At 55.9% G+C, this 115,343-nt stretch carries 104 protein-coding genes and 1 pseudogene (1 of these 105 only partly in view); 45 read left to right on the top strand and 60 right to left on the bottom strand.

What is annotated here, in order from left to right:
• The first annotated feature begins 130 nt into the window (after positions 1–130).
• Positions 131–2,125, top strand: coding sequence for an LTA synthase family protein (locus tag FCN80_RS04935; RefSeq protein ID WP_136988786.1), 1,995 nt, complete (start codon positions 131–133; stop codon positions 2,123–2,125).
• A gap of 25 nt (positions 2,126–2,150) precedes the next feature.
• Here the strand turns inward: FCN80_RS04935 and FCN80_RS04930 are convergent, their stop codons facing one another.
• On the bottom strand, positions 2,151–3,221 hold the full coding sequence (locus tag FCN80_RS04930; RefSeq protein WP_136988785.1) for a GGDEF domain-containing protein: 1,071 nt from the start codon (positions 3,219–3,221) through the stop codon (positions 2,151–2,153).
• An 874-nt stretch (positions 3,222–4,095) separates the two neighbouring features.
• Between FCN80_RS04930 and FCN80_RS04925 the strand changes: the two genes are divergently transcribed.
• Positions 4,096–5,001, top strand: a complete 906-nt coding sequence (locus FCN80_RS04925) for an alpha/beta hydrolase (RefSeq protein ID WP_136988784.1) — start codon at positions 4,096–4,098, stop codon at positions 4,999–5,001.
• A gap of 39 nt (positions 5,002–5,040) precedes the next feature.
• On the opposite strand, the gene FCN80_RS04920 is transcribed toward FCN80_RS04925, so the two are convergent.
• From FCN80_RS04920 to FCN80_RS04900, 5 genes are all read right to left on the bottom strand, one after another.
• Positions 5,041–6,651 carry an APC family permease gene (locus FCN80_RS04920; RefSeq protein ID WP_136988783.1) on the bottom strand — a complete coding sequence of 537 codons (1,611 nt, stop codon included), beginning with the start codon at positions 6,649–6,651 and terminating at the stop codon, positions 5,041–5,043.
• A 245-nt stretch (positions 6,652–6,896) separates the two neighbouring features.
• On the bottom strand, positions 6,897–7,841 hold the full coding sequence (locus tag FCN80_RS04915) for an aspartyl/asparaginyl beta-hydroxylase domain-containing protein (RefSeq protein WP_230492487.1): 945 nt from the start codon (positions 7,839–7,841) through the stop codon (positions 6,897–6,899).
• 326 nt (positions 7,842–8,167) lie between these two features.
• Positions 8,168–8,803, bottom strand: a complete 636-nt coding sequence (locus FCN80_RS04910) for an IbrB-like domain-containing protein (RefSeq protein WP_230492486.1) — start codon at positions 8,801–8,803, stop codon at positions 8,168–8,170.
• On the bottom strand, positions 8,800–9,993 hold the full coding sequence (locus tag FCN80_RS04905; RefSeq protein WP_230492485.1) for a phosphoadenosine phosphosulfate reductase: 1,194 nt from the start codon (positions 9,991–9,993) through the stop codon (positions 8,800–8,802). Before FCN80_RS04905 ends, FCN80_RS04910 begins: the two co-directional genes overlap by 4 nt.
• Before the next feature lie 224 nt (positions 9,994–10,217).
• A complete protein-coding gene (locus FCN80_RS04900) occupies positions 10,218–10,406 on the bottom strand; it encodes a helix-turn-helix transcriptional regulator (protein WP_136988780.1) in 189 nt (62 codons plus the stop codon).
• Between the two features lie 45 nt (positions 10,407–10,451).
• Between FCN80_RS04900 and FCN80_RS04895 the strand changes: the two genes are divergently transcribed.
• The gene (locus tag FCN80_RS04895; protein WP_230492484.1) at positions 10,452–10,712 is read left to right on the top strand and encodes an ester cyclase; all 261 of its coding nucleotides are present in this window, start codon (positions 10,452–10,454) and stop codon (positions 10,710–10,712) included.
• A gap of 32 nt (positions 10,713–10,744) precedes the next feature.
• Here the strand turns inward: FCN80_RS04895 and FCN80_RS04890 are convergent, their stop codons facing one another.
• The 5 genes from FCN80_RS04890 to FCN80_RS04870 form a co-directional block, all read right to left on the bottom strand.
• A complete protein-coding gene (locus FCN80_RS04890; RefSeq protein ID WP_136988779.1) occupies positions 10,745–11,623 on the bottom strand; it encodes an NAD(P)-dependent oxidoreductase in 879 nt (292 codons plus the stop codon).
• 367 nt (positions 11,624–11,990) lie between these two features.
• A complete protein-coding gene (locus tag FCN80_RS04885) occupies positions 11,991–13,943 on the bottom strand; it encodes an urease subunit alpha (protein ID WP_136988778.1) in 1,953 nt (650 codons plus the stop codon).
• Positions 13,944–13,954: 11 nt separating this feature from the next.
• Positions 13,955–14,302 (bottom strand): urease subunit gamma, encoded by a 348-nt coding sequence (locus FCN80_RS04880; RefSeq protein ID WP_136988777.1) that lies wholly within the window; start codon positions 14,300–14,302, stop codon positions 13,955–13,957.
• A gap of 177 nt (positions 14,303–14,479) precedes the next feature.
• Positions 14,480–16,471 carry an urease subunit alpha gene (locus tag FCN80_RS04875; protein WP_136988776.1) on the bottom strand — a complete coding sequence of 664 codons (1,992 nt, stop codon included), beginning with the start codon at positions 16,469–16,471 and terminating at the stop codon, positions 14,480–14,482.
• 605 nt (positions 16,472–17,076) lie between these two features.
• On the bottom strand, positions 17,077–22,128 hold the full coding sequence (locus tag FCN80_RS04870; RefSeq protein WP_136988775.1) for an RHS repeat domain-containing protein: 5,052 nt from the start codon (positions 22,126–22,128) through the stop codon (positions 17,077–17,079).
• Between the two features lie 690 nt (positions 22,129–22,818).
• Here FCN80_RS04870 and srsR point away from each other — a divergent pair.
• The gene (gene srsR / locus FCN80_RS04865; protein WP_136988774.1) at positions 22,819–23,727 is read left to right on the top strand and encodes a LysR family transcriptional regulator SrsR; all 909 of its coding nucleotides are present in this window, start codon (positions 22,819–22,821) and stop codon (positions 23,725–23,727) included.
• A 128-nt stretch (positions 23,728–23,855) separates the two neighbouring features.
• On the opposite strand, the gene FCN80_RS04860 is transcribed toward srsR, so the two are convergent.
• Genes FCN80_RS04860 through scpA form a run of 4 tightly spaced genes read right to left on the bottom strand, consistent with a single transcriptional unit; the run spans position 23,856 to position 29,299 of the window.
• Entirely contained in the window at positions 23,856–25,334 is a 1,479-nt protein-coding gene (locus FCN80_RS04860) for a succinate CoA transferase (RefSeq protein ID WP_136988773.1), read from the bottom strand.
• A 35-nt stretch (positions 25,335–25,369) separates the two neighbouring features.
• Positions 25,370–26,155 (bottom strand): methylmalonyl-CoA decarboxylase, encoded by a 786-nt coding sequence (scpB, locus tag FCN80_RS04855; protein WP_136988772.1) that lies wholly within the window; start codon positions 26,153–26,155, stop codon positions 25,370–25,372.
• Positions 26,156–26,166: 11 nt separating this feature from the next.
• Positions 26,167–27,162 (bottom strand): methylmalonyl Co-A mutase-associated GTPase MeaB, encoded by a 996-nt coding sequence (meaB, locus tag FCN80_RS04850; protein ID WP_136988920.1) that lies wholly within the window; start codon positions 27,160–27,162, stop codon positions 26,167–26,169.
• On the bottom strand, positions 27,155–29,299 hold the full coding sequence (scpA, locus tag FCN80_RS04845; protein ID WP_136988771.1) for a methylmalonyl-CoA mutase: 2,145 nt from the start codon (positions 29,297–29,299) through the stop codon (positions 27,155–27,157). Before scpA ends, meaB begins: the two co-directional genes overlap by 8 nt.
• Positions 29,300–29,830: 531 nt before the next feature.
• Between scpA and FCN80_RS04840 the strand changes: the two genes are divergently transcribed.
• The 5 genes from FCN80_RS04840 (at position 29,831) to FCN80_RS27215 (ending at position 36,119) form a co-directional block, all read left to right on the top strand.
• On the top strand, positions 29,831–30,391 hold the full coding sequence (locus FCN80_RS04840; RefSeq protein WP_136988770.1) for a flavin reductase family protein: 561 nt from the start codon (positions 29,831–29,833) through the stop codon (positions 30,389–30,391).
• 42 nt (positions 30,392–30,433) lie between these two features.
• Complete coding sequence (locus FCN80_RS04835; protein ID WP_136988769.1) at positions 30,434–31,393, top strand: CHAD domain-containing protein; 960 nt, start codon at positions 30,434–30,436, stop codon at positions 31,391–31,393.
• A gap of 83 nt (positions 31,394–31,476) precedes the next feature.
• Entirely contained in the window at positions 31,477–32,070 is a 594-nt protein-coding gene (locus tag FCN80_RS04830; RefSeq protein ID WP_136988768.1) for a hypothetical protein, read from the top strand.
• Positions 32,071–32,178: 108 nt separating this feature from the next.
• A complete protein-coding gene (locus FCN80_RS04825; protein ID WP_136988767.1) occupies positions 32,179–34,314 on the top strand; it encodes an ATP-dependent helicase in 2,136 nt (711 codons plus the stop codon).
• Positions 34,315–34,514: 200 nt separating this feature from the next.
• On the top strand, positions 34,515–36,119 hold the full coding sequence (locus tag FCN80_RS27215) for a methyl-accepting chemotaxis protein (RefSeq protein ID WP_136988766.1): 1,605 nt from the start codon (positions 34,515–34,517) through the stop codon (positions 36,117–36,119).
• A 30-nt stretch (positions 36,120–36,149) separates the two neighbouring features.
• Here the strand turns inward: FCN80_RS27215 and FCN80_RS04815 are convergent, their stop codons facing one another.
• The 4 genes from FCN80_RS04815 to FCN80_RS26385 are packed head-to-tail and all read right to left on the bottom strand — an operon-like array spanning position 36,150 to position 38,759.
• Complete coding sequence (locus FCN80_RS04815) at positions 36,150–37,028, bottom strand: metal ABC transporter substrate-binding protein (RefSeq protein WP_136988765.1); 879 nt, start codon at positions 37,026–37,028, stop codon at positions 36,150–36,152.
• Positions 37,025–37,912, bottom strand: coding sequence for a metal ABC transporter permease (locus tag FCN80_RS04810; protein WP_170975325.1), 888 nt, complete (start codon positions 37,910–37,912; stop codon positions 37,025–37,027). Before FCN80_RS04810 ends, FCN80_RS04815 begins: the two co-directional genes overlap by 4 nt.
• Positions 37,909–38,640, bottom strand: coding sequence for a zinc ABC transporter ATP-binding protein AztA (gene aztA / locus FCN80_RS04805; RefSeq protein WP_230492483.1), 732 nt, complete (start codon positions 38,638–38,640; stop codon positions 37,909–37,911). The genes FCN80_RS04810 and aztA overlap by 4 nt, the downstream gene beginning before the upstream one ends.
• On the bottom strand, positions 38,619–38,759 hold the full coding sequence (locus FCN80_RS26385) for a hypothetical protein (RefSeq protein WP_170975313.1): 141 nt from the start codon (positions 38,757–38,759) through the stop codon (positions 38,619–38,621). Before FCN80_RS26385 ends, aztA begins: the two co-directional genes overlap by 22 nt.
• A 265-nt stretch (positions 38,760–39,024) precedes the next feature.
• On the opposite strand from FCN80_RS26385, the gene FCN80_RS04800 reads away from it, so the two are divergent.
• Entirely contained in the window at positions 39,025–39,861 is an 837-nt protein-coding gene (locus FCN80_RS04800) for a serine hydrolase (protein WP_136988763.1), read from the top strand.
• A gap of 52 nt (positions 39,862–39,913) precedes the next feature.
• On the opposite strand, the gene FCN80_RS04795 is transcribed toward FCN80_RS04800, so the two are convergent.
• Positions 39,914–40,342: a TraR/DksA family transcriptional regulator gene (locus tag FCN80_RS04795; protein WP_136988762.1), complete on the bottom strand. Its 429-nt coding sequence runs from the start codon at positions 40,340–40,342 to the stop codon at positions 39,914–39,916.
• 473 nt (positions 40,343–40,815) lie between these two features.
• Between FCN80_RS04795 and FCN80_RS04790 the strand changes: the two genes are divergently transcribed.
• On the top strand, positions 40,816–41,496 hold the full coding sequence (locus FCN80_RS04790; RefSeq protein WP_170975318.1) for a transglycosylase SLT domain-containing protein: 681 nt from the start codon (positions 40,816–40,818) through the stop codon (positions 41,494–41,496).
• 90 nt (positions 41,497–41,586) lie between these two features.
• Here FCN80_RS04790 and phnE (FCN80_RS04785) read toward each other — a convergent pair whose 3' ends face one another.
• The 4 genes from phnE (FCN80_RS04785) to phnC are packed head-to-tail and all read right to left on the bottom strand — an operon-like array spanning position 41,587 to position 45,236.
• Complete coding sequence (phnE, locus tag FCN80_RS04785) at positions 41,587–42,492, bottom strand: phosphonate ABC transporter, permease protein PhnE (RefSeq protein WP_136988760.1); 906 nt, start codon at positions 42,490–42,492, stop codon at positions 41,587–41,589.
• Positions 42,489–43,358, bottom strand: coding sequence for a phosphonate ABC transporter, permease protein PhnE (gene phnE, locus FCN80_RS04780; protein ID WP_230492482.1), 870 nt, complete (start codon positions 43,356–43,358; stop codon positions 42,489–42,491). Before phnE (FCN80_RS04780) ends, phnE (FCN80_RS04785) begins: the two co-directional genes overlap by 4 nt.
• Before the next feature lie 59 nt (positions 43,359–43,417).
• Entirely contained in the window at positions 43,418–44,350 is a 933-nt protein-coding gene (gene phnD, locus FCN80_RS04775) for a phosphonate ABC transporter substrate-binding protein (protein ID WP_136988759.1), read from the bottom strand.
• A 52-nt stretch (positions 44,351–44,402) separates the two neighbouring features.
• Positions 44,403–45,236 carry a phosphonate ABC transporter ATP-binding protein gene (phnC, locus tag FCN80_RS04770; protein WP_136988758.1) on the bottom strand — a complete coding sequence of 278 codons (834 nt, stop codon included), beginning with the start codon at positions 45,234–45,236 and terminating at the stop codon, positions 44,403–44,405.
• Between the two features lie 437 nt (positions 45,237–45,673).
• Between phnC and phnF the strand changes: the two genes are divergently transcribed.
• Genes phnF through FCN80_RS04720 form a run of 10 tightly spaced genes read left to right on the top strand, consistent with a single transcriptional unit; the run spans position 45,674 to position 53,258 of the window.
• Positions 45,674–46,402 (top strand): phosphonate metabolism transcriptional regulator PhnF, encoded by a 729-nt coding sequence (phnF, locus tag FCN80_RS04765; protein ID WP_230492481.1) that lies wholly within the window; start codon positions 45,674–45,676, stop codon positions 46,400–46,402.
• On the top strand, positions 46,403–46,849 hold the full coding sequence (gene phnG / locus FCN80_RS04760; protein ID WP_136988757.1) for a phosphonate C-P lyase system protein PhnG: 447 nt from the start codon (positions 46,403–46,405) through the stop codon (positions 46,847–46,849). It abuts the gene before it with no gap.
• On the top strand, positions 46,849–47,430 hold the full coding sequence (phnH, locus tag FCN80_RS04755; RefSeq protein WP_136988756.1) for a phosphonate C-P lyase system protein PhnH: 582 nt from the start codon (positions 46,849–46,851) through the stop codon (positions 47,428–47,430). Before phnG ends, phnH begins: the two co-directional genes overlap by 1 nt.
• Entirely contained in the window at positions 47,430–48,551 is a 1,122-nt protein-coding gene (locus tag FCN80_RS04750) for a carbon-phosphorus lyase complex subunit (protein ID WP_136988755.1), read from the top strand. Before phnH ends, FCN80_RS04750 begins: the two co-directional genes overlap by 1 nt.
• Positions 48,548–49,414, top strand: coding sequence for an alpha-D-ribose 1-methylphosphonate 5-phosphate C-P-lyase PhnJ (locus FCN80_RS04745; RefSeq protein ID WP_136988754.1), 867 nt, complete (start codon positions 48,548–48,550; stop codon positions 49,412–49,414). Before FCN80_RS04750 ends, FCN80_RS04745 begins: the two co-directional genes overlap by 4 nt.
• Entirely contained in the window at positions 49,414–50,202 is a 789-nt protein-coding gene (phnK, locus tag FCN80_RS04740) for a phosphonate C-P lyase system protein PhnK (RefSeq protein ID WP_136988753.1), read from the top strand. Before FCN80_RS04745 ends, phnK begins: the two co-directional genes overlap by 1 nt.
• A gap of 21 nt (positions 50,203–50,223) precedes the next feature.
• On the top strand, positions 50,224–50,949 hold the full coding sequence (gene phnL / locus FCN80_RS04735) for a phosphonate C-P lyase system protein PhnL (protein ID WP_306767839.1): 726 nt from the start codon (positions 50,224–50,226) through the stop codon (positions 50,947–50,949).
• Positions 50,946–52,082, top strand: coding sequence for an alpha-D-ribose 1-methylphosphonate 5-triphosphate diphosphatase (phnM, locus tag FCN80_RS04730; RefSeq protein WP_136988751.1), 1,137 nt, complete (start codon positions 50,946–50,948; stop codon positions 52,080–52,082). The genes phnL and phnM overlap by 4 nt, the downstream gene beginning before the upstream one ends.
• Complete coding sequence (phnN, locus tag FCN80_RS04725) at positions 52,082–52,654, top strand: ribose 1,5-bisphosphokinase (protein WP_136988750.1); 573 nt, start codon at positions 52,082–52,084, stop codon at positions 52,652–52,654. The genes phnM and phnN overlap by 1 nt, the downstream gene beginning before the upstream one ends.
• Position 52,655: 1 nt before the next feature.
• A complete protein-coding gene (locus tag FCN80_RS04720; protein ID WP_136988749.1) occupies positions 52,656–53,258 on the top strand; it encodes a DapH/DapD/GlmU-related protein in 603 nt (200 codons plus the stop codon).
• On the opposite strand, the gene FCN80_RS04715 is transcribed toward FCN80_RS04720, so the two are convergent.
• Both FCN80_RS04715 and FCN80_RS04710 read right to left on the bottom strand, forming a co-directional pair.
• Complete coding sequence (locus FCN80_RS04715; protein WP_136988748.1) at positions 53,239–53,682, bottom strand: nuclear transport factor 2 family protein; 444 nt, start codon at positions 53,680–53,682, stop codon at positions 53,239–53,241. The genes FCN80_RS04720 and FCN80_RS04715 overlap by 20 nt on opposite strands.
• Positions 53,683–53,778: 96 nt before the next feature.
• Complete coding sequence (locus FCN80_RS04710) at positions 53,779–54,042, bottom strand: helix-turn-helix transcriptional regulator (protein ID WP_136988747.1); 264 nt, start codon at positions 54,040–54,042, stop codon at positions 53,779–53,781.
• 640 nt (positions 54,043–54,682) lie between these two features.
• Here FCN80_RS04710 and FCN80_RS04705 point away from each other — a divergent pair.
• From FCN80_RS04705 to opgB, 6 genes are all read left to right on the top strand, one after another.
• Positions 54,683–55,318 carry a GntR family transcriptional regulator gene (locus FCN80_RS04705; RefSeq protein ID WP_136988746.1) on the top strand — a complete coding sequence of 212 codons (636 nt, stop codon included), beginning with the start codon at positions 54,683–54,685 and terminating at the stop codon, positions 55,316–55,318.
• A 247-nt stretch (positions 55,319–55,565) separates the two neighbouring features.
• Positions 55,566–56,438, top strand: a complete 873-nt coding sequence (locus tag FCN80_RS04700; protein ID WP_136988745.1) for an ABC transporter substrate-binding protein — start codon at positions 55,566–55,568, stop codon at positions 56,436–56,438.
• A gap of 102 nt (positions 56,439–56,540) precedes the next feature.
• Positions 56,541–58,064: an amino acid ABC transporter permease/ATP-binding protein gene (locus FCN80_RS04695; RefSeq protein WP_136988744.1), complete on the top strand. Its 1,524-nt coding sequence runs from the start codon at positions 56,541–56,543 to the stop codon at positions 58,062–58,064.
• An 18-nt stretch (positions 58,065–58,082) separates the two neighbouring features.
• A complete protein-coding gene (locus tag FCN80_RS04690; protein WP_136988743.1) occupies positions 58,083–58,505 on the top strand; it encodes a RidA family protein in 423 nt (140 codons plus the stop codon).
• Positions 58,496–59,572 (top strand): acetamidase/formamidase family protein, encoded by a 1,077-nt coding sequence (locus FCN80_RS04685; RefSeq protein WP_136988742.1) that lies wholly within the window; start codon positions 58,496–58,498, stop codon positions 59,570–59,572. The genes FCN80_RS04690 and FCN80_RS04685 overlap by 10 nt, the downstream gene beginning before the upstream one ends.
• A gap of 449 nt (positions 59,573–60,021) precedes the next feature.
• The gene (opgB, locus tag FCN80_RS04680; RefSeq protein ID WP_136988741.1) at positions 60,022–61,905 is read left to right on the top strand and encodes a phosphatidylglycerol--membrane-oligosaccharide glycerophosphotransferase; all 1,884 of its coding nucleotides are present in this window, start codon (positions 60,022–60,024) and stop codon (positions 61,903–61,905) included.
• Positions 61,906–61,969: 64 nt separating this feature from the next.
• Here the strand turns inward: opgB and FCN80_RS04675 are convergent, their stop codons facing one another.
• On the bottom strand, positions 61,970–63,142 hold the full coding sequence (locus FCN80_RS04675) for an amidase (RefSeq protein ID WP_136988740.1): 1,173 nt from the start codon (positions 63,140–63,142) through the stop codon (positions 61,970–61,972).
• A 369-nt stretch (positions 63,143–63,511) separates the two neighbouring features.
• Between FCN80_RS04675 and FCN80_RS04670 the strand changes: the two genes are divergently transcribed.
• From FCN80_RS04670 to FCN80_RS04650, 5 genes are all read left to right on the top strand, one after another.
• On the top strand, positions 63,512–64,342 hold the full coding sequence (locus FCN80_RS04670; RefSeq protein ID WP_136988739.1) for an ABC transporter substrate-binding protein: 831 nt from the start codon (positions 63,512–63,514) through the stop codon (positions 64,340–64,342).
• 12 nt (positions 64,343–64,354) lie between these two features.
• Positions 64,355–65,146: an amino acid ABC transporter ATP-binding protein gene (locus tag FCN80_RS04665; RefSeq protein WP_136988738.1), complete on the top strand. Its 792-nt coding sequence runs from the start codon at positions 64,355–64,357 to the stop codon at positions 65,144–65,146.
• Positions 65,146–65,937 carry an amino acid ABC transporter permease gene (locus FCN80_RS04660; RefSeq protein ID WP_136988737.1) on the top strand — a complete coding sequence of 264 codons (792 nt, stop codon included), beginning with the start codon at positions 65,146–65,148 and terminating at the stop codon, positions 65,935–65,937. Before FCN80_RS04665 ends, FCN80_RS04660 begins: the two co-directional genes overlap by 1 nt.
• Positions 65,924–66,610, top strand: a complete 687-nt coding sequence (locus tag FCN80_RS04655) for an amino acid ABC transporter permease (RefSeq protein ID WP_230492479.1) — start codon at positions 65,924–65,926, stop codon at positions 66,608–66,610. The genes FCN80_RS04660 and FCN80_RS04655 overlap by 14 nt, the downstream gene beginning before the upstream one ends.
• 180 nt (positions 66,611–66,790) lie before the next feature.
• Entirely contained in the window at positions 66,791–68,080 is a 1,290-nt protein-coding gene (locus FCN80_RS04650) for an arsenic transporter (protein ID WP_136988736.1), read from the top strand.
• 91 nt (positions 68,081–68,171) lie between these two features.
• On the opposite strand, the gene srlR is transcribed toward FCN80_RS04650, so the two are convergent.
• The 6 genes from srlR to srlA form a co-directional block, all read right to left on the bottom strand.
• Positions 68,172–68,951, bottom strand: coding sequence for a glucitol operon DNA-binding transcriptional repressor SrlR (gene srlR, locus FCN80_RS04645; RefSeq protein WP_136988735.1), 780 nt, complete (start codon positions 68,949–68,951; stop codon positions 68,172–68,174).
• Positions 68,952–69,048: 97 nt separating this feature from the next.
• Complete coding sequence (gene gutM / locus FCN80_RS04640) at positions 69,049–69,411, bottom strand: transcriptional regulator GutM (RefSeq protein ID WP_136988734.1); 363 nt, start codon at positions 69,409–69,411, stop codon at positions 69,049–69,051.
• 35 nt (positions 69,412–69,446) lie between these two features.
• Positions 69,447–70,226 carry a sorbitol-6-phosphate dehydrogenase gene (gene srlD / locus FCN80_RS04635; RefSeq protein ID WP_136988733.1) on the bottom strand — a complete coding sequence of 260 codons (780 nt, stop codon included), beginning with the start codon at positions 70,224–70,226 and terminating at the stop codon, positions 69,447–69,449.
• 22 nt (positions 70,227–70,248) lie between these two features.
• A complete protein-coding gene (gene srlB, locus FCN80_RS04630; protein WP_136988732.1) occupies positions 70,249–70,611 on the bottom strand; it encodes a PTS glucitol/sorbitol transporter subunit IIA in 363 nt (120 codons plus the stop codon).
• A 23-nt stretch (positions 70,612–70,634) separates the two neighbouring features.
• On the bottom strand, positions 70,635–71,624 hold the full coding sequence (gene srlE / locus FCN80_RS04625; protein WP_136988731.1) for a PTS glucitol/sorbitol transporter subunit IIB: 990 nt from the start codon (positions 71,622–71,624) through the stop codon (positions 70,635–70,637).
• A gap of 15 nt (positions 71,625–71,639) precedes the next feature.
• Positions 71,640–72,188 (bottom strand): PTS glucitol/sorbitol transporter subunit IIC, encoded by a 549-nt coding sequence (srlA, locus tag FCN80_RS04620; protein WP_136988730.1) that lies wholly within the window; start codon positions 72,186–72,188, stop codon positions 71,640–71,642.
• Between the two features lie 634 nt (positions 72,189–72,822).
• On the opposite strand from srlA, the gene FCN80_RS04615 reads away from it, so the two are divergent.
• From FCN80_RS04615 to FCN80_RS04600, 4 genes and pseudogenes are all read left to right on the top strand, one after another.
• Positions 72,823–73,470 carry a response regulator gene (locus FCN80_RS04615; protein WP_136988729.1) on the top strand — a complete coding sequence of 216 codons (648 nt, stop codon included), beginning with the start codon at positions 72,823–72,825 and terminating at the stop codon, positions 73,468–73,470.
• Entirely contained in the window at positions 73,467–75,254 is a 1,788-nt protein-coding gene (locus tag FCN80_RS04610; RefSeq protein WP_136988728.1) for a sensor histidine kinase, read from the top strand. The genes FCN80_RS04615 and FCN80_RS04610 overlap by 4 nt, the downstream gene beginning before the upstream one ends.
• An 871-nt stretch (positions 75,255–76,125) precedes the next feature.
• The gene (gene argG, locus FCN80_RS04605) at positions 76,126–77,463 is read left to right on the top strand and encodes an argininosuccinate synthase (RefSeq protein WP_136988727.1); all 1,338 of its coding nucleotides are present in this window, start codon (positions 76,126–76,128) and stop codon (positions 77,461–77,463) included.
• Between the two features lie 88 nt (positions 77,464–77,551).
• Positions 77,552–77,881: pseudogene (locus FCN80_RS04600) on the top strand (FAD-dependent oxidoreductase); the annotation flags it as partial.
• On the opposite strand, the gene FCN80_RS04595 reads toward FCN80_RS04600, so the two are convergent.
• Positions 77,852–78,814, bottom strand: a complete 963-nt coding sequence (locus tag FCN80_RS04595; protein WP_136988725.1) for a 2-hydroxyacid dehydrogenase — start codon at positions 78,812–78,814, stop codon at positions 77,852–77,854. The pseudogene FCN80_RS04600 and the gene FCN80_RS04595 sit on opposite strands and share 30 nt — an antisense overlap.
• Before the next feature lie 259 nt (positions 78,815–79,073).
• On the opposite strand from FCN80_RS04595, the gene FCN80_RS04590 reads away from it, so the two are divergent.
• On the top strand, positions 79,074–79,733 hold the full coding sequence (locus tag FCN80_RS04590) for an MgtC/SapB family protein (RefSeq protein WP_136988724.1): 660 nt from the start codon (positions 79,074–79,076) through the stop codon (positions 79,731–79,733).
• A gap of 13 nt (positions 79,734–79,746) precedes the next feature.
• Positions 79,747–79,995: a hypothetical protein gene (locus tag FCN80_RS04585; RefSeq protein WP_230492478.1), complete on the top strand. Its 249-nt coding sequence runs from the start codon at positions 79,747–79,749 to the stop codon at positions 79,993–79,995.
• 111 nt (positions 79,996–80,106) lie between these two features.
• On the opposite strand, the gene icd is transcribed toward FCN80_RS04585, so the two are convergent.
• The gene (gene icd / locus FCN80_RS04580) at positions 80,107–81,363 is read right to left on the bottom strand and encodes an NADP-dependent isocitrate dehydrogenase (RefSeq protein WP_136988723.1); all 1,257 of its coding nucleotides are present in this window, start codon (positions 81,361–81,363) and stop codon (positions 80,107–80,109) included.
• 307 nt (positions 81,364–81,670) lie between these two features.
• Between icd and FCN80_RS04575 the strand changes: the two genes are divergently transcribed.
• The 6 genes from FCN80_RS04575 to phoQ all read left to right on the top strand — a co-directional run bounded on the left by FCN80_RS04575 (position 81,671) and on the right by phoQ (position 87,715).
• Complete coding sequence (locus tag FCN80_RS04575) at positions 81,671–82,123, top strand: NUDIX domain-containing protein (RefSeq protein ID WP_136988722.1); 453 nt, start codon at positions 81,671–81,673, stop codon at positions 82,121–82,123.
• Between the two features lie 117 nt (positions 82,124–82,240).
• Positions 82,241–83,374, top strand: a complete 1,134-nt coding sequence (gene mnmA / locus FCN80_RS04570; RefSeq protein WP_136988721.1) for a tRNA 2-thiouridine(34) synthase MnmA — start codon at positions 82,241–82,243, stop codon at positions 83,372–83,374.
• Complete coding sequence (hflD, locus tag FCN80_RS04565) at positions 83,371–83,997, top strand: high frequency lysogenization protein HflD (RefSeq protein ID WP_136988720.1); 627 nt, start codon at positions 83,371–83,373, stop codon at positions 83,995–83,997. Before mnmA ends, hflD begins: the two co-directional genes overlap by 4 nt.
• 24 nt (positions 83,998–84,021) lie before the next feature.
• The gene (purB, locus tag FCN80_RS04560; RefSeq protein WP_136988719.1) at positions 84,022–85,398 is read left to right on the top strand and encodes an adenylosuccinate lyase; all 1,377 of its coding nucleotides are present in this window, start codon (positions 84,022–84,024) and stop codon (positions 85,396–85,398) included.
• Between the two features lie 176 nt (positions 85,399–85,574).
• Positions 85,575–86,246: a two-component system response regulator PhoP gene (phoP, locus tag FCN80_RS04555; RefSeq protein WP_136988718.1), complete on the top strand. Its 672-nt coding sequence runs from the start codon at positions 85,575–85,577 to the stop codon at positions 86,244–86,246.
• Between the two features lie 5 nt (positions 86,247–86,251).
• A complete protein-coding gene (gene phoQ / locus FCN80_RS04550) occupies positions 86,252–87,715 on the top strand; it encodes a two-component system sensor histidine kinase PhoQ (protein WP_136988717.1) in 1,464 nt (487 codons plus the stop codon).
• Positions 87,716–87,788: 73 nt separating this feature from the next.
• Here the strand turns inward: phoQ and FCN80_RS04545 are convergent, their stop codons facing one another.
• From FCN80_RS04545 to lolC, 6 genes are all read right to left on the bottom strand, one after another.
• Positions 87,789–88,910, bottom strand: a complete 1,122-nt coding sequence (locus FCN80_RS04545) for a ribosomal protein uL16 3-hydroxylase (protein ID WP_136988716.1) — start codon at positions 88,908–88,910, stop codon at positions 87,789–87,791.
• Positions 88,911–89,187: 277 nt separating this feature from the next.
• The gene (gene pepT / locus FCN80_RS04540) at positions 89,188–90,435 is read right to left on the bottom strand and encodes a peptidase T (protein ID WP_136988715.1); all 1,248 of its coding nucleotides are present in this window, start codon (positions 90,433–90,435) and stop codon (positions 89,188–89,190) included.
• 153 nt (positions 90,436–90,588) lie between these two features.
• Positions 90,589–91,419 carry a Sir2 family NAD+-dependent deacetylase gene (gene cobB / locus FCN80_RS04535; RefSeq protein ID WP_136988714.1) on the bottom strand — a complete coding sequence of 277 codons (831 nt, stop codon included), beginning with the start codon at positions 91,417–91,419 and terminating at the stop codon, positions 90,589–90,591.
• A 23-nt stretch (positions 91,420–91,442) separates the two neighbouring features.
• The gene (lolE, locus tag FCN80_RS04530; protein WP_230492477.1) at positions 91,443–92,690 is read right to left on the bottom strand and encodes a lipoprotein-releasing ABC transporter permease subunit LolE; all 1,248 of its coding nucleotides are present in this window, start codon (positions 92,688–92,690) and stop codon (positions 91,443–91,445) included.
• Entirely contained in the window at positions 92,687–93,397 is a 711-nt protein-coding gene (gene lolD, locus FCN80_RS04525; RefSeq protein WP_136988713.1) for a lipoprotein-releasing ABC transporter ATP-binding protein LolD, read from the bottom strand. Before lolD ends, lolE begins: the two co-directional genes overlap by 4 nt.
• Positions 93,390–94,592, bottom strand: coding sequence for a lipoprotein-releasing ABC transporter permease subunit LolC (lolC, locus tag FCN80_RS04520; RefSeq protein ID WP_136988712.1), 1,203 nt, complete (start codon positions 94,590–94,592; stop codon positions 93,390–93,392). The genes lolD and lolC overlap by 8 nt, the downstream gene beginning before the upstream one ends.
• A 211-nt stretch (positions 94,593–94,803) precedes the next feature.
• On the opposite strand from lolC, the gene mfd reads away from it, so the two are divergent.
• Entirely contained in the window at positions 94,804–98,253 is a 3,450-nt protein-coding gene (gene mfd, locus FCN80_RS04515) for a transcription-repair coupling factor (protein WP_136988711.1), read from the top strand.
• Positions 98,254–98,417: 164 nt separating this feature from the next.
• On the opposite strand, the gene FCN80_RS04510 is transcribed toward mfd, so the two are convergent.
• The 19 genes from FCN80_RS04510 to FCN80_RS04420 form a co-directional block, all read right to left on the bottom strand.
• Positions 98,418–98,963: a glycine zipper 2TM domain-containing protein gene (locus tag FCN80_RS04510; protein ID WP_136988710.1), complete on the bottom strand. Its 546-nt coding sequence runs from the start codon at positions 98,961–98,963 to the stop codon at positions 98,418–98,420.
• Positions 98,964–99,266: 303 nt separating this feature from the next.
• Positions 99,267–100,562, bottom strand: coding sequence for an NAD(P)/FAD-dependent oxidoreductase (locus FCN80_RS04505; protein WP_306767837.1), 1,296 nt, complete (start codon positions 100,560–100,562; stop codon positions 99,267–99,269).
• Between the two features lie 355 nt (positions 100,563–100,917).
• Positions 100,918–101,460 (bottom strand): alpha/beta hydrolase YcfP, encoded by a 543-nt coding sequence (gene ycfP, locus FCN80_RS04500; RefSeq protein ID WP_136988708.1) that lies wholly within the window; start codon positions 101,458–101,460, stop codon positions 100,918–100,920.
• Positions 101,461–101,644: 184 nt separating this feature from the next.
• A complete protein-coding gene (gene nagZ / locus FCN80_RS04495; RefSeq protein ID WP_170975317.1) occupies positions 101,645–102,664 on the bottom strand; it encodes a beta-N-acetylhexosaminidase in 1,020 nt (339 codons plus the stop codon).
• 92 nt (positions 102,665–102,756) lie between these two features.
• The gene (locus tag FCN80_RS04490) at positions 102,757–103,593 is read right to left on the bottom strand and encodes a phosphotransferase (RefSeq protein ID WP_136988706.1); all 837 of its coding nucleotides are present in this window, start codon (positions 103,591–103,593) and stop codon (positions 102,757–102,759) included.
• Positions 103,594–103,603: 10 nt separating this feature from the next.
• Positions 103,604–104,185, bottom strand: coding sequence for a penicillin-binding protein activator LpoB (lpoB, locus tag FCN80_RS04485; RefSeq protein ID WP_136988705.1), 582 nt, complete (start codon positions 104,183–104,185; stop codon positions 103,604–103,606).
• A 21-nt stretch (positions 104,186–104,206) separates the two neighbouring features.
• Positions 104,207–104,602: a YcfL family putative periplasmic lipoprotein gene (locus FCN80_RS04480; protein WP_136988704.1), complete on the bottom strand. Its 396-nt coding sequence runs from the start codon at positions 104,600–104,602 to the stop codon at positions 104,207–104,209.
• A 12-nt stretch (positions 104,603–104,614) separates the two neighbouring features.
• Entirely contained in the window at positions 104,615–104,965 is a 351-nt protein-coding gene (gene hinT / locus FCN80_RS04475) for a purine nucleoside phosphoramidase (protein WP_136988703.1), read from the bottom strand.
• A gap of 237 nt (positions 104,966–105,202) precedes the next feature.
• The gene (ptsG, locus tag FCN80_RS04470; protein WP_136988702.1) at positions 105,203–106,639 is read right to left on the bottom strand and encodes a PTS glucose transporter subunit IIBC; all 1,437 of its coding nucleotides are present in this window, start codon (positions 106,637–106,639) and stop codon (positions 105,203–105,205) included.
• A gap of 499 nt (positions 106,640–107,138) precedes the next feature.
• Positions 107,139–107,930 (bottom strand): metal-dependent hydrolase, encoded by a 792-nt coding sequence (locus FCN80_RS04465; RefSeq protein ID WP_136988701.1) that lies wholly within the window; start codon positions 107,928–107,930, stop codon positions 107,139–107,141.
• 11 nt (positions 107,931–107,941) lie between these two features.
• Entirely contained in the window at positions 107,942–108,946 is a 1,005-nt protein-coding gene (gene holB, locus FCN80_RS04460; RefSeq protein WP_136988700.1) for a DNA polymerase III subunit delta', read from the bottom strand.
• Positions 108,943–109,587, bottom strand: a complete 645-nt coding sequence (tmk, locus tag FCN80_RS04455; RefSeq protein WP_136988699.1) for a dTMP kinase — start codon at positions 109,585–109,587, stop codon at positions 108,943–108,945. Before tmk ends, holB begins: the two co-directional genes overlap by 4 nt.
• Positions 109,577–110,599, bottom strand: a complete 1,023-nt coding sequence (mltG, locus tag FCN80_RS04450) for an endolytic transglycosylase MltG (RefSeq protein WP_136988698.1) — start codon at positions 110,597–110,599, stop codon at positions 109,577–109,579. The genes tmk and mltG overlap by 11 nt, the downstream gene beginning before the upstream one ends.
• Positions 110,600–110,611: 12 nt before the next feature.
• The gene (gene pabC, locus FCN80_RS04445) at positions 110,612–111,412 is read right to left on the bottom strand and encodes an aminodeoxychorismate lyase (protein WP_136988697.1); all 801 of its coding nucleotides are present in this window, start codon (positions 111,410–111,412) and stop codon (positions 110,612–110,614) included.
• A gap of 76 nt (positions 111,413–111,488) precedes the next feature.
• Positions 111,489–112,772 (bottom strand): beta-ketoacyl-ACP synthase II, encoded by a 1,284-nt coding sequence (fabF, locus tag FCN80_RS04440; protein ID WP_373880318.1) that lies wholly within the window; start codon positions 112,770–112,772, stop codon positions 111,489–111,491.
• Between the two features lie 39 nt (positions 112,773–112,811).
• Positions 112,812–113,048: an acyl carrier protein gene (gene acpP / locus FCN80_RS04435; RefSeq protein ID WP_136988695.1), complete on the bottom strand. Its 237-nt coding sequence runs from the start codon at positions 113,046–113,048 to the stop codon at positions 112,812–112,814.
• A gap of 154 nt (positions 113,049–113,202) precedes the next feature.
• Positions 113,203–113,937, bottom strand: coding sequence for a 3-oxoacyl-ACP reductase FabG (fabG, locus tag FCN80_RS04430; RefSeq protein WP_136988694.1), 735 nt, complete (start codon positions 113,935–113,937; stop codon positions 113,203–113,205).
• A gap of 14 nt (positions 113,938–113,951) precedes the next feature.
• Positions 113,952–114,881, bottom strand: a complete 930-nt coding sequence (gene fabD, locus FCN80_RS04425; RefSeq protein ID WP_136988693.1) for an ACP S-malonyltransferase — start codon at positions 114,879–114,881, stop codon at positions 113,952–113,954.
• A 142-nt stretch (positions 114,882–115,023) separates the two neighbouring features.
• Positions 115,024–115,343, bottom strand: the 3' end of a protein-coding gene (locus FCN80_RS04420) for a beta-ketoacyl-ACP synthase III (protein WP_136988692.1). 634 nt of this gene lie beyond the right edge of the window; 320 of the gene's 954 nt are visible here — the last part of the coding sequence; its start codon lies off the right edge, out of view; the stop codon is at positions 115,024–115,026.

The raw sequence follows: 115,343 nt of genomic DNA, 5'->3' as shown, positions 1-115,343 counted from the left end.
CTTCTTGTTGATATTTGGTAGAACTTGAGTTTGTGAAACTATTTACAAAATAAATATTATTACAATTAATCAATTACTCATGCACCTCGAATAATCCAAAAAGATGATGAGTCGATAATCAGGAAAAGCAATGTATCAGCTCCGTATCCGCACGTTATTACGCACACTGTGGTGCCAATTGGGCATCCTGGCCGTGGTTTTGCTCCTGTCTCGTTATTGGATGCTGCGTGTTTTCGTCGACCCGCGGCTTATGGCCGGCCATCCGGGGGCTATGGAAACCCTGTGGCTGACCGGGATCCGTTTTGATTTGCGGGTCATCGCCATTTTGCTGCTTCCCGGTCTCCTGTTTGGCCTGATTATCGCCATGGGAGAACGAAGCTGGGGTTGGCTCACCCGCGGCATTTACGTCTATGGCGGGTTAGTGGCGTTTATCATTCTCCTGTTTTCCGTTGTCAACTTTTATTACTACCAGACTTTTCATGATTTTATTGATATTTTTGCCTTTGGTCTCAAGGATGATGATGCCGGCGCGGTATTGATAACCCTCTGGCAAGACTACCCCATTGTCCGGGGAATGCTGGCGGTCTTGGCAATAACCGTCCTTGATATGCTATTAATCCGGTTTTTTCTGTCCACCGCCGGCCGGTCGATAAAAAGGCCTTGGCCGGCCGGCCTTTTCGTCCTCTATTTGCTGTTCAACCTGGCGGTGTTCGCCGCCATGGCGCGCGGCAGTTTCAGTACCTTTCCCCTGCGGCGCAATGATACGCAAATCTCAACTATCACCGCGCTCAACAAACTCGCCCCCAACGGTTTGATGGCCGCTTCCTGGGCCTTTGGGGATTACCAGGAAGATGTCAGTTTCAAACCGGTATCACGGCAAACCGGCGCGCAACTGTTGCGCCAGGCCGGGCTGGATTCGCTGCAAGAACGCACGCCGGCCAATCCATGGCTGGCGGCTCACCACCCCAATGTGGTCATGGTATTGATGGAAAGCATGGGCAGCAACATGCTGGCTTTCGATCAGATGCCGGATAACGATTTGCTTGGCGCCCTGCGCGAGCCGTTCGCCAACGATTTTGTTTTCCATCGTTTCGTTTCGGAGGGCAACGGCACGGCGCCCTCCTTCGCCGCCCTGTTCTTCCACAGCCCCGCGCAAAATATCAGCCATTCCTCGGCGCAACACGTGGTGTTGACCGACACGCCCTATGCCCTCTATAAGCGGGCCGGCTACCAGGTGGTATTTATCACCTCAGGCAGCCTGATGTGGCGCAACCTGGGCAATTATCTGCCCTATCAGGGAGTGGACAAGGTGTATGGCCAGGAAACGTTGGAAAGCCTTTATCCTGAATCAAGACGGGAAATAACCGATTGGGGCGTGCCGGATGAGTACGCATTTCGTCTGGCGGCGAAACTGTTGGCCGAAAGCAATCGTCCGATGTTTATCAGCATCCTGACGGTCACCAATCATCCGCCTTATATCGTACCGCCCCATTACCGGCCGCTACCGGTGGACGCCACGCCGGAGATGATGGCCCATGCGGAAGTTTCCGCGCCGGCGCAGAAAATTATTTTGCAAACGTACCAATACAGTACCGATGCGCTGGGCCGATTTATCGCCGCCATCAAAAATTCGCCCTTGGCCGATCATACCCTTATCGCCGCCAGCGGCGACCATCAAATGCGTCGGCTGAAAGCCGTATATCCGCGGGAGCAGTTTCTTGATCGCGGCGTGCCTTTCTATTTGTATGTGCCGCGTCAAATCCTCGCGCACTGCGCCTGGCGCTACGATCCGGCGCGGGTCGGTTCCCACAAGGATATTTTGCCCACCCTGTATGCCTACTCCCTGTCGGATACCCCCTACCAGGCACTGGGCGGTCGCAATATGCTGGCGCCGACGGACGATACCCGCCGGGCGTTCGGCTATAACGTCGAATTATGGGTGGATGATAAAGGCGCTTATCCCCTGGCGGGCCGACCGGCCTTCTATCCGTGGGCGACGGACGGCAGTCTGCTTCTGCAATCCCGGGCGTTGCCGGTGGACAAAACCCTGAGGCAACGCCTGATCGCTTATCCCGCGTTACTGCGCTGGCAGTTAAACGCCCGCATTAAAGGCTATAGCGATTGACCCTTTCCGACGGACGATGGCGGCATCAGGCCAGGGAGCTTTTTGCCATCGACACATTGTTTTTGCCGCGCCGCTTGGCCTTGTACAAGGCGATATCGGCCTGATGAATACAATTCATCAGGTCGTTACCGTAATAATACATCACTACGCCGATGGAGACCGTCAATGTAAACGGCTGCGGCGAATCCGCCAAAAACAGCGTATTGGCCACAGTACGGCGGATCCGCTGGCAAACCTGCAATACCACCGCCGGATCCTGGCTGCGAATAAATATCAGGAATTCCTCCCCGCCGTACCGTCCGACAAAATCCTTGCCGCGGAGGGTGTCGCGCAGCACGCCGGCAATCTCGAATAAAAGTCGATCGCCAATCAGATGCCCAAACCGGTCATTGACCTGTTTGAAATCGTCCACATCGATAAGCCCCACACCGAAAGATTGTTTTTCAGTGGATAATCGCGTGATCTCCTGATCGACCCGTTTTCGGTTGTTCAAGGTCGTGACACTGTCTATCATGGCGAAATCACGGATAGCCAGGCTGTTTTCCACAAAGTTTTTTTTAATCACCAGGGCATAATATGTGATGAGAAAACACAGGCACTCCAGGAAGGGATAACCCGGGACGGCATTGAGATCTCTTGGCCACGGCGTCGCCAGCGGCAATAGGCTTAACTGCACGGCGATAATCAGTACGGCGATGAAAAAAGCGGTTTTCAGCGGGGGCTTTTGCCAAATCTTTACCGCCAACAACAACACAAAGAGCAGCAGACTCACCATCCGGTCATAAAAAGTCGCTTGCGGACCCGCCAGCGAGAGGAGCAGCGCGCACAGGCCACTGGCCCAACCGCCGATGATAGTGGTCATTATAAGCGGCAGGTTGGCGAAACTATTGATGATATTATCTGGATGGCCGATAAACTGCTGGCGAAGGCATAACGAAATAACGCCGCCTACGGCGCCAAAAAAAAGCCGTTTTTGATAAGAAGATGAAAACGAAAAGGCGGTATGTCGGCTTAAAAAAAAATAGGCGATTGATAAAGTGGCGTAAATAGTACAGGCGGTAACAAAGACAGCAAAACCCTGTGTCAAAATCCCCATTCCTGAGCACCTTAATTAAATAATAACATTTTTAACATCTTATTATTAATACAATAGAGTTATTATTCATATATTCTTATATTCTTATCCGTAAATTCCTAATGCAATGTGAAATTCATCGGATAACGCCATAGCGTTAACAACTGATGTCAATAGTTTAATGTTGAAGTAAACACCTTGGTTAGCGTTTTATCTAATCGTTTATATCGATCGTAATTGTCAAAACGATAGATAAATTCTATCAATATTTGTTTAACTATTGTTATAAACGATCAAAAATGAACATGTGACTAAATTTCATACAGATATGACAGCGCAAAATTCCATAATGATATAAATCATAGCCTATGCTTGCGCAAATTTCAGTTAAGTCATTTCCTTATTCTCTTTACCGACAAGAGTCGAAAAACGGGAGAGCCAAGCATTGACTTATCGGGTTAGGCCAGTCATTGTCTAGCATTATTTGATTTTTCCGGGCCTAAACGCTGGGTCGTCTGCGGTGAACCGCGCCGTTATCATGCGGCAATGACGCGTAGCCGACGAAGAGGCAACGTTAAGTATGCCGCGTATAAACATAACGGGACCGTCTTCATGAATAATTATTTCCCTCCATGACATTTTTATCCATTTAGCGAAGGGCTTATTTAGGCAATAAATAATAATAGACCCACGATACGCGCTCTCTTTCCAATACCCTTTCGGCATTCGGTGAGAAATGATTTGGTCGGAAACGAATTCACATCGCCGGCCATCCGGCAACGGGAAATCTGGCAAGTGTCGGCCAATGGTAATGTACGGATACAAAAAACCCCGTTCGATCGGATGCGCTTTTTCGTAACATCATCAGACGGGATACCAACCAGAGGCAGCGCGGATGAATCGCAGGCAATTACTCTTGGGCGCCGTGGCGTTATTTACCCTGCGGGCCGGCGAACTCAGGGCGTCGCCCCAGGAAGCCAGCGGCGACGATATCCCTTTGTGGCCCATGGCGCCGCCCGGCGGCGGCGGTCCCATGGGCGGACCCGTGCTGACGCCGCGCGGCGCCCTCATGGGAATAGCGCGTCCCTGTGTCCGGGTGTTCCGGCCCTTACGGGCCAATGGGCGGGCGGTGCTGATTGCGGCGGGCGGCGGGTATCGACGGATAGAAATGCGGCAAGAGGCTTGGCCGGCCGCCGCGTGGCTGACGGCCCGCGGCTATACCGCATATGTGTTAAGCTACCGTTTGCCAAACGAAGGCTGGCATGACGGTAATCGCGTGGCGCTGCAGGATGCACAACGGGCGTTGCGGTTGCTGCGCACCCGCGAGCGGCGCCTGGGCGTACTGGGATTTTCCGCCGGAGGGCATCTGCTTGGCCTGGCCGCGGCCCTTGGCGATGTTGCCGCTTATCCGCCGCAGGACGCATTTGACGACATTCCCATCCGCGCGGACTTCGCCGCGCTTATCTACCCCATCATTACGTTGCAGGCGCCTTATACCCACACCTCCACCCACAACGTCCTCCTCGGACCGCATGCCACGAAAGCCGAGGAAGCGCGCTGGTCGGTACAAAATTTTGTCTCGCCGCATTCGCCGCCGTTCTTTATGGCGCAGGCGAAAGACGATGCCATCGCCAATCCCGAAAATACCCTGATCATGGCCTCGGCATGCGAACGCGCCCATGTGCCGGTGGAACTGCACCGTTTTACCCGCGGCGGGCACGGTTTCGGCATGGGCCGAGCCGGGACGCCCACCCTGGCGTGGCCCGGCTATTATCAAGACTGGCTGGATCGTTATGCCTAGATTTCGCGGCGGGCGCCGGCCCGCCGCAACGGCAACCGATTAGGGCAGCGACCCGGAGGTTTTGCTGTGCGCCGGGCTCTGGATATCCAGGGGAACTTCTTCCGCCTCGCTGGTTATGGCCGGTTCAACCAAACTGCTGGCGATGCCCCAATAATAGCAGACCAGACCCAGAGCGATGATAAGTACGCTGTCCAGCGGCGCGCCAATGGCGCCTGTGCCGCCGTAAGTGCCGAATCGGGATATCAGGAACACCCCGATGTAATAAGCCAGTAACCACCAGGCGCCCGACAGCTCCTGACTGAATCTGTCGTTCTTCTTGCCCAACAACGCGTAGGCCACCCAAGCGACCGTCAGAATTGGAATCAGGATTTCGTTAACGGACCAGCCGCTCCAAAAGATCAGCAGGGTACTGGCAATGAACGCCAGGGGGCTCAAGATGCCAAACAGCGGTAGCCGAAACGGCCGTTGCATCATCGGCATGCGGCGGCGAAAAGCGGCGGCGGATATCGGACCGGGCATATACGTGAATACCGTGGCGGAAGTCACCGCGCCTATCAGGCCGCCCCACACCTGGAACTCGGAAGGCAGCGTCCAGGCGATGGCCAACACCAGTGACAGCCATAAGGCGCCGCGGGGTACGCCGGAGACTTCATCCACTTTACCAAAAACCCGGAAAAGATGGCCGTTGCGCGCCCAGGCGAACAACACCCGGCTGGCGCCGGCCAGATAGATATTCCCTGTACCGGCGGGAGAGATGACCGCATCAACCAGGATCAGGTTGATAAGCCAGGTGATGCCAAGACTGCGCGCCAAATCGGCATAAGGCGACTGGAAAATCTGTTTAAGTCCCAACCAGCCATGCGCAGAGAGGATATCCGACGGCACCGACCCCATAAAGGCGAATTGCAGGGAGAGATAGATAATGAAACTGACGGCGATGGCCAGCATAATGGCTACCGGGACATTGCGCTGGGGGTTTTTTGCCTCGCTGGCGAAATCCACTGCCTGGCGAAAACCCAGATAGGCGAAAACGATGCCGGCGCCGGTTAAGGATGAAAATACGCCATGAGCGCCGCCCGGCGGCGGCGCCGGTACAGCCAGATTGGCCCGGTTAAAGTAGCCGAACAACGTGATTATCACCATGATGGGGACAATGAATTTGAAGGTGGTGATAATGGTATTCACCCGGCCAAAAAAACTGACGCTCCAGTAGTTGAGCAGAAAAAACACCACCAGCAGCAGAATCTGCACCAGAAATCCCAGCATACTGGGGCTGCCGTCCCCATGGCCAAGAGCCGGCCACCAGTACAACGCGTATTGTCTGACCGCCTCGACTTCAACGCCGGCGGTGCTGGTATAGGCCAACAGCGAACTGACGCCGATAACGAATCCAACCACATTGCCGTGGGTGTAATTGGGGTAGCGGACGAAACCGCCGGCGCGGGGCAGCGCGGCGGAAAGCTCGGCGAACACCAGCCCTATCAGCAGTACGATGACCGCCCCCAGCAGCCAGGCGTACCCCGTCAGCGCGCCGGCATAACCCGAACTGGTGAGCGCGGCATACAGCCAGCCCGATCCTATCATCGACCCCACGCCCAGCAGCGTGAGATCGACCAAACCCAATTTTTGTTTCAATGTCCCCTGAGCCATAATGACACCACCTGGAAAAAGTCAGGACATGCATCCTAAACGGGATGCCTACACATTCCGTCTTTTGCAGACGAAATAGCCACATGGAGTCCGGAGCAGGATACGTGCCAGTCTGACCAACGCCAGGAAATCGGCGGCTTGGTGACCATGCGCCGTTTGGCTTGTTTTTTACCATTGCGCACCCTTTCGGCGCGTTCGCCCTTCTTTAGGGCAACGCGCGCCCCGGTTCCCTCGGCGTGGGGGAATCAAACTATCGCGACATTGCCCGACAGCGGCGGGACACCGCTTAAATATTGACGAAAATCGCCAGGGCGATGCCGCCGAACAGCAGCCACTTGACCACATAATAGAGCGCACGGTTTTTTTTTCTTCAAGGCTTTACCGACTTTGCGCACCGCATAGATATATTTGAACGCCCGGTTAACGGCGCCGGTGCGATCAGTGTCATTATTGGGCGCCACGGCCGCGCTGAGTAAATGGCGTCCCAGCCAATGATTGACCGACTGTGCCCAGCGGTGGCGCATGGGACGCTCAATATCGCAAAACAGGATTAACCGCGGCCGGCCGCTCTGATTTTCCGCGTAATGGATGTAGGTCTCGTCAAACAGGACATCCTGCCCGTCGCGCCAACTGTAGCGCTGGCCGTCCACCTCAATGAAACACCGATCATCCTCGGGGGTGATAAGTCCCAGGTGATAGCGCAACGAACCGGCATAGGGATCGCGATGGCGGGGCAAACGGCTGCCGTCCGGCAGTTCCGCGAACATGGCGGCCTTTACCGATGGCAGCGCGCGCAGCAACGCGGTGGTTTTTGGACACAGTGCGGCGGCGGAAGGATGGCTTTCCTCATACCATTTCAGGTAAAAGCGTTTCCAGCCGGTTTTGAAAAATGAATTGAATCCCGCGTCATTGTATTTGTCGGAGACCTTGATTTCCCTTAGCGCCATCAGCGCCATGCCCTCGTCGCGGATCATGCGCCAGTTGGCGCGCAACGCCGCCAATTCCGGCAACACTTCCGGTTTGAGAAACGGCGTCAAAGGACTGGCGGAAAACGAATACATAAAAACATTGATGGGTGAAACAAACGTGGAATGATCAGCCAGCTGCCGCCAGAAACCGAAACGGACCCGGCCGCGATAATGCACATAAACCGCGCAAAGAATAAACATCAGCAGAATAAAATATTTCATATCGGCCCCGAATGACTTGTCATCGTAACAATCACATTGTCCCCGGACCGCACGGTCGCGGGCGATGAAAGGATAGCCAAGCACAACGCGGCGAGGATGGAATAACTTTTTGAAGACCGGCGGTTACGGTCATGCCGGGCGCGGATGGCGGCACCGCACACCCGGTCTCCGCCGGTGGGTTACCTCTCCGCTCGCCGTCGGAGAGCATCGGTCGGGATAGCGCCTGCCGAAGCCCATAAGCAATGACGGGGCAGGCGAGGAACGTTCGCGTTAAAAATATTAACCACGTCCCTACATTTTGACAACAACATGTGATGCTATTGCGCTTACTCCACTGTCCAGGCCTCAGAAAACGTACCCGATTCAAACAGTTCGGTCAGGCCGGAGATCTGCTTTAAGCGAAGCACCTCATCGGCATCCATGCCAAGCTCCTTGGCGATTTTGTCATCTTGCCAGCCCAGCCGCGCCAAATCCCGGACAATATCGGACATGGCGGCGATCTGATGTTTGCCGCGCGCCCGGTTATGGCGAATGGTGGCGGCGATCCGATCGGTTTTCTCCCCCCGGCCGGTTTTAACGCAGGTGACCGGCAGATAGCCATAGAGACGGGTACGCAAGGCTTTCTGCTCCTGGCCCAGCAGACTGCGGTGAAAACCGTCTACCACAACGTATTCGCCGTCGGCGGCATTTTCCTGCCAAACCACAATAGGTTGGGTGTAACCGTCTGTTTTGAGGGAGGTGGCCAGCAAACGCTTTTCCGTCGGCGCCATACTATTGGGATTATAGTCATTGGCTTTTACCTGTTCCGCTTTAACCCACAGCACGCAATCCGTCGGCTCGTCGCCAAACGGACTTTGTTCGTGTAAAAACTGTTTCAGTCGATTAATGGCGACAATACGCTCTTCACGATCCATTGCGCCAAGCGTGTCGGCCAACGGCCGGAAAAATTCTTCCACCTTCATATAATTCCCCATTCTTTGCGTTTTTCCTGCATGCGTTTCATATACCGGTCATAATGCTGAGCTTTGTTGGGACCGAACGATAAGGTATAGCACCAAAAATCGTTGCGAATAAGTGTCTTACAAATGCGCCTCCATGAGGGAATATCCTTGGCATTAAGATCTTTGTCCTGCTCTTCGGGAATATCCACCGGGAACCCGCGGGTTTGATACCACTTAAGATATATGGCGATTTTGGTGCGATAATGCTCGGCGGTTTTTTCCGGCATACTCTCAAGTAAAAACAGCGCATATTGTTTCCAGGTGAAATGATCGGGTTTGGTGATTTTGTATTTCCCGTAAAAATTACCTGACTGGTGAGCGTAAAGCTCGCCGGAATGCGCGCCGGCGACCCGCTGACAGGCTTTCCCCCAGGTTTCGGGTTCCAGAACATGATAAAGCCACAATCCCTGACGCTGTTCTGGTCCGAACGGCTCGCAGATGCGCATCGCGCGAAACGGCACGCCGGCCTGGTACATCAACTCATAGAGCGGATTATAAGGCAGGCCGGTGACGGAGAAATAATGCCAGATATCTTTAACACGCCAGTCATATATGGGATAGGCATTATAGGAATAGCCGCCGGGCGAAGCCGTGGTCCAGGGCTTATCGTCCGCATAACGCATTTTGGCGCCGGAACTGATGGTGGAAAACCGATTGAGGGATTCGTCGGTACGAATGCCTATCAAGATGGCCGCACTGGTTTTTTTGGCGAACCAGCGGGCAAAAGCGGGCACGAATTCCTCGAAGGTCATGGCATAGCGGTAAAACGGGAAATAATCGTAATCGGTTATGGCATCGACCGGCGGATAGCGCACCCAATCGGCGCCCGGCTGCCAGGACACCCATTCCGGTTGGAGCTGGGACACGCCATTGACGGTGGTCAGCGGCAACGCGACCCAGTAGAATTGGTCGATGTCGTCATGATACAACGCTTTCAAACGCAGAATATGATTAATGGTTAGATTGAACTGTACCTCCCAATCGATAAACAACACACTAAACTTTCGCTTTTTCCGGCGGGCCGTGTCCGCCACCAGATGCAGCAATACCGTGGAATCTTTACCGCCGGAAAATGACACATTAACCTTATGAAAATTATCAAAAACCCAGGCTATTCTTTCCTTAGCGGCCACCAGAACATTTTTACCCAAGCCTATTTTTCTTATCAAAACAATCCCCTGATGAAATTGTTAGTAGAAGACATGATATTGGATAATTAATAAGTTCTTAGTGATAAATCCATTTCAATATTTAATCAATGATATTTAGTGCGTTAATTATTCATATGCCTACTTCGGGCCGGCAGCGCGCTTTTTTGCCAGGTGGGGCCATAAGAAGGGATATTGCCGGTTGTCGTTATCCTAACGTGCCGTTTTCAGTCGGTCGCCGCCGCGCCGGGGGAGATGCCGCGGTGCCGTTTAAAGGCGCGACTGAATGCCGGCTCGGATTCATAACCAAGCCTCTCGGCCACGGCGGCAAGGGTGTATTTCTCTTCTCTTAACCACTGCTCGGCCACTTGCATCCGCCAGGCGGTCAAATACCGGACAGGGGAACACCCCAGCATGGTGGACAAACGCCCGGACCGACGGGCGTGGCGCCGGTATTCGCTATGCTCTCTTCCTCCTTCGGCGAGTTTCGCATCGAGATACTCGATGTCCTGGCGCAAGGGGATCGCGTGGCGGTACGGGCCGCCATGTCCGGCGTGCACCAAGGCGAACTGTTTGGCATCCCGCCCACCGGCCGTACATTCACCGTGGCATTGCACGAATTTCATGAATTTCGCGACGGCCGGGTCGCGAAAACCTGGCATATGGAGGACTGGTTTTCGTTGTTCAACCAAATCGGCGCCTTCCCCTCCCCCGGAAAATAGCCGGGGGTCATCCCGCGGGCGCGGGATAAGGATTATCGATGGGCGTTGAGGTAGCGGTGAATCGCGATGATATCCTGTTCGCCCAGGCCGTCGGCCACGGCGTCCTGCCACAGTTCGGCGATGGTGCGCAACCCCGGCATTGACAGCTCGCCGGCAGCGTCCAACGCCAGCCTGGCGTCTTTCAGCGCCAGCGATAGCTGCATCTGCGGCGTATAATCGCCCGCCTCAATGGCCGCCAGTTTGTTTTTGACATAAGGCGCCGCCAGGGGACCGCCATCCAGGCACTGCCAGACATTTTCCGGGGCGAAGCCCAATTTTTCGGCCAATTGCACGCTTTCCGTCATGCCCTGTACCATGGAGATCAGCCAAGCATTGACCACCAATTTCATCCGCGATCCCGCTCCGGCGGCGCCCAGCCAGCGTGTGGATTTGGCGATGGCGTCGAATACCGGTCGTACGGCTGCCGCGCGTTCGCGCTCGCCGCTGGCCAGGATGGTAATCAGCGCCTGCTCGGCCGGCGCCTTGGTGCCCGATACCGGCGCGTCAAGAAATACCACATCGGCGCGGGCCGCCGCGATGGCGGCGCTGATACGATCGGTGGCCACCAGGCCGATAGTGCCCATTTGCACGACAACCGCGCCGGATTTTGCCTGCTTGACGATACCGTCTTTTCCCACCAGCACGCTTTCGGTGATGGCAGCGTCGGTAAGCATGGCGATAATCACATCAGCTCCCCGCACCGCCTCATGGGGCGTATCGCACAATCTCAGGCCGGCGCGCTCCAGGTCTTCACCCCGCTGCCGCGTCCGGTTCCAACCCGATACGGTAAAGCCTTTTTTAACCAGATTAGCCGCGAAAGCATGGCCCATAGCGCCCAACCCAAGTACAGTCACCACTGGAAGTTCATTCATTACAGCTCCTTTTTGCTATTGACTTAGTCTGACGATGACCTCACGCCTGCGTCGGGTTTTAATGATACGCCCTTCATGTGTTCGGCCTGACAGTCAGGCGAATCAAGCGGCAAGCGTGCCGGTTACCTCCTAGAGAAGCGGGATAACGGGACCGGGGACGCAACAAACGGCTAATGCGTTGTGCCAACGGTTGGCTGTTCAGACAAGACAACGCCCGTCAATGCCGACACAGGCGTGGCCGGCATTGCGGCGCTGCCGACTTGCAAAAAGTCTACGTCTTGCCACGGGAAGCTGCATAACAAAAATAGGTTACCAGGTGTTTTCAACGGAAAGATACGTTTATCCGTGACGACAGCGGTATAATATGTCAAAAAAGAAAATGATAGGTACTGAGCGGCAGTTCGGACACATTACCATATGTCAAATGCTCGCCATTGATTTGTACTTCGGCCGTTTGCGCATTGACCTCAACATTATCGTCCTGAGTGATGGCGTGGTTTACCATACTGTGCTTGGTAACATTCGCGAAATTCGCTATCGCCACCCGCCTATCCACCGACAGGCTTTGCCAGAAGGCCTCGCCTTGTCCTGTCGTAAACAGGACGCTTTTTTTCACCGCCTGTCTGATATGATAATCAAACTGGCGTGACATGGCCCAGCTTATGGAAAAATTAGGCGGGGTTATGACAGTGCCGGACTTGAGAATCCGCTCGGGTATGATGCCAAATAGCGCCGGTTGCCAAAGAACGATATCGGCAATTTTCCCCTCTTCAATACTGCCGATATGCTGCCGGAGGCCTAAGGCAATCGCCGGGTTGATGGTATATTTAGCCAGATACCTTTTAATCCGCATATTATCATTGGTGTTATCACCGGGTAGCTGACCGAGAAGCGCCTTCGCCATGGCCGCGGTTTGCCAGCACCGCATCACCATTTGGTCAGAGCGGAAACCTTCTTTACCGGACATGACCAATGCAATGGCGCCCCGGTCATGCAACAGCGCTTGAGCACGCAGAACAGAAGGAAGGGTAAATTCATTGCCTATCAACGCATGCCCTTCGCGATTAATATTTTTGCTATCCTGATAAGAATTATCGGTGAAAGGCATTTCCGAGATAAAAGATCCGGTAATGAACTTTTGGCTATTAAGGGCGGCAATTCCATCAGGCCGATGCCCCCCTGCGACATTCCGTAATATGACTGGTGGGCTTGCCGAGCTAAATAAGTTACTGAGTTGGACAAACTCTTCATTATAAAGGGTTTCGTTTAGCGTATCGGAAGAGATAAAAAGAGGAATGTTCTCTTGTTCATGGAAGGAAATATAGGCTTCAAGTGAAGCTTTATTGACGCCGAACTGCTCGCTCATGTCGAGGGCCAAAGGCCCAGAAATCATCTGATCTCGCAATACCTCCGCAAAATCGTTATTGAGATGACCAGCGTTACCCCGTAAGGTAAAGCCAAGATTGACGGGTAATTGAGCCAGCAAACTCTGCATTTCCCTCATTTGTTGCGGACCGGAAAGTGTGCCGTTGCCACCCCCTACCAATGTGGTAACACCGGAAAAAAAGGCATTGATAACGTTATAATTATTATGGAAGTCAAAATTAATGTCGACTGCGCCAGGCGTGGCGATCAATCCTTCGCCAGAAACAATTTGTGTTGTCGGTCCGACAGGAATATTCACACCAGGTTGTATTGCCGGATTCCCGGCTTTGCCGATATTCTGTATGTTACCGTCTTTGATGCCGATATCAGCTTTTACAATACCCCAATGATCGAGGATGACAGCATTGGTGATAACCACGTCCGCCACTTCATTACGTCCCATGCTGCTCATCGCCATATCGGAACGCAGGTTACGGCCCAGCCCCGACATCACTTCCTCGCCATAAAGGGTAAAATCCCGCTCGATCACCGCCCACAGATTCGTATCCCCCAATCTGATGCCGTCTCCGTGAGTCGGCCCATGCAAAAGCGCGTGATCCTTTCGGGTTATCTGCACCGTCCCCCCCGCCGGCAAACGGGGGCCCTCGACCGGGCGGCTGGCGCCGCCATAGGGAACAATGGGCAGGGTTATACGTTGTCCGGGATTAAATTTTACCACCGTGTTAGCCGGTATATTCAACCGGTATCCACGCAAACTTTCCCTAGAGACATTCACTTGCAAATCGTCGTTGATATCCGCGAGATTCACATGAGAACTAAGAAATATCGGTCTGTTACCCCGATGCTCAATTTCCAACTGAAATACTGGACGGCCAGCATTCAGTGTTAAGTCACCCTCACCATATGTTATTTCACTGGGAATACGGTTTGCCATGATAATAAGCCCTATTGGATAATGGGGTGGTTGAGTGTAACCCGTTTTATACCGTCAGGTAAGGTCAGTTCGGCACTCACAGAAGTCAGCATATCCGCTACCTTTTCTTTGACATCGCTCTTGAAAAGCAGTCTCCAGCCGTTGTTGGGAATATTGCTGGGGCCGGCCCCTTGATTAGGCGCATAATTGCTTTCATTGGGTATGGCTCCTTGTTCGCGAACATAGTCCATTACCGCCGCGATGATATAGGCTTCCGCCTCGACGAAATTAATCCTTAATCCTCGATTTAGGCGCTCTCTGGCAATCACGCCCACCAGATAAATCAGCAGGTTTTCTATATCTCTTGAGCTCAATCGCATTACTGCCTCCTATTTATTGTTGATACAGGAAGTATTTTTGTCCAAATGTCAATTTGCAAGATGTCAAATCAGCATCGAGAACTTTTAGAGATCACGAAGTGATGAACATTGTCTGGCACATAAACATACGACCAGCGCTTTTCAATTTCTTCGGTATATTATCATATTTACCATCAATCAAAATAACGAAAAGTTCAAAGCCAAGGGTAATGTTTGATATTCATCATAACCCAGTTCTTCTCCCATAGCGGCAACTTTTGCCGTCTCAAGATTGACTGTGATTTCTTTCACCACATCGTTGAAGATCATATCTGTCTTTAGGCTATTCTGTTGCGAAACCTTGGCTAAGGTCTTAGTCAACATCGACCGATTAATATCTTCTCTTCCATCATCCCGGATAAAAACGAGACTTTGCGAAGCTGCGGAGAGACCAAAATCATCATAAAAATCTAATGGTTGGCTCCTATACTCTTCATTGACGTTAATGGGTATGCCCGATTTAATCACCATTTCACACTGTACGCCGAATAACGCCGGTTGCCACAAAATAATATCCGCCAACTTCCCCTCATCCAGACTGCCGACATCATCGGCTACGCCCATGCATAATGCCGGGTTTATCGTGTATTTAGCAATGTAACGCTGAATAAGAAAGTTGTCCGCAATACCCTGCTCTTGCAAAGGAGCAGCCATTCTTTTCATGAGGTCGGCAGATTGCCAACAACGTGTAATCATTTGTGCCACCCGCTCTCCGTTTTCACCTGAAGTCACCACTGGAAGCACACCCTGATGTTGTAAAACAGTCTGTGCCTTGAGCAAATTTGCATGCTTATACAATTCGCCAAATGTCCCGCTTCCATAAGGATAAAGGCTTTTGATATCTGTATAGGAATTTGCTGTATAAGGCAATTCGCTAGCATATGAACTTGATATAATTAATTCAGAGTCTGCTAGCGTTATGCCATCGGGAATGCTGCCTCCCGCAGTGTCAATCGAAATGGCCGTAATGCCGGTTTCCGCTGAGAAGAACTCGCTGTGCCATATTAAGCAATCGACATTAAAGCGTTCGTTAAGGCTGTCGCTTGACAGGCATACGGCCGCCCCCAGATTATTTTGCATAGACATCATTGCCGAATGCAGCGCATTAAGACTCACTCCCGCATAAGCATTGATATCAAGCGACACGACGCCAAAGTCGGTCATTTCATCCATCAACGCCAATGACACTTGTTCATCTATCCTTCCACTGTGATTACCCCGCCTGACTATCCCAAGATTGAGCGGCAAAGAGTCCGTATGCAATAAAATATCCGATACAATATCCGGTGCGATGGCCTCATTTCCTTCCCCGCCGAACAGGGTGGTTATGCCCGACATCAGCGCGTCAGCCAGTTGCTGTGGTTTGCTGAAATCGGTATGTATGTCCACGCCCCCCGGTGTGGCAATTAAGCCTTCTCCGGCTACGATTTTTGTTGATGTGCCGATAGGTATGGTTATATTGGATTGGATATCCGGATTGCCGGCCTTGCCGATAGCCTGTATTCTGCCGTCTCGTATAGCGATATCCGCTTTGCGAATGCCGTGGTGATCAATGAGAATGACATTGGTTATTACAGCATCGGGGACCTGTTGTGCGCTGCGGCCCGACATCATGATGCTATCGCGAATACCTTTGCCAAGTCCTGCGCTTGCCTCATCGCCATAGAAATTTCCCTGGTCGGATAATCTGCTGCCTGACGTCAGGTCCCACTCTATCATAAACCAGATATCAGTATCTCCCAGGCGTACTTTATCCCCAGAGGTGGGACCATACAGTCGAGCATAAGTCTCCCGCGATAATGTCTGTTCCGCACTGGTATTACTGATATTATTGACGCCCGGACCAGGTACCGCACCGCCTCGATGTATCGTGACCGGTACTTGGCGGGTCTCGCCAGGTAAAAATGACAACACCGTATTAGCGGGAATATTAAAACGAAAATGCCTGAGCTGCTCTCTGGCCAAACCAAGATATAAAGCCGGGTTGACTTCAGCAAGATCGCAATGGGAACTGACGCGAATGACACGATTGCCCTGGTTAGTGACAGAAATCGTACTGACGAGACTCCCCCGTTGCAGAATGATATCCCCATCACCAAATATGATTTCGCTGGGTATCCGATTGGCCATCGCTACTCTTCCTATTGTTAGATGAGTCTGACACGGTCCTGCTCCGACGATGGGAGTAGCCGCTCACGGGTATTTTAAATGCAGTCATCAAGTCGTGTTTTATACCAAAAATTATCTTATTGCAGACACAAGCGATTATATTCTACAGACTTCGGGTTACCTCAATGTTGGCCATGATGTCACTTGAATTACTTAACATCAATGAGCCGGTCATCGCATCTGGGTAATCACCATGTCATTCAAATGCACATTATGATCTAACTAAATTCATTTCGACGTTATTGCATAATGCTGTGAGCAATTCAATATTGTTGGGCTATCGGCGCTATAGGTAACCGAACTTTCTCCTAAGCCGGCAATAAAACCCCAAGCTTTACTCAATTATTTATCATAACTTCATTTTCTATGATATTGTTTTTTTCGCTAGAGATCCCATCAAAATTTAGCATGCTAATTAATGATTAGATTATAACAATCCAGACTGCAACACGACAGCATTAAGAGGCAACCAGAAATTTGCCGGTAATCATCTCATCACAGTGCAGTACCGTTGACTTTTGGCGTCTCCACAACGCTTCCAATGTCACCGAGACCATTTATTCTCATTAGTTTACTCGTTCCGGTTTTCTAATCTCCCGTTCCTCTGAAGACATGAATTCATAATGTTCCTTCAAAAAGGCAGGAATCTCCAATATCTCATCTTCTTGATACTTAGTTTGGATGGAATCAATATCAAAATTGCTTTTGAAAATACTGGTTGTTTCCGCATGCTCGTGACTCAGTTTTGTAGCAGCAGAATTCAAGCTTGATATAATACCGTCAACATTCAGATAGGATTCAACGACAAGACGGGAAAATCCTGATAATGTTCTTGGAAAAGCCGCGCGGGTCATTGCAAAACCCACCACATTTTCGCCGATTATCCTTATGCCACCAAATGCCGAGATGATGTTCGCTCGTACTGTCCTGTAAGGCAACCCGGCGTTTCGTATCAATGCCGCAACTTTAGTGGGCGTCCACGCCATGCGTGCCAATTTATAACCTTGCCAACCCGAAATCGCCAGGCTTATAAGGGTCGAATACACGTTTAAATTACCCAAAAATTCCTGATCTTGCCTTGTGCCGGGCGAATTCGCCACGCCCTTTCGCTCGATCAATGCCTGCATTGTGCCTGACGTGGCCCCCACTAAACCCGCCATGGCGCTCAGCGTAGCCATATTACGCAACATTATATTGGTAATGGCGCCGATTGGGCCAAAGGCCATAAAGGCAAAGCTGACCAAACTTAACAGAAACGATAACTCACCAGGCGAATCAACTCCCTGGCTGATTCTCCCCTTGATGCTTCTGGCGGCCAAACCGCTATGATCATTCCGATTCACCGGATCATTATAACAATAAATATAGGGATTGATGCCTCCGACTCCCAGTGGGCTAGTGGAATCTGGTGTTAGAAACCTCTTTAATCGCACATCATAGGGTCTGGCGCCAAGGTGATAAATACCGCAGTCCCTATCATAAAGCTCTCCTTTATATAACAGGTCTAAGGGATTTACGTCACCCGTTTGCGTGAACCCAAAGGGTAAATAACACCTTAACTCCTGTCGTCCGCTCATAATAATCGAACTTTCGCTGTCAGCGCAGAATAACGTCTGCTCGCGTCCTCGCCTACCCATTAACGGCGTATCGCCGAGATACCCTATTACATTTCCTTCATCGCCACTTTGATCACTTTTGATGACACGTACTTTATCATTAAAATGCCTTAAATTAATGACCCTTTGTGATGAAGTACGATTCACATCGACTCTCCTGAGAAGCCTGCCTAAAGGGTCATAATAATATTCAAACAAACGATTTGAACGGTGTTCACCCCACCGTTTAAGCTTCCCCAAGCCATTATATTCAAAATACTGATTTTCAAGAATGATGCCGTTAATCGCCTGCAAATTCCCAATAGCATCACCTTTTGAATTATATGTGATATGACAAGCAAAGCCGGACTCGGGTCCGGTAATACCTTCAAGTTGAAAACAATGATTTTGGTTATAATGAAAATGTGTCGTTGCTCTGCCATTGTCGCGGTAATTTGATGAAATACTTTTTAAATTGAAGAAATTATCATAACTAAAATCTTGTCGAGTAACTTCTCTACCCGATTCATCCCGTGGCAAAAGACTCCCTGATGCAACAAATTGACTTATTCTGCCTTCATTATCATAGACAATTGTGCTTAAGGTATCGTGATCATAGCTTTTTGTATCCACCGAACTAAGTGAGCTATTCGCATTACGGGAAACCTCAACTAGAACTCTATCATGGGCTGTAAAATACGTCCGCTGATATTCATCCCCATATTTATCATAACTAATAGAGAGTGATTCTGGAGATATAACCCCTTTATTGTAAATCGTCACTTTCGCAATTTGTGGCACGGGTAGGGCATATTCAAACATGAGTTCTGTGGAGGAATTTATTTCGATAGATGTTAATTCCCCTGAGCTCTTATAAGAAAATTTTTCGTAAAAATCATCGATGTTATTTCTCATTGAATAAGGCACGCCATTTAACGAATAAACCATATCAATATCATTGATAGTATTTCCATTTAGCCGAGTTGTTTCATTCGAAGGAAATCCTTTGCTATTGTAAGTATAATTAAGTGAAGTATCATAAGACATGCCGTTGGAGGTAATAGGAATCACCTGCGTTATCAGTGAAGTAACATTTCCTGTCTGAGGATCGTAATCATAGTCGCAGAACTCGTTTTCATGCAAAAGACTGCGCTTTTCTTTGATGACTTCATCCACAGAAGGATGATATTGATATTCGATATATTCCCCATTAGCTTTGACAATCCTTTTCAGCCGGAAAGGATTGTTTTCATGATAAGAATATCTTTCTCTTGGGCCAGAACCCACCCCTTCAAAGTAGGCATCTGTTAATTGGAGATAATCATCATAATATGCTGAATAAATACTTCTTCCATTGACCCTGACATGAGAAGTTAAAGAAGTTGATGTTGAAGAAACATACTTCAAAAAAACATCAGATGTAATTTTCCTGTTGCGTCCCCTAACGACAATTCTACTTATCCTATTACACATGTCATATGTCAGTGTTGTCACTTTATCTTGATCATCAAATTCCCTAGAAAGTCTGCCAAATTTATCATATATTTTCTTCTTTAATATCAGAGGATCCCAATCGGTCAACCCTGATAATTTAGCCACTTCAGTCTCTCTATCATATGCATTGTAGGTATAACGCTTCAGATTGGACCCTTCGATGCCATTAATACGTGTATTTTCGATAGGATTATACCGTTGGAAAATCTTAACGCCATTTTCTAACTGTATATAATCCATATTACCCCAATAGTCATATATATACCTCTCGATATGCGTAGTCGAACTTTGTGCCTCTGCAACCCCCTCTGACAGGTCATGAATATGATAATCATGCTTTACTTTCTGGATCAGTTGGTTTTGATCATTATAGATATACTCTTCTAACAGAAGGGGCCATTCGGAATTGCTGTTATTAACATCCCACTTTTTACTTATCCTTCCGAGACCATCATAAAGGATTCGATATTTTTGATTGAGTGAATCGGTAATAGTCATGGTCCACAGTTCTGAGATATCCTCTGCTTTCTGGAAAAGATAACTTTTTTTCGCTTGAAATGCAGACCCTTCAGCGACTTTTTTCCCTGTCAAGTTACCCCAAATATCATATTCATAAACAATCTCCCTCCCTTCTGGTGAGGTTATGGATAAAAGTCGATTAGGAGCGAGTGACCAAACGAACTTAAAAATTAGCGTCTGCCCTTTCCCGGTGAAGTCAAAGCTTCTATTTTCATAAATTTTTTGACCTGAGCGATAATGTGTTATATTACAAAGATAGCGTTGTTCCGAGGTTTGGGTCGATGTTGCCGTTGATGTCAACGTGTCAACTATTGAAGAGATTTTTTCGGTTCTGCCATGTAACTCTGGTTCTGAAAGGGCTAATTGATAACTGTATCCATTTCTGATTTCTATTTTATCATTTCTCATTCCAAATAATTCTCTGGTCTCTTCTCTCCTCATGACAAAATATTTTCTTGATGAATTATTTAATGCGGGCATAAAGTCATAGTCGTAATTAACGACGTCACGGGATGTTTCACAATTTCCTGTTCTGCAAAATCTTTCCTCGGTTAGTAAATTTCTTTTGAAAATATCGTTATACCCATCATCACGCCATTGTGCAAACGCTTTATTATCTTTGTAAATTCTCCGAGTCACCATATTTCGCTCTCGGTATTCTATAACGTTGCCAAACTCGTCACAGCGTGTTTCTTTCAGTAGAGTTTTTCTAAAATTATTTTTATACATATCTGAATAGACTGTATGTTCTTTGAAGCTTGACATGCTACCAGGGGGTTGTGCAGAATACGGTGTATTGCTCTTCAGCAAAAAATAATCATAAGTTGTTTTTGTTACATTGCCATCTTGTTCTCGACTCTTTTCCGTGAGTAGATGAAATCGGTTATAGACATACTGGCTATATATAGGCGGATTAGTTGAACTTTCGAAGGTTTCAGTGACATAGTATGTGTAACTATCATCTATTGACTCAAGAAGATCATTATGGGAATAACCATTAATTACTAACGGAAACCCAGTAAAGTTTCTTTGAAAGTGCAAACCGCCAGATGTTTCAATAAAGGGACCATATTTATATACTCTTTTGATTCCCTGTTCGGCCGAAGCAATTATGCTGTCATGGTTCGGCAACGTTGTCCAACTGTTAACTGCTGCAAGAGTAGTATCATGATCAATCTGTATAGCATTTTCATCGTAAGTTATTATTTCATGCGCGCCTAACGGGCCAAATACATCTGATATGACCATCAAGTCATTGCTAAGAGTATGATATAAATAACTTGTGTTGAATTTACTGATGGTGTTTTTAACGTCTAATCTTTGACTATTGACAGGCTCAATACTGACGGCATTAAGCTTATTAAGCTCATCATATTCAGTCTTCAATAAAAAATCTTTGTCTCCTTCGATAAAATTGATATGAGTTAAAAATGGTCCTTTACCTGCAACTTCCAAATAATGAAAACTGATTATAATTCTACCTTCATGATCAGTGATATAGGATGGGTTATTCTCGTTGGATCGATAATAGAAGTAATATGTTTCGCCATTCTCCATGACTAATTTATCAAGAAGGTAAACCCCTAGGTAGTCATTGTACGCAAGTATTTCCGTTACACCGTCGATGCTATATAAATGGCATGTTGTTTCATTTATCTGCCAAAGCATCAGATCTTTCTGATGATGTCCGAGTATGGTATTTTTCATACTCTCCCAGCCAACCTTAATATCAAAAAACTGGCCTGACAATGTACCCAACCGCCCCAAATCTTGACTAATAATATATTTATCATCATAAAAAGGAATATTCATCGACCAACCAATACCGTAGGGGCTTAAATCACTACTCGTTGCTGGCGTGAAAGACAAACGGAGTTCGCGAGCGCCGCCAATACCATTTTTGGGTTCAAATCTATAAATTATGATATTTGATATAAACTGCCCAGTACGCAGGTCAACATGATTTTGTACATCCTCAGAGAAATTAGCCGCTATCGACGTGATATTCATATGCTTACCCGATTGAAAAGTTATCAAACTGTCCGATACGTTTGTTTACTGAGCATCCCATGTGTATCAACATATATCACAGTCAGATGAGCAATAAAAAATTCAATTTTTAACACACCGAATGCTATTCTTAAGCAAAGGCCGTTCATAACCTTCACGTTGGCGTTAGGCAGTTAACTTCCGGTTTTTGCCCGATAACACACGGGTGATATTCGGCGGTCCAACTGACATGATCGGGTGAAAGACCAATGTGATAGTAAAGTGTTTATCGGGGTTTTGAGGATTGTTTGTTCTACAAATCTGCGATTTTTACTGGCAAACCCTCTTGGGCCATGTCTCTCGGTATGAGATAGCAAGCGTCAACGCATCTGGTTTCCCCCGGCATGATGGACTGTGACGGATCTCGCGAAAATCAAACAATTTTTTGTTAATGCTAGGGCTAAAGAGATAAGCGCATCCTGTTTAGCGGAAATGCCCGTTATACTTCATGTTGCTTTTTGTGGACTACGTTCGCTCATCTCAGTCACAGCGTTGTATAGGGGCATGAGAGACCGACTGTCTCTCACCCAAGGCCCACCGTTGGCGGTTCACATGCGTTTCCGACCAATGTGCCGCTGGCGCGCCGCAGCGCGAAGTCAGTAGAGTATAAGCGATCATTATGCTAATAACCTGCGGTAATTGAGAACAGATATGGGTATATTCGTATCGAAAAAGTTAATTAATTTTATCACGCTGGCACAAACCAACAATATTGCCAAAGCCGCCGAAAAGTTGCATATGACCGCTTCGCCGTTTGGCAAAAGTATTGCCGCTTTGGAAGAAATGGTGGGCTATGAACTGTTTTCACGCACGGATAACAGCATCAGTCTAAACAAGGCCGGACAGGAACTGTATCAGATGCTCTATCCCATCTACCAGCGGCTGGCCGGCATCGATACGGAAATTATGCTGGCCGGCTACCATCGTCAGCGTAGTTGCGTTATCGGCATCGACACTGCCTATCCCACGATAATTTTTGATCAGTTGATAAGCCTGGGAGACAAATTCGACGGTTTCACCACCAAGCCGTTTGATTTCAACGAAAGCGATCTGGTGTCCAGCTTGCTGGATCACGACATGGACATGATCATTTCCCCCCAGCAGGCCTCGCCGCGGGTAAGCGAAATTTCCAGTATGCAGGTCATTCCCCTTGAACCGCTCAAATTAGGGTTCCTGGTATCGCGCATTCATGACAACGTACCGCCAAACGAGCTGCTGCACAGTCTGCCGTGGCTGCAAATGCGCTTTCAGCACCGGGCGAATTTTGAATCGCTCATCGACGCCCACTTTCGCCATGCCGGCATCACGCCCACCATTATCTACCGGCCCTACAGTTTTCTGGCCAAGATCAGCGCGGTCAATCGCGGACAATTTATCACCGTCGTCCCCCATTTTGCCTACCGGTTCGTCAACCCCGCCAGCTTGAAATACTTCGATGCCCCCAACAAGCCGATGTATATGCCGGAATACCTCTATTCACTTAAAAGCTGCAAAATGACCGGAAAACTGGTGACGGCGGTGCGCGATGATCGCAGCGGCAATGTCTCGCCGCCGGCATAACCCCCCCGCGCGAGCTTTCCGTTTTGTTCCGTCCGGACCCCGTGCAACGAAGGGCGTCGCTTCGCCAAGCGGCGCCTTTAAACCGGACCGGCCGCGCACAACGATGGCGACGGCCGGCACCCTCGCCGTCAAGCCAGCATACTGCCGTGCTCCAGCAAGTTGCGATGCATATCGAACGCATGGCTGAGGTCATGGTGGATATGGCCTTTTTTACCCAGCTCCAGGTAGCGGTACAGGCAATCCCGATACATGGGATGCGCGCAATGGGCGATGATGGCCTGGGCCCGCTGCATGGGCGACAGTCCGCGCAAGTCGGCCACGCCGTTTTCGGTGATGATCACCTTGACGCTGTGCTCGCTGTGATCGACATGGGAACACATCGGCACAATAGTGGAAATCTTCCCGCCTTTGGCGATGGACGGCGCCATAAAAATGGACAAATAGGCGTTGCGTTCGAAATCCCCGCTGCCGCCGATACCGTTCATCAGATTGACCCCGGCCACATGCGTGGAATTGGCATGGCCGTAAATATCGAATTCCAGACCGACATTCAGGGCAATGACCCCCAGCCGGCGGATGATTTCCGGGTTATTGGAAATTTCCTGGGGCCTGAGCACAATACGCTCGCAGAAGAAATCCATATTATCGTAGATGTGTTGCAGAATGTCCGGCGGTACGGTCAGGCTAGAGGCGCTGGCGCCAAGAATTTTGCCCTTTTCCAGTAAATCCACCACCGAGGATTGCAGCACTTCGGAGTACATCATAAACGGCGGTATATCCGGGTTGCTGCCCAAAGCCCGCAGCACCGCGTTATTGATATTGCCGACCCCGCTTTGCAGCGGTAGGAATCCCGGTGGAATCCGTTGCGCGTGCAGCTCGCCAAGCAAAAACCGCTCTACGTTATGGGCTATCTGCCGGCACAGGGGGTTTTCCTCGCCGAATTCGTTTATCTGGTCGGCCAGTTCGGTGTGCACCACCGCCACGATTTTTGCCGGATCGATCTGGACAAAATTCTCGCCGGCCCGATCAAGGGTATGGAATATGGGCACCATATTGCGGCTTGGCGGCGCGCCGAGCGTGACGATATCGCTCATTTCGCACACGCGGGACGAATGGTAGTGATTCAATTCGATAATGATCTTGCGTGCCTGCTGCAAGTAGACCGGCGCGTTGCCGATACCGCTGGTCAGGTAGACGCGCCCATCGTCAGTGACGGCCGACGCCTCGATAACCGCCACATCAATGGGACCGAAAAAGCCGTAGTTGACCATCTGCGCCACTTCGCTCAGATGGAGATCGACGAAATTAATTTCTCCCTGGTTAATTTTTTCCCGTAAAGCGGGCGCGGTTTGGTAGGGCGCCCGCCATTCAACCGCATCGGCCTGCGCCAGTTGATTATCGGCCAGCGCGCCGATGGACGCGCCGGTCAGTAATTTTATTTTGAAAGGCTGTTCCTGGCGGTGCAGTTCCGTTGCCCGCCGGGCCAAGGCTTCCGGCAGCGCTTTTGGCGCGCCGGCCGGGGTGAACCCGCTGAAGGCCACCATATTCCCATGGCAAATCAAGGCAGCGGCCTCGTCCGCGGTCATCACTGCAAAGTTCTGATCCATCCTGTTTGCTCCATGATTGGGTGTGCGAAAGAGAATTACCGTCCGATAAAGTTCGCCTTGCGTTTTTCCATAAAGGCCGCCATGCCTTCCTGGTAGTCCTGGCTGTCGTACACCACTCGCCGCAGCCCCTGAATGCGCTCGAATTCATCGGAATTCATGGTGTGCGCCTCGCCTAATACCCTTAGCTCTTCCTTGATGACCGCAACGGCCAGCGGCGCTTTTTCCGCGATGGTGTTGGCCATGCGCATGGTAAAATCCTCCAGTTCCGCCGGATCGACGATATGGTTGAGAATCCCGACGGCCAGCGCCCGTTCGGCGGAAATAGGCAACGCGGTGAAAATCATTTCCTTGACGATATGGAAACCGGCGTCGCGCGTCAGGTTGTGTATGCCCACCAGGTTATAGGGCACGCCCAGGTTAACCGGCGTCATGGAAAAAGTGGATTTGTTGCTGGAGATAATGATGTCCGAACTCATAATCAATTCGAACGCGCCGCCCCAGACACTGCCCTCCACCATGGAAATGACCGGCTTGGGAAATTTCTGGATGGCGCGGGTGATCTTGCGCAGCGGATCATCATAGGCCAGCGGGTCGCGCCGGGTTTTCGGCAGTTCATGAATATCATGCCCGGCGGAAAAGACCTTGGCCCCTTTAGGGGCGCGGATTATCACGCAACGGATGTCAATATTATTCAAATCCTCCAAGGCTTGAAGAATATCTTTAATAAATACCGCGCTCAAGGCATTCAGCTTTTTACCGTAATTGAACTCGATAATGCCGACACGGTTTTCAATCATCACTTTCACATAGTCGTAAGCCATTATTTTTACCTTTAGTCCGAAATTTTTCCGCAAATAAATTCGACAACGCCATTCACCGCCGCGCGCGGCGACAAGTGATGATTATCCACTTGTTGTAATGCCCGCTGATAACAATCCTGAATATCCCGCCGGGCGAATAACGCCTGCAAAACCGTTTCTTCGATTTGCTTATGCATGGATTCCAGATATTGCCTTCTGCGCAATGCCTCAAGTTGCCCGTCCACCGCCATTTGCTGATAGAATGCATCCGTGTAACGCCAGACTTCGTCAATCCCCCGCTGTTCCAGCGCGCTGCAAGTCAGCACCGGCACGGGCCAGTCCGGATATTTGCGCCGCATGATATGCAGCGCCGCCTGATAGATTTGCCGGGTCAGCATGACTCGGGAATGATTTTCGCCGTCATCCTTGTTGATGACGATGATATCGGCCATCTCCATGATGCCTTTTTTGATGCCCTGTAATTCATCACCGGCCCCGGCCAGTTGTAACGACAGAAAACAATCCACCAGATGGGCGATTTCCACCTCGGACTGCCCCACGCCCACCGTTTCTACGATTACCGCGTCATACTTCGCCGCCTCGCACAACAGCATCAGTTCGCGGGTGCGACGGCTGGTGCCGCCCAGATGTCCGCCGGCGGGGACCGGCCGGATAAAGGCCCGTTCAGACCGGGCGAGAGTCAGCATCCGGGTTTTATCACCGAGGATACTGCCTCCGCTCAGGGGGCTGCTGGGGTCGATGGCGATGATCGCCACCTTGAAATCCCGTTGCAGCAAGTAGCCCCCCAGCGCCTCCAGGAAAGTGCTTTTACCGGCGCCCGGCACGCCGGTAATACCGATTCGCCTGGCCTGCCCGGTGTGAGGCATGATCGTGTCCAGCAGCCGCGCGGCCAGAGCTTGATGGGCGGGATGGGTGCTTTCCACCAGCGTCATCGCCTGGGCCAGGGCCACCCGGTCGCCGGCCAATAGCCGTTCGACGGCGCTATCCAGCGTGTCGGCGCTAATCATGATGGTCACTGATTTTTTTCAGGACATCGCGCACGCTGGCCAGCATCGGCGTGCCCGGCCCGTAAATCGCCATCACGCCGCGCTGGTAGAGATAATCATAGTCCTGCGGCGGAATCACGCCCCCCGCCACCACCCTGATATCCTGGCGGCCGTAACGCGCCAGCGCCTCAATCAACGCCGGAATAAGCGTTTTATGGCCGGCGGCCAGCGATGAGGCGCCGACGACGTGGACATCGTTTTCCACCGCCAGTTTGGCGATTTCCTCCGGCGTGGAAAACATCGGGCTCAGATCCACATCGAATCCCAGGTCCGAATAGGCGCTGGCGATCACCTTGGCGCCGCGGTCATGACCGTCTTGTCCCATCTTGGCTATCAGGATCCGCGGCCGGCGGCCGTACTCATTGAGAAATCGTTCGGTTTCGTTTTTGATGGCCTCGAATTCGGCGGCGCCTTGGGCGCTTTGCTGATAACTGTTGGCGATGACCCCGGTCACGCAGTTGGTCTGCACCAGATAGCGACCGAACGCCGTCTCAATGGCATCGGAAATCTCGCCCAACGTGGCCCGCAGCCTGGCCGCCTGGATGGCGGCTTCCAGCAAATTGCCGCCTTTTTCCGCCGCGTGGGTCAGCATGCCGAGGGCATCGGCGACGGCGGCATTGTCTCGGGTGGCGCGAATGCGCTGCAACAGCGCGATCTGTTCCCCGCGCACCTTGATATTGTCGATTTCCAATACCGGCGGCACGTCCTCCTGCGCCAGCTTGTATTTATTGACGCCGACGATCACTTGTTTGCCCTGGTCGATCAGCGACTGCTGCCGGGCGGAATTCTCCTCAATCATCCGTTTTGGCAAACCCGCCTCGATGGCTTTGGCCATGCCGCCGGCATCCTTGATCAGGGCGATGATTTTACGCGCTTCCTTTACTATCCGGTCAGTCAGGGATTCCACATAATAGGAGCCGGCCAGCGGGTCGACGGTGCGGCAGATGGCCGACTCTTCCTGCAAAATGATCTGGGTGTTGCGGGCGATCCGCGCCGAGAAATCGGTGGGCAGCCCCAGCGCTTCGTCGAAAGCGTTGGTGTGCAGGGATTGGGTGCCGCCGAGAGTGGCCGCCAGCGCTTCTATCGTGGTGCGGATAACGTTGTTATAGGGATCTTGTTCGGTGAGGCTCCAACCGGAGGTTTGGCAATGGGTACGCAGCGCCTTGGATTTCGGATTGGTGGAACCAAAACTTTCCACCGCTTCGCTCCACAAATACCGGGCGGCCCGCAGCATGGCGATATTCATGAACATATCCATGCCGATGCCGAAGAAAAACGACAAACGGGGCGCGAAATCATCAATATGCAAACCGGCGGAGAGCGCCGCCTGAATATATTCGATGCCATCGGCAATGGTGAAAGCCACCTGCTGGACGCAATTGGCGCCCGCCTCGCCCATATGGTAGCCGCTAATGCTGATGGTGTTGAACTTCGGCATATTGGCCGAGCAATAGGCGATGATATCGGAAATAATCCGCATCGACGGCTTCGGCGGGTAAATATAGGTATTACGGCACAGATACTCCTTCAGAATATCGTTTTGGATCGTGCCGGTTAACTGTTCGGGTTTGACCCCCTGTTCCTCGGCGGCGACGATATAAAACGCCATAATGGGGATGACCGCGCCGTTCATGGTCATGGACACCGACATCTTATCCAGCGGTATCTGATCGAACAGTATTTTCATGTCCTCCACGCTGTCGATGGCCACGCCGGCCTTGCCCACGTCGCCGGACACCCGCTCATTATCGGAATCATAGCCCCGGTGCGTGGCCAGGTCGAAAGCCACCGAGAGGCCTTTTTGTCCCGCGGCCAGGTTTCGGCGGTAAAAAGCGTTGGACTCTTTGGCGGTGGAAAAGCCGGCATACTGGCGGATTGTCCAGGGTTGGGCGGCATACATGGTGGCCCGCGGACCGCGGACGAAGGGAGCGATGCCCGGCAATGATCCGGTGACCTCCAGGTCGGCCGTATCCGCTCCGGTATACAGCGGTTTGATGGTAATGCCTTCCGCAGTCGGGGTGTGTAAATCATCGACACTTTTCCCCAACCGGGATAATTCTTTATTGGCAAGCTTTTCCCATGCCTCTAATTGAGCCATTGTGGTTCTCCGAATAGGATATGCTAATTTTTATTTCATTCACGCGGCATCGGGGCGTAATACCTCCCCTCCTCGACCTGGATGGGTCAAAGGGAAATATCATCGTCGTGTTCAGAAAATAAATTTCTTAATTCCAAAAATTAATTCATCAATAAAACCTTCACCGCCAATGAAATACCTGGAAATAGTGATAGCATTTTCCCGCCAGGTTTGCGCCCTCAAAAAATGCACGCTCAGCAATCATTATTTGCCGCATTCGCCAATCATTAGAGAATAGGCCCGTTTACCGTCGGCAAGGTCGGATTAATGTGATGGGTATCAAATAATTTGAGCAAATTAAGGCGCTGAATCGTTCACAATACCCTGATAGATTCACTTCATCGGCAGAGCGTGATATGTTTCACATTATTTTCCGTTAGAAAGGTATATGGCTCACTGTCAGCAGTGGATACGGATGACGAAGACTGAATAACAGAGACTGAATGACATGGGACGGCCACCGCTCTATCACGGCGCAGGAGGATATGTATCATGAACGCCCTTCCCGATAAGGTCGATTTGTCGCCCCATCTGGCGCGTCGTTATCTGGAACCCGGTCCCATCGTATTGGTCTCCTCCCGCCGCAAGGGACGGAATAATATCATGACGCTGGGCTGGCATACGGTGATGGAATTTACCCCCTCGCTGGTGGGCTGCGTGATCTCATCCGCCAACCACAGCTTCGCCATGATCCGCGACAGCGGCGAATGCGTGATAAACCTCCCCACCACCGCGTTAACCGATACCGTGGTCGGCATCGGCAACAGCTCCGGCGCCGATATCGACAAATTCAGCCATTTTGGTTTGACGGCCGTTGCCGCGCAATGCGTTGATTCGCCGCTTATCGGCGAATGCCATGCCAATTTTGAATGTCGCCTCCATGACGAAACGCTGGTTGAACAGTATAATTTTTTTATCTTTGAAATCGTCAAGGCCCATGTGGCGACGCGGCCGAAACATCCCGAGACCCTGCATTATACCGGCGACGGCGTATTTATGGTGTCGGGCAAGATCGTCAGTCGGCGGCATCTCTTCCGGCCGGAAATGCTGTAAGATACGGGCTTTGGCGACGCCCGGCGCCGTTAAGGACAGATTATGGAACATACAGTGGAGTCGGCCGCGCGTTCTCCGTTACCCGGCCCGGCCATCGAGGCGGTGCGCGCGGAACCTTTGCGGCTCACCGAGGCCATGACCGTGAGCCAGGGGTTCCAGGCCATTGTCATCAACTGCCTGCTGCAAATCCAGGCCAATGCCGAAGGCGTCCGGCATCAAGATGCGGAATGCGTCCATCAGATGCGGGTGGGGCTGCGCCGGTTGCGATCGGCCTTTAGCTTGTTCAAAGAGCCGCTGTCTCCCGGCGATGCCTTGCAGGCGGACCTGCTATGGCTAACCGGCGTACTGGGGGCGGCCAGGGACTGGGATATTCTGGCCGGCACGGTTGTGGCGCCCGCGGCCATTGCGGCGCCGGAACCGGCGGCCCTTGAGGAAATCGGCGTCGCGGCCCGTTTGCGGGCAAGGCTTTATTACCATGCCGCCGCCGACGCGGTAGGTTCGCCGCGCTATGAACGCCTGACCACCGCCTTACGGCTGTGGATACAACATCGCCGCTGGCGGGAAAATGTCACGCCGCGCCAGCGCGCCCGCCTGAAAACCCCCATCCCCCCCTTTGCCGACGCCATGCTGGCCGAGCGTCGGCAGCGCCTGCAACATCAAGCCGCCGTCCAGACCGACGCGACCGCTCATCAACGCCACCGGATGCGCATCGCCGCCAAAAAACTGCGTTACACCACGGAATTTTTCGGTTGTCTCTACCGTCGTAAACCCTTGTCCGCCTATCTCGCCGCCCTACGGGAAATGCAGGAGACGCTGGGTTGGCTAAACGACGCCGCCACCACCGACCGGCTGCTGGGCGAATTGCGCGACCAGAATCCCGGCCTGGCGGAAAGTATCGGTTTTGTGCGCGGCTATTTGGCGGCCCAGGCGGCGCAGGCGAAAATGACCCTGCCCGTCCAATGGCAAAATCTGCAGACACTGGCGTTGCCCGCCCGCCGCTGAGGGTTCGCGTTGCGCAAGGACGTTTGACTCTGCCGCGGCAAGGGGTAAAGTGGCAGGCATCATTCGCCGCTTTTGAGGACGTTATGCCGCCTTCACCGCCCACCTTGAACGCCGGCGAAAACCCGGTATCGTTACCCGGGGAACCCCTGCTGCGTCGGTTCGCCCAATTCAGTGAACGCCTGCCCTCTGTGCCGGCCCTGCTGCATATCGGCGACCAAACCGGCTGGCTTATTACCGCCGCGGACGGAAAGGCGCCGTCATCGTATCCGTTTGACGGATACGGGGTTATCGCCGCGCGCTTTTTCCACCATCGCCCGCCCGCCGAAAACGAAATGGAAAACGCCATCATGGCGGTGGAAGAGCGGATAATGCCCTTAAGCCGGCATATTCCCCACGGGGCCGTTCTCTGCACAACCGATTCGGCGTTGTATCGCATAGGGCTATTGGCGGGCTTGCCTGACCGGCCGGAGATGATGCTCACGCTGGAGGCGGCGGAGAGAACTTTCGATCGGTTGGCGGCGGTCATCCGCGGCCGGCCCGCCGCCTGGGAGGGATTACCCGGCGACAAAGATTTCGCCGCCACGTTGCTGATCCTGCGTGAACTGATGCACCATCTGCAATTTTCGTTTTTAACGGTTTATCCCGACGTGCCGGAAAATGAGGCGTTGCTCCGTTAACGGGGCACGCCACGACCGGCTGAATAAACGGCGCGGTTGGGTCCATCTTCCGGCGCGTAAGGCATGGCGCAAGCGCACGGCACTTGATAAAATCATGAGGTTATTTTTTTGCAACATCCGCCAAACGGCAGTAATCACGAACAGCAAACCGCCATCACCACCACCGAAGGCGCGGTACGGGTCGCGGCCGGCGCCGGCACGGGTAAAACCCGCACCCTGACCGACCGCTATTGCTATTTGGTTTCAACCCTTGGGATAGCGCCTAAAAACATTCTCTGCGTCACATTCACCAACCGGGCGGCCAATGAAATGAAACGCCGTGTGCGCAAGGCATTGGGCGATCAGGATTTGGGTTATATCTGTACCTTCCATGCCTTTTGTGTGCAATTGCTCAAAGAAGACATTCACGTCTTGCATTTTCCCCGGGATTTTACCTTGCTGGATATGGAGGATCTCAAACAGATCCTGCAAAGAATTTTCAGCGATATGGGTCTGACTCTGCGGGACACGACCATCAAGCGTACTCTGGATGAGGTATTGGAAGCGCGGAAACTGCACGCCAGTACCTATATCGATGATATCTATCAGTTGGATAACGAACAATTGAAAACCCGGTTTACCGAGGCCGGCGATCGGGACGAAGAAATTTTTCTGCGCTATTTGTATGAACAAAAAAAATGCTTCGGGGTGGATTTCAACGATCTCATTAACTTCGCCACCTGGATCCTGGAACACTTTCCCGATATTCGCCGGAAATGGCAGGACCGGATGCAATATGTCATGGTGGACGAATTTCAGGATGTGAGTAAAAGACAGTATAAGCTGGCGCAACTGTTGGCGGGGAAGCACGGCAATTTATTTATCGTTGGCGATCCGGATCAGACCATCTATTCCTGGCGCGGTTCGCACCTGCGGTTGTTTCTCGATTTTCCCAAGGCGTATCCCGCGGCCGTCACCGTCGCGCTGACCGCCAATTACCGTTCCACGCCGGCCATCCTGGCGGCGGCCAATACGCTTATTGAAAAAAACACCGTGCGTTTTCCCAAAGCGTTGCATGCCGTCAAAACCGATGGGCCGAAACCCCGTTATTTTCATGCCAAAAACGATAAAGAAGAAGCGGACTGGATTGTGGCGCAAATCCACAGCCTGCTGGCCGACGGCATACCGGCCGGCGATATCGGCGTGCTTTATCGCGCGCATTATCTGACCCGCATGCTGGAAGAACGGTTTGTAGCGAACAAACTGCCGTATAAGATTTTCGGCGGCAGCGCATTTTATGAACGACGGGAAATCAAAGATATCCTTTGCTATTTGCGTATGGTGACCGTCGGGGATGATTTGGCCTTCCTGCGCACCGTCAACGTCCCGCCGCGCAAAATCGGCAAAAAGAAGCTCGAGGCGCTGCGGTCGTATGCGGAACAACATCAGACCAGCCTGTTCCAGGCGCTGCAGGACAATATCAACGCGCCGCTGCTTAAAGGCACCGGCGCGGCACATTATCTGGCGGCCATCCTGCATGGGCGGGAGCATCGCCGCTCGCAGGCGCTGGATACCGTTCTCCAGACATTATTGGACCGCAGCGGCTATGAGGCTTATTTACGGCTACAGGGGGATCAGGAGCGGCTGGATAACGTCGCGGAGCTTAAGCGCGCGGTACAAAGGGCCGCGGAGGATGACGACGCGGCGTTGGAGGATTTTCTGGCGCAGGTGGCCTTATTCAGCCATCTCGACGACGAGGAAAAACCCGATACCGTCAAACTCATGACCATCCATAGCGCCAAAGGCATGGAATACCCCTGTGTCTTTCTCTGTGGTTTAAACGAAGGCGTGTTTCCCAGTCGCAGGGTGAGCTCCCAGGAGGAAATGGAAGAAGAGCGGCGCCTGGCCTATGTGGCCATGACCCGCGCCATGGACCGGTTATACCTGAGCGATGCGGAAGGCGTCGCCAATGACGGCCTGGTGAAATACCCATCGCGTTTCATCTTCGATGCCGGCGAGGAGAATATCGATTTCGCGGCGCCGCTGGACGATGGTCTAAAAACCCTGTGGCGGCGCGCCTTCGCCTCCGATCAGCAACGGCTGCATTCCCTGACGGCCCGTTATGCCGTCGGCGAACGGGTTGCCCACCCCGTATTCGGCGCCGGTACGGTAATGGCCGTGCAGCAAAAGGACCGTTACTACACGATCAAGTTCGATGCGCTGCCCACCGAGCGCAATATCCAATTCGCCGCGCTGGCGGGTTAGCCCGCCGGCGCGTGTTAAGGGGCCGGATTGTGCGATACGCCCGCCGGGGGGCCGTCATCCGGGATGATGGCGACAAGCGTAGCCTCGGGTATGCGTATTTTCCTATTTGCCCGGGGCGCGGGACAAGCCTGTAAAGTTTCGGCGGCGACAGTCGATAAGCTGATTCAGTACGCTGTTTCCTCTCACGCCAGGTCCCGAGCATGCGCAGTAATCTCCCTGTTACCCAGAATGAATATATCCTGCCCGATGATGCCACGTTGATGTCGCTCACCGATCCGCAAAGCCATATCACTTACGCCAACGCGGCATTTATACAGGCCAGCGGCTATAGCGCGGAGGAAATGCTGGGGCAGCCGCATAATATCGTCCGGCATCCCGATATGCCCGCCGAGGCCTTTGCCGATTTGTGGAAAACCATTCAATCCGGCCGTTCGTGGACGGCGCTGGTGAAAAACCGCCGCAAAAACGGCGATCATTACTGGGTGCGGGCCAATGTGACGCCCGTGGTACGTAATGGTCATCTGACGGGGTATCTGTCGGTGCGCACCAAGCCAACCCGCGATGATGTCGCGAAAGCCGAACGGTTTTATCGCGACGTTAAGGCGGGCAACGCCCGCGGCGTGGTTTTCCATCAAGGACTGGTGGTGCGGCGCGGTTTGGCCCGCTGGATGTCATGGCGGCAAATCATGCCGGTGCGCTGGCGGATCCGCTGCGGTATGGCGGCGGTCGTTCTGCTCAGTCTGTTATGCGCTTATATCGTCGGCGTGCCCGACAAAAGCATGGCGTTGATTGCCGCGCCTGTTGTGATGACCACGCTCTTGGCCACGCTCTGGACCGAAGCCATGGTGTCGCGACCGTTGGAGCGGGTATTGCGCCAAGCGCTCGATGTGGCCGCCGGCCGGTTCGACAGCGGCGTTTCGCTAAATCGGGTGGACGAAATCGGCATGATCTTGCGCTCGCTGAACCAGTCCGGATTGAACCTGCGCTCCCTGACCGATGATGTCAGCGAACAGATCGCCGGGTTGCACCGCGCCGGCGACGAAATCGCCAGAGGCAATGGCGATCTCAGTTCGCGCAGCGAGGACGCGGCGTCCAGTCTGACGCAAACGGCCGCCTCCATGGAGCAGATGACGGCCACGGTTAAAAATAACGCCGATACCGCCCATAATGCCAGCCAACAGGCCAAATCCGCCAGCGAGGCCGCCCGCTTGGGGGGCGAAGTGGTGGGACAGGTGGTGACCACCATGGCGGATATCGCCGGGTCCAGCAAAAAAATCAGCGAAATTATCAGTGTTATAGACAGTATCGCCTTTCAAACCAACATTCTGGCGTTGAATGCCGCCGTAGAGGCGGCCCGGGCCGGCGAATCGGGACGGGGGTTCGCGGTGGTGGCCGGCGAGGTGCGCTCGCTGGCGCAGCGTTGCGCCAATGCGGCCAAGGAGATCAAAACGCTTATCGACGACAGTGTGGAGAAAGTCACCACGGGTAGCGATCTGGTCAATAACGCCGGCAACGTGATGAACGACATTGTGGCGCAAGTCACCCGGGTTCATGAAATGATCGATGAAATCAGTCTGTCGACCGCGGAACAATCGGTGGGCATTGATCAGGTGAATATCGCCGTGGCCCGGTTAGACGAAGCCATGCAGCAAAATGCGCTATTGGTGGGCGAAACGGCCTCGGTCACGGACGGTCTACGGGAACGAACCCGGCGACTTATCAACGCGGTGATGGTATTCAACCATCACCGTATCGAACCTCAGGAAACACTGAACGCATCGTTGGAACGCCGTCCATCGGCTTGACGGCAAGGGATTAGCGTATAAACGCAGGCGTTATTTCATGCTATCGACAATGGTTTGTACATTATGCTTGAATGCCGAAATATACGTGGACGCCGGACCCTCGGCCGTGGATAACGCTTCCGGGTATAACTCCCCGCCCGGTTTCGCGCCGCTGGCGGCGGCAATCTGTTTGACCAGCCTGGGATCGGTTTGGTTTTCCATAAAATACGTTTTGATGTGTTCTTTTTTAATTTGCTTAATCAGGCCGGACACATCGCTGGCACTGGCTTCCGATTCCGTGGAATAGCCCACCGGCGCCATGAATTCCACGCCATATTCCGCCCCGAAATAACCGAAGGCATCATGACTGGTGATGACCTTACGCTTGTCTTGCGGGATGGCGGCAAATTGCGCTTTGGCCCATTTGTCAAGCTTTTCCAATTGCTGGATATACGCGCCGCCTTGCTTGCGGAAATAATCGGCATCAGCGGGATCAACGGCAATCAAGGCGTTCATCACGTTACGGGCGTAAATGGCGCCATTCTTCGCGCTATTCCAGGCATGGGGATCGGTAATGGTTTTCCCGTCTTCTTCCATATGCAACGTCGCCACGCCATCCGAGGCCACCACCGGCTTACCCTTATAGCCCGAGGCGCTGATCAGGCGATTCATCCAGCCTTCCAATCCCAGGCCGCTGACGAATACCACATCGGCCCGATTCAGCGCCTGGCTGTCTTTGGGCGCCGGCTCGAAGCTGTGCGGGTCGCCATTGGGTCCCACCAGGCTGGTGACGTTGACATGCTCGCCGCCCACTTCCCTGACGATATCCGCCAGCACGGTAAAACTGGCCACCGCATTGACCGTTTCGGCCATGGCCGCGGGACTGGCCAGGGCAATGCCTATCGCCAGTGATAACGCTAAACGTTTCATTCGCTCTCCTCGTTGATTGCCACTTTCCGCCGCCGCAGCATCTGCGCGCATCCGCCGCGCGGGCCCAACACTATCGATAGAAAAAAGATCACGCTGGCCGACAGCACAATGGCCGGTCCCGCCGGCAGCGATGCGTAAAACGACCACATCAGGCCAATCCAGGAACTGAGCAATCCGATGACCGCGGCGATAAGCAGCGTCGCGGGCAGGTGGGCCGACCAACAACGCGCCGCCACGGCGGGCAGCATCATCAGACCCACCGACATCAGGGTGCCGAGGATCTGGAAACCCGCCACCAGGTTCAACACCAGCAAGCCGAGAAAGGCGCCATGGATGAGCTTGGGGTAACCGCGGGCGTTCACCCGCAAAAAGGCCGTATCGAACGCCTCGATGACCAAGGCGCGATACAGTAGCGCCAGACAAAGAAAAGTAAAGGTGGCGATAAGGCCGACAAAGCGAATGGCCGCGATATCCACCGCCAGAATCGAACCGAACAGCAGGTGCAGCAAATCGACGCTGGAGCCCCGCAACGACACCAGCGTGACGCCGAGCGCCAGGGAACCCAGGTAAAAACCGGCGAAGGTGGCGTCCTCTTTTAACGGCGTCAATGTGCTTACCCAGCCGGAAAGCAGCGCGACCAGAAGACCGGCGATGAATCCGCCCACCCCCATCGCCAGGAGCGACATGCCGGAGATCAGGTAGCCTATCGCCACGCCGGGGAGAATGGCATGGGACAAGGCGTCTCCCACCAGGCTCATGCGGCGCAGCAGCAAAAATACCCCCAGCGGCGCGGTACTGAGCGACAAGGCGCAACAGGCCGCCAGCGCCCGACGCATAAAGCCGAAGTTTTGGAAAGGGTCGAGAAAAAAATGCATTATCATCAGACGGCCCGGATATAAGCAGTGGAGTGGAAACGGGATTCCGTCCGGCCCCGCCAACGGGACAGAACATCGGCGGAATTGCCCCATACGGGGCATTCCGGCGATAAAAGCAGCGTTTCCGGAAAATGCCGCGCCACTTGCTGATGATCGTGCAATACCACCAAAACGGTGCGGCCGTCGCGATGCAGTTGTTCAATCACCGCCAGCAGTAAATCGCAGGTCTGGATATCAATCCCGGTGAAAGGTTCGTCCAGCAGCACCAGCGGCGCCTCCTGCACCAGCAGACGGGCAAAAAGCATGCGCTGAAACTGGCCGCCGGACAGCGCTTCAATGGAGCGGTTCGCCAGACTGCTTAGTCCCACGCGCTCCAAAGCCCGCAGAACGCGGCGTTGATCCCGCGGCCCGATACGGCGCAATAGCCCGGTGCGCGGCCAGCAGCCCATAGCGACCACTTCGATGACATTAACCGGAAACTGCCGGTCCATTTCCGCTTGTTGCGGCAAATAGGCTATCCGGGGGCGCCGTCCGTCGGCGAACAGGACCCGGCCGGCCACCGGCGGCAGCAAGCCGGCGATGGTCTTAAGCAGGGTGGATTTCCCTGTGCCATTGGCGCCGATAATGGCGGTCAGACTACCGCTTTGGAAAGTGCCGCTGACCGGGAGACCCACGCGCAGGCCGCGGTAGCCCATGACGAGATTATCAAGGGTAATCATGGCAGCAGCGAGGCCCAATGTATTACGCCCCACAGCGCCAGCAGGACCATGCCGGCGCCCAGCAACCGCATACCGCCGGAGGCCGTGAGTAAGTGTGGACATTCCCGCGGAAAGCGGGGAAAAGAGGTCGGTTTCATTATTTGAAGGGATGCGTTGTTAATGATACAATATAACATAACATCCCACCTCGAATTTGCCAAGCCTTTCACGCCGGTTTGGTCATCAGCGCTAACGTAACGTTACATTTTAAATGGTTTTATGAGTTAGCGTGTTAGTGTACAAGTTTGCCCACTGATTGTAATCTCTCCCCGGGCCGAACCAGGGCCGGAATTGATCGATGCGCGCCAATGGCCGTCTTCGATATGACATTTATTTTTCGTATACGTCAGGTCTCGAATCTCCATGTTAAGGATTAACTCTGTTTGCCGGGGATGTTGCGCGCTATCCCTGCTATTGTCGGGTCTCGCCAGTACTTTTTCTTCCGTGGCCGCGCCGCTCGCGCCGCCGACGGTGCAATCCCGCGCCGCACTGGTTGTTGATGAAAATACCGGTAGGGTGCTATTGGCGAAAAACGCCCGCCAGGCCTATCCCATCGCCTCGCTGAGCAAACTGATGACAGCCATTGTGGTAATGGAAAACAAACCTCGGCTTGATCAGAAAATCGAGGTACGGTCGGATGATCGCGATTTACTGAAAAGAACACATTCCCGGCTGACGGTGGGTTCGGTCTTGAGCCGCCGTGATATGCTGCATATTGCTCTGATGTCTTCGGAAAACCGGGCCGCTTCGGCATTGAGCCGGGCCTATCCCGGCGGACGGCCCGCCTTTGTCAAACGGATGAACCTCAAGGCGCGACAGCTGGGCATGCATCATACGCACTTTAACGACCCCACCGGCCTAACGCCCCGCAATATTTCTTCCGCCGTGGATTTATTGCAGATGTTCAATTATGCCTATCGCTTCCCGCTTATCAGGCAATTTTCCACCGACAAAACCTATACAGTCTTTCCCGGCGAGGGGCAGCTGGTCTATCGCAGCTCCGATGGCCTGATTAATAACCCCACCTGGCATATTGAATTGCAGAAAACCGGCTTTACCGACGAAGCCGGTCATTGCCTGCTCATCCGGACCACCAGCGGCCGCCATACCTATGACATCGTGATCCTGGGCGGTAACGGCAGCTATACCCACTATACCGACGCCATTCATATCAAGAACTGGCTGACGCATCTGGCCTGAACAGGCGCCGCGCGGGGGCGGTCCCGATGGCGGCCTCCCCCGGCCTTGATGATCAATCCGCCACTTTGCGGTACAGCGGCTCGCGCATTTCCTGGGTGACTTTGGCGTCGATGCTTCTTTCGGCGATAGGCCGCAAAAGCAACCGCTTTAGGCCGATGGGCTCGTCAGTTTCGATACAATAGCCATAGTTGCCGTTTTTGATGCGGTTTAACGCGGCGTCGTATTTCGGCAGCAAACGACTTGCCCGGTCGATTTGCCGGAACAGGAAGCGCAGTTCCTCTTCACGCATGGCTTTATCCACCTCGTCCCCGATAGCGTCGTCGCTTTTGGTGATTTCGGACTTCAGGGACTCCAGGTGTTCAACCAGGTCCTGGCGCTCGGCAATCAGCCGCCGCTGGAAGAAATCAAGCTGGGCCGCATTCATATAGTCCTGTTCGCTCATCGCCAGCAGGGCTTCTTCATCATGGATGATTTTTGTCATGATTCTCCGTCCTTAATCACTTCATTTTCCGACCGCCCGGCTTTCCCGGCACGGCCGCAGTGACCGGCAATCCTTACTCCCCCTACGGCAACCGACCTCCGGCCTTTGGTATCCGCCTTTCTTTACCATATGGGGGCGGCGATGCCGATTTTCAAGGGCCGGGCGCGGACCGGCGGCGGCGCCAAAGCGTCGGGGCTTTGGCGGGTCGATGCGGCTCCGCTCCCGCCGCGAGCTGGTACACTATAACATAACAATTATTTTTGCCACCGGGGGATGAACCTATCGTGCGAAGCGTGGGTCGAAAACAAACGTTGTCCGACCGCCCATAGGATGTGTTGAATAAATAAACTGTGACAGGAGTCTGACTTTTTTGAGGAATAATCCTAGAAATCGAAAAAAATATTCTGCAAGCGGCAAATGTTGGTTATGCTGGCGAACATTCCCGTCGCGAGAGACCACCCGTGAAGCATAAAATGCTACTTTTCATGGCTGCGCTGATTTTGGCAGGTTGCGCCAGGCAGCCCCCCGAGCGAACGATTAGCCTGGTAACCAGCGCGCCGCCGCAAGTGCCGCCCGCTCCGGCGCCAAAAGGCCGATATGGCGATTATATTCATACGTCCGCCAGTATTTACGGTATAGACGAAAACCTGGTCAAAGCCATTATCAAGGTGGAATCAGGCTACAATCCCGATGCGGTCAGCCGGTCCAATGCCATCGGCCTGATGCAACTGAAGGCGGCCACCGCCGGCCGCGACGCCTATCGGCTTAAGGGTCGGTACGGTCAACCGAGCACGTTTGAACTGAAAGACCCGGCCACCAACATTGATTTGGGTACCGCCTATCTCGGTATCCTCAAACGCCAGTTGTCCGGCATCAAAAACCCGCAAACCCTGCGTTATGCTCTGACGGTCGCCTATGTCAATGGCGCCGGCGCGTTGCTGCGTTCGTTCTCCCGGGATCGGGACCGCGCCATCGCCATGATAAACACCCTGACCCCGGCGCAATTCTATCGGCATGTGCAAACCCGGCACCCGGCGCCGCAAGCGCCGCGTTATCTCTGGAAGGTGAATACCGCTTATCTGGCGATGGTCGGCGGCGAAAATTCGGTGGCGTCATCGGCCGACAATGGGCTTATCGCATCCACCCAGCGCTAGGGAACACGCGGTCGGGTAACGTTGCCTCGGCGCCGGGCGGCACGGCAAGTGGCTCGCGGCGTCAATCCATGTCCGGCGCAGAGAGCCGGCTCACTTTACCGAGCACGGCTTTTCAGATTTGCGGTAAAGAGGAACCTCCTCGCCGATAATGTATTTTTTCCGCAGAACGGAAGAGACTTTATCCATTACCATAACCACGGCCACCAGGATAAGGGTAATGAACATCACCACGTCCCAATTCCACAGGCGCATGTTTTCCGCATACACCAACCCCACGCCGCCGGCCCCGACAAACCCCAGCACCGCCGCAGAGCGGGTATTGGATTCGATTTGATACAGGGTAAGCGCCAGGAATATTGGAAAAGATTGGGTGAATATGCCAAAACGGTGCTTTTGCAAGCTATTGGCGCCGAGGGACGTTAAACCGCGGCTGGGGGATTTTTCCACGGCCTCGTGCCCTTCCGCATACAGCTTGCCCAGCAAGCCCAGATCTTGCATGAAAATCGCCAGTACGCCGGCCAGCGGTCCCATGCCCATCGCCCGCACGAACACCATACCCCAAATGGCCATGTCGACGCCGCGAAAAATATCCAGCAGGCGCCGCACCACCAGCGCGGCCGGTTGCAATGGCGCGGCGGCCATCACATTGCGGGCGGCCAGGAACGAGACCGGCAACGCCACCAGCGAGGCGCTCAAGGTACCGACCCATACAATGGCCAGCGTGATAAACACCTGATTCAGGTAGTAACGGAAGGGCCAGTTGGCGAAATCATGCCAGACGAACATCCGCAGAAAATAATGGCCGAGCTGGCGGCAACCCGCCGCCAGGTGCGGCCAGGAGACACCGTAGCGCGAAAAGAAATACCCGTAATACAGCAACACGGCCAGCGCGATCAGCGCCAGTTTCAAGAGGTCGGTTTTTTGCCGGGAAAAAATATGCCGATGTTGCCGCTTGAGTTCGTGTACCGATTGCGGCGTGGGTATTGCCGTTATCATCCCCGCTCTCCTTCCACTACCCATTTACGTAATTTACCGGACAGGTAATCCAGCAGCGACACCACCGACACAATCAGCAGCAGCGTCATACTGACCTGATCGTAATGATCAAGCTTAATGTTTACCATCAATTCCTGGCCGATACCGCCGGCGCCCACCAAACCCAGAATGGTGGATAATCGGAAATTCACTTCCAGGCGCATAAAGCTGTATGACAGAAAAACCGGTTTGACCTGAGGCCACAAACCAAAGCGAATACAAGCCACAGGACCCGCGCCGCAAGCGGCCAACCCGCGCACCGGTTTTTCCGAGGCGCTTTCCACCGCCTCATAAAATAACTTGGTCAGGCTGCCGATGGTGTGCAGGGCCAGCGTCAGGAAACCGGGGAATGCGCCGATGCCGAACGCCATGACAAACATCACCGCCCAAGCCAGCTCGGGCATGGTGCGCAAAAACGCCGTCAGCATGCGAATCACGAAGCGCAAATAGGGCGGAGTATAGGTATTGCCGGCCGCCAGGAACGACAATACGGCGGCGGCGGCCACCGACAGAATGGTTGAGGCCAGCGCCAGGTGAAGGGTATCCCAGATAAGGGAAAGCTGAATGGGCAGCCGATAGCCCCAATAAGCCAGAGAACCGGCGGTGTGGCGGTTATCGAACAGTTGCCGCCAATGGAGTATCGGCAAGGTCTGGCCCAGATAATCGAAAAAGTGCGGGGCGGCGTCCCACACCGTGCGCAGATTGAATTCGGCGATATTGCCGGCGCCAATGTACAGCAGCGCCAGCACGAGCGACCAGAGAACGGTATCGCGTTTCTGGCGGCGCCGTATCCGCTGGTAATAATGATCGAAATCGGTATTCAACATGCTTCACCAAAAGTGACCGGCCCGATAATACCGGGCCGGAAGGAGAGAAAGCCGTAGACTTAACGATTACCCTGGGTCAGGGCGCGTTTCAGATCAATGATGTTTTGATATTCGCTGAGCGAGGTGGATTCGATATGCTGCGTGCCGCCGACCGCTTTGACAAAGCAGGCGTGATCATCTTTATCCAGCGCTTTGATGGCATCCACCAGTTTGGCTTTGAACGCGGCCGGCAGGGAATGACGGATCAGGATCGGGCCATTGGGAATCAACGGCGACACCCAGATAATGCGAATCTGTTTCATCAAATCAGGATGATCCATGCGAATCAGCCGACCGAAGGCGCCGCTGGTATAACCGGTATTGTAGTCGCCCACCATGGAAGTCCAGGTTACCGCGCCGTCGAACTGCCCGTTCAACACGCCCAGGATGTCTTGCTCATGGCCGCCGGAAAAGGTCACGCTGGAAAAAAAGTTATTGTATTTGTTGTCGATGTTGCCGCCAAACTTCTTATGAAACGCAAAATTGGGAATCAGGAAGCCGGAAGTGGAGTCCGGGTCGGCGACCCCGAAGGATTTGCCTTTCAAATCCTCAAGCTTTTTATAGGGACTGTCGGCTTTAACGATGATCACGGAGTGATAGCCGCGGGAGTGATCTTTATCATCCACGGCAATACCGACCAAATCGACGGCATTGGGTTTAGCCAGGTAAACCGACGCAAAAGAAGACGGCGACATACTTATCACCAGGTCCACTTTATCCCCCAATAACCCCTGGATAACGCCGGAATAATCGGAGGAATTTCGTAATTTTGTGTCCACGTGCAAGCGCTTATCAAGAAAATCCTTTACACATTGGTTGTCGCCAATTTGCTGTGTGGCATTCTGCCCACCCAATATTCCCAGATTCAGTTCTTTCGGCGCATCCGCCGCCGACACGTTGAATTGTATTGTGGTACCGAGCAGCAAAGCAGCCAGAGTTAATGCTTTTTTCATTTAATGAACTTTTAGGTTTATAAAAAAAGTTTAAGGGATGTTCCCAATAATATTAATGAATCTGGTCTTTTTCTTCGCCGTAGAGCTGATGAAGAATTTGCTCATTCAATAGCGACGGATGATTATCGAATATGATTTTCCCTTGGGCAATACCAATAACGCGGGAGCAATATTCTTTCACCAATTCGACGGAATGCAAGTTGACCACCACCGCGATATCCCTTTCGGCGACATGCCGCAATGCATCCATGATGCGCCGGGTATTTTTCGGATCCAGCGAAGCAACAGGCTCATCAGCCAACAGAATCTTCGGATTTTGCATCAATGCCCGACAAATGGCTACCCGCTGCATTTGTCCGCCGGAGAGATTTTCCGCCCGTTGCAGGGCATGGGGTAAAATATTTAGCCATTCCAGTAACTCGATGGCCCTGGCGCGATCCTGATCGGTGAATATTTTGAAGAATGATTTAATCGTGGAAGTCTGACTCAAACGGCCCAGCAACACATTGGTCAGTACATCAAGGCGGGGCACCAGGCAAAAGTCCTGGAAGATCATGCCGCATTGCGCCCGCCATCGCCGCATTTGCCGGGGCGTCAGGCGGGCAATATCCTGTACCGCCCCTTCATCGCGAAAATGCAGCAATTGGCCGGCGGAAGTCGGTAGGGTGCCGTTTAAAATATGCAGCAGGGTGGATTTACCCGCGCCGGAGCGGCCGATAACCGCGACGAATTCGCCGGCGTGAAGATTGAAATTGATATCTGATAATACTTGCTGACGGCTATTATAGTGTTTTTGCAACCCTTTTACCGCCAATACTTGCTTTTGCCGCTCCGTTTGCGGTCCGGTATTTCGCGTCTCGGCAAGTTTGAGAAGTGGCTGTGCCATGTCTTTTCTCCATAGGTCAGCGATATGCTGGTATTAAGGGATGAAAATATGACAATTTGATGATAAAAACATGACCCGCCGATGACGTCCCTATGCTCTATTTATCAAGGGTGGCGGGGGTGAATGAACACCGTCGGCAAAAAAGCGGCGTGATAGTTGATAAGGTTATTCCAAATAAAGGGATATTCCGGCGGAATATCTCCCGGGTTTTAGCTTTCGATAAAAAATAGTTCATTGTTCAGTCATCTGTCATTAACGTTATTGTCATTTTCAGCCGATACGATCCTTTTCCTAAATCGTCGCAATATACCCCCTGTAATAATGTATGACGAGCTCAGGTCGTGTTTTCCATAAGGCACTCATTATGTCGGACAGTAAAACAGCGTCAGCCATGCCCTGTCGGCATCCGATCTATCCGGTCAGCGGAGTTTTTCATTATGATGGACTTATCTAGACATCCGACCAGTTACCCCACCCGTTACCAGCAAATCGCCGCCTTGCTGGAGGAGGAATTGCGGGCCTATTACCGTACCGGCGATTACCTGCCGTCCGAACAACGGTTGGCCGAACGTTTCGAGGTCAATCGCCATACCTTGCGCAGAGCGGTGGATCAACTGGTGGAGCGCGGCTGGCTGCAACGGCGGCATGGCATCGGTATCCTGGTGCTGATGCGGCCATTTGATTACCCGCTGCATGCCCGTGCCCACTTCAGCCAGAATTTGATGGAGCAAGGCAGCCATCCCACCAGTGAGTTGCTGTTGGCGGTCAAACGGCCGGCCAGCGCGTCCATCGCCGCGGCGCTGTGCCGCGAGGAAGGCCGGGACGTCATCCACTTGCGCACCCTGCGCCGGGTAAATGCCGTTCCGCTTAGCGTCATCGACCATTATCTCCCGGACCTGGACTGGTGGCCGGCCCTGCGGCAATTTCGCTCAGGTTCGCTGCACAATTTTATTCGTCAGGAATTGAATCAGCGCCTTGTCCGCCGCCAAACGCGTATCAGCGCCCGCAGCGCCCACGCCAGAGAAAGCCGGCTGCTTGAAGCGGCCAACCAGATACCCTTGTTATGCGTGCGCACGCTCAATACCCGCGCGGATAGCGACGCGCCGGCGGAATACTCCGTGACCCTGACGCGCGCCGACATGATTGAACTGACCATGGAGCATTGAATGCAAACGTCGAATGCCAGACAACACTGGATGTCGGTTTTATCATCCAGCCCCGCGGAGGTGTTGCGCGCCCATTGGCAGGCGTTGCGGCTTCTCCCCCACTATGAGCGCGTCCGGGCGCCGGAAATCGGCCTTACCCAGTTGCAAGGCCGCATGGGCGCGACCGGCCGTCGTTTCGTACTGGGCGACATGACGGTAACCCGGGCGGTGATCCGGCTGGAAAACGGCACCTACGGCTACGGCTATACGGCCGGACGCGACAAGGACCACGCCGAGCTTTGCGCCCTGCTCGACGCGCTGCTGCAAACCCCCGAACATCGGCAACGGCTAGAGCATCGGATCATTGAGCCGTTGGCGGCCCGGCGCCGGGAACGACAAGAGGAGCGTGGACGGGCCATCGCCGCCAGCCGGGTGGATTTCTTTACGCTGGTCAGAGGGGATAATTAATGGCCTTGTTAAACGGTTTTAGCCGACCTGTGGATGCGGCGCAGCATTCCTTTCGCCGAATCCTCAAAGCGCTGAGTGAGCCGGGATACGTCGTCGCCCTACCGGACGGTCCCCGCTGGGAGTCTATCGGACCGGCGGCCAGCGCCCTATTGCTGACGCTGGCCGATGGTGAAACGGCCGTCTATATCGCCCCCGCGCTGTCAAGGGACAGCGTCGCCGCCAGCGTGCGCTTCCATACCGGCGCCCCGCTCGCCGAACAGCCGCAACAGGCGGTCCTGGCGTTGTTCGATGGCCAAATGGATGACGCGATCCTTGCGACGTTGCCGTGCGGCGACGCGCTTTCGCCGGAAAACGGCGTTACCGTCCTGGTGCAAATCGACAGCCTGGCGGAAGGCACGCCGCTCAGGCTGCGCGGACCGGGTATTCGGGATGAGCGGATTATCGCGCCGGCGCTGCCGCCGGCGGTTTTGCGATACCTGCTGCGCCGGCCGCACCCTTTCCCAGCGGGGCTGGATTTTATACTGCTGTGCGAAGACCGGTTAATGGCCGTGCCGAGAACCATCCATGTGGAGGTGTGCTGATGTATGTCGCAGTGAAAGGGGGCGAAAAGGCCATCGACGCCGCCCACCAGTTGCAAGAACATTTACGACGCGGGGACAACGGCCTGCCGGCCCTGGATTGCGGGCAAATCGACCAGCAATTGGGATTGGCGGTCGATCGGGTCATGACCGAGGGGGGAATATACGATAGACAGTTGGCTTCGCTGGCCATTAAACAAGCCGGCGGGGATCTGGTCGAGGCGATATTTTTACTACGGGCTTATCGAACCACCCTGCCGCGCCTGGGCGTCGGCGAACCGCTGAACACGGAGCGGATGCGGCTGGAGCGCCGGATATCGGCGGTCTATAAAGATCTGCCCGGCGGCCAGGTGCTCGGTCCCACCTACGATTATACCCACCGGCTACTCAATTTCGCCCTGCTGGCCGAAGGCGAGGCGCCGCCGGCGCCTCGCGCCGAAGAACCCTTGCCGGAATCCTGCGCCCATGTGTTCAGCCTGCTCGGCCGTGAGCAACTCGCGCCGGCGGAAGAAGACGACGGCGGCGATCCGGATGATATCACCCGCCAGCCGCCGGTTTACCCCTGCTCCCGCGCGTCCCGGCTGCAGCAGCTGGCGCGGGGGGACGAAGGCTTCCTACTGGCCCTGGGCTATTCCTCGCAGCGCGGCTATGGCCGCAACCATCCCTTCGCCGGGGAAATCCGCACCGGCTACGTCACCGTGCAATGGACGCCGGAAGAGCTGGGTTTCACTATTGATGTGGGCGAGATCCTGCTAACCGAATGCGAAATGGTCAATGGTTTCGTTGCCTGTGGCGACGAGCCGCCACATTTCACCCGCGGCTACGGCCTGGTTTTTGGCCGCGCCGAACGCAAGGCCATGGCGATGGCCCTGGTGGATCGCGCCTTGCAGGCCGGCGATTACGACGAACCCGTGGCCGGACCGGCCCAGGACGAGGAGTTCGTGCTCTCCCATGCGGATAACGTCGAGGCGTCGGGCTTCGTCTCCCATTTGAAATTACCCCACTATGTCGATTTCCAGGCCGAGCTGGAGTTACTTCACCGTCTGCGCCGGGAATACGCCCAGCGGCAAGACGCGCAAACCGAGGCCGCCGACGCGCGCGCCACTAGGGATCAGGGAAAATGACCGAGATACTCACCGGCTACAATCCAGGCTACCTGGACGAGCAAACCAAGCGCATGATTCGCCGCGCCATCCTGAAAGCCGTGGCCATTCCCGGCTATCAGGTGCCGTTTGGCGGCAGGGAAATGCCGATGCCCTACGGCTGGGGCACTGGCGGTATCCAACTGACCGCCAGCCTTATCGGTTGCGATGACGTGCTAAAAGTCATCGATCAGGGCGCGGACGACACGACCAACGCGGTCTCGATCCGCCGGTTTTTCCAACGGGTGGCCGGGGCGGCCACCACCGAACGCACCCGCGAGGCCACATTAATCCAGACCCGCCACCGCATCCCGGAAACACCGCTTGTGGAAGATCAGATCCTGGTCTACCAGGTACCGATTCCCGAGCCGCTGCGCTTTATTGAGCCGCGCGAAACGGAGACCCGCAAGATGCATGCCCTGGAAGAATATGGCGTGATGCAGGTGAAACTCTATGAGGATATCGCCCGCTACGGTCATATCGCCACGACTTATGCCTATCCGGTCCGGGTCAACGGCCGTTATGTCATGGACCCGTCGCCGATTCCGAAATTCGACAACCCCAAGATGAATATGATGCCGGCATTGCAAGTGTTCGGCGCCGGCCGGGAAAAGCGCATTTATGCCCTGCCGCCCTTTACCCGTGTGGAAAGTTTGGATTTCGATGATTACCCTTTCGCCGTCCAGCGCTGGGAGCAGCCCTGCGCCCTTTGCGGCTCGCGGGACAGCTACCTTGATGAGGTGGTGCTCGACGACCAGGGCAACCGGATGTTCATCTGTTCGGATACCGATTATTGCCGGCAACGGCTGGAACAATCACATGCCACGCAGGAGGCGAAACGCTGATGACTCTCGCCGCGCTATCGTCAACGCCGCTATTGTCGGTGAACGAATTAACGTATTTCTACACGCCGGGCAAAGGCTTCCATCACGTTTCGTTTGATATCTACCCAGGGGAAGTCGTGGGGATCGTCGGCGAGTCCGGTTCCGGCAAGACCACGCTGCTCAAGGCCATTTCCGCGCGGCTGCCCCCCCAGCAAGGCCGGATTGTCTACCGTCCGCGCCCTGGCGAAGAACATGATCTTTACCAGATAGCGGAGAGCGAACGCCGCCGCCTGCTGCGCACCGAGTGGGGCGTAGTTCACCAACATCCCCTTGACGGCCTGCGCCCCAGGGTTTCCGCCGGCGGCAATATCGGCGAACGCCTGATGGCCACCGGCGAGCGCCATTACGGCCACATCCGCAAGGAGGCCGGCCGCTGGCTGAACGACGTGGAAATTCCCTTGTCCCGTCTTGACGATCTGCCCACCACCTTTTCCGGCGGTATGCAGCAACGCCTGCAAATCGCCCGCAACCTGGTGACCCGCCCGAAACTCATTTTTATGGATGAGCCCACCGGCGGGCTGGATGTTTCGGTTCAGGCGCGGTTGCTCGACCTGCTGCGCGGACTGGTGATAGACATGCAACTGGCGGTCGTGATAGTGACCCATGATCTCGGGGTAGCGCGGCTATTGGCGCACCGGTTGCTGGTGATGCAACAAGGCGAGGTGGTGGAAAGCGGGCTGACCGACCGAGTATTGGACGATCCGCGTCACCCTTATACCCAACTGCTGGTTTCATCCATTTTATCCTGACGGAGTCGCTTGGCGAGACTTATGATGCAAAAGCTGCAAAATACGACGCGATTGAAGGTGGAAGACCTGTGTAAAACCTTCGTACTGCACAACCAGGACGGGGCGCGACTGCCGGTGCTGCAAAACGCAAACCTTAGGGTCGAGGCCGGCGAATGTCTGGTGCTGCACGGTCATTCCGGCAGCGGCAAATCCACTCTCTTGCGGTCTCTGTATGCGAATTATCTGCCCGACAGCGGCCATATCTGGCTGTGGCACGATAACCAATGGCTGGATATGGTGCCGGCCCATGCCCGACAAATCATGGCGGTCCGCCGCCATACCCTTGGTTGGGTCAGTCAATTCTTACGGGTCATTCCCCGCGTCGGGGCCCTGCAAATCGTTATGCAACCCTTGCTGGAATTGGGCGTCGACCGCCAGGAATGCCGAGCGCGCGCCGAGGCGCTGCTCGATCGATTGCACGTGCCGCGCCGGTTATGGCCGCTGGCGCCCTCCACTTTTTCCGGCGGAGAACAACAACGGGTTAATATCGCGCGGGGATTTATCGTTGATTATCCGATCTTGTTGCTTGACGAACCCACCGCCTCCTTGGACAGCCGCAACAGTGCTGCGGTCGTCGGCCTGATTGAACGGGCCAAAGACCGCGGCGCCGCCATCGTGGGTATCTTCCATGATGACAGCGTGCGCGAACGGGTGGCCGATCGTCTTTATGTTATGCCGCCTCACCGGGCTGCGGAGGCCTGCCAATGATTATCGATAATGTGAAAATGATTCTGGCGGACGACGTGGTCGCCGGGTCGCTGGAGATAAAGGACGGCGTCATCTGCCGGATAGCGCAAGGCAACAGCGGCCTGCCCCAGGCGCTGGACGGCGACGGCGGCTGGCTGTTGCCCGGACTTATCGAATTGCACACCGACAATCTGGATAAGTTTTTCATGCCGCGGCCCAATGTGGATTGGCCCGCGCATTCGGCCATGAGCAGCCATGACGCGCTGATGGTGGCCAATGGGATCACGACCGTACTGGATGCGGTCGCCGTCGGCGATGTGCGCGATGGGGGCCATCGCTTGGAAAATCTGCAAAAAATGATCGATGCGGTTATTACCAGTCAGCAGAGCGGACGCAACCGGGCCGAGCACCGGCTGCATCTGCGCTGTGAGTTGCCCAATGCCAGCACCGTGCCGCTTTTCGAACAACTCATGGATCGGCCCGGCGTTTCGCTGGTCTCGCTAATGGATCATTCCCCAGGCCAGCGCCAGTTCGTCTCGTATGAAAAATACCGTGAATATCACCAGGGGAAATATCATTTAACCCATCAGCAAATGATTGAGTATGAGGAGCAGCAACGCGGGCTGGCCGAACGCTGGTCGGTGCCGAACCGCGCGGCCATCGCCGCCCAATGCCGCCAGCGTAATCTGGCCCTGGCCAGCCATGACGACGCCACGGAAGATCATGTGGCGGAATCCGCCGCGCTGGGCAGCGTCATTGCCGAATTTCCCACCACCGAAACCGCGGCCGTCGCCTCCCGCCGCCATGGCCTGCGGGTGTTGATGGGCGCGCCGAACATTGTGCGCGGCGGCTCCCATTCCGGGAATGTGGCGGCGCATCGGCTGGCGGAGCTCGGCATACTGGATATCCTTTCTTCCGATTATTATCCGGCCAGCCTGATGGATGCCGCGTTTCGCATTGCGCAAGACGAAAACAACCCTTTCACCCTGCCCCAATCGGTGGCGATGATCACCGCCAATCCGGCACGGGCGCTGGGATTGTCCGACCGGGGCCGGCTGGCGGAGGGCCAGCGGGCGGATCTGGTGCTGGCCGGTCACCATGACGGCCATGTTTATGTCAGAAATGTCTGGCGGCAAGGGCGGCAGGTGTTTTGATGACCCGGCTTATTTATTTGATGGGCCCGTCGGGATCCGGTAAAGACAGCCTGCTGGCCTCCCTGCGCGCCAACCCCGTGCCGACGCTGCTGGTATCGCACCGCTATATCACCCGACCGGCCGGCGATGGCAGCGAAAATCATATCGCCTTAAGCAAAGACGAATTTCTGCAACGTCGCGCCGCCGGGTTATTCGCGCTGCACTGGCAAGCCCACCAGCATTATTATGGGCTGGGGATTGAAATCGATCTCTGGCTGCTGCGCGACAGGCACGTGATCGTCAATGGATCGCGCGAATACCTGGGCCAGGCGTTACAACGTTACGGCGATCGCCTGTTACCGGTGTGCCTGCGGGTCTCACCGGCCAGCCTGCGCCAACGGCTCACCCAGCGCGGCCGCGAAACCGACCGGGAGATCGTCGAACGTCTGGCGCGGGCCGAGCGGTACCAGCGGGATATGCCCGCCCAGGTCGTTTGGCTGGACAATAACGGGCGGCTCGCCGATACCTTGGCGGCCTTCCAGGCGTTGCTACCCACGGCGGACGCCGTCACACACCACCACAGGAGCCGTTAGCATGACGGATTACGCACAACCCAAAATCGGCAACAATGTCATTCTTAACCAGACCCGGCTGGGGAATTACGTCCATCTGGCCGACGATGCCATTCTGGAAGAAGTGGAAATCGGCGATTACTCTTATACCGCCGGCCACAATCAAATCTGTTACGCCACCATCGGCAGATTCGTGTCCATCGCCAGTTATGTGCGCATCAACCCCGGCAACCATCCCACCTACCAGCGTATCGCCCAGCACCATTTCACTTACCGCAGCGCCGACTACGGCATGGGCGAGAATGATGAGGCCATTTTTCATTGGCGCCGCGAACACCCTGTAACGATCGGACACGATGTCTGGATCGGCCATAATGCCGTCATCATGCCCGGCGTCACCATCGGCAACGGCGCGGTGGTCGGCAGCGCCTCGGTGGTGACCCGCGATATCGATCCTTATACCATCGTGGCGGGCGTGGCGGCCAAACCCATCGGCCAGCGTTTTTCAGATGCGTTGATAGCGCGGATCGAGCGAAGCCAGTGGTGGTACTGGGATCATGATACCCTATGCCAGCGGTTGGCGGATTTCCGCGATATCGATCGTTTTACCGCGCGTTATCTCTGAGCCGAACACCCGGTACCTTGGATGGCTTCCCGCCGCCTCGCCGCGGCGGATGCGCGCGGGAAACGACGGACCTGGCGGATTCATTAAGACGCCCCATGACCGTCTGGTTGCTGTTGGTCAATGCATTCCAGGCAGCGTGAGAGTCCATATAGTCTCTCCAGTGCGTGATTTTCCTGTTTGCGAGCGCAATAATCGAGCAGAACCGGTTTTCGTATGTTGCGCCGGTCGCAAGAATCGTCCCGTGGATATCGTATTCAATGGCGACGACGCGGCCGTTATCCGCCCCGCTGACAAGCAAATTGTCCGCGGATTTGATCTTGATGTTGTCGACATAGCCTCTGAACTGCTGCATGAGGCTCGCCCGACCCTGAACCACACGAGGCCAACCCGTGACCGCACCATTGCTCCTTACGTCGGGGCCGATATCAGTATATCAATCTCAAAAAAGAAGGCACTCTTACTTCTGCCGCCAACACCAGGCGTTCCCGGAATTTACCCTTACCAAGAAAACCGCGGCGATTCATTTCGGGGGAGAAAACCGCACCTCGTACAAGTTAAGCAGCGCCGAGGCGAAAACGTCATCCACGGTATAGAAATAGCATTCCGGCACATCCAACACCTTCGCGAGCGCGCAACAGGTTTCAAACGTGGGCCGGTATATCCCGTTCTCATACTGGCTGATACGGGATCGGGCGGTGGCTTCGTCGATTCCCGCCAATACGGCCAGCTTTTCCTGGGTCAATCTGGCCCGTTTCCGGGCTTCTTTCAGACGTTTTGCGATCATTTAAAAACATTAACATTGTTTACTTGTTTATCTGTTTAGCATCACTTAACATCCTTTTTGTTTAGTTTAACTAAACATATAATAAGTATAGCACTAACTCCAGGGATTGGGTCGGCGTTTGCCGACCCGCTTTCCGGCGGGAAGCGGCGGGCACACTCCCTTTGCCCGCATTATCGACCATTGTGGCCCTCGGGCGCTTTCCGCCGCAAATCTGTTTATTTCATCATGCATCGCCGGGTTTTTCCAGGCCTCCCGCCTTTGCCATCGCCGCTTCTCATTACCATCGCTTAATTGTCCGTCCGTGAGACAGTCACCCACCGGCGCCATCAAGCCGGTTTTCATCAGCGTCGTTGCGACTGGCTAACCTGTCGGCCGCGAATTTGCTTGGCGATACGTTCACCGGCGCGGCTCCGGGCAGGCCACATTACCCCCTGTCTGCCGCCGCCGGACATAAACGGAAGCATACGCCGGCCACCCTGCACCACATTGTCAATGATCTGCACCAATAATAATCATCCAACGAAATGAAAGAGGATATAATCCAATATAAACAATAAGCTAATAAATGGCATAAATTATGCTTAAGTGATAGTCATAAAAACTGGATCCAGTTTTAGTGAATCTATCGGGTTGAGACAACATGGCGGAAACAACCGAAGAACTGCTGTATCAACACATCAAGAATGCCATACGCAAGGGAATTTATCCGTCGGGTATGCGGCTCATTCCCGAGACGCTGGCCGCGGAGCATGGCGTTAGCCGAATGCCGGTACGACAGGCGCTACGTAAATTGACCACCGAGGGGTTCGTTTCATCGCTGCCCAATCGCCGGTTGGTGGTCAGCCAAATCGATCTGGCCGCCATGAAAGAAATTTTTGAAATGCGGGCCGTGCTGGAAGGGCTGGCCATCAGACTGGCGCGGGAAAAGATGAATAGCGCACATACGGGCCGACTTGAAACGCGTTTGATGGCGATGGAGCAGCATATCGGCGATACGTCGCAATGGAGTTTGCTGCATCGGCAATTCCATGAGGATATTTACCGTCACTGCGAGCGCCCCATGCTACTACAGCAAATTTCCAATTTGCTGACCCTGGTTGAACCTTATATGCAAGTCTGGATCAGTGATACGGTTTTCCAGCAACATGCTTTACTCGGCCATCGGGAAATTCTTGATGCCGTGAATCACAAAAACGCCGAGCAGTGCGAACAGATTATGCGCGAGCATATTATGAACACGCTTCCGGATTTGACCGAGCTTTATTGCAAGCAATAAATGAAGAGTGAAATACCAATGAACGTTTGACAACAATATTGTACCCACTCGATTTCGAGTTGCCTAAAGACGGCCCCCATGCGGCGAATTCCTCCTGTCCATCGGCAGGCTTTCGTTAACGGACGGGATGTCTCTCGTTTATCCTGCGACACAGGACCCACGTGGTGTCCGGAGTAAGCGGGCGCGGCCGGCAAACAGATCATTCGAATCGTGACGGGTATCAACACAAACTCGATGGGAGAGTGCCATGAAATTCCTCAAGCTTATCGCCTTGGGCGGCTTTGTATTGTCCGCAGGCCTGATTTCCAATACGGTATTCGCCGCCGGCATTGCCGACTCGGCGGTATGTAAACAATTGCGGGCCAGTAATCCCGAATTACAAGGGAAGACATTGGTCAATGCCATTAACCCCCATACACCGGGTTATGAAGCGCTGGATCCCAACGACCCTAGCCATTATGTCGGTTTTGATATTGATCTTGGCGAGCAAATGGGGGAATGCCTTGGCTTTAAAGTGGAATATAAATCGGTGGGATTCGCCGCGTTATTACCCACGCTGCAAAGTGGCCAGGCGAATTTCGTCATTTCCGATATCTATGCCACATCGGAACGCGCCAAAGCCGCCGATTTCATAACGTATTCCAAAGTGTTCGATGGCGTATTGGTCGCTAAAGGCAATCCGAAAAAAATAACCGGCATCAACTTATCTTTATGCGGCGCCACCGCGGCGGAAAATACCGGTTTTGTCGAGGTACCGCTTATCCAAGCCTTGGAAAAAACCTGTAAGGCCGCGGGCAAGCCGGCTCCGGACATTCAGCTTTACGATAACAACGCCAGTTGTATCCAGGCGGTATTGAACGGCCGGGCCGATACCTATATCAATGACATCAATACCGTTGAACAGGCCGTTAAGGCCAATCCCACCGCCCTGGCTAAAGCCGTCGCGGTGACGCTGCCTTACTCGGTGGGTATTGCCGTACCCAAGGGCAATGAAAAATTCCGCACGGCCATGTTTGACGCCCTGGTGGAGATTCAGAATCAAGGCATTGAAACCCAATTACTCAAAAAATGGTCGCTTGGCGAAAGCAATCTGGAAAAACCGAAACTGGTACTGAATTAAGCCAGGATGCCCCGTCCTCGCGGCGGGGTACCCTCACGCCCCATTTTACCGGGCGGATGCCGGGTACGGCGCCCCGCTTTTCCATGGGTTCAAAGGCACGCAATGGAACATTTTCTTCATTATCTAACACTGGGCTATCTCTTGCAGGGTATCCTGTATACGTTGCAAATCACTTTGTACGGGCTGGTGGGGGGCACGCTCATCGGTATTTTACTGGCCGCCATGCAATTGTCCCGGTTCACTTTGCTGGCGGGTTTTTCCCGGGGATATGCCGTGATTTTCCGCGGCACGCCGCTGATTTTGCAATTGGTGTTCGTTTACGACGCGCTGCCCTATGCCGGCCTCAAATTAAGCGCGGTCGCCGCCGGCGCCGTTGCCTTATCGCTCAACGAGGCGCCGTTCATTTCCGAAATCATCCGCGCCGCCATTTTGTCCGTCAACCGGGGGCAGATCATGGCCGGACAGGCGCTGGGCATGGCGCCTTCGGTCATAACCCACAAAATCATTATCCCGCAGGCCATCCGCACCATGTTGCCCGCTTTTGGCGGCGAGGCGGTTTCCGCCTTAAAGAATTCCTCATTGGCTTCGTTTATTTCCGTGCAGGAACTGACGTTGCGCAGCACGCAACTGGCCTCGTCCACGTTTGATTTTTTCTCGATTTTCTTTGCCTCCGGGGTCATGTACCTGGCGTTAACCGGGATCATCGCCGCGTTGCAATTGCTGCTTGAACGGGTGCTGGATTTCGAGGTAAAGAATGTTCGCACAACCGGCAAAATCGACGCCATCCTCAACACCCTGCCGAAAACCCGGCTCAAATCCCTGAGCGATGCGGATATCGTCGCCGGCGATGCGTCAGGGGACGTGCTGATCGATATCCGCGGGCTGCACAAATCCTATGGCGACAACAAAGTGCTTAACGGCTTGGATCTGCACATTCGCAAGGGGCAGATTGTCGCGCTATTGGGGCCAAGCGGTTCGGGGAAAAGCACGTTGCTACGGTGCATCAACGGCCTGGATCAGTACGATGCGGGAGAAATTGCCATCGGCGGCGACGTGATAGGCCGCGCTTCATCCGGCGAAGCCTTACTGGAAAAAGCCTTGGCCCGTCAACGGGTCAAAAACAAAATCGGTATGGTTTTCCAGAATTTCAACCTGTTTCAACATATCAACGCCATCGAAAACGTGGCGATGCCGCTTATGTGGATTTATGGCGAATCCCGCGGCACGGCCTACCAACACGCTTATGGCCTGCTCAAACGGGTTGGCCTGGAAAACCGCTACGCCGCCTTGCCGGGACAGATGTCGGGGGGACAGCAGCAACGGGTGGCGATCGCCCGCACGCTAGCCACCCGTCCGCGGATCCTGCTGCTGGATGAGCCCACATCCGCGCTGGATCCCGAACTGGTAGGGGAAGTACTGGAAATTATCCGCGGATTGGCGCAAGTGGAAGGATTGACCATGGTCATTTCCACCCATCAGATCCGTTTCGCCGAACAAGTGGCCGATTACTGCGTGTTTCTGGATGGCGGCGTCGTGGTGGAAGAAGGCGACGCCCGGCAAGTCATCAACCAGCCGCGCCACCCGCGCACGCAGCGCTTTTTATCCCTTATGGCACAGACTCAGTAGCCATCCCAGGAGCCCACGATGCAAAAAACGTCTTATCAGTTCGACGCCGACTCCGGCGTACCACCGCAAGTCGGTCCGTTCTCTCATGCCACCCGCTGGGGAAATCTGTTATTCGTTACCGGTCAGATGCCGACCCGACCGGATACCGGCGCCATGGCTGCCGGTGATGTGGTGGTCCAAAGCCGCCAGGTCAAAGCTAATCTGGACGCAGTGCTCAGGCATTTCGATTGCACCCTGGACGATGCCCTGATGGTGCGGGTTTATCTCACGTCGTTCGACGATTACGCCGTCTTCAACCAGGAATACGCCACCTGGTTTAAGGGGCCGCTGCCCAGCCGTACCTGTGTGGGCGCCACCGGACTGGCGGTTGGCGCGCGGGTAGAAATCGATTTGATTGTCGGAATTCCGAATTCAACCGCAGGAGATCACGCATGTCGTTAATCAAACCCGAGTACGAAAGCCTGCGCCGGCCATTTCAACCGCGCACCCATATGCTGGAAGCCACGCCGGAGACGGTACATTGGGGCTATTTCGATGCCTCGCTGCCCGCCGTGCTGACCGTCGATTCCGGCGATATCATCTGTGCCGAAGCGGTCACCCAGCATGCCGGCGATGCGCCGGAACTCATGATGGACCCGGAAATCGATAAAATTTACCAGGACGTTCCGCCCGCCGATCGTACGCCGGGGGTGCATATCATGACCGGGCCGATTTTCGTGCGCGACGCCCGGCCAGGGGATATGCTGGAAGTACGCTACCTGCAAATGAGGCCCCGTTTCCGTTACGGTTCGAATCTGGCCGCGAGCTGGGGACATCTGTTCAAGGAAATGGGCGAGAAAGAGCGCGTCACCATTTATCAAGTGGATGATTTCAGCCAGACCGCCGCGCCGGTATTCGCCTACGATTTTCCCGGCCGCTATGAAACCCCCGGCACCGTCACCCATGCCGGCGATTGCTGCCGGGAAGCCATAGTGAACGGCATCAGCGTACCGATACGTCCTCATTTGGGCACCGCGGGGGTTGCCCCCGACGCGCCGGGGCGGGTCAGTACCGTTCCCCCGGGCGTGCATGGCGGTAATATCGACAACTGGCGGATTGGCGCCGGCGCCACCATGTATTATCCGGTACAGGTGCCCGGCGCGCTATTTTCCATCGGCGATCCGCATATTTCTCAGGGCGACGGAGAAATCAGCGGAACCGCCATAGAGGCGTCATTGAACGTCATCATGCAAATCCGCCTGCGCCAGGATTTCACCTTCCCCTCGCCGCTGCTGGAAACGCCCGATGTTTTTATCACCCATGGCTTCCATGAGGATCTTGATCTGGCCATGCGCCAGGCCAGCCTGAATATGCTGACGTTACTGACCGATCATTTCGGCATGCCCCGCGAGGAAGCCTATTCGCTGATGAGCGTCGGCGTGGACTTCGCCGTTACCCAGGTGGTGGACGGGCGCCAGGGCGTGCACGCCAGGATTGACCGGCACCTGTTAAAGGCGAGAGAGGCATAACGGCACCGGCAAAAAATGTGTAAATTTTTGCGTCTGCACAAACCACCGCCCCGGTCCCCCCTATGCCGGGGCAGTGGTTTTTTTCCCAATGAATTCAGGGCGCTAATCGGAATTCAAACAACAATAACGTGATTGTCATCACGGTGAAACACTGTTTTTCCCTCACCGGTTCGCCGCCGCCGGCCGCCGGGGCAAAAACTTCCCTGGTCGAGGGGAGAATAGCTTGTTATATATATTCCCATTAATTCGAGTTACCGCGCGGCGGCAAGTTTGCGGCGCATGCGTCGGGAATACCCGTGTACCGCCTACAGCATGTCTTCGCTAAGAGATAAACGGTTTTCACCCTCCCCGGCCACCTCGCCGCTATGCTTCCGGGGACTCGCCCGCTTGCCGCCGCGATGCAACTCGACGTATTTGGCGCTATGGCAACATTTGGCGGAGGGGTTTAGATGTCATCGGAAATATTTTCACTCCTTTTATTTGTGACATCCATCATCGTTTACGCGCTCCGGGCCGACAGAAGAAAGTTGTGGTTTATCCTGACGCTGTTTATATTGGCATTGTTTATTGTTCTTAATTTAATCCGGGCGGCCAGTAATTATTTTACCGGCGATGGCATCGATGATTCCGTGCTTTATACCATCACCAGCAACCTGACCGGCGCCGGCGTTAATAAATACATTTTGCCTTTTGTCGGTTTTTTAGCCGTTTCGTTGTCGGTATTTGCGCTGATGTCATGGATTTTGCTCAGAAGCCACGGCAGAAATCATAATGTACGCTACAGTCTGCTGGCGCTGTTTTTCGCTTGCGCGTCCGTCGCCACCACCCCGGCCTTCGGCGAGATAGCCGGCTTGGTCAAATCGGAACTGAGTCAGGACAAATCGGATTTCTATACCTATTATAAAACGCCGACCAAAATCATGTCGGGACAAAGACCCAACCTGGTTTATATTTACGCGGAAAGCCTGGAGAAAACGTATTTCAACCAGCGGGTCTTTCCCGGTTTGACCGCGGATCTCGACGCGGCCAAGGCCAACGCCATCTCTTTCAACAATACCGTGCAGTTGCCCGGCACCGGCTACACTATCGCCGGCATCGTGGCCTCCCAATGCGGCATTCCGCTGTTCGCCCCCTTTGACGGCAATGCCTCGAGCTCACTGTCCACGTTTTATCCGCACGCGGTCTGCCTGGGGGACATCCTGCGCAATTCCGGTTATGAAAACTATTTTTATCAGGGTGCTGATCTGGCTTTTGCCGGCAAGGGCCTGTTCCTGAAATCCCACGGATTCGATCATGTTTACGGCTACCAGGAATTGCTCGGCATGGTGGATGATCCCGCTTACAAAAATGAATGGGGCTGGTATGACGATACCCTGCTGGATATTGTTTATAATCAGTTTATGGCGCTGTCCAGCCAGAATAAACGTTTTGCCTTGTTCGCCCTCACCGTGGACACGCATCACCCCGATGGATATATTTCACGCAGTTGTAACCGCAAAGTGTATGACTATAATGGCGTGGAAAACAAATCCCTGAGCGCCGTCTCTTGCAGCCAGCAACATATCGCCGATTTGATTGAGAAAATACAGCGTTCACCGTATTTTAAGAATACCATTATAGTGGTTTCATCCGATCACCTGGCCATGAACAACACCGCCTATTCCATTCTGACCCAAAATGATCGCAAAGATCTGTTTTTTATGATCCGCGGCGATAGCAATAAGAAACAGGAAATCAACGCCAAGCGCAGTACCCTGGATAACGGCGCGACGGTATTGGATGCTATGGGCGGCGATAATTTTATCGGTTTGGGACGCAGCAGCCTGTCTAATGAGTCGCTGGCCACTTATTTCATGAATATTAATGAAAAAATCAACTCATGGATACCGGCGGTCATCAAACAATGGGATTTTCCCACCAAAATCAAGAAATATAAAATCGACACCCATACGCAAACAATTCGCTTTAGCGGCGTCAGTTTCAAGACGCCCTTGATACTCAAGGTCGAGAAAAATAAAATCGAACCCCTGTTCGATGTCTACCTTTCCACGCCGTTGAATCAACAGTTAGCCAAATTGAACGCCAATGATAAATTTGTCTGGGTGGACGAATGCACGAAAATGGCCGATGTCTGGGACGAGCAGCTTAGCCAGAACAGTCAAACCTGTGTGGCAACCGGCACGCTCAGCACGCGTCCCGATATCATCAAAATCGATGGCGACGTTTACCGTGGCAAGGTCTCGTTTAAACATCCGCGGCAGGGCGATGATCCCGATGCCATTTATCAGGAAACCATTAATAAACTGGACCCGATGAACGGCAATACGCCCTAGCGGCCACCAGCGGCGCCTATTCGCGGCAAGGCCCTGGCACAACGGCGGCCAAGCGCGGCCGCGGTCACGCCGCGCCGATACGCGCCACCAGTCGCACCAGGCCAAGATCGCTGCCGCGGGGACCGAGCAACGAAATCCCCAGCGGCGCGCCGTCTTTTCGCGCCAACGGCAACGTTGCCTGCGGCATGCCGTTCAACGCCGCAATCGCCAGCAATTGCTGGGATAAACGGCGCGTCAGCTCGATGTCTTCCTCTCCGGCGGTCACCAGCGGCGCAATATCCGGCACGGTGGGCAATATCAGCACGCGATTGCCCAGCAGTTTATCCCAGGCGGCGCGTAGCACGTCCCGCGCCGCCATCGCATGCCGGTATTGATCCTCGGTCACGGTGGCCGCCCAGGCGAAACGCGCCGCCACGTCGGGGCCCAGCGCAAATCCGCGCCGGCTGATGGCCTCGCCGTGCGCCCGCCAGGCCTCGAAACCCTGGATATGACGGAATGCCCAATACACCTGATCCTGATCGGGCATGCTCGCGGCCAACGGCTCAGGCTCGCCGGCGCGGGCGGCGATGTGCATCAGCGCCGGCGCCAATGCCTGTCTGGCCAGCGGCGACAACGCGGCGAACAACGCCCCCCCGAGCAAAAGCGCCGGCGCCGGCGGCAGCGGCGCCGGGTCCTCCCCCAGCAGGCATTCGCCCACTCGCGCGAACAATTCGGCGTCGCGGGTAAAATAGCCGACGGTATCCAGGCTGGGACTTAGGGGCAGACATTCTGCAAGGGAAATGCGCCCATGAGTGGGGCGCAAGCCGAACAGGCCGCAATAGCTGGCCGGAACACGCACCGAACCGCCGGTATCGGTGCCCAGAGCGAAATCGCATAAGCCGTTGGACACCGCCGAGGCGGATCCGGAGGAAGAACCGCCGGGTATCCGGTGCGGGGCGGCGCCGTTCAGCGGCGTGCCGTAGTGAATATTTTTGCCGGTCACCGAGAACGCCAACTCGTTGGTATGGGTCTTGCCGACGCACCGCGCGCCGGCCTCCAGCAACCGCTCCACCGCCGGCGCGGTGCGCGACTTGATGCCCGACATGGCCAGCAAATGGGGGCTGCCGCCGCCGGTGGGATAACCGGCCACATCAAACAAATCCTTGACCGCAAAAGTTTGCCCCCCAAGCGGCCCATCAGCCGCATGACGGACGTCAACCCGGGGATAGGGCATAAAAGCGAAAGCGTTGTCTTGCATTGCCGCTCCTGTCGTTATGAAAGCCTGGTAGTCGTGCCGCGGCCCACGGCATCCAACGGGCATCGGCCATAAGCGCCTATCCCATCAGGGCGATGACGCTTGCCATGATATCAGCTTTTTTTGCAAAACCCTTTTCCACCTGAATTTTCACGGATATTTTTCCCCGGCGGGCCGCCAGGCCAGGGATTATCGAATATGCGCCGGCGGACGCCGTGCCATCGAGTTTTCTTATGCTAAGAGGTGATAAAGATATGCTTTTTTATACGTGGTTTATTGGCTTAAGCTATGCAATATTCCTTAAAATTACAGCCAGGCAGAATAACCTGCTGCCTCGCGATAAAATCTAAATATAACCTCAAGGAAATACTTATGGCATTGTCATTGTTTAGCCGCCAATCACTTTGGCCGGTGTTCTCTGCGCTGGTCTTTGTCAACCTGTTTTCTTTCACCACCCACGCCGATCAATTAAACAGTATTAAAAAAGCCGGCATCATCAAGGTCGCGACCTTCGATTCCAATCCGCCGTTCGGTTCCATCGATCCTAACACACACGATATCATGGGTTATGATGTGGATTTCGCCACCGCGCTGGCCAAGTCCCTCGGCGTTAAATTGCAATTGATAGCCACTAACCCCGCGAATCGTATTCCGCTGCTTCAGTCCGGCAAAGCTGATATTATCGTCGCGGACATGACCATTACCCCCGAACGCGCCAACGTCATTGATTTTTCCCTACCCTATTTTGTCACCGGCCAGCAATTCCTGGTTCCCGCCGGCGGCTCAGACATATTGACAGATTATGCCCGCGCCCGTATCGGCGCGGTGAAAGGCACCACCGGCGAACAGGAACTGCACCGGCGCTTCCCCAATGCGCGCGTACTCTCCTACGACGACATTCCGCTCGCCCTATCCGCTTTGCGTAACGGCAACGTTCAGGCGATTACCCAGGACAGCACCATTCTGAGGGGCCTGTTGGAGGGCGCGCCGGACAAGGCGCGTTATAAGATCCTACCCGGCCTGCTAAGCCGGGAGAAGATTGGCGTCGGCGTCAAAAAGGGCGAAACCGCCTTGCTGGATGCGGTAAACAGTGAGTTACTTCAACTGGAACGCAACGGTCAGGCGGAAGCGATTTACAATACCTGGTTCGGTCCGCGGAACCCATCCGGGCAACCGCGTCCGTTTAAAATCGCCGCGCAATAAGCAGGTCGTTCAATGCAAGCGACAATGTCAACCGACGCGCCTTTGGCGGCCGTGGAATTTCGCCAGGTCGACAAATTTTTTGGCGGTCATCATGTCATCCGCCAGGTGAATCTGCGGATCGCCAATGGCGAAGTCGTGGCGATCTGCGGCCCTTCGGGATCGGGCAAATCCACGCTGATACGCCTGGTCAACCGATTGGAACCGCTGTGCGGCGGAGAAATCCTCATAGACGGCCGGCCCACTTCCGGCCTGCAGGGCCGCGAATTGCGCCGATTGCGAACCCGCATCGGTTTTGTCTTCCAGCAATTCAATCTCTATGCCCATCTCAATGCGCTGGAAAATATCAGTCTGGCCCTGATCAATGTCCATGGCTGGCCCCGCGACAAGGCGCGCGACAAAGCCGCTCTGCTGCTCGACCGGGTGGGTCTGTACGATAAAGCCGGCCATTTCCCCGCCCAGTTGTCCGGGGGGCAGCAGCAGCGGGTCGCCATCGCCCGCGCGCTGGCGACCGATCCCGCCTTGATTTTGTTCGACGAACCCACCTCGGCGCTGGACCCGGAGATGATTGGCGAAGTGTTGCAGGTCATGCAGGAACTGGCGCGTAGCGGCATCACCATGCTGGTGGTGACGCACGAAATGAGCTTCGCCCGAGAAATTGCCGATCGGGTGGTGTTTATGGATCAGGGGGAAATCCTTGAGCAGGCGGATCCGGAACAGTTTTTTACGGCGCCGACCCATCCCCGCGCGCGGCGCTTTCTGGAAAAAGTGCTTAATCCGCTGCATGCCCGTAAGGAGGCGTGCTGATGCACTGGCAACTGGATTGGGCAGGCGTGCTCAGCGGCCAACCGTTGGCCTGGCTGATGACAGGTTTCCTGACCACCTTGTATGTCACCCTGGCGAGCAGCCTGCTCGCTACGCTGATTACCCTGGCGATGCTGGCGCTGCGTCTGGCGCCGGGCCGGCTAGCCCGGGGCGCGGCGGCACTCTACGTTTCGATTTTCCGCAATACGCCGCTGCTGGTCCAACTGCTGTTCTGGTATTTCGCCGCTTGGGGCCTTTTACCCCCTACCTGGCGCGGGTACATCGGCATGCCGCATCCCTGGGCGACGCTGCCGCCCGACGTCGCCTGGCTAACGCCGGAATTTCTTTGCGCCGCCTGGGGCCTGGCCTTGTTCAGCGCAGCATTTATGGTTGAGGAAGTCCAGGCCGGCTTGAACGCCGTGCCGGCCGGTCAAACCGAGGCGGCCGTCGCGCAGGGGTTCGACCGATGGCGAATTCTGCGCTGCATTTTGCTGCCGCAAGGCTTGGCCAACGCTTGGCAACCGCTGGTGGGGCAATATCTGAATGTGATGAAGCTGTCTTCGCTGGCCAGCGGCATTGGTTTTGCCGAACTCACCTACCAGATCAGCCGGATAGAGAGTTATAACGCCCACGCGCTGGAGGCCTTCGCGGTGGGCACACTGTTGTATCTACTGTTGGGCATGGCGATGGGCATACTGATGCCGTTGCTCGGTCCGAGACGGCGTGACCGGCGGCGGCCGGCGGCCGTCCATACCCTGGAATCGCCGGCCGAGGATGAGGATGATGGCGTTTAATCTGGATGTCATACAAAACAACCTGACCTATCTGCTTTGGGGCCGGCTGGCCGAGGGTCAGCCGGGAGGGGTTTTACTCACCGTCATCATGGCGATAAGCGCCGGCGCGTTGGCCTGGCTGGCGGGCGTCGCCCTGGCTTGCCTGGCATGGCGTTATCCGGGAAGGCCCCGGCGGTTTTTGTTGCTCTGGGCGGAATTCGTCCGCGGCATCCCCTTAATCTTTGTGATTTTCTGGATGTTCTTTCTTTTACCGACGGTCTTCGGCGGGTCCATTCCCGGAACCCTGACGGTCATATTGGCTCTGGCCTGGTTTACGTCGGCGGCGGTCATGCATACCACCCTTGCCGGCCTGAACGCGATGGCCGCCGGTCAGACGGAAGCGGGTATCTCCTCGGGGTTCGGCGAGTGGCAAATCCTGCGGCATATTCTGCTGCCCCAGGCGATGCCCCGCCTGCTGCCGTCTTATCTTGGCCTGATGGTCGCGTTGCTCAAGGACACGTCGTTGGCCTTTATCGTCAATGTGCCGGAACTGACCACGGTCGCCGGTCAGGTCAATAACCGCGAGCAAATCTATCCGGTTGAGATTTTCGTGTTCGTCGGCGTGATTTACTACCTGCTTTGCCTTGCCTTGACCACGCTGGCCGCCCGTTTCGGCGCCGTGCGTCCCGTCTGACCCGCTGGCGGCCGATTCCGCTTCGCCGCATTTGCTTTACGGCGAAAAAACTGCAACGATTTGCTACGCTTTTCAACATAGCGACCGGTATTCTTCACTGGCCCGGGCATCGCAACTCCCGGCGCTGGTTATTGCCGCGACACAGGGGTGCGCCGGCGGCCAGGATGTCATGAGGGACGTATGGGTTTAGCACTGGCGATTTTTATCCTGACCATTGTATTGGTTATCTGGCAGCCCCGGGGGCTGAGCATCGGTTGGAGCGCCGTGTTGGGCGCGGCGTTGGCACTGTTGGCCGGGGTGGTGCATTGGGGCGATATTCCCGTGGTCTGGCAGATTGTCTGGAACGCCACCATCACTTTCATCGCCCTAATCGTCATTAGCCTGTTGCTCGATCAGTCCGGATTCTTCAACTGGACCGCCCTGCATGTGGCGCGCTGGGGACAGGGCCGGGGTCGACGGCTCTTCAGTTATGTGGTGTTGTTCGGCGCGGCGGTGGCGGCGCTGTTCGCCAACGATGGCGCGGCGCTTATCCTAACGCCTATCGTGATGGCCATCCTGCGGGAGTTGGGCTTCGACCGGAAAACCACGCTGGCCTTCGTCATGGCGGCCGGTTTCATTGCCGATACCGCCAGCTTGCCGCTGGTGGTGTCCAATCTGGTCAATATCGTCACGGCCGATTTTTTCAAACTGGGCTTTACCCGCTACGCGATGGTGATGGTGCCGGTAAACGTTGTTTCGGTCATCGCCACCCTTGCCGTCCTGCACCTGTTCTATCGCCGCGATATACCCGCCACCTACCCGCCGGACTCGCTGCCGGCGCCGAGAAAGGCCATCCGCGATATTCGGACCTTCAAAACCGGATGGTGGGTATTGCTGTTGCTATTGGCCGGCTTCTTCGGCCTGGAACCGCTGGGCGTGCCCATCAGTCTGATTTCCTCTCTCGGCGCGCTAGTGCTTTTTCTGGCCGCCCGCAAAGGCGGCGTGATTGATTGCCGCCGGGTATTACGCCATGCGCCCTGGCATATCGTGGTGTTTTCCCTGGGGATGTATCTGGTGGTTTACGGCCTGCGCAATCAAGGGCTGACGGCCTACCTGTCCGGCCTGCTCAATCAATTGGCCGATCGGGGGCTGTGGGCCGCCACGCTTGGCACCGGTTTTCTGACCGCGTTTTTGTCCTCGGTGATGAACAACCTGCCCTCCGTGCTGGTGGGCGCGCTGTCCATCAAAGGCAGCGCGGCGTCGGAAACAATTCGCCAGGGGATGATTTACGCCAATGTGGTCGGCTGCGATCTTGGCCCGAAAATCACCCCTATCGGCAGCCTGGCGACGCTGTTATGGCTGCATGTGCTGGCCGGCAAGAATCTGACCATTACCTGGGGATATTACTTTCGCGTGGGATTGGCCCTTACCTTGCCGGTGCTGCTGGCGACCCTCGTCGCGCTGGCCGCGGTCCTGTCGTTTAATGCCTAGCGACCGCCAGTCCCCCCGGCGGCGGCGACAACCCGACGGCCGCCGGTTTTACCGCCGTACGGGCGCCGGTTTCGTTTGAGCCGGCGACAGGCTAGGACTGCGGATCGTCGTCTCCCACCAGCAACACATTGATGCCCTTCTCCCGCAAGGCGGCGAGATAGGCCGGATTGATGCCGCTATCGGTTATCAGGGTATCCACCGCGTCCAGGGCGCAGACCACATTCGGGCTTTTGCGGCCGAACTTCGAGGAATCCACCAGCAACACCAACTGCTTCGCTGCCCGGCACATCGCCTGACTGACGGCATGCACTTCATTAAAGGTGGTCACGCCGGCGCCCAAATCAACGCCGTCGGCGCCGATGAACAACTTGTCGAAACTGAAGTGGGAAAACGCCGCCTCGGCCAAACTGCCGTGAAACGACGCGGAGTTTTTCCGATAAGTGCCTCCCGGCATCAGGATGGTTTGGTCATTATCCAGTTCCACCAGTTCGTTAACGATGGTCAAACTGTTGGTCATCACGGTGATATTATTGAATTGCGCCAGGTAAGGCACCATTTGCAACACGGTACTGCCGGCGTCGAAAATCAACGAGTCGCCGTCATTGATAAGTTCGGCGGCCCGGCGGGCGATCAATTTCTTTTTAGCGGTATTGATGTGGGTTTTGCGATCGATGGGCTGATCGCCTTCCTCCCTGCTCAAAACCACGCCGCCATAAGTGCGTATAACCGAGCCCTCTTCTTCCAATAAGGTCAGATCTTTACGTATTGTGGTGCCGGTGGTGGCGAAACGGCTGGCAAGCGCTTCCACCGAGGTTTTACCATGGGCCTGCAAATGTTCCAGAATCGCCGCGTGGCGCTGTTTTGGTTTCATAACGATTTTCCTGCGACATGATTAAGTGCTTCCCCACCATGTAAGACATTAGCAATGAAATTTCAAATGAAAGGAAGTATCTTTTAAATTGAAAATATCATGTTTTCGGTTTAATCGCTAATAAAAGTGCGGTTTGACATGCGCGATCTTTCGGGAAAAGCGCGTCTGCCTGGAGCTGATTTTTATGCAATCCGATCAGCATGGGCAACGGACGGGGACGCGCGAATACCGTCAGGCCGCGCAGAATGAAACCGTCGCAAACCCGTCCTTCCTCGTCAGATGCCAGCGCCAGCACCACCCGCGCCCGGAAACGTCCGGACGAGCGGCCGACGCCGACCGCGCCCTGGCGACATAACCGGTCGTAGGCAAGATTAAACCGGCGGATTTGCCAGCCGCCAAGCGCGATTTGAGCCAGCCAGGCCGCCGCCGCACAGAGCGTCAACAGCATTGTCGAACTCATCGCCTCCCCCTTCGACGCCGACCGGCAGACCCCCGTTAAAACATCACCTGGCCGCCGGTAATATTGATGGATTGGCCAGTGCAATAGGATGCCTTATCACTGGCGTAAAATAACAAGACATCAAGCACATCCTGATATTCGCACCCCCGCTTGAGCGGGACTTTATCAATATAATATTGCTCAACCTGATCGGGCCGAATGGCCAATTTGCTGGCATATTGCGGCAACAGCGACTGAAACATCGGCGATTTCAGCAGATTGCCCAACATCAGCGAATGCACGGTAATGCCATACTCGGCCAGATCCAGCGCCAGAGATTGCGTCAAGCCCACGCCGCCGAATTTAGCGGCGCTGTAACCGGCATTGTGTTTGCTGCCCACCTTACCGGATTTGGAGTTGATCTGGATAACCCGCCCGGCAATGCCGTCGCGGATCATAAGCTTGGCGAACTCCCGCGCGCAAAGAAAATACCCCACCAGATTAACCTGCAACGATAAATCGAAATCGTCCAGGGCAAATCGGGTAATGGGCGCCGCCTTGGCGATCCCCGCGCTATACACCAGCAGATTCACCTGTCCAAAGGCGTCATCCACCCGCCGGGCCAATTGGCAAACACACTGTTCGTCAGTGGCGTCGGCGCCGAAACCCTCGGCGGTCCCGGCGCCAAACCGGGTATTGATATCCAGCGCCACCTGCTGCGCATGGCGCGCATCCAAATCGGCCACTGCCACCCGGTAACCGGCCTGCGCCAATCCGTCGGACAAAAATGCCCCCAATGTTTGACCACCGCCAATGACTACCGCAACCTGCTTCATAACCTTCTCCCGCAATGCTCAATTAAGCCAGAATCATTAACGCGCTACCAAGCGGTATATCCCCTGGCGTTTTGCCGGCCACATGCACCGTCCCTGGAAATTCCGCCCGGCTGGCGCCGTCGAAACGGACAGTGATGTGTCCCAGTTCCCGCAAATTTTCCGTCGCCACCTCGCCCACCGCCGTAATGGGATAACGGACATCGGCAAGGGCAAGCGTGTCGCCCGCCCGAAGCTCCCCCGTTAATTGGCCGGGGCGGTGGATAAAACAAAACGATTCGATATCTTCCGGCGCGCCCTCGCGAAAGGTAATCAGCATGTTGTCCGCCAAGGCGTCCCTGGCGCACTCGCCGATACGCGTGAAGGTGCTCTGATACAAAATATGCATGGCCGCTCCCGCCGTCGCCGGCATCAATGATAGATAAAACTTGATACCACCCAGGCCAGTAATACCGTTGGCGCGCCGGTCAAAAAGCGCCCTACCAGCACCGATGGCACGCCGACGCGTACCGTATCCTGTTTAGCTTCGGCCAGCGATAACCCCACCGGGATGAAATCGCAGGCGGCCTGGGCATTGATGGCGAACAATGCCGGCAAAGCGAGATGAGGCGGTATGTGGCCCTGCGCGATTTGTACCCCGACCAACACGCCGATAACCTGGGCGATAACCGCCCCTGGGCCGAGAAACGGCGATAACAGCGGGAAGGAGCAAATCAGAGCCAGTGTGACGAGCCCTATCGGGCTACTGGCCAGGGGCGTCAGGCCGTGAGCGATAAAATCCCCCAGTCCGGAGGCGATGATGATGCCTATCAAAGCGGATACGAAGGCCATGAACGGCAGGATGGTTTTCAGCACAGTGTCGATGGTCTCCCGGCCAGCCTGAAAAAACACCGCCACCACCGAGCCCATGCCGATGCCAATCTTGGCCAGCAAGCCGTCGCTTTGTTCGCTGATCTTCTTGCTGGCGTCATAGTCCCGCCCGCCCGCCGGCGCGTCGCGCTCCGCCGCTTTAGCATTGGCCGGCGCCAGGTCGTCATTGGCAATCTGAATGTTTTTTTCCCGGACGCCGGATACGTAGATATCTTCCTGGATAAACTGGGCCAGCGGACCGGAACGGCCGGTGGAGTGAATATTTACCGTCGGGATGCGGCGTTTGGGGTAGATACCGCAACGTAGCGTACCGCCGCAGTCGATGACCGCCACGCCGATTTCCTCGGCCGGCGGTTCGCCTTCCTTGAAGCCGTCGACGGCCGGCCAGCCGGTTAAATCGCTTAATCGGTCCACAATGGCCGGCCGGGTGCCGGCAGTGATATACACCACTTTTTTACCGGGTTTGGCTTCAATCAGCAGCGGGCCGCCCCAGCCGCTTTCCCCTTTCTCAATACGGATAAACGTGCTCATGGCTCTCTCCGGTGGTTACAAACTAACGTGCTGTTCCAGTTGGATGCGCATCTTGCGTTCAAAGATGGAGGTGGTCAGGTCAGTCAGCCAGCCACGGAAAAAATTGCTGAACATGCCCACCAGCAAATAGCTCACCGCCAGCGGACCGAGCGGCAGATGCAGCGATGTCAGACCGTTGGCGATACCCAGATAAACGAACAACTCGCCGGGGTTGATATGAGGAAACAAGCCGTTCATGGAATGGCAGCTGTAGGACGCGGCGGCATAATAACTGGGCTTGTATTTTTCAGGCATAAACCGGCCCAGGCTAAGCGTCATGGGATTGCAGAACACAAAAGTGCCGATGACCGGCAAAAACAAATAGCGCGACACCGGATTACCGGCGCAGCGCTGGGCCAGCCGTTCAATACGGTGTTGGCCGACAAAGACTATCAGGGCATTCATAATGACCAGCAAACTTATCAGCAATGGAAGAATGCCGGTCACCATCCCGACAAATACCGACCCTCCTTTTTGAAACAAGCCGATAAACCACTCGGCGCCATGAGCGATCAGATCAATCATTTTCTTCTCCTTGATTCACTGGTAAACGTAAAAGCGTTACGCACCGATTCATTTCGCTACTTAAATTAGCGGGCCTATCTTTTTTTTTATTAGATATAAATCACATTTCGAAAGAATTAACTTTTATTATGAAAACTTATGAAGGAATTTTTTTCAAAATGAAAATTTACGCTAAGCAATACCGTCATCCGCCGTGTGGCCCCATCACGGTGGCGCCTCGGCGGGGATTATGGGATTTGCCGCCAACGCCTGGGGATTGCAACGGACAGCGAGGTTTTCGTTGCATGATGCGCAATGGTGGTACTCAGCGCGCTGGCGAAGGCGCGCAAAATTCAACCTACTGAAAATAGGCAGTAAAATCTGAAAATTAACTGCCTTAATCCAAATATGTCGCACAATAGCGACATCCGGTCGTTGCAACATCTTTTCAAGCGCTGTTAATACATGTAAAACTGGAGACCAATCGATAACGTCAGTGATTGGCGATGCCTTATCCATCGACATTGTTTTTTCTTTCATGAGGCGACAGACGCTGACAAGGCCGGGAATGGCGCGCGCTCGGCATGAGCAGGTCTCGCGTCTATTTATCTGACAAATAAAGAAAATAATGTCATTTCACTGATATGGCGCAATCATGAAGAAAACCAGCATTCAGGTGTTACTGGTGGAAGACGATGAGTCCATGCGTTTGGAATTCGAGTCCATGGTGGTCACCCATCCCAATCTCAGTCTGGCGGGCAGTGCGTCCTCTCTGGCGCAGGCCAGGGAATTGCTGCGCAGCACCGTGCCGGACGTCGCCATTATCGATTTGGGTTTGAACGACGGTAATGGCATCGAGCTGATTCGATTCCTGCAAAAACCCTCTTCGCCGACCGCCGTTTTGGTTGCTACGGTCTTTGGCGATGAAGCGCACGTTATCCGGGCTATTGAAGCCGGCGCGCGCGGTTATCTGCTTAAGGACACCTCCATTGAGGACTTCGCCCGGGCCGTCGAGTTGGTGCATGCGGGTGGAGCGCCATTGTCGCCGCAGATCGCGCGTCATTTGCTCAAGCGCTTCGAGCCCGCTGAAAAATCCTCGACCGCCGGGCCGGACAGTCTGACCGTCCGGGAACTCGACATTCTCAAACACATCTCGCAAGGCTTCACCGTGGCGGAATCCGCCCGGATGCTCAATCTTTCGACCCACACAGTGGCGACGCACATCAAAAACATCTATAGCAAACTTGCGGTACACAACCGTGTGGAAGCCATCATCCAGGCCAGAAACCAGGGCCTGCTATGAGGGCGGATGCCCCATGGCGGCGCAAATATGGCTCGTACCTGTTCGCCGGATTACTGTCGCTGTTTTGCGCTTTTCCTTCCCGGGCCGCCGCCGCGCCGATTTTGCGACAGGACGAAATCACCACTTTGAACCGGGCCGATGTGCTGTTCGACAATGCGCGTAAGCCGCCAACGCGGCGAGGCGTCACGCGAACGCTGCCGGACAATTGGAAAAAAAATAATCCCAATATGAGCTGTATCGCCTGGTATCGATTGCGCTTCAACCTGACGCAATTACCGGAGCAACCGCTGGCGCTGTATTTGCCGCATCTTTCCGTCGTCGGCGAGATCTGGCTCAACGATTCACTGCTTAATCCCAACGTGCATTTCGGCACCGGCGGCCGTCACCCGGTGGCCATGAGCGACGAACCCATCTACATCGTGTTGCCCGCCGGGCTGTTTCACGTCGGCAATAATGTGCTGTCCATCCGTCTGCAAGGGGACAGCGCGATGCGCAGCGGCTTGTCGCAGATCTACCTGGGGCCGGCCATAACCTTGCACCGGATCTGGTTTCACCGCTATCTGCTGCAAGTGATCGTTTCCTATATTATGCTGGTGCTGATCATCGGCGCGCTGTGTTTCCTGCTGGCCTACGCCTGGCAACAGCGACGATTCTTCACTATCCAGTTTGCGTTGGTGCTGTCGTTGCTTACCCTGCTAATTTATCTGATGGATCTGCGGATTTCCCTGGGCGATCAGCAGGCCCTGCGGGCTATCGTCAGCACCGCCATGTACTGGGCGCTTTGTCTGGCGGGTTATCGCATGGCCGGTATCAAACTGCGCTGGTATCCGCCGCTGCTGCACAGCGTGACGGCCGCAACCTTGCTGGCCATGCTGGCGCTGATGCTCATGGGCGACGCCACGGATCGGATTTGGCTTATCACCTGGCCTCATGTGGCCATCCGCCTTGTGCCCATTGCGCTTTTGCTCCACCAGGGCTGGCAAAGCCGCTCAATGAAAATTTTTCTGCTCGGCCTGACCGCGCTGCTCTGGAATATCACCGTAGCGCAATCCTACTTTATCATCATGGACTGGTTGCCCTGGGACAGTTTCCGTCTCAGCTTTGCCGGCGCGCTGCCCTTCTCCCTGGTGATGATTTATCACTTCGCTGAACGTTTTATCGCCGATCGGGAAGGGAATTTGCGGGAACAGCGCGCCGCCATCGTCGCCGAGCGGACCCGCATTCTGCAGGATATGCACGATGGCATGGGCGCTCAACTTATCACCGCGCTCCGGCTGGCCCGCCGCAACGATACCGATCGGCGAGAACTGGCGCGCCATATCGAAGAATCGCTGCAGGATCTGCGTTTGATCATCGATTCCCTGGATATCACCGAACACGATTTGCTGCCGCTGCTGGGAAACTTGCGATTTCGGCTGGAGCCGCAACTGCATGCGCTGGGAATCGCACTGGCGTGGGACGTTTCGCCGATTCCGGCTCTGCCGTATCTGACGCCCGCATCCGCCCTATCGGTGCTGCGCATCGTCCAAGAAGCGGTTAATAACGCACTGCAACATGCCCAGCCCGGCCAGATCACCCTATCGGTGCGCCAGGAGGATGACGTTATCGCAATCCGAATCGCCGATGACGGATGCGGCTTGATCCCCACAGTCCGCCATCCCGGCTCTCGCGGGCTGAGCGGCATGCAAACCCGGGCGAACGATTTGAGGGCCCGTCTGGATATTCGCGGCGACGACCAGGGCACCGTCGTCAGTCTGCTGCTGCCGCTTCATGCAAAAGGGTAAGGCGCGGGGGAGACGAGAATACCCTAAACAGGGTATGTGTTAATGCAGCGTTTCTCGTATGCTGCGCATCATTGATGTTTTTGCCCGCGCAATCGGGATTGAAGTTTTGTTCATCCGCCTTACAGATGAACGACATGAGAAATCAAACTACACACAGCAAAGCAGTAACCGCTCTTTATAATAAAGTTAGGTGATAAAATGCAAATCATACTCCCCGTCATAGGCTTAGTGCTATTGATAACGTTGATGATCTTTTCATTGTTGATGCATCATAAAAACAAGAACAAAACACGGTTACCTAATCGTTATACGGAAAATAGGAATAAAAAGCGGCCCCGTCTTTTCCGCTAATCGTGCCGCTGGATGTCGCCGTAGTGGGTTTACCCGGCATCCGCCTCGTCCCCAAGCGACCCGATCACGCCCCATTACCGCGGATCCCGCGCTTTTATCCACTCCTCCCCCGTTTCCGGCCGCCGCGCGTCGCGACGTGCAAGAAAAACGTTCCCGCTTTTGTTGGTAGGGTGGCGTTCCGTCCCCAGTTTCCTTAAGATGGTCCGAGCGGCCGGATGACGGCAAAGTCCGATCGGCGCGGCGTCGATACTCTGAATGATTCACGTTGCATCGCGGCGGCAAGGCAGCGATACCTTCGCCGGGCGCGGTTCTGAACCGCCGGCGGCGGGCCTATGGTGAGAGACGGCATGTCTTTCACCGTCCCCAGGCGCATAGACGACCCTATGACCGGGGGTGGGCGAACGCGGCCGACGAAGCGTCGGCTTGCAGTATGTCGAGATATATCGATGCCAAGCGGCGGCGTGCAGCCGGGCGATTGCATACAGTTTGCTGTATTTTTTTTCTTATAGGGCTCACATTAATGGAAACGATTCTCAGGCACCTTCCGGTAAATCAGCGCGTGGGTATTGCCTTTTCCGGCGGTCTGGACACCAGTGCCGCCTTGCTTTGGATGCGTAAAAAAGGGGCGGTGCCCTATGCCTATACCGCCAATCTCGGCCAGCCGGACGAAGACGACTACGACGCCATTCCGCGCCGCGCGCTGGCTTACGGCGCGGAAAAGGCCCGGCTAATCGATTGCCGTCAGCAATTGGTGGCCGAAGGTATCGCCGCGCTGCAATGCGGGGCCTTTCACAATTCCACTGCCGGAGCGATCTATTTTAATACCACGCCGCTCGGCCGGGCCGTTACCGGCACCATGCTGGTCGCCGCCATGAAAGAGGATGACGTCCACATTTGGGGTGACGGCAGCACCTATAAAGGAAATGATATCGAACGGTTTTACCGCTACGGCCTGCTGACCAACGCGGCGCTAAAAATCTATAAGCCCTGGCTGGATACCGATTTCATCAACGAACTGGGCGGACGCCAGGAAATGTCGCAATTTCTCAGCGAGGCCGGCTTCGACTATAAAATGTCCGCGGAGAAAGCCTACTCTACCGATTCCAATATCCTGGGCGCCACCCATGAGGCCAAAGAGCTGGAATTCCTCAACTCCAGTGTGAAAATCGTCAATCCGATCATGGGCGTTAAATTCTGGGACGAATCCGTGCCCGTGCCCGCCGAGGAAGTGTCCATCCGTTTCGAGCGCGGCCTGCCAGTGGCCATCAACGGCGCGACCTTCGTCAGCCAGGTGGATTTGATGCTGGAAGCCAACCGGGTCGGCGGCCGCCACGGGCTGGGCATGAGCGACCAAATCGAAAACCGGATTATCGAAGCCAAAAGCCGCGGAATTTATGAAGCGCCCGGGATGGCGCTGCTGCATATCGCCTATGAACGGCTGGTGACCGGTATCCATAATGAAGATACCATCGCCCAATACCATGCCAACGGGCGACAACTGGGACGCCTGCTGTACCAGGGACGCTGGTTCGACCCGCAGGCCCTGATGCTGCGCGATTCCGCGCAACGCTGGATAGCCAGCGCCATCACCGGTGAAGTCACGCTGGAATTACGGCGGGGCAATGATTATTCCCTGCTCAATACCGTATCGGACAATCTGACCTACATGCCGCAACGGTTAACCATGGAAAAAGGCGATTCGGTATTTTCGCCGGAGGATCGCATCGGCCAGTTGACCATGCGTAATCTGGATATCACCGATACCCGCGAAAAGCTTATCCAGTACATGGGCACCGGGCTACTGACCGCGGCGGACAGCACCGGCCTGCCGCGTCTGGACGATAAAACCGGCCAGTAAAACCGCGCCGCGGCAAAATCGGCGTCTTGCCGGCGTTCCCCCTGGTTGCCGCTAAAGACGCCCTGATGGCCTCGCCGTTTCGCCCACCGGCGGGGTCGGCGTCAATCTGGCGATACAGGACGCGGCGGCCGCGTCGAATATTCTCGCCGGCCCTTTGCTACGGCAAGGCGAGATCGCCCCGGCGGTACTGGCGAGGGTGCAACGCCGGCGGCAATTCGCTACCTGGGCCACCCAATCGTTGCAGCGACTACTGACCGGCCGGAGCGATCGAACCGGAAAACCGCCGCGAGCGCCATCAACTCTGGAGCGCTGGTTACGCCGCCGGCGCTGGGTGCCCCATGTGGCCGGCCGGATTATCGGTGTGGGTTTTCGCAGCGAGACCCCGCGCTCATCGTTCCATCCCCGGCACCGGGGTTAATACCGGCCGCCCGGCGAAATGTCGGGTGAGATTTTCCAGCACCTGGCCGAACATGGCGGCCAGCGCCTCGGGGGAACGCCCGGCCACATGGGGCGTCAATATGACGTTATCCAGTGATCTCAACGGTTGCGGGACAGCCGGTTCGCCTTCCAGCACGTCCAGCCCGGCGCCGGCGATACGCCGCTGTTGCAGCGCGGCGATAAGCGCATCGGTATCCACCACGCTGCCCCGGGAAACATTAACCAGAAAACCCTCCGGCCCCAGCGCCGCCAGCACGTCCCCATCGATCAGATGGCGGGTGCGCGCGCCGCCCGGCACGGCCACCACCAGAAAATCGGCCCAGCCCGCCAGTCCGATCAATGTGGCGTAATACGGCCACGGGCTGCCGCTTCGCGCCTGACGATTGTGGTAAGACACCTGCATGCCGAACCCCGCCGAACATCGCTCGGCCACTTTAAGACCGATATTGCCCAAACCGAGCACGCCGAGACGTTTACCGGTCAATTGCGGCCGACTCTGGCGCAACGATTGCCATTCCCCACGCCGCACCGCCCGGTCAAGCCTGGCGACATCACGAACCACCGACGCCAGCAAGGCCACGGCATGATCGGCGACGGCGGTGTCATTGGTGCCGCTGCCGTTGGTCACCATGATGCCGCGAGCCTTGGCCGCCGCCAGATCAATTTTTTCAAAACCCACGTCCTGGCAGCAAATCATCCGCAAATTCGGCAATGCGTCCATATCAGCGGAACGCAATCCGATTGAACCGATGGTCAACACGGCCCGGACATCGGCCGGATCACCTGCGCCCTCCGGCAATATCGGACTTTGATCGTTTTCACGGATAGCCGGGCGAAGAACAAAACCGGCCTGTTCAAATTCCGAACGAAACTGCGAGGGAATATCCACATGCATCAGCAAAACAACAGGCATTGCCTTCACCCTTTTTAAAATTGACGTTAAGATCACGCGTTCTTGAAAATGACCGGGAAGGACATTAATCATTAACCTAAGTATATACTCGAGATAATCCACGTTGCATCGCCCCAGGCGCAAAGACGCCGAGGTGACTGGGATGGGCGACCGCCGCCTATAAAGAAGCGGCGTGCGGTTTGATCGGGGTATTTCGCTGGTGTGGATTGTCTGATTGCTGCATTGGGTTTCGTCACTGGATGCAAGGGGAAAGAAAGAGATGAATACAGAACTGTTGCTGCGCATTGCTCTGGCCGGCGCGTTAGGCGCGCTTATCGGCGTGGAGCGGCAACTTCGGGCCAAAGAAGCCGGATTACGCACTCATATTCTGGTATGCGTCGGCAGCGCCATGTTCATGATAGCCTCGAAGTACGGCTTTAGCGATCTGTTGACCGACAAACGCGACATCGTGCTGGACCCCAGCCGTATCGCCGCCCAGGTGGTCAGCGGCATCGGCTTTCTCGGCGCGGGCACGATCATGCTGAACAAACAGTTTGTGCGGGGTTTGACCACCGCGGCCGGATTGTGGGTAACCGCGGCTATCGGACTTATCATCGGCAGCGGCATGTATATCATCGGCATTTGCGGCAGCATTATGACCCTGCTGGTGCTCGAAGGCATTCGTCAGTTAAGTCGACGGCTTATGGGACAACGCTATATGCTAAGCGTTTCATTGACGTCCGCCAGTATGGAACTCGCCATGCAGGCGCTGCGTAAACTGCGCATCCGTATCGTCCGTTCCAGCGTGGCCCGTTATGGAAATGACAACAAGGATTGTAAACTGATCCTGGAAATCATGTTGCACGCCCGCTATAAACCCGCCGACATCCATAGCCGACTGCTGGCCATCGACGGTATTCACAAAATCGATATCCGCTGACATCCCTCCGGCCATGCCCGGTAATACGGTGGCGGCGCAGGCCGGCAGTTTCGATTTCCTGCTCAACACCATCCCGGTGCCGCATGATCTCAATCCTTACCTGTCGCTGCTTAAACGTGATCGCACCATGGCGCTGGTGGGCGTACCGACCGAACTCGCGCCGCCCATCATGGGCGGCAGCTTAATCGGCGGTCGCAAGAGCGTGACGGGGTCGGCTATCGGCGGTATGGCATCGCTGCGGGCGGCGAGCCGGGCGGCATAGCCGCCCTTTCCGGCCCGCGTTGATAGGTTCGCGCGGCCGGTGCCCCGCCGGACGGGCGGCCGCGCTATCAACATGGGCAAACCGGCGCTTGTGCCGGTTTGCGTGGCGCGATCATGACATATGCTGGATGATAGCGTCGCCGAACTCACTGCATTTCAACAGCTTAGCGCCATCCATCAGACGTTCGAAATCGTAGGTGACGGTTTTGGCGGCGATGGCGCCTTCCATACCTTTAACGATTAAGTCAGCGGCTTCGAACCACTGCATATGCCGCAACATCATTTCCGCTGACAGGATCACCGAACCGGGATTGACCTTATCCTGGCCGGCATATTTCGGCGCCGTGCCGTGGGTGGCCTCGAACAGGGCGCAATCATCGCCGATATTCGCCCCGGGCGCAATTCCGATGCCGCCTACCTGCGCCGCCAGGGCATCGGAAATATAGTCGCCGTTCAGATTCATGCTGGCGATAACATCATATTCGGCCGGCCGCAGCAGGATCTGCTGCAAGAACGCATCGGCGATGACATCTTTGATAACGATGTCCTTGCCGGTTTTCGGATTTTTAATCTTCACCCAGGGACCGCCATCGAGAAGTTCGCCGCCGAACTCTTCGCGGGCTAATTGATAGCCCCAGTCTTTAAAGGCGCCCTCGGTGAATTTCATGATATTGCCTTTATGCACCAGCGTGACCGACGCGCGATCGTTGGCGATGGCATACTCGATGGCGGCGCGCACCAGCCGCTTGGTGCCCTGCTCGGAACAAGGCTTGATGCCGATGCCGCACTGTTGCGGAAAACGGATCTTTTTCACGCCCATCTCGTCTTGCAGAAACTTGATAACTTTATCGGCCTCGGCGCTGCCGGCTTTCCATTCGATGCCGGCATAGATATCCTCGGCATTTTCGCGAAAGATCACCATATCGGTCAGCTCGGGATGTTTCACCGGGCTCGGCGTCCCCGTGTAATAGCGCACCGGACGCAGACAGATATAAAGATCGAGCCGCTGGCGCAGCGCCACGTTCAGCGAGCGGATGCCTCCGCCTACCGGCGTGGTGAGCGGTCCCTTGATGGCCACACGGTAATCGCGGATCAGGTCCAGGGTTTCTTCCGGCAGCCAGACATCCTCGCCGTAAAGCCGGGTCGATTTTTCGCCGGTGTAGATTTCCATCCAGGATATTTTGCGCTTGCCCTGGTAGGCTTTTTCCACCGCGGCATCCACAACATGGATCATTGCCGGCGTCACATCCACCCCAATGCCGTCACCTTCAATAAAGGGAATGATGGGATTTTCCGGGACCGCCAGTTTTCCCTGGGCATCAATCGTCATCTTCTGACCTGTTGCGGGAACCACTACTTTGCTTTCCATTAACCTCTCCTTCGGGCGCACTCTTGTTAATGATTTGTAAGAATCGTGTCAATATTACTTGAATAAAAACCTTACGCCAATCCAAACCGATTTGCGATATAATGCCTTTTATGACAGCGGCTGCATAGCCTGTCGCGGACGACCTTATTAAAAATCACGACCTTAAACGTTTCAGCCCTGAGGATGGGTCCGCTCGGCGGAAAAGACGGCGTTGCCGTTCTTTACCATTGGCGCCACCCGGTTTGTGGACTTTGCCGTTATTAGGCCGGAGGGGGAGCCGTCAATTTTCCAGCGATAAGGAGCATACGTGTTCAAACCTCATGTCACCGTGGCCAATGTGGTGCAGGCGGAAAATCATTTTTTGATTGTCGAGGAAACCATTCACGGCAACCCCCGCTGGAACCAGCCTGCCGGCCATCTGGAGGCGGACGAAACCGTGGTCCAGGCCGCGCGGCGGGAATTGTGGGAGGAAGCGGGCATTGACGCCGAGCCCCAGCATCTGCTGCGGATTCACCAATGGCTCGCGCCGGACAAAACGCCTTTCATGCGTTTTCTGTTCGCCATCGATTTACCGCAGCGCATCACCGCCATTCCGCAGGACGACGATATCGACCGCTGCCTGTGGCTCAAGGCCGATGAGATCTTGTCCTCCCGCCAGTTGCGATCGCCCCTTGTCGCGGAAAGTATCCTGGCCTACCGGGCCGGCGTGCATTATCCCCTGGATATCGTCAGCGCCTTTCAATGGCCTTTCCCGCTCTGAAAAGGGCCTCCTGCGCCATCGCCCGCCGCGCTGGCCCTTCGGCATCCGCCCGTGTTAAAATAACCGTTTATCCGAGCATGCATGTCATACGTCTCCAATCCCGGTCGTGAGGACCCCATGTCAGAAAACAGCCAGTTCAAAGTGATCGTCGGCATGTCCGGCGGCGTCGATTCATCCGTTTCCGCTTACCTGCTGCAACAACAAGGCTATCAGGTGGAGGGACTGTTTATGAAGAACTGGGAGGAAGACGATAATGAGGAATACTGCACCGCCGCCAGTGATCTGGCCGACGCCCAGGCGGTCTGCGACCGGCTCGGCATCACGCTGCACACGGTGAATTTCGCCGCCGAATACTGGGATAATGTCTTCGAATTGTTTTTATCGGAATACCGCGCCGGCCGCACCCCCAATCCCGATGTCCTGTGCAACAAGGAAATTAAGTTCAAGGCGTTCCTTGAATTCGCCGCCGAAGATCTGGGCGCGGATTTTATCGCCACCGGGCATTATGTCCGGCGAGATGACAGCGAGCGACACTCTCGGTTGCTGCGCGGACTGGATGCCAATAAAGATCAAAGTTATTTCCTCTACACCCTGGGCGAGCGGCAACTGGCGCAATGCCTGTTCCCGGTGGGCGCCCTGGAAAAACCCGAAGTGCGGCGCATCGCCCGCGAACTCGGCCTGGCCACCGCGGCGAAAAAAGATTCCACCGGCATCTGTTTTATCGGCGAGCGTAAGTTTCGCGATTTCCTGTCGCGCTATCTGCCGGCGCGGCCGGGAAAGATCGTGACCGTCGACGGACAGCCGATGGGCGAGCACCAGGGACTGATGTACCATACGCTGGGGCAACGCAAGGGCCTGGGCATCGGCGGCACCCGGGAGGGCAGCGAAGATCCCTGGTACGTGGTCGATAAACGGGTGGAGGACAATATTCTGGTGGTGGCCCAGGGACATGAACACCCGCAGTTGATGTCGACCGGACTGACGGCCGGGCAACTGCATTGGGTCGATGGACGTCCGTTGGTCGGCGCGTTGCGTTGCGCGGTTAAAACGCGCTATCGCCAACCGGACATCGCCTGTCTGGTGGAGCCGCGGGACGAGGGACGCGTCCAGGTGACATTCGATGAGCCGGTGGCGGCGGTCACGCCCGGACAATCGGCGGTTTTTTATCTCGGCGAGCAATGCCTCGGCGGCGGCGTCATCGAAACCCGATTGCCGTTGACCGCCCAGGGACGCGTTCAGGAGCGGGTTTGACCAAGAACTATTACGATATCACGCTGGCGCTGGCGGGGATTTGTCAAAGCGCGATGCTGGCGCAGCAATTGGCCCACAAAGGGCAGTGTGATGAGGCCATGCTCGAGCCATCGCTGCAAAGCCTGTTGGATCTCAATCCGCCGTCCACGCTGGCGGTGTTCGGCAATCAGCCGGCCAATCTCCGGCTTGGCCTGCACTCCCTGGCGGGCATGCTTAATGCCGCGCGGACCGGACCGGATGGCGAGCTGACCCGCTATACGCTCGGTCTTATGGTGCTTGAACGCAAATTGCACGCCAATAAAAACGCGCTGGATGCCCTGGACCGGCGTATCATCGAGCTTAATCGCCAACTGGCGCATTTCGAGATATTGTCCGAGACGATTTTCGCCGCCATGGCGGCGGTCTACGTGGATATCATCAGTCCGCTGGGGCCGAGGATTCAGGTAACGGGCACGCCGGCGCTGCTGCAAAACGCCCAGATACAGGCCAAGATTCGCGCCGCGCTGCTCGCGGGCATTCGTTCCGCCGTGCTCTGGCAGCAGGTGGGCGGCGGACGCCTGCAACTGATGTTCAGCCGCAACCGTCTGTTCAAGCAGGCGCAGCAAATTCTTTCTCATGTTTAACTTATTTCCCGGGAGTTGCAATCCATGGAATTATCCGCACTGACCGCCGTTTCCCCCATAGACGGCCGATACGGCGACAAAGTCGGCCCCTTGCGCGGGATTTTTAGTGAATACGGTCTATTGAAATACCGCGTCCTGGTGGAAGTACGTTGGCTGCAAAAGCTGGCGGCCTGCGCTGAAATCAGCGAAGTCCCGCCGTTCGACGCGCAGGCCGGCGCCTTCCTCGACGCCCTGGCGGCGGATTTCAGCGAGCAGGACGCCGCGCGGATTAAAACCATTGAGCGCACCACCAATCACGACGTCAAGGCGGTGGAGTATTTTCTGAAAGAACGCATCGCCGCGGTGCCGGCGCTGCATGCCGTCGCCGAATTCATTCACTTCGCCTGCACGTCCGAGGACATCAACAATTTGTCTTACGCGCTGATGCTGCAAAACGCGCGCCGGGACGTGATATTGCCGTTCTGGCGACGGATAATCGACGATATCAAGGCCCTGGCGGCCGGCTATCGGGATATCCCGCTGCTGTCGCGCACCCATGGACAGCCGGCCACGCCTTCCACCGTCGGCAAAGAGATGGCCAACGTGGCCTATCGCATGGAGCGTCAGTATAAGCAATTGTCGGATGTGGAAATTCTTGGGAAAATCAACGGAGCGGTCGGCAACTATAATGCCCATATGGTGGCCTACCCCAATGTGGACTGGCATCGTTTCAGCGAAGAATTCGTCACCTCCCTCGGCATCGGCTGGAACCCCTATACCACCCAGATTGAACCCCATGACTATATCGCCGAGCTGTTCGACTGCCTGGCCCGCTTCAATACCATCCTTATCGATTTCGACCGCGATGTCTGGGGCTATATTGCCCTGAACCACTTCCGGCAGCGTACAGTGGCCGGCGAGATCGGTTCGTCCACCATGCCCCACAAGGTCAACCCCATCGATTTCGAGAATTCCGAAGGCAATCTGGGCATGGCCAACGCCATCATGGGACATCTGGCCGGCAAGCTGCCGATATCACGCTGGCAGCGGGATCTCACCGATTCCACCGTGCTGCGCAACCTCGGCGTGGGCATCGGCTACGCGCTGATAGCCTATCAGGCAGCGCTTAAGGGCATCAGCAAACTGGAGGTGAACCGCGAGCACTTGCTGGCCGAACTGGATCAGAACTGGGAAGTGCTGGCCGAGCCGATTCAAACCGTGATGCGTCGCTACGGTATCGAAAAACCCTATGAAAAGCTCAAGGAATTGACCCGGGGGAAACGGGTCGATGCCGCCGGTATCCGGGTGTTCATTGACGGTTTGCCGCTGCCCGAGGAAGAAAAAAACCGGCTCAAGGCCCTGACGCCGGCCAGCTACATCGGCCGGGCCGTCGCCCTGGCGGATGAACTGAAGTCGGAGTGACCCAAAGGGCGCCTCGGTAACGGCCGCTTTGGTTAATGCTCTGTTTATCTGTAGTTTAGCCGTGCTCTGGGATACTCTAGCGAAAGACGGCAAGTTTGCTCAGGGGATGGCTTTTACAGGTACACAGCGGCGGGCTCCTGCAGATGCGTTGCCGGCGCTTTAACTTAGGAGTTGCGATGCGAGTTCTGGTTATCGAAGACAATTCTCTTCTTCGTCATCACCTGACGGTACAAATGCGTGAAATGGGCCATCAGGTTGATGCTGCCGCTGACGCCAGAGAAGCGGATTATTTTTTACATGAGCATCCACCCGATATCGCCATTGTCGATCTGGGCTTGCCCGACGAGGACGGCCTCAGTCTCATCCGCCGCTGGCGGTCTCACCAGGTAAAAATCCCAATCCTGGTTCTTACCGCCCGAGAAGGTTGGCAAGATAAAGTCACCGTGCTGGAAGCCGGTGCGGACGACTATGTCACCAAACCTTTTCATCTGGAGGAGGTCGTCGCCAGAATGCAGGCGCTCATGCGCCGCAACAGCGGGCTGGCATCGCAGGTCATCACGCTGCCGCCTTTTCAGATCGATTTGTCTCGGCGGGAACTGATGATCAATAACGAGCATATCAAGCTGACCGCCTTCGAATACACCATCATTGAAACCCTGATTCGCAACGCGGGAAAGGTCGTCAGCAAAGACTCGCTCATGTTGCAGTTGTATCCCGATGCCGAATTGCGGGAAAGTCATACCATAGATGTGTTGATGGGGCGCCTGCGCAAGAAGATGCAGGCCGATTATCCGTATGAGGTCATAACAACGGTACGTGGACAGGGCTACCGCTTCGATGTCAGCTAAGTCATATGGCTCATTTCCCTTATTATCATAAAAAGCCTTTCTCGCTTCGGGTCCGTTTCCTTCTGGCCACAGCCTGCGTCGTGTTGGCCTTGTCGCTCTGTTACGGTATGGTGGCGGTCATCGGCTATAGCGTGAGTTTCGATAAAACCTCGTTTCGGTTACTGCGGGGCGAAAGCAATCTGTTTTTTAGCCTGGCGCAATGGAACGACAATCGATTGACCATTGCCGTGCCGCCCAACATTGATATCAATTTCGCCGCGCTGGTATTGATCTATGATGACAAGGGCCACATTCTTTGGCGGCAGCGCTATGTTCCCGCGCTGGAATCCCGGCTCAAGCCGGAGTGGCTGCAAAAAACCGGCTATTTCGAACTGGATACCGACACGCGCACCAGCAGCGCCGTGCTCGGCGACAATCCCAGCGCGCAGAACCGCCTGAAGGATTTTGACAGCAGCGACAGCAATGCCCTGACCCATTCCGTCGCGGTCAACCGCTACCCGGCCACCGAGCGGTTGCCGCCCCTGACCATCGTTGTGGTCGACACTATTCCGCACGAGCTGCAACGCACGGATTTAGTGTGGGAGTGGTTCAGCTATGTCCTGCTGGCCAACTTGCTCCTGGTCGTGCCGCTGTTATGGCTGGCGGCACACTGGAGTCTGCGCCCCATTAAGGATCTGGTGCAGCAAGTGCGGGAACTGGAAGGCGGCGAACGGGATCGCCTGGACGAAAACCCGCCACGGGAATTGGGCATTCTGGTACGCAATCTGAATATCCTGCTTAACAATGAGCGCCAGCGTTACCAGAAATACCGCTCCACCCTCTCTGATCTCACGCACAGCCTCAAAACGCCACTGGCGGTGCTACAGACTACCCTGCGCTCACTGCGCACGGGACGCGAAAACAATATTGAGCAAGTGGAACCCATCATGCTTGAACAGATAAGCCGTATCTCCCAGCAGATCGGTTATTATCTCCATCGCGCCAGCGTCCATTCGGATCACAATGTCCTGAGCCGCGAGCTGCATTCGGTACCAGCCCTGCTGGACAGCCTGTGTTCAGCCCTGAACAAGGTCTATCAGCGTAAAGGCGTGTCAATCACGCTGGATATCTCCCCCGAACTGACGTTCATCGGCGAGAAAAATGATTTTATGGAAGTCATGGGCAATATTCTCGACAACGCGTGCAAATACTGCCTGGAGTTCGTCGAAATTACCGCCCGCGCCAATGAAAACGAACTGCATCTGCTTATTGGCGACGATGGCCCCGGAATCCCGGCCTCCAAGCGCGAGTTGATTTTCCAACGCGGCCAGCGCGCCGATACCTTGAGGCCCGGACAAGGACTGGGTTTGTCCGTGGCGGCGGAAATTCTCGAACAATATGACGGCGACATCGTCGTGGGAGAAAGTACCCTGGGCGGCGCCCTGGTGGAAGTCATCTTCAAGCGCCAGCAGGGTTACCAGGACGATTGACGCCAACCCATTATTCTCCACTGCCGCAACGTGAGGTATGGCGGATATACGCCATGGTCCGGCGATAACCGGATCAGTTCTGGAAATACCAATAACCGCTATTGATAAGGGTTGTCAGTAACGCCAGAAACGACGGATCCTCCAGCGCGCCATGCAACTGGTTAGCCGAAACCTGGTAATCCCGGGCCAGTGCCGCCAAAGCTTCCGGTCGATCAGTGACGATGGGTTCGCCATTGACATAATACCTCGCGCCGACTTTGAGTACCCGTAACCCGCCCAACCGTAGCAGGCTCTCGCCTTGTTGCAGTAAATCAAAGACCTCGCCCGGTTGGTAAGGAGGTTCGGGGGGCGCCAGGTCCAGCTCGTGGCGTGATTGGGAAATAAATTCGCCAAACCATTGATTGAACTGTTCCGGTTGGGCTATTAACTCTATCATCATCGCACGCAAGCGGTCGATTTCCGCCGGCAGTATTTCGGCCGGCTCAGCACGGGACGCGATTTGGGGGTCGGTGTATCGTAAACCGCCCAACTCCTGGGCCAGCAGATAATCGGCGAAACCGCTTATCAGTTCACGGCTGTTCGGCGCCCGGAAACCAACGGAATAATTTAAGGCGTTTTCCCGGGAGTAGCCTTCGTGGGGAAAGCCGGGGGGGATGTAAAGGAGATCGCCGGGCTCCATTTCTTCATCGATAATGGCTTTAAACGGATCCACTTGCAGCAGATCGGGATGGGGGCAATGCTGTTTCAGCGGTTTTTTTTCACCGACCCGCCAATGTCGTCGCCCGACACCCTGGATGATGAAAACATCGTACTGATCGACGTGCGGACCCACGCCGCCCCCCGGCACGGCGAAAGACACCATCAGGTCATCAATGCGCCAGTCAGGTAATTGACGAAACGACCGCAGCAGCGCGGCGGAAGGTTCATGCCAGTGATCGACCCCCTGAACCAGCAGCGACCAGTCATTTTCCGCCAGATGGTCAAAGCTGGCGAATGGCCCGTGGCTGACCTCCCATCGGCCTTTGTTATGGCTTACCAGGCGGCTTTCGACTTCGGTTTCCATGGCAAGCCCGGCCAGTTCATCCGGTGAAAGCGGATCTTTGAAGTTTTTAAAAGCGCGTTTGATGATAACCGGTTGTTGTTGCCAGTAACGCTGTAAGAAATCTGGCCAGTCGATATCGAGTTGGTAATCCATAGCCTGTTTTCTACCGAAAAGGACCCAAGGGGGAGTCTATACTCGTCATACTTCATGTTGCCTCTTTGAAGGGGGGATCCGCTCCCGACGAATGTGTCGCCCACTTACCGCCGCGATGCAACCCGAAGTAGATAGAGTATAACGGAAGAGGGGGGCACCGGCGGGGTATTTTATCAGGTGCGCCGTAAAACCCCGACCTCCAGGACGGGGAGGATGTCAACGACTCGTCATCGACCACGTCGCGGCGCGACAGTCAGCGGGACTTGGCAATACCGTCTTACGATTTTTGAACCAAATTTTTCGCCCTTAACGCATTCAACTCGGCGATACGCATGATAACCTGCACCGCCTGTTCCATGCCGTCCTGGGATGCGAATTCATGCTTGCCATGATAGTTATAGCCGCCGGTGAACAGGTTTGGACAGGGCAACCCGCGAAACGACAACTGTGCGCCGTCGGTACCGCCGCGAATGGGCTTCATCACCGGTTCAATGCCGTTATCCCGCATGGCCTGCTGGGCCAGCTCGATGACATGGGGGAATTTCGCCACCTTGTCATGCATATTGTAATAGCTGTCTTCAATCGTCAGCTCAATATAGCAATCCGGCCGCAGTCCTTTGCCCACCTCCTCGGCCACATTCAGCATAAACTGCTTGCGGGCCGCGAAACGCTGCTTGTCAAAATCTCGCACGATGTAATGCATCTCCGCCCGATCGACATTGCCCTTCAAGCTGTTGAGATGGTAAAACCCTTCATATCCCTCGGTGGTTTCCGGGGTTTCATTGACCGGCATCTTCTGGTGAAAGCGGGTCGCCAGCGTCAGGGCGTTGACCATCACCCCTTTGGCGGTACCGGGATGCACATTATTGCCGACAATTTTCACCAGTACCGACGCGGCGTTGAAATTCTCGAACTCCAGTTCGCCGATGCCGCCGCCGTCCATGGTATAAGCCCATTCAGCGCCGAAATGCGCCACGTCAAAATACTGCGCCCCCTTGCCAACCTCTTCATCCGGCGTAAAGGCAATACGAATATCGCCATGAGGGATTTGTTTGCCCTTAAGCCGCACCATGGCGGTGACTATTTCGGCGATACCGGCCTTGTCGTCGGCGCCCAGCAGGGTTTTACCGTCGGTGGTGATAAGGGTATGACCCAGCAGCTGGTGCAAAACGGGAAACATGACCGGCGACAAGATTTCATCGCCGTTGCCAAGGGCGATATCCCCGCCGCGGTATTTCTCCACGATTTGCGGATTGACATGCTTACCGCTGAAGTCCGGCGCGGTGTCCATATGGGAAATAAACCCGATAGCCGGCACTTTCCAGGCCACATTGGACGGCAAGGTCGCCATCAGGCAGCCGTGCTCGCTGAGCGTCACCTGCTCGAAACCCAGCGATTTCAGCTCCTCTTCCAAGGCGCGGGCCAGTTTCCATTGCCCCTCGGTACTGGGCACCTGCTTGACGCCCGGCTTGGACTGGGTATCGTGGGAAACGTAATTTAAAAATCGATCGAGTAATTTATCCATGTCATCCGCCTGTCAGGTCTCGGATATCTATTATGGGTAGCGTCGATTCGGCAAATATTGTGTCAGGTCATTTTTCGCTGTTTTGGCAAAGAAAAAAAGCCGCCACATTCTCCCCTGATGTCTCTCGCCCTGCCACGAAGGATTCAACGGCCTTTATCCCCGCTGTTTCACCAGCCCCTCGAGAAATCGTGTCACATAAGCGGGAACGCATTCGCTGGCCGGGCCGTAACAGTGCTCCTCGAATTGGCTTTCCACCTGACTGGGCTCCAGATTCAGCTCCACGGTTCTGGCGCCGTGCAAACGCGCTTCGTGGACAAAACCGGCGGCCGGATAGACGTGACCGGACGTGCCGATTGCCAGGAAATAGTCCGCGCGGGCCAGCGCCGCATAAATGTCATCCATCCCCAGCGGCATTTCGCCGAACCAGACCACATGCGGACGCAACACCGCCGGAAACTGGCAACAATGGCAGCGATCGTTTTCAGTGACGTCGCCGGTCCACTCGATGATCTGGCCGCTTTGCACGCAACGCACCTTGAGCAGTTCGCCGTGCATGTGAATGATGCGCCGGTTGCCGGCCCGTTCATGCAAATTGTCGATATTCTGCGTCACCAGCAGAAAATGATCGCCCAGTGCCTGCTCCAGTTCCGCCAAGGCGCGATGAGCGGCGTTGGGTTCGACGCCCGGTTGTTGCAATTGCCGGCGACGGGCATTGTAAAATGCCTGCACCAGTTGCGGGTCGCGCTGAAAACCTTCCGGCGTGGCCACATCCTCCACCCGATGCTCCTCCCAAAGACCGTCGGCGGCTCGGAACGTCCTGATACCCGATTCAGCGGAGATCCCCGCCCCGGTTAAAACGACAACATAAGGTTTTTTCATTTTGGTGATCGCCATAAAATCCCGATGAAAAATAGCCGATCGCAACCGTTGTTGCCTGATCCGTTTATTTTTACGAAAGCGGATTAATCGACGATGTTTACGCATGCCGCTGCTTCCTTAATGCCAATCTACTGACCACTGAGTACCCGCGCCGGATCGATGCGACTGGCGCGCCGGGCCGGGTACCAGCTCGCCAGCAGACTGAGCAGCAACGCGGTACAGAGCACCACGGCCACATCCAGCCAATGCAGTTCGGTGGGCAGAAAATCGATATAATAAATATCGCCGGAAAGCAACTTGTGGCCCAACACATGTTCAATACCCTTTATCAACGCGGTTAAATTCAACGCCACCGCCACGCCGACCACCACACCGCTGACGCTGCCGGTCAGACCCGCCAGCAAACCGTACCAGATAAAAATAGCACGGGTCAGCCGGTCTTTAGCCCCCAAGGTGCGCAAGATGGCGATATCCTCGCTCTTATCTTTTACCGCCATGACCAGTGTGGAGACAATGTTGAAACAGGCAACGCCTATAACCAGTACCATCGCCAGGTACATAATCGCCCGGATCATCTGGATATCGCGATACATATAACCGTAGGTGCCGATCCAACTGCGGATATAAACATAACTGCGGGTGACCTCGCCGGCATCCCGCACCAGCTTGTTGGCGATAAAGGGATTGTCCACCTTGATGGCGATACCGCCGATGTCCTGGCCCATATCCAGGTAAGACTGCGCGTCGGCCAGCGGCACCATGGCGAAGCTATGGTCAAGCTGGCCGCTAAGCGCCAGGATCCCGCTGACCTGCAAACGGATCCGTTTAGGCTCCAGCAGTTTCTTTTGCGGATCGCTATTGGGGATCATGATAGTCAACCAGTCGCCCCGTTTGACATTCAGCGCCTGCGCCACGCCCTGACCAATGATAACCTGGTGTTTGCCGGCGGCGAAGGTCGCCCAGGCGCCATCTTGCACAAATTTCGGCAAAGCGCTCAGGCGGGATTCCTGTTGCGGATTCACCCCTCGAACTTCCACGGCCTTGAGTTTATCATCCCGCTCAATGAGTCCGGTGAAATTAACGTAAGGCGCCGCCGCCACGATACCCGGCACTTTTTCAATCCGGGCCAGAATAGCCGGCCAGTCGGTAAACGGCGGATTAACCGGGGAGATCTCCCCGTGAGGCACCACCGCCAGAATCCGGTTATTCAGCTCGCGCTCGAAACCGTTCATGGCGGACAGGCCGATAATCAATACCGCCACCCCCAGCGCGATACCGATGGTGGAGATAACCGAAATCAGCGACACCATTCCGCCGCGCCGCCGCCCCCGGCTAAAACGCAGCGCTATCTGCAATGAAAGCGGCACGCCAATCATGCCTGCGCTCCCAGTAAATCGCCGTCCGTCCACAATTTCCCATCGCGCATTTCCAGTTGCCGGTTAAGCCGCCGCGCCAGATGCAAATCATGGGTGACCACCAGAAACGCCGTCCCCTGACGCATATTCAGCTCGCCCAGCAATTCAAAAATACTGTCGGCGGTACGTTGATCCAGATTGCCGGTGGGTTCATCCGCCAGTACCAGCGCCGGATGGTTCACCAACGCCCGGGCGATGGCCACCCGCTGGCGCTCGCCGCCGGACAATTCGGCGGGGCGGTGTCTGCCGCGTTTTTCCAGGCCCACCGACGCCAACATGTCGTGCGCCGCCTCGCTGGCCTGTTGCGGCTGGACGCCGCCTATCAGCAACGGCATGGCGACATTTTCCAGAGCGGTAAAATCAGGCAGTAAATGATGGAACTGATAGATAAACCCCAGACGGCGGTTGCGGACTTCCGCCCGGGCTTGCGACGACAGGTCGCCAAGCCGGCGTCCCTCGAAAATCACCTCGCCGGCGGTGGGCTGATCCAGACCGCCGAGCAAATGCAGCAAAGTGCTTTTTCCTGAGCCGGAACTGCCGACTATCGCCATCATCTCGCCGGTTCGCAGCGAAAAGGTCACGTCGCGCAGGACGTCGGTGAACAGATGGCCTTCCTGGTAACGCTTGCTCAATTGGTTACACTGCAATAAAAGTTCATGATTATTCATAGCGTAAAGCCTCAGCGGGATGAACGGCGGCCGCGCGCCAGGAAGGATACAGCGTGGATAACAGCGCCACCGCCATCGCCGCCACGGCGATAACGGAGACCTGCAAAGGATCGATTGCCACCGGCAGGGCCGCGCCGTCGAGAAAGCTGCCAATCACCGGCAACAAATTATTCAACTGCCCGGCCAGCAGCACGCCCAGGCCGGTCCCCAGCAGCGCGCCGATAATGCCGGCCCCGGCCCCCTGTACCATAAACACCAGCATCACCTGCCGGCGGGTCAAGCCGAGCGTTTGCAAAATCGCCACCTCGCCTTGTTTTTCCATCACCAGCAAACTCAGCGACGTGATGATATTGAACGCCGCCACCGCCACAATAAGACTCAGCAGCAAACCCATCATGTTTTTTTCCATGCGCACCGCCTGAAACAGCTCGCCCTGGCGCTCCCGCCAGTCTTTCCACTCCGTGCCGGGCGGTAATGGCTGCCGGCTGACGGTGTCCACCTCCAGCGGCTTGTTCAGCCACAAACGCCAACCGGTGATATTGCCCAGCGGATAGCGCATCAGGCGGGAAGCGTCTTGCTGGTTAACCAACAATTCGTATCCGTCCACCTCGCTGTTGGCGGCGAACGTGCCGGCGACGGTAAACAACCGTTGGCTGGGAATACGGCCCATGGGCGTGAACTGGCTGGCGCCCGGCACCATCACGCGCACCGGGTCGCCGCGTTTGACGCCCAGTTGGCTGGCGAGCTGCTCGCCCAAAATCACTTGATAACCACCCGGTTGCAGCGCATCCATGCCGACATTGGACAGATAACGGGCCAGAGGCTCCGGATCGCCGGGGTTGACGCCCAACATAACGCCTACCGCCACGCTACGGGCGCTTTGCAATACCACATCGCCAGTGGTCAAGGGGGCCACTTGCCTTACGCCGGAAAGTCTTTCTGGCACCGAGGCGGGAATACGTTTAGGATCCAGCGAACCCTGAGGGGTGGTAAGCAGCGCCTGCGGCATAACCCCGAGAATGTTATTCTCCAGTTCGCGCTCAAAACCGTTCATCACCGAAAGCACGGTCACCAGCGCCATGACGCCGAGAGTAATGCCGATGGTGGAAAGCCAGGAGACGAAACGCCCGAATCGGTCCGATGCCCGTCCGCGCATGTAGCGCAGGCCGATATATAATGCGACAGGTTGATACATGGAATTCCGTTTGGATGCGGTTGCCAAAGCAAAGTGATCAAGGATAATAAAGTGTCGTGCCGTTTAAGGGAACCATTAACCATCGCCGAAACCGGCTTTTATTCTTGTCTGGTCGCCGAACATACGCCATCATGCCTGGCGCGCAACCGCTTCGCCACAGGCCGTGCTGAAAAGGCCGTCAAACGCAAGAGAAGAGATCTGACCACTGTTTATGTCCGAACACTATCGTTATAACTTACCCGCACGCCCCGGTGAGCGGCGAGTACTGGGCCAGTTGACCGGCGCCGCCTGCGCGGTGGAGTGCGCCGCCATTGCCGAACGCTATGCCGGTCCCGTCATGCTCATCGCCCCCGATATGCAAAACGCCCTGCGTCTGCATGACGAAATCCGCCAGTTTACCCGTCAGCCGGTCATTACCCTGCCCGACTGGGAAACCCTGCCTTACGACAATTTTTCCCCGCATCAGGAAATTATTTCCGATCGGTTATCCACGCTCTATCAATTACCGGGCATGGAACGCGGGATCATTATCCTGCCGATCAACACACTGATGCAACGGGTATGCCCCCATTCGTTTCTCCACGGCCATGCCCTGGTGATGAAAAAGGGCCAGCGCCTATCGCGCGACAGACTGCGCGGGCAGTTAGAACAGGCCGGCTACCGGGCCGTTGACCAGGTGCTGGAGCATGGGGAATTCGCCACCCGGGGCGCCCTGCTCGATTTGTATCCCATGGGGAGCGAGGAGCCCTACCGGATCGATTTTTTTGACGACGAGATAGATAGCCTGCGAATTTTTGACGTGGACAGTCAGCGAACACTGCAAGAAGTTGCGCGAATAGATCTGCTGCCGGCCCATGAATTTCCCACCGATAAGGCCGCCATTGAACTGTTTCGCAGCCAATGGCGTGAGTTATTCGAAGTCCGGCGCGACGCGGAAAACATTTATCAGCAGGTCAGTAAAGGCACGCTGCCGGCCGGTATTGAGTACTGGCAGCCGCTATTTTTCAGCGAACCGCTGCCGGCGCTGTTTAGTTATCTGCCGGCCAATACCCTGCTTATCAATACCGGCGACCTGGACACCGGCGCCCAGCGGTTCTGGCAGGACATCTGCCAACGTTATGAAAGCCGCGGCGTCGACCCGATGCGGCCGCTAATGGCGCCGGAAACGCTGTGGCTGCGGGTCGATGACCTGTTTGGCGAGCTGAAAGCCTGGCCGCGGGTTCAGATGACCGGCGAGGCGCTGGCCGACAAATCGCTGAATGTCAATTTGGATTACCAGGTCCTGCCCGATCTGGCGGTGGATGCCCAGAGCAAGGCGCCGCTGGACAAATTGCGCCGGTTTTGCGAGCAGTTCGACGGCCGGATCGTGTTTTCAGTGGAAAGCGAGGGCCGGCGGGAAACGCTGCAGGAGTTATTGGCCCGCATTAAACTGGGCCCCCGCCTGATAGACAGGCTTGACAAGGCCGAACAAGCCGGCAGCTATCTCATCATCGGCGCCAGCGAGCGCGGCTTTATCGATAACTACCACGGCATTGCCCTTATCTGCGAAGGGGATCTGCTGGGGGAACGGGTCAGCCGCAGGCGTCAGGACAACCGTCGGACCATCAATGCCGATACGCTTATCCGCAACCTGGCGGAACTGCGCCCAGGCCAGCCGGTGGTGCATCTGGAACACGGCGTGGGTCGCTATGCCGGCATGACAACCCTGGAAGCCGGCGGCATTAAGGCGGAATACCTGATTTTGAATTATGCCGGCGATGACAAACTGTATGTGCCGGTTTCCTCGCTGCATCTGATAAGCCGCTATGCCGGGGGTACGGAAGAAAACGCGCCGTTGCACAAACTTGGCGGCGATGCCTGGACCCGCGCCCGCCAAAAAGCGGCGGAGCGGGTACGCGATGTCGCGGCCGAACTGCTGGATATCTATGCCCAGAGAGCGGCCAAAGTAGGCTTCGCCTTTCGGCACAACCGCGAGAATTACCAACTCTTTTGCGAGGGTTTTCCTTTCGAACCCACCCCCGATCAGGCTCAGGCCATCAACGCCGTGCTTGGTGACATGTGTCGACCGCTGGCCATGGATCGCCTGGTGTGCGGCGATGTGGGGTTCGGCAAAACCGAAGTGGCGATGCGAGCCGCGTTTCTGGCCATTGAAAACCACAAGCAGGTGGCGGTACTGGTACCCACGACTCTGCTGGCGCAGCAGCATTTCGATAATTTCCGCGATCGCTTCGCCAATTGGCCGGTGCGCATCGAGATGATTTCGCGGTTTCGCAGCGCCAAAGATCAAGCCCAGGTGCTGGAAGACACCGCCGAGGGCAAGGTGGATATCCTGATAGGCACGCATAAACTCTTGCAAAACGATATCCGCTGGCGCGATCTCGGCCTGCTCATCGTGGACGAGGAACACCGTTTCGGCGTGCGCCACAAAGAGCGCATCAAGGCAATGCGCGCCGACGTGGATATCCTGACCCTGACCGCCACGCCCATCCCGCGTACCTTGAATATGGCAATGAGCGGCATGCGCGATTTGTCGATTATCGCCACGCCGCCGGCTCGCCGTTTGGCGGTGAAGACCTTTGTCCGCGAATACGATAGCCTGGTGGTACGCGAGGCTATCCTGCGCGAAGTGTTGCGCGGCGGCCAGGTCTATTATCTGTATAATGATGTGGAAAATATCGAAAAGGCCGCCCGCCGCCTACAGGATTTGGTGCCGGAGGCCCGTATCGCCATTGGTCACGGCCAAATGCGCGAGCGGGACCTGGAACGGGTGATGAACGATTTCCACCACCAGCGTTTCAATGTGCTGGTCTGCACCACCATTATCGAAACCGGCATTGATATCGCCAATGCCAATACCATTATTATCGAACGGGCCGATCATTTCGGCCTGGCGCAGTTGCATCAATTGCGCGGACGGGTCGGGCGTTCCCACCATCAGGCTTATGCCTATTTGCTGACGCCGCCGCCCAAGGCCATGAGCCAGGATGCGCACAAACGGCTGGAGGCCATAGCCTCCCTGGAGGATTTGGGCGCCGGTTTCGCCCTGGCGACCCATGATCTGGAAATCCGCGGCGCCGGCGAACTGCTTGGAGAAGACCAAAGCGGCCAGATGGAAACCGTCGGGTTTTCGCTGTATATGGAACTATTGGAAAGCGCGGTGGATGCGCTGAAAGCCGGCCGGGAACCTTCGCTGGAAGATCTGACCAACCAGCAAACCGATGTCGAGCTGCGCATGCCCGCCCTGCTGCCGGAAGATTTTATCCCGGACGTCAATACGCGCCTGTCGTTTTATAAGCGTATCGCCAGCGCTCGGGATGAGCGGGAAATCGAGGAACTGAAAGTGGAGCTTATCGACCGTTTCGGCCGACTGCCCGACCCGGCCCGGCATCTGCTGGATATCGCGGTATTACGGCAGTTGGCCCGCACACTTGGCATCAAACGCATTGAGGGCAATGAAAAAGGCGGCTTCCTGGAATTCAGCGAGAAAAACCGCGTGGATCCCGGCTATCTTATCGGCTTGTTGCAGCAGGATCCCAGAACCTACCGCCTTGATGGGCCGACTCGGTTGAAATTCGTCAAGCCGTTGTCCGAGCGGCCCGCCCGCCTTGAGTCCATTCGCCAATTGCTGGAAGACTTACACAGGCATTGCCTGCCGGCCTGAGGATAGCGCGCCGAGGCGCGGCCGTTACGGTTGGCGGACGTTCGCCCGTTTCGCCGCCGGCGCTGTGGGCTAACGCCGGTGGGTCCGCTGGTCCCGCCGGCCAGCGTTGTCTGCTGAATCGGCGGGTCCATGGCCGCGGCCCGGAAAAGGCGGTGTGGCGCGCATCAGGCGCCGGTCTGTTTGTTCAGATCCAGGCGCCCTTGGCTGTCCAGCGGGATCTTGGCGCCGGGATCGTGATCCATGCGGATTTTACCCTGCTCATCGCCGATTTTATAAGTGACGTCATAGCCAAGCAGTTTTTGCGACTTATCGTATACCGTTTCGCAGCGCTGCTGATTGGTGGTGTAGGTGTCATTATCCTGCATGCGGCCCTGGAGTTGATTACCCGTGTAACCGCCCGCCAGGGCGCCGGCGACCGTCGCCACATCCCTACCGTGCCCGCCGCCGAACTGATGGCCCAATACCCCGCCCGCCACGGCGCCTATCAGGGAACCGGCGATTTTGTTTTCGTCCTGCACCGGCCGGCGATGGGTAACCGTGATGGTACGGCACTGCTGGCGGGGGGTTTTGACGGTTTCATTGATAGGCGTGGCCGTTACGACTTGCGCATACTTGGGACCGGAGGTAAAAACATCCAGCCCGGCGACCGCCGCAACACCTGAAGCCGCCACAATACCTATGCCGACGCCGGCTAACAACGATTTATTCATGGCAAGTTCTCCTTGAATCAATGCGCGCACCGCTCCGATAACAGAGGCATGGCCCCGGTCGTCCCCGGACGAGACGCCGCGAGCGGCGCCAAACTGCCGTTCCGGGCCGGGACGGCTGGCGCGCGCTTTACGCCCCGGTAAGGTGGAGTCTGCCCGGTCATGTCAATATCGGCAATCAGACGAACGGCTAAAAATGGCGTTTAACATCGCGGTAACAGTAATTTTGAGAGAATTCTGAATCGATTTCCGTCCCTGATGGCTATTTTATGCTGACGCCAGCTGATTTCCGGCCGGCAAATGGCATCAGTGCAGTTTAAGATGCGGTCGAATAACCCGGTTGATACGGCCGACCAGCATCATCAATCCGGTTTTGACCATGCCGTGCAGGGCGATTTGGTGCATGCGGTACAAGGAGATGTACACCGCCCGGGCAATGCGTCCTTCGATCATCATGGAGCCGCGCATCAAATTGCCCATCAGGCTGCCGACGGTGCTAAACCGTGAAAGGGAAACCAGAGAGCCATGATCGCGGTAAACGTAGCGCTTCAGCGGCTTTGTTTGCAGAATCGCCAAGATATTGCCATATGCCAGGGTCGCCATTTGATGGGCCGCCTGGGCGCGCGGCGGAACGGGCCGGCCATTTTCCTGTGGACAGGAGGCGCAATCGCCGATGGCGAAAATAAACGGATCCCGCGTGGTTTGCAATGTCGCTTTCACCGCCAGTTGGTTGGCGCGATTGGTCTCCAAACCGGCGATATCCCGCATAAAGTCCGGCGCCTTGATACCGGCCGCCCAGACCATCAGTTCCGCCGGGATCCGTTCGCCGTCCTTGGTGGTCAGTCCATCGGGCTCGGCGCGGGTGATTGTGGTGCCGGTCAACACCCTTACGCCCATTTTCGTCAATTCCTGGTGCGCGGCGGAAGAAATCCGCGTCGGCAAAGCCGGCAAGATACGTTCTCCAGCCTCAATCAGCGTCACATTCAACGCCTGATTGTCGATTTTTTCAAAACCGTAGCCATGCAGTTCCTGGACGGCATTGTGCAATTCCGCCGACAGTTCGACGCCGGTCGCGCCGCCGCCGACAATGGCGATATTGACACGCTCGTTAACACTGGACTGGCTTGAGAAACGCAAAAACCGGTTGAGCATTTTATTATGGAAATGCTGCGCTTGCGCCGGATTATCCAGAAATATGCAATGTTCCTTAACGCCGGGAGTGCCGAAATCATTGGAAACGCTGCCCAGGGCCACGACCAGAATGTCATAGTCCAAATAACGTACCGGAACCAGCAGTTCGCCGGCACTGTCACGGATCTCGTCCAGCCGGCAGGTTTTCCTTTCGCGATCGATATCGCTTAGCGTACCCAGTTGAAAATGGAAATGGTGGTTATGGGCATGGGCCAGGTAACTGATGGCGTCGACGCCTTCATCCAGCGAACCGGTCGCCACCTCATGCAATAGCGGTTTCCATAGATGGCTGTGGTTACGATCCACCAGGGTGATTTCCGCCCGGCCCTTACGGCCAAGCCGGTTGCCCAGCCGGGTTGCCAACTCCAGACCGCCGGCGCCGCCGCCGATGATGATGATTTTTTTCAGCATTGAAGACAAATCAACCTCCAAATGTAAACCAAACGTTAAGTAAAGATAATGAATATCCTTATATTACACATGGTTACGTTACTTTGATTTTCCTAAAGGCAAGATTAACACGTCAGGTCATTTGGTCATACCAAAATTGATATATATCAATTCATACTCAAACTTTTTTGAGTTGCATCGCGTCGGCAAGCGGGATAAGCGGGATAAGCGGGATAAGCGGGATAAGCGGCTGATGTTACGCTAACGGAGGGATCACGCAAGATAAAGCTTCGCCAATGGACAAAAAGAACCCTCGGCATCTTGCATAAGACGCCGCTTGAGAGAACGCCATCGACGCCTGTTCGGCGATCGCCAGCTAGCCCAACGCTTTAAACGCCTGGATGCGCGCCAGATGCGGCGAGATACTCTTGAACTTGTGGGTTTGTTCCTCGTCCCAGATAATCTCGTAATAAGGCTTGAGCACATCGGCGCTGCGCTGGCTATTGAGGGCCTCGTCATGTCTTGATAACACCGTCAGACAGCGATCGCGGTTTTTTTCACGAAAATTCTCCACGCACTTGGTGGCGATGTCCAGATACTCTTCCGGCCTGTCGATTTTGCCGGGCATGTTTTCCTCGGGAAACAGATTGGGGTTGAAGATAACCTGGCGGATATCGCACAAAAAGCCGATACGCTCCGCCCAGAACCCTCCCAGTCCCACGCCGCAAATAAGAGGACGCTCGTCGTCGGTCAATTGCTGCATCTTATCGACTTCTTTAAGCAGATGCTGCATATCATGCCGCGGGTGGCGGGTACTGTAACTGATCAGTCGAACATCGCTATCGATAAACTGCAATTGCAGCACCTTTTCATGATTGCCGGGACTCGTTGAATCAAAACCGTGCAAATAGATGATCATCTCAACCCTCTTCTCAATACAGTCCGGTCGCTGATTTACCCGATGTCTCTCCTGTTGCGGCCACGACATCCGCCCTTGCCGACCCCTACCCCCCGGCGGCCCGCACTTTGTAAGCGAAGGCGCTTGCCGACCGGGGCAATAGGGACCCCGCCGGGCCTTGCTTATCGGCCACGGGATCCCGCCATCACTGCCGCTGCTCGGCCCAAAGCTGCGACAGCAAGCCGAGCTGCCTATGGGCTTGCCGCCATCTGACCGAGCCCGTCAAGGCGTTTCGAGAACAGATTCCGTGATGGTATAACGCCCCCAGGCCTTCAACATTGATCGGCGACAGGTTATCCAGCACCGATACCGCGCCGACACGGTTGTTGCAAACCAGAATCATATCGCAACCGGCGGCCAAAGCCGCCCGGGCCCGCTCGTCGTAGCCACCCAGTACCGCCGCGCCCGCCATGGACAGATCATCGGAAAAAACGATGCCTTTAAATCCCAATTCCTGCCGCAACACCGTTTTTAACCAAAAGGGGGAACCGCTGGCCGGATTGGGATCCGCCCGGGTGTAAACGACATGGGCCGGCATCACGGCGTGCAGGGCGCCACGACGGATCAACTCGGCGAATACCCGCATGTCTTCGGCGCAGATCTGCGCCAACGGCCGATCATCCGCCGGGGTTTCCTTATGGGAATCGGCCGTTACGGCGCCATGTCCCGGAAAATGTTTACCGGTGGCCCGCATACCGGCTTCATGCATGCCCGCGATAAAACTTTCCGCCAGAACGATCGCCTCGTCCGGCCGATGATGGAACGCCCGTTCACCGATGGCGGCGCACCCGTGGCCGATATCCAAGACCGGTGCAAAACTGATATCGATATCCATGGCGATCATTTCCGCGGCCATCAGCCAGCCGGCCTCGCGCGTCAATCGCAGCGCCTCGGGCATTTCACGCAGGGCCGCGTAGGCCTGGGCGGCCGGCAAACGGGTAAACCCCTCTTGAAACCGCTGCACCCGGCCGCCTTCCTGATCGACCGCCACCACCAGGCGTTGCCGAGAAACGCGCCGGATATCCTTGACGAGCGCCGCCAGCTGTTGCGGGTCAGCGTAATTCCGGCTAAAAAGGATCAGGCCGCCCACTAACGGATGCTGCAATATTTCACGTTCTTCATTATCCAGCTCATAGCTGGCGACATCCAACATCAACGGGCCCACGGCCACCTCAAATCGTATTCCATGTTTAGACGCGATAGCTCGCATGACGAGTATAGGCTATATCTTTCCCCCGCCCAAAGAGCCGTGCCGCCTCAACCCGGCAAAGCCAGCGCCCGGCGAAAAGGCATTCCTTGTATCAGGTAGGTTTCGCAACCGGTTTGCCGCCAGCGCGCTTCATGCCATAGCAGCATCAAATAGTCGGCCCAGGGCCGCCAGGCGGCGATGTGTCGTTGCAACACCGCCAGCGGATAACCGCCGGACCCGCCAAGATAAGCGGCCAGAAACGCGGCCTGCCCGGACTCATCGACGGCGTTGCCGCTAAACAGCGCCGCCAGTTCCAGCGCGATGTCACCGTCACTGGCATATTCCCAATCGATAAAACACAACGCGCCGTCAAGGGGTTGTACCACATTGGCGGCATGCAAATCCATGTGCAGAAGTGCCATTTGCAGGGACGCCGGCGTGCGGCAATGCAGCAAACGGCGATGCAGCCGCAACCAGGCCGGATTGTGTCTGGCCGGGTCGGTGGCCTGCCAGTAGCGGACAAAACGGGCCTGCAGCGCCAGAGGATAACCGCTGCGCGGCAAACGGTGCAACTGCCGCAGCCGCCGGGCCAGCGCCCCGTCCGTCCAAACCCGCCGCCATTGTTCGGCGGTGGGAGTATCGCCGGCCACCCATTCCACCAGCGACCAGCGGGGGGTCAATAACGCCGGACGCGGCGCCAACCCGCTGGAGGACACATGGCGGAGAATACGGTATTCGCGGCGGCCATCCGCCCCCAACAAGGTTTTTTCGGCTGAAACGGCGCGGGCCAGCCAGTCGCCGCCGCCCGTGCGTATGCGAAAGCTTTGCCCGGTCAGACCGTTTATCGGTTCCACGCGGCAATCGGCCAGAATAGGGGCGGGCGACAACCGGGACAGCGCCGCCATCAATTCGGGATTATTGCTGATCCTGCGTCGCTCCCTTTCCCGACCAGATGATCTCGCCGGTTTGCACCAGCATCAATTGCATATCCAACTCCGGCAGTTTGGCGTCGCCATCGGCGGTAGTGTATAAAACGTACTGGGCATTGACGTACCGGGCCAACCCCATCGCCTTGCCGCGCGATTCCAGACTATCTTCCGCCGACAATCCCAGCGCCTGCCTGGCCGAGGTCAATTGCGCCTGGCTGACAATCTTAAACGTGGCGTTCGACGCCAAGGCATTGTACAGCGCATCGGTCGCTTTGGCGGTCTGTAGGCTGCCGTTGGTATTATTTTTTATGGTATTAATGAGTAATACGCTACCCGGCGCGATCCCCTGGGTCGCGAGCATCTGTTGCACCAGCGGCGCGACGCTGGATTGCCAGTCGATGGTGACAAGCTTCGGCGGGGTCGGTACCCGTGATACCGGAGGGGGCGCCGACGGTTGCGATGGGGGCGGCTGTACCGGTTCGATGGGCGCAGGCTGCTGCTTTGGAGGGCGCGTGACGCACCCGGCCAGAACCAGGGCGGCGAGCAGAACAAAGGGGAACTTTTTCATTGTGGTTCACTCTAGCAGGATTCATAGATAAAGGTAGAGCCGGACCCGCCGGGCCTTAAGGTTGCCGGTAAAGGACTCGACCGTCACCGTCCCGCCGGCCGGAATCGACAAGGTTTGCACCGGGGGAAACGGCAGGATATCCAGACCTTGCCGATCGTACCAATAAAAACGGTAATGGATCGTTACCGGATGGGACTGGCCGTTGCGGATGGCGGCATAGGCCCGTTTGCGTCCCTGGACATCGCCGATGGCGGGACGATCAGCGGTGATGCCCGCCGTCGCCACCGACGAGTCCATCACGAGGGATTGCCGGTTATCGATGTTCAGGATCGGATGGCCGCCGCAACCGGCCAGCAACGGCAGGCAAAAGGCGAGCACCCCCGCAAGGCATATGGAGCGGCGCAGACAGTTGCGCATGTGTTTCCTCGGTTAACCCGCCAAAATCGGCCCTAACGCCCGTCCGCCCAACAAATGCATATGGAGATGATAGACTTCCTGGCCGCCGTGGCGGTTACAATTGACGATCAGGCGGAAACCGTCATCGGCGATGCCTTCCTGCTCGGCGATTTTCGCCGCGGCGGTGAACATGCGGCCCAACGCGGCCTCATGGGTGGCGGTCACATCATTGACGGTGGGGATCAGGATATTAGGCACGATAACGATATGGCTGGGCGCCTTGGGAGAAATATCGCGAAACGCGGTAACCAGCTCGTCTTGATAAACGATATCGGCTGGAATTTCCCGGCGAATGATTTTGCTGAAAATAGTTTCTTCTGCCATGACATCATTCCTTGTAGCAAACAACAGTTCGTGCAAGGAGTATGAGCGACATTCCCCCCCGGTTTCAACCTCGAACGGATTTAAATCTACGCGTCATACTTCACATTGCCTGTTTACTGGCGGCGCTGGCATAGATTCCCGACAAAAATATCACACATAAGCCAAACCTCAGGGAAACACGCGGATTTCCAGCCTGCGCCGGTCCCGAAAAAGCCGCCGGCGCAGGAGGACGCCCCCTCAGGCATACTGCCGCAGATAATCGTCCATATCGGTTTTCAGGTTATCGGAACGGGTACCGAAAATGGCCTGCACGCCGGAACCCGCCACCACCACCCCGGCGGCGCCCAGTAGTCTGAGTTCGGCCTGATCGACTTTGGAAATGTCCGCCACATTGATACGTAACCGGGTGATACAGGCGTCCAGGTTAATGATATTGTCCCGACCGCCGAACGCCTTGACCAATGCGCCGGCCATCTCGGTACCCATCCGGGAAAGCGGTTGGGTACTGACGGTTTCCCGACCTGGCGTCTTTAAGTCAAATTTGACAATCATCACCCGGAACAGGGTGTAATAGATAATGGCGTAGACGGCGCCCACCAACGGGAACAGCCATATCCGGCTACTGTTGCCGCTTAGCACCACAAAATCGATGAGGCCATGGGAGAAGCTGATGCCATCGCGCATGCCGAGCAAAATGCAAATCGGGAAAGCCAGCCCGGCCAGTATGGCATGGAACACATACAAGATTGGCGCGACAAAAAGAAAAGAAAATTCGATAGGTTCGGTAATGCCGGTCAGAAAAGCGGTCAATGCCGCCGAAATCATAATGCCGCCCACTTTGGCACGATTTTCCGGTCTGGCGGAATGCCAAATGGCGATAGCCGCCGCCGGCAGACCATACATTTTGAATAGATACCCGCCGGACAATTTGCCCGCCGTGGGATCGCCCGCCATATAGCGGGGAATATCGCCGTGAAATACCTGTCCGGCGGCGTTGGTATACTCTCCCACTTGCATTTGAAAAGGCACGTTCCAAATGTGATGCAGACCGAACGGCACCAGCGCGCGTTCCACGACGCCATAAATACCGAAAGCCACCACCGGATTCTGATAGGCCGCCCACTGGGAAAAATCCTGAATGGCGGCGCCGACGGGCGGCCAGATAAAGGACAGCGCCAGGCCGAGCACGATGGCGGCCAAACCGGAAATGATCGGCACGAAACGTTTGCCCGCGAAGAAACCCAGGTATTCCGGCAGCCGGATGCGGTAAAAACGGTTGAACATATACGCGGCGATGGCCCCCGCCAAAATGCCGCCCAGCACGCCGGTGTCCGCCAGATGCTTGGTGGCGACTTCGTCGGCTGGCAGATGCAGCACCAGCGGGGCCACCACCGACAGGGTTTCGACCATGATGCCATAGGCCACCACCGCCGCCAGGGCTGAAACGCCGTCATTGTTGGTAAAGCCCAGCGCGACGCCAATGGCGAATATCAACGGCATATTGGCGAACACCGAACCGCCGGCCTGCGCCATAACATGGGAAACAACGCCGGGAATCCAGGAGAACTCCGCCGATCCTACGCCCATCAGCAGGCCGGCAATAGGCAATACCGACACCGGCAGCATCAGCGATTTACCTACTTTCTGTAGATTGGCAAATGCATTTGTAAACATAGTGATAAATGCTCCTGAGTCAATACCGCTATTTTCTCCCGCCCGGCGGCGGGCAAAGACCGCATGGGGCCTTTGTTTATCGGTTTTACACCCGCCTGTTTTGCCGTCGTCTCATGGTTGGCCGCGTGCGCCGACACATTGCCGCAAGACGACTTGAATGCGTTGGGTATAAGGAAACTGAAGGTTTGCTTTTTTACGGAGAGTAAAATAAATCAACGAAAATCAATTTGATGACAATCACGTTTCCGTATTTGCAAACCGGCCGAAAGCAGAGATACCCGTGAGCGTCGCCGAGGGTCGCTGTGCGTGGGCGCGGCGCAAGATTACCCCGAAACGCCGGGGAATACGAGTCGAAAAACGCTTTTTTCCCCTGGTGGCTTACAGGGCCCCCGCCGGCAATGGAATGCGCAACCGATGCCGCGCCCGGCCAATGCATTGGCGGGGAGGAACACGCCCCCCCTGCCCCGGCCACAGCGATTTGCGGGGGGAAACGGGTGTTCTAGTCGGCCAGGCGCGCGGGATCTACGCCAAACAGGCGGCCAAAATTGGCGGTAGTGGCCGAGGCCAGCTCCGTTATGTCAATGCCTTTGAGCGCCGCCAGATAATCGGCCACATCGCGTACATACGCCGGCTGGTTTTCTTTGCCGCGGTAAGGGACGGGCGCCAGATAGGGCGAGTCGGTTTCCACCAACAGCCGATCCAGCGGGACGTAGCGCGCCGCCTCGCGTAATGCCTCAGCTTTTTTAAACGTGATCATGCCGGAAAATGAAATATAAAACCCCAGATCGAGCAGGGCTTTTGCCGTGGCGATATCCTCGGTGAAACAATGCAGCACGCCACCGCACCTGTCGGCCCCCGCTTCGCGCAGGATGGATAATGTATCCTCCCGCGCCGAGCGGGTATGGATGATAACCGGCTTGCCCAACTCGCGGCCAATGCGAATATGTTCGCGCAGGGAGGTTTGTTGTTCAGCCTTGTTGTCCTGCTGGTAATAATAGTCCAGCCCCGTTTCGCCCAGCGCCACCACCCGCGGGTCTGCCGCCAGACAGCGCAGTTCGCCGAAGTCATAGGGTTCATCCAGATTCAGGGGATGGACGCCGCACGAAACGAGCACATCGGCCCGGGGGCCAATAAGCGCAATCATTTTGCGATAACCGGACAATGTGGTGGCCACCGCCAGCATCATGCGGACATCCCGCGCGCGGGCTTTCGTCACGACATCGGCCACATCCCGATGAAGCGTAGCGTAGTCCAGTCCATCGAGGTGGCAGTGGGAATCAACTAAAAACATCCTATCGTCCTCTACAAAGTCCAGGGAGAAAGTGGTCCGCCCGCCGCCGTCGCCTCCCAGTCGAGCAATTGTCGGGTCAGCAATAGTTCACGGTTGATGCCCGGCGCGCTTTGATATTGCCGCCGGCAATCCAGCCACCGGTGCAACAGATGATGCAGGGCCGCCGCCGTATGACGCTCGGCCAGTTCGGCCACCAGCGGTAATTGGTCCTGGTTGATGGCGTATGCGCCGGCGCCCTGTTGCCATTTCAGCGCATCGGTAAACAACCCCAACAACCAGAACACGGGGGCATCATCTTTATCTTTATTGAGCAGCGGCAACAGCGACAGCGCATCCTGTTCGGACAGCGCACGGCGCACGGCGTCGCACAGCGCCTGCCGCTGCGCCCAACGTTCTGGCCGCAGTACCGTCAGCGCGGCGACGGGCGCGCCATTGGCAATGCGCAATGCCGTGCGGGCCTGTTCCACATCATCTATGCCTTGCCGCCGCAACCAACGTAATCCGACGGATTCCTCCGGGGTCGGCAACGCGTAATACAGACAACGGCTGCGCAGCGTGGGCAGCAGACGGGCCGGTTCCCGACAGGCCAGAATAAAAAACGTCTCTTCCGGCGGCTCTTCCAGCGTTTTCAACAGCGCGTTGGCCGCCTGTTCGGTCAAGGATTCGCAGTCATCCAACCAGACCACTTTGCCGCCGCCCTGGCGGGCGCGCTCATAAAGCGGATCGATCACCTGGCGAATGCTGTCCACACCGAGACTGGTCCGGCCTTTTTCCGGCTCCGGCCGGTAAAAATCCGGATGAGTGCCCGCCAACATCAGCTGACAACTGCGGCATCGGCCGCAACTTTTGCCCCCATCCGGCCGCAGGCAAATTAGCCAGCGGCTGAGGGCATAACACAGCGATTCCCCGCCGATGCCCGGCAGGGCATGCAGTAGCAGGGCATGGTGGCCCCGGCCCGTGCGGTAGCCATCGATAATCTGACGATAAGGCGCAGTCAGCCAGGGATACCAATTCATGGCCGTGGCGCCTCTTGCCGCGCGAGCCAGCGAGCCAGCTCGGCGCGTACCGCCGCCGCGACCCGCTCCTGGTTTTGCCCGGCATCTACCGTGATAATGGCGGGGTCCTGTCCCGCCAGCTCAAGGTAACGTTGTCGGGTACGCTCAAAAAAAGCCAGGGATTGCCGCTCAATGCGATCCAGGCCACCTCGGGCGCTGGCGCGCTGTAAACCTTGTGCCGGCGGCAAATCCAAATAAAGCGTCAGGTCGGGGCGAAACGCGCCCAAGGCCAAATCGCGCAGCGTGGCCAACACCTGCGCGTCAATGCCGCGACCGCCGCCCTGATAGGCTTGAGACGACAAATCATGTCGATCGCCCACCACCCAAGCGCCGCGCGCCAGCGCCGGCTTGATCACATTTTCCACCAACTGGACCCGGGCCGCATACAGCATCAGCAATTCAGCTTTGTCGGTCACTTCATCCCCTTCGACGCCCTCTTTGATTAGCCGGCGCAATGCTTCCCCAAGCGGTGTTCCGCCCGGCTCACGGGTCATGACAATCTCCTGCACGCCGTGGCGTCGCAACGTCTCGACGACAGTTTGAATGACGGTGGTTTTGCCGGCGCCTTCCAGCCCCTCGACGACGACGAATTTACTGTCCATGGGTTTCCTTAATACTTTCGCGATAAAGCTGTACGGCTTTATTATGACTCGCTAAATTGCTGCTGAACACATGCCGGCCCTTGCCATCGGCCACAAAATAAAGATAGGTCGTTTTTTCCGGATGGGCGGCGGCCTCCAAAGAGGCCAGCCCAGGCATGGCGATGGGTGTCGGCGGCAGTCCGTGGATCTGGTAGGTATTGAAGGGCGTCGCCTCGTCGAGATCCTGACGGCTGATAACACCTTTGTAACGATCGCCCATACCATAAATGACGGTGGGATCCGTTTGCAAGCGCATCCCGAGCCGCAGGCGATTGACGAACACCGACGCCACCTTGGCCCGCTCATCGGGTACGCCGGTTTCTTTTTCGATGATAGACGCCATGATAAGCAAATCGTCCGGCGTCTTGTAGGGCAAACCGTCCGCTTTGGTTCGCCAGACATTATCCAGCGTCTTATCCATGCGCTGCCATGCCCGCTTCAATATCGCGGTATCGGCGGTCTGCGCCGTATAGAGATAGGTATCTGGATAAAAACGCCCTTCAAGGGGCAGCGTCGGATTCAGCCCTAATTTTGCCGCCAGACCATCTGGCGGCACACCGGCCAGGGTATGTTTCACATAAGGGGCTTTTGCCAGGATAGCCAGCCACTCTTTCAGGGTCGACCCCTCAATGAAACGGATGGCAAATTGCGCCTCGCGCCCGCTGACCAGCAACTCCAGCATCTGGCGTACCGTCATGCCCGGCGTGAACCGGTAAGTGCCCGCCTTGAACTTAGCCAGCCCCGGCTCCAATTGCCATAACCAGGGCAGCCAGCCGGCATGCCGCACGATATGCTGTCGCCTCAGGGCGGCCATCAGTCCTTCCCGTCCGGTGCCGGCAGGCAGGGTGAAGATCTTTTCCTCCTTGATGGACAAAGGCGCCGCGGCGAAGTGCCTGAGCTGTATCAGGCAATATGCCGCCAAAACGATCAATAGCGCCGGAATGGCGATGAAAAGCGATAACTTTTTTTTCATGCACAAACTCTGTTAGCAATTCGGTTTGAGAAAATCGAACAAGGTCCGCTCTGTGTAACTACGGTCGGCAAACCGGCTAGCGGGTAATACCGGCATTAACGCGTTGCACAGCACCAGCTCATCCGCTTCGGCCAACACTGCCGGCAAGGCATCCGTCTGGCGCAACGTAAAAGCCGAATCGGCCAGCATTGCCATGATATGCCGCCGCATGACCCCGGCTACACCAGCCTGTGACAAGGTCGGCGTGTAGACGTCCCGTCCGCGCCGCCAGAAAATATTGGCCGCGCTGCATTCCGTCACATAACCCCGGGCATCCAGCACCACCGCGTCATCGGCTTGCGCCGTTTGCGACAAATGCGCGCGGACAAGCACTTGCTCCAGCCGGTTCAGATGCTTTATTCCGGCTAACAGCGGACTACAAGCCAGCCTCACCGGACTGAGGCAAAGACAAACCCCCCTGTCACGCCATGACGGATAATGCGCCGGCATGGCACCGAGCGACATAATGCGTATCGGTGCCGAAACGCCTTCCCGTCCGTAGCCACGACCGCCGGCGCCCCGGCTGATGATGACTTTGAGTACGCCTTCGCCGGCGTGTTCCGCGACGATGCGCATTTCCCGCTCCAGTTCCGCTCGGTCGATGGCGGGAAACAGCAGGCGCTCCCCGGCTTGCGTCAGGCGGTCGAGATGATAGGGCAGCAAATCGATACCGCCGTCGCGGATCCGGGCGGTAGTGAAGAAGCCGTCGCCATAGTGGATGGCGCGATCGGTTAGCGACAAATGACGCCGGGGTTGTCCGTTTATCCAATACATATGCCACCTGTCTGCTCCGGCCGGAAACGGGACAAAAAAATGGCCCGTTTAACGGGCCATTCGGCACTTTGTGGGTTTATATTCTGCGAAACACCAGTGAACCATTGGTGCCGCCGAAACCGAAGGAATTACACAATGTGTATTCCATACCGGCAACATGGCGGGCTTCATGAGGCACGTAATCCAAATCGCAATCCTCGCTGGGATTATCGAGATTGATGGTGGGCGGAATAGCCTGATCGCGCAGGGCCAAAACGCTGAAAATCGCTTCAATGGCGCCGGCCGCGCCCAGCAGGTGGCCGGTCATCGACTTGGTGGAGCTGATCATGACCTGGCGGGCGTACTCTTTAAACACCGCTTTCACGGCAAAGGTTTCCGCTTTATCGCCTACCGGCGTCGACGTTCCATGCGCATTAATATAATCGATTCTGGCCGGAACGATACCCGCATCACGCAGCGCGTTTTCCATCGCCATCGCCGCGCCCGCGCCATTTTCCGGCGGCGCGGTCATATGGTAGGCATCGCTGCTCATGCCGAAACCCACCAGCTCCGCATATATTTTGGCGCCGCGTTTCCTGGCATGCTCGTATTCTTCCAACACCATAACCCCGGCGCCGTCCCCCAGCACAAAGCCGTCGCGATCCCGATCCCATGGACGGCTGGCGGCCGTGGGATCGTCATTGCGGGTCGACAATGCGCGCGCGGCGCCGAAACCGCCGATGCCCAGCGGCGTGCTGCCTTTTTCCGCCCCGCCGGCCAACATGGCGTCCGCATCGCCATAGGCGATAATCCGCGCGGCATGGCCAATGTTATGGACGCCGGTGGTACAGGCGGTGGCGACGCAAATACTGGGGCCGCGCAATCCGCACATGATGGACAGATGGCCGGCAATCATATTGACGATGGTGGAGGGAACGAAGAAGGGGCTGATTTTGCGCGGCCCGCCATTGATAAGCGCGCTGTGGTTTTCCTCAATTAGGCCCAGTCCGCCAATACCGGAGCCGATGGCGGCGCCGACCCGCACGGCGTTTTCCTCGGTAATGGCCAGTCCGGAATCCCGCAGCGCCTGTATCCCGGCGGCAATGCCATACTGGATGAAAATATCCATCTTGCGCGCGTCTTTGCGCGAGAGATATTCGTCGCTGTTAAAATCTTTTACTAAGCCCGCAAATCGCGTTGCAAAGGCAGTAGTATCAAAATGGTCGATCGGGCCAATGCCACTCTGTCCGGCAAGGAGCGCGCTCCACGTAGATTCTACGGTATTGCCAACAGGAGACAACATGCCGAGTCCGGTCACAACTACTCGACGCTTAGACACGCTTGTCCTCCACGGAGGGATAAATATGAGACTGTGGGACAAAAAACTTAGGCGGTCGAGTGACCGCCTAGGGATGTTCGCTTACTGTTGGCTGGCTTGAATAAAATCAATCGCTGCCTGAACAGTAGTGATTTTCTCAGCTTCTTCGTCCGGAATCTCAGTGTCGAATTCTTCTTCCAGCGCCATTACCAGCTCAACAGTGTCGAGGGAGTCAGCGCCGAGGTCATCAACGAAGGAAGCGTTGTTGGTCACTTCTTCCTTCTTAACACCCAGTTGCTCGGCGATGATTGCCTTAACGCTTTCTTCGATAGTGCTCATACTCTTAAATTTCCTATCAAAACTCGCTTTCGCGATGGTTTTCGTAGTGTATAAAATGTTGAAAAAGATGCAACTAAATCCCGGCTGGTCAAACCACGATTTTATGCTATTTTGCGGTTTTTACCACAAATAACGCAAATGATTTTCGTGCTTTTTACAGCATATACATGCCGCCATTGACATGTATCGTTTCGCCGGTAATGTATGCCGCTTCGTCGGAAGCGAAAAAAGCAACAGCACTGGCCACTTCACCGGGGTCGCCGAGACGGTTGGCCGGTATCCGGGAGAGAATGTCCGCCCGGTGTTCCTCGGTCAGCGCCTCGGTCATGTCCGTCGCGATAAATCCCGGCGCCACCACATTGACGGTGATGCCGCGCGAGGCCACTTCGCGCGCCAGGGATTTGCTAAAACCGATCAGTCCGGCCTTGGCGGCGGCGTAATTCGTTTGTCCGGCATTGCCCATCGCCCCGACAACGGAACCGATGGTGATGATTCTGCCATAGCGCTTTTTCATCATCGCCCGCATGACCGCTTTGGACATACGGAACACCGAGGTCAGATTAGTATCAAGGATAGCCTGCCATTCCTCATCTTTCATGCGCATGAGCAGATTATCCCGGGTAATCCCGGCATTATTAACCAAAATGTCGACTTCGCCAAATTCTGCGCGGACTTTTTCCAAAAGCCGGTCAATGGACCCGCTATCGGAGACATTCAGTTGCAGCCCCTTGCCCCGTTCCCCAAGATAAGCGCTAATGGCATCGGCGCCCTGTTCGCTGGTGGCGGTACCGATGACCGTGGCGCCGCCTTGCGTCAGCTTGTCAGCGATGGCGCGGCCGATTCCGCGGCTGGCCCCCGTCACCAGGGCGATTTTACCTTCGAAACTCATTGTATTCCCCATTGTCAATCGGCAAGCGCCGCCGTCAGCGAGGCGGGGTCATTGACTGCCGCGCCGGTTAAAGTATCGACTATGCGTTTGGTCAACCCCGTGAGAACTTTGCCGGGACCGACTTCCAACAGCGTATTTGCGCCATGCTCCGCCAGGAATTGCACGGTTTCCGTCCAACGGACCGGATGATAAAGCTGACGGACCAGCGCGTCGCGGATCGCATCGGGTTCCGTTTCAGCTTTGACGTCGACGTTATTGATAACCGGTATCGCCGGAACCGCGAAACGGATGCTGTCCAGCGCCTGCGCCAGCTTCCTGGCGGCGGGCTCCATCAGCGCGCAATGCGAAGGCACGCTGACCGGCAACGGCAGCGCCCGTTTCGCGCCGGCCGCCTTGCACGCCGCCCCGGCGCGCTCCACCGCTTCTTTATGGCCGGCGATAACCACCTGCCCCGGCGAGTTGAAATTCACCGGCGATACCACCTGCCCCTGGGCCGCTTCCCGGCAGGCCTTGGCGATGGCGTCGTTGTCCAGGCCGATAATGGCCGACATGGCGCCAACGCCGGCAGGCACCGCTTCCTGCATCAATTCGCCGCGCAGTTCCACCAGTTTGGCCGCCTCGGCGAAATCCAGCACGCCGGCACAAACCAGCGCTGAATATTCGCCCAGGCTATGACCCGCCAGCCAAGCCGGCGTCCGGCCGCCCTGACGCCGCCATACCCGCCAGACCGCCACCGACGCGGCCAGCAGCGCCGGCTGGGTTTGCCAGGTTTTGTTCAACTCATCAGCCGGCCCTTGCTGCGTCAAAGCCCATAAATCGTAACCCAGCGCGGCGGAAGCTTCGCCGAAGGTTTCCTCGACGAGAGGGTACGCCGCGGCCAGATCCGCCAGCATACCGACTGATTGCGATCCCTGCCCCGGAAAAACCATTGCCAATACAGTCATATTATTATTCCTGTTATACTCGCCATACTTCACGTTGCATCTTTGTTGGCAGCGTTTGCCCGCCCCGCTCGCCGGGCATCCCGGCGCCGGTGATCGTCGCGCGTGAAAACATCGCCGCGGCTCGCAATCCGTCAGACGCGGATCAATAGCAAATCAGCGCCGAGCCCCAGGTGAAACCGCCGCCGAACGCCTCCAGCATGATAAGCTGGCCCCGCTTGATACGTCCGTCACGCACCGCCTCGTCCAACGCCAGAGGCACCGACGCCGCCGAGGTGTTCCCGTGCCGATCCAGCGTCACCACCACTTTGTCCATGCTCATGTTCAGCCGCTTCGCCGTCGCCGTGATAATGCGCAGGTTCGCCTGATGGGGCACCAACCAGTCCAGTTCCGATCGATCCCGTCGGTTGGCGCTGAGGGTTTCATCGACGATATGCGCCAGCTCGGTGACCGCCACCTTGAAAA

It is taken from the genome of Martelella alba, assembly GCF_005217455.1.
Classification (GTDB): Bacteria; Pseudomonadota; Gammaproteobacteria; order Enterobacterales; family Enterobacteriaceae; genus Acerihabitans.
Note: the sequence above shows the minus strand (reverse complement) of the source record. Positions and strands in the feature narration are given on the sequence as shown.

Coding starts and splice junctions, on each gene's coding strand:
- FCN80_RS04935 (WP_136988786.1), top strand. CDS start 131: ATGTATCAGCTCCGTATCCGCACGTTATTACGCACACTGTGGTGCCAA.
- FCN80_RS04930 (WP_136988785.1), bottom strand. CDS start 3,221: ATGGGGATTTTGACACAGGGTTTTGCTGTCTTTGTTACCGCCTGTACT.
- FCN80_RS04925 (WP_136988784.1), top strand. CDS start 4,096: ATGAATCGCAGGCAATTACTCTTGGGCGCCGTGGCGTTATTTACCCTG.
- FCN80_RS04920 (WP_136988783.1), bottom strand. CDS start 6,651: ATGGCTCAGGGGACATTGAAACAAAAATTGGGTTTGGTCGATCTCACG.
- FCN80_RS04915 (WP_230492487.1), bottom strand. CDS start 7,841: ATGAAATATTTTATTCTGCTGATGTTTATTCTTTGCGCGGTTTATGTG.
- FCN80_RS04910 (WP_230492486.1), bottom strand. CDS start 8,803: ATGAAGGTGGAAGAATTTTTCCGGCCGTTGGCCGACACGCTTGGCGCA.
- FCN80_RS04900 (WP_136988780.1), bottom strand. CDS start 10,406: ATGCTGGGGTGTTCCCCTGTCCGGTATTTGACCGCCTGGCGGATGCAA.
- FCN80_RS04895 (WP_230492484.1), top strand. CDS start 10,452: ATGCTCTCTTCCTCCTTCGGCGAGTTTCGCATCGAGATACTCGATGTC.
- FCN80_RS04890 (WP_136988779.1), bottom strand. CDS start 11,623: ATGAATGAACTTCCAGTGGTGACTGTACTTGGGTTGGGCGCTATGGGC.
- FCN80_RS04885 (WP_136988778.1), bottom strand. CDS start 13,943: ATGGCAAACCGTATTCCCAGTGAAATAACATATGGTGAGGGTGACTTA.
- FCN80_RS04880 (WP_136988777.1), bottom strand. CDS start 14,302: ATGCGATTGAGCTCAAGAGATATAGAAAACCTGCTGATTTATCTGGTG.
- FCN80_RS04875 (WP_136988776.1), bottom strand. CDS start 16,471: ATGGCCAATCGGATACCCAGCGAAATCATATTTGGTGATGGGGATATC.
- FCN80_RS04870 (WP_136988775.1), bottom strand. CDS start 22,128: ATGAATATCACGTCGATAGCGGCTAATTTCTCTGAGGATGTACAAAAT.
- srsR (WP_136988774.1), top strand. CDS start 22,819: ATGGGTATATTCGTATCGAAAAAGTTAATTAATTTTATCACGCTGGCA.
- FCN80_RS04860 (WP_136988773.1), bottom strand. CDS start 25,334: ATGGATCAGAACTTTGCAGTGATGACCGCGGACGAGGCCGCTGCCTTG.
- scpB (WP_136988772.1), bottom strand. CDS start 26,155: ATGGCTTACGACTATGTGAAAGTGATGATTGAAAACCGTGTCGGCATT.
- meaB (WP_136988920.1), bottom strand. CDS start 27,162: ATGATTAGCGCCGACACGCTGGATAGCGCCGTCGAACGGCTATTGGCC.
- scpA (WP_136988771.1), bottom strand. CDS start 29,299: ATGGCTCAATTAGAGGCATGGGAAAAGCTTGCCAATAAAGAATTATCC.
- FCN80_RS04840 (WP_136988770.1), top strand. CDS start 29,831: ATGAACGCCCTTCCCGATAAGGTCGATTTGTCGCCCCATCTGGCGCGT.
- FCN80_RS04835 (WP_136988769.1), top strand. CDS start 30,434: ATGGAACATACAGTGGAGTCGGCCGCGCGTTCTCCGTTACCCGGCCCG.
- FCN80_RS04830 (WP_136988768.1), top strand. CDS start 31,477: ATGCCGCCTTCACCGCCCACCTTGAACGCCGGCGAAAACCCGGTATCG.
- FCN80_RS27215 (WP_136988766.1), top strand. CDS start 34,515: ATGCGCAGTAATCTCCCTGTTACCCAGAATGAATATATCCTGCCCGAT.
- FCN80_RS04815 (WP_136988765.1), bottom strand. CDS start 37,028: ATGAAACGTTTAGCGTTATCACTGGCGATAGGCATTGCCCTGGCCAGT.
- FCN80_RS26385 (WP_170975313.1), bottom strand. CDS start 38,759: ATGAAACCGACCTCTTTTCCCCGCTTTCCGCGGGAATGTCCACACTTA.
- FCN80_RS04800 (WP_136988763.1), top strand. CDS start 39,025: ATGTTAAGGATTAACTCTGTTTGCCGGGGATGTTGCGCGCTATCCCTG.
- FCN80_RS04795 (WP_136988762.1), bottom strand. CDS start 40,342: ATGACAAAAATCATCCATGATGAAGAAGCCCTGCTGGCGATGAGCGAA.
- FCN80_RS04790 (WP_170975318.1), top strand. CDS start 40,816: ATGCTACTTTTCATGGCTGCGCTGATTTTGGCAGGTTGCGCCAGGCAG.
- phnE (WP_136988760.1), bottom strand. CDS start 42,492: ATGATAACGGCAATACCCACGCCGCAATCGGTACACGAACTCAAGCGG.
- phnE (WP_230492482.1), bottom strand. CDS start 43,358: ATGTTGAATACCGATTTCGATCATTATTACCAGCGGATACGGCGCCGC.
- phnD (WP_136988759.1), bottom strand. CDS start 44,350: ATGAAAAAAGCATTAACTCTGGCTGCTTTGCTGCTCGGTACCACAATA.
- phnC (WP_136988758.1), bottom strand. CDS start 45,236: ATGGCACAGCCACTTCTCAAACTTGCCGAGACGCGAAATACCGGACCG.
- phnF (WP_230492481.1), top strand. CDS start 45,674: ATGATGGACTTATCTAGACATCCGACCAGTTACCCCACCCGTTACCAG.
- phnG (WP_136988757.1), top strand. CDS start 46,403: ATGCAAACGTCGAATGCCAGACAACACTGGATGTCGGTTTTATCATCC.
- phnH (WP_136988756.1), top strand. CDS start 46,849: ATGGCCTTGTTAAACGGTTTTAGCCGACCTGTGGATGCGGCGCAGCAT.
- FCN80_RS04750 (WP_136988755.1), top strand. CDS start 47,430: ATGTATGTCGCAGTGAAAGGGGGCGAAAAGGCCATCGACGCCGCCCAC.
- FCN80_RS04745 (WP_136988754.1), top strand. CDS start 48,548: ATGACCGAGATACTCACCGGCTACAATCCAGGCTACCTGGACGAGCAA.
- phnK (WP_136988753.1), top strand. CDS start 49,414: ATGACTCTCGCCGCGCTATCGTCAACGCCGCTATTGTCGGTGAACGAA.
- phnL (WP_306767839.1), top strand. CDS start 50,224: ATGATGCAAAAGCTGCAAAATACGACGCGATTGAAGGTGGAAGACCTG.
- phnM (WP_136988751.1), top strand. CDS start 50,946: ATGATTATCGATAATGTGAAAATGATTCTGGCGGACGACGTGGTCGCC.
- phnN (WP_136988750.1), top strand. CDS start 52,082: ATGACCCGGCTTATTTATTTGATGGGCCCGTCGGGATCCGGTAAAGAC.
- FCN80_RS04720 (WP_136988749.1), top strand. CDS start 52,656: ATGACGGATTACGCACAACCCAAAATCGGCAACAATGTCATTCTTAAC.
- FCN80_RS04710 (WP_136988747.1), bottom strand. CDS start 54,042: ATGATCGCAAAACGTCTGAAAGAAGCCCGGAAACGGGCCAGATTGACC.
- FCN80_RS04705 (WP_136988746.1), top strand. CDS start 54,683: ATGGCGGAAACAACCGAAGAACTGCTGTATCAACACATCAAGAATGCC.
- FCN80_RS04700 (WP_136988745.1), top strand. CDS start 55,566: ATGAAATTCCTCAAGCTTATCGCCTTGGGCGGCTTTGTATTGTCCGCA.
- FCN80_RS04695 (WP_136988744.1), top strand. CDS start 56,541: ATGGAACATTTTCTTCATTATCTAACACTGGGCTATCTCTTGCAGGGT.
- FCN80_RS04690 (WP_136988743.1), top strand. CDS start 58,083: ATGCAAAAAACGTCTTATCAGTTCGACGCCGACTCCGGCGTACCACCG.
- FCN80_RS04685 (WP_136988742.1), top strand. CDS start 58,496: ATGTCGTTAATCAAACCCGAGTACGAAAGCCTGCGCCGGCCATTTCAA.
- opgB (WP_136988741.1), top strand. CDS start 60,022: ATGTCATCGGAAATATTTTCACTCCTTTTATTTGTGACATCCATCATC.
- FCN80_RS04675 (WP_136988740.1), bottom strand. CDS start 63,142: ATGCAAGACAACGCTTTCGCTTTTATGCCCTATCCCCGGGTTGACGTC.
- FCN80_RS04670 (WP_136988739.1), top strand. CDS start 63,512: ATGGCATTGTCATTGTTTAGCCGCCAATCACTTTGGCCGGTGTTCTCT.
- FCN80_RS04665 (WP_136988738.1), top strand. CDS start 64,355: ATGCAAGCGACAATGTCAACCGACGCGCCTTTGGCGGCCGTGGAATTT.
- FCN80_RS04660 (WP_136988737.1), top strand. CDS start 65,146: ATGCACTGGCAACTGGATTGGGCAGGCGTGCTCAGCGGCCAACCGTTG.
- FCN80_RS04655 (WP_230492479.1), top strand. CDS start 65,924: ATGATGGCGTTTAATCTGGATGTCATACAAAACAACCTGACCTATCTG.
- FCN80_RS04650 (WP_136988736.1), top strand. CDS start 66,791: ATGGGTTTAGCACTGGCGATTTTTATCCTGACCATTGTATTGGTTATC.
- srlR (WP_136988735.1), bottom strand. CDS start 68,951: ATGAAACCAAAACAGCGCCACGCGGCGATTCTGGAACATTTGCAGGCC.
- gutM (WP_136988734.1), bottom strand. CDS start 69,411: ATGAGTTCGACAATGCTGTTGACGCTCTGTGCGGCGGCGGCCTGGCTG.
- srlD (WP_136988733.1), bottom strand. CDS start 70,226: ATGAAGCAGGTTGCGGTAGTCATTGGCGGTGGTCAAACATTGGGGGCA.
- srlB (WP_136988732.1), bottom strand. CDS start 70,611: ATGCATATTTTGTATCAGAGCACCTTCACGCGTATCGGCGAGTGCGCC.
- srlE (WP_136988731.1), bottom strand. CDS start 71,624: ATGAGCACGTTTATCCGTATTGAGAAAGGGGAAAGCGGCTGGGGCGGC.
- srlA (WP_136988730.1), bottom strand. CDS start 72,188: ATGATTGATCTGATCGCTCATGGCGCCGAGTGGTTTATCGGCTTGTTT.
- FCN80_RS04615 (WP_136988729.1), top strand. CDS start 72,823: ATGAAGAAAACCAGCATTCAGGTGTTACTGGTGGAAGACGATGAGTCC.
- FCN80_RS04610 (WP_136988728.1), top strand. CDS start 73,467: ATGAGGGCGGATGCCCCATGGCGGCGCAAATATGGCTCGTACCTGTTC.
- argG (WP_136988727.1), top strand. CDS start 76,126: ATGGAAACGATTCTCAGGCACCTTCCGGTAAATCAGCGCGTGGGTATT.
- FCN80_RS04595 (WP_136988725.1), bottom strand. CDS start 78,814: ATGCCTGTTGTTTTGCTGATGCATGTGGATATTCCCTCGCAGTTTCGT.
- FCN80_RS04590 (WP_136988724.1), top strand. CDS start 79,074: ATGAATACAGAACTGTTGCTGCGCATTGCTCTGGCCGGCGCGTTAGGC.
- FCN80_RS04585 (WP_230492478.1), top strand. CDS start 79,747: ATGCCCGGTAATACGGTGGCGGCGCAGGCCGGCAGTTTCGATTTCCTG.
- icd (WP_136988723.1), bottom strand. CDS start 81,363: ATGGAAAGCAAAGTAGTGGTTCCCGCAACAGGTCAGAAGATGACGATT.
- mnmA (WP_136988721.1), top strand. CDS start 82,241: ATGTCAGAAAACAGCCAGTTCAAAGTGATCGTCGGCATGTCCGGCGGC.
- purB (WP_136988719.1), top strand. CDS start 84,022: ATGGAATTATCCGCACTGACCGCCGTTTCCCCCATAGACGGCCGATAC.
- phoP (WP_136988718.1), top strand. CDS start 85,575: ATGCGAGTTCTGGTTATCGAAGACAATTCTCTTCTTCGTCATCACCTG.
- phoQ (WP_136988717.1), top strand. CDS start 86,252: ATGGCTCATTTCCCTTATTATCATAAAAAGCCTTTCTCGCTTCGGGTC.
- FCN80_RS04545 (WP_136988716.1), bottom strand. CDS start 88,910: ATGGATTACCAACTCGATATCGACTGGCCAGATTTCTTACAGCGTTAC.
- pepT (WP_136988715.1), bottom strand. CDS start 90,435: ATGGATAAATTACTCGATCGATTTTTAAATTACGTTTCCCACGATACC.
- cobB (WP_136988714.1), bottom strand. CDS start 91,419: ATGCGTAAACATCGTCGATTAATCCGCTTTCGTAAAAATAAACGGATC.
- lolE (WP_230492477.1), bottom strand. CDS start 92,690: ATGATTGGCGTGCCGCTTTCATTGCAGATAGCGCTGCGTTTTAGCCGG.
- lolD (WP_136988713.1), bottom strand. CDS start 93,397: ATGAATAATCATGAACTTTTATTGCAGTGTAACCAATTGAGCAAGCGT.
- lolC (WP_136988712.1), bottom strand. CDS start 94,592: ATGTATCAACCTGTCGCATTATATATCGGCCTGCGCTACATGCGCGGA.
- mfd (WP_136988711.1), top strand. CDS start 94,804: ATGTCCGAACACTATCGTTATAACTTACCCGCACGCCCCGGTGAGCGG.
- FCN80_RS04510 (WP_136988710.1), bottom strand. CDS start 98,963: ATGAATAAATCGTTGTTAGCCGGCGTCGGCATAGGTATTGTGGCGGCT.
- FCN80_RS04505 (WP_306767837.1), bottom strand. CDS start 100,562: ATGCTGAAAAAAATCATCATCATCGGCGGCGGCGCCGGCGGTCTGGAG.
- ycfP (WP_136988708.1), bottom strand. CDS start 101,460: ATGATCATCTATTTGCACGGTTTTGATTCAACGAGTCCCGGCAATCAT.
- FCN80_RS04490 (WP_136988706.1), bottom strand. CDS start 103,593: ATGGCGGCGCTGTCCCGGTTGTCGCCCGCCCCTATTCTGGCCGATTGC.
- lpoB (WP_136988705.1), bottom strand. CDS start 104,185: ATGAAAAAGTTCCCCTTTGTTCTGCTCGCCGCCCTGGTTCTGGCCGGG.
- FCN80_RS04480 (WP_136988704.1), bottom strand. CDS start 104,602: ATGCGCAACTGTCTGCGCCGCTCCATATGCCTTGCGGGGGTGCTCGCC.
- hinT (WP_136988703.1), bottom strand. CDS start 104,965: ATGGCAGAAGAAACTATTTTCAGCAAAATCATTCGCCGGGAAATTCCA.
- ptsG (WP_136988702.1), bottom strand. CDS start 106,639: ATGTTTACAAATGCATTTGCCAATCTACAGAAAGTAGGTAAATCGCTG.
- FCN80_RS04465 (WP_136988701.1), bottom strand. CDS start 107,930: ATGTTTTTAGTTGATTCCCACTGCCACCTCGATGGACTGGACTACGCT.
- holB (WP_136988700.1), bottom strand. CDS start 108,946: ATGAATTGGTATCCCTGGCTGACTGCGCCTTATCGTCAGATTATCGAT.
- tmk (WP_136988699.1), bottom strand. CDS start 109,587: ATGGACAGTAAATTCGTCGTCGTCGAGGGGCTGGAAGGCGCCGGCAAA.
- mltG (WP_136988698.1), bottom strand. CDS start 110,599: ATGAAAAAAAAGTTATCGCTTTTCATCGCCATTCCGGCGCTATTGATC.
- pabC (WP_136988697.1), bottom strand. CDS start 111,412: ATGTATTGGATAAACGGACAACCCCGGCGTCATTTGTCGCTAACCGAT.
- acpP (WP_136988695.1), bottom strand. CDS start 113,048: ATGAGCACTATCGAAGAAAGCGTTAAGGCAATCATCGCCGAGCAACTG.
- fabG (WP_136988694.1), bottom strand. CDS start 113,937: ATGAGTTTCGAAGGTAAAATCGCCCTGGTGACGGGGGCCAGCCGCGGA.
- fabD (WP_136988693.1), bottom strand. CDS start 114,881: ATGACTGTATTGGCAATGGTTTTTCCGGGGCAGGGATCGCAATCAGTC.